General features: G+C 59.3%; 117 protein-coding genes, 1 pseudogene and 1 riboswitch (2 of these 119 cut by a window edge). Of the genes and pseudogenes, 48 read left to right on the top strand and 70 right to left on the bottom strand.

What is annotated here, in order from left to right; translation table 11 throughout:
- The 4 genes from sufD to FHW77_RS07620 form a co-directional block, all read right to left on the bottom strand.
- Positions 1-1,058: the 5' portion of a Fe-S cluster assembly protein SufD gene (sufD, locus tag FHW77_RS07635; RefSeq protein WP_004442392.1), read on the bottom strand. The gene continues 214 nt to the left of window position 1, outside the view; the window shows 1,058 of its 1,272 coding nt (coding positions 1-1,058); its start codon is at positions 1,056-1,058; its stop codon lies beyond the left edge, outside the window.
- Positions 1,059-1,081: 23 nt separating this feature from the next.
- Entirely contained in the window at positions 1,082-1,837 is a 756-nt protein-coding gene (gene sufC, locus FHW77_RS07630; RefSeq protein ID WP_003522658.1) for a Fe-S cluster assembly ATPase SufC, read from the bottom strand.
- Between the two features lie 179 nt (positions 1,838-2,016).
- Entirely contained in the window at positions 2,017-3,486 is a 1,470-nt protein-coding gene (sufB, locus tag FHW77_RS07625; RefSeq protein WP_004442395.1) for a Fe-S cluster assembly protein SufB, read from the bottom strand.
- Positions 3,487-3,684: 198 nt separating this feature from the next.
- Positions 3,685-4,854: a cysteine desulfurase family protein gene (locus tag FHW77_RS07620; protein WP_004442397.1), complete on the bottom strand. Its 1,170-nt coding sequence runs from the start codon at positions 4,852-4,854 to the stop codon at positions 3,685-3,687.
- Between the two features lie 211 nt (positions 4,855-5,065).
- Between FHW77_RS07620 and FHW77_RS07615 the strand changes: the two genes are divergently transcribed.
- Positions 5,066-5,743 (top strand): alpha/beta hydrolase, encoded by a 678-nt coding sequence (locus tag FHW77_RS07615; RefSeq protein ID WP_003522662.1) that lies wholly within the window; start codon positions 5,066-5,068, stop codon positions 5,741-5,743.
- A 239-nt stretch (positions 5,744-5,982) separates the two neighbouring features.
- Here FHW77_RS07615 and FHW77_RS07610 read toward each other — a convergent pair whose 3' ends face one another.
- On the bottom strand, positions 5,983-7,104 hold the full coding sequence (locus tag FHW77_RS07610) for an anhydro-N-acetylmuramic acid kinase (protein WP_004442400.1): 1,122 nt from the start codon (positions 7,102-7,104) through the stop codon (positions 5,983-5,985).
- Positions 7,105-7,253: 149 nt separating this feature from the next.
- Here FHW77_RS07610 and tyrS point away from each other — a divergent pair, with 149 nt between their 5' ends.
- Complete coding sequence (tyrS, locus tag FHW77_RS07605) at positions 7,254-8,507, top strand: tyrosine--tRNA ligase (protein ID WP_004442404.1); 1,254 nt, start codon at positions 7,254-7,256, stop codon at positions 8,505-8,507.
- 43 nt (positions 8,508-8,550) lie between these two features.
- On the opposite strand, the gene FHW77_RS07600 is transcribed toward tyrS, so the two are convergent.
- Positions 8,551-11,934 carry a YhdP family protein gene (locus FHW77_RS07600; RefSeq protein ID WP_004442406.1) on the bottom strand — a complete coding sequence of 1,128 codons (3,384 nt, stop codon included), beginning with the start codon at positions 11,932-11,934 and terminating at the stop codon, positions 8,551-8,553.
- A 235-nt stretch (positions 11,935-12,169) separates the two neighbouring features.
- On the opposite strand from FHW77_RS07600, the gene bcp reads away from it, so the two are divergent.
- From bcp to FHW77_RS07530, 14 genes are all read left to right on the top strand, one after another.
- Positions 12,170-12,637 (top strand): thioredoxin-dependent thiol peroxidase, encoded by a 468-nt coding sequence (bcp, locus tag FHW77_RS07595; protein ID WP_004442409.1) that lies wholly within the window; start codon positions 12,170-12,172, stop codon positions 12,635-12,637.
- A 17-nt stretch (positions 12,638-12,654) separates the two neighbouring features.
- Entirely contained in the window at positions 12,655-13,476 is an 822-nt protein-coding gene (locus tag FHW77_RS07590) for a ferritin-like domain-containing protein (protein ID WP_004442413.1), read from the top strand.
- Between the two features lie 92 nt (positions 13,477-13,568).
- The gene (locus FHW77_RS07585; RefSeq protein ID WP_004442415.1) at positions 13,569-14,867 is read left to right on the top strand and encodes a M23 family metallopeptidase; all 1,299 of its coding nucleotides are present in this window, start codon (positions 13,569-13,571) and stop codon (positions 14,865-14,867) included.
- A 219-nt stretch (positions 14,868-15,086) separates the two neighbouring features.
- A complete protein-coding gene (locus FHW77_RS07580) occupies positions 15,087-16,583 on the top strand; it encodes a DEAD/DEAH box helicase (RefSeq protein ID WP_004442417.1) in 1,497 nt (498 codons plus the stop codon).
- Positions 16,584-16,591: 8 nt separating this feature from the next.
- Positions 16,592-17,017: an NUDIX domain-containing protein gene (locus FHW77_RS07575; protein WP_004442420.1), complete on the top strand. Its 426-nt coding sequence runs from the start codon at positions 16,592-16,594 to the stop codon at positions 17,015-17,017.
- A gap of 885 nt (positions 17,018-17,902) precedes the next feature.
- Positions 17,903-18,982 (top strand): ABC transporter substrate-binding protein, encoded by a 1,080-nt coding sequence (locus FHW77_RS07570; protein ID WP_022556480.1) that lies wholly within the window; start codon positions 17,903-17,905, stop codon positions 18,980-18,982.
- A gap of 131 nt (positions 18,983-19,113) precedes the next feature.
- Entirely contained in the window at positions 19,114-19,791 is a 678-nt protein-coding gene (rpe, locus tag FHW77_RS07565; RefSeq protein WP_004442425.1) for a ribulose-phosphate 3-epimerase, read from the top strand.
- Positions 19,792-19,852: 61 nt separating this feature from the next.
- On the top strand, positions 19,853-20,359 hold the full coding sequence (locus tag FHW77_RS07560; RefSeq protein ID WP_034499155.1) for a hypothetical protein: 507 nt from the start codon (positions 19,853-19,855) through the stop codon (positions 20,357-20,359).
- 81 nt (positions 20,360-20,440) lie between these two features.
- Positions 20,441-21,748: an adenylosuccinate lyase gene (gene purB / locus FHW77_RS07555; protein WP_004442427.1), complete on the top strand. Its 1,308-nt coding sequence runs from the start codon at positions 20,441-20,443 to the stop codon at positions 21,746-21,748.
- Positions 21,749-21,828: 80 nt separating this feature from the next.
- On the top strand, positions 21,829-22,392 hold the full coding sequence (locus tag FHW77_RS07550) for an alpha/beta hydrolase (RefSeq protein WP_004442428.1): 564 nt from the start codon (positions 21,829-21,831) through the stop codon (positions 22,390-22,392).
- Positions 22,393-22,597: 205 nt separating this feature from the next.
- Positions 22,598-23,362 carry a phosphoribosylaminoimidazolesuccinocarboxamide synthase gene (gene purC, locus FHW77_RS07545; protein WP_004442430.1) on the top strand — a complete coding sequence of 255 codons (765 nt, stop codon included), beginning with the start codon at positions 22,598-22,600 and terminating at the stop codon, positions 23,360-23,362.
- A 54-nt stretch (positions 23,363-23,416) separates the two neighbouring features.
- Positions 23,417-23,659: a phosphoribosylformylglycinamidine synthase subunit PurS gene (gene purS, locus FHW77_RS07540; RefSeq protein WP_003507918.1), complete on the top strand. Its 243-nt coding sequence runs from the start codon at positions 23,417-23,419 to the stop codon at positions 23,657-23,659.
- A 19-nt stretch (positions 23,660-23,678) separates the two neighbouring features.
- Positions 23,679-24,350 (top strand): phosphoribosylformylglycinamidine synthase subunit PurQ, encoded by a 672-nt coding sequence (purQ, locus tag FHW77_RS07535; RefSeq protein WP_004442432.1) that lies wholly within the window; start codon positions 23,679-23,681, stop codon positions 24,348-24,350.
- 77 nt (positions 24,351-24,427) lie between these two features.
- On the top strand, positions 24,428-24,832 hold the full coding sequence (locus FHW77_RS07530) for a hypothetical protein (RefSeq protein ID WP_004442434.1): 405 nt from the start codon (positions 24,428-24,430) through the stop codon (positions 24,830-24,832).
- 272 nt (positions 24,833-25,104) lie between these two features.
- Here FHW77_RS07530 and FHW77_RS07525 read toward each other — a convergent pair whose 3' ends face one another.
- Positions 25,105-25,410: a DUF1127 domain-containing protein gene (locus tag FHW77_RS07525; RefSeq protein WP_004442436.1), complete on the bottom strand. Its 306-nt coding sequence runs from the start codon at positions 25,408-25,410 to the stop codon at positions 25,105-25,107.
- Positions 25,411-25,503: 93 nt separating this feature from the next.
- Here FHW77_RS07525 and FHW77_RS07520 point away from each other — a divergent pair, with 93 nt between their 5' ends.
- From FHW77_RS07520 to FHW77_RS07505, 4 genes are all read left to right on the top strand, one after another.
- Entirely contained in the window at positions 25,504-26,922 is a 1,419-nt protein-coding gene (locus FHW77_RS07520) for an aminotransferase-like domain-containing protein (protein ID WP_004442438.1), read from the top strand.
- Positions 26,923-27,029: 107 nt separating this feature from the next.
- On the top strand, positions 27,030-27,614 hold the full coding sequence (locus FHW77_RS07515; protein WP_004442440.1) for an acyloxyacyl hydrolase: 585 nt from the start codon (positions 27,030-27,032) through the stop codon (positions 27,612-27,614).
- Positions 27,615-27,728: 114 nt separating this feature from the next.
- Positions 27,729-29,963, top strand: a complete 2,235-nt coding sequence (gene purL, locus FHW77_RS07510; RefSeq protein WP_004442443.1) for a phosphoribosylformylglycinamidine synthase subunit PurL — start codon at positions 27,729-27,731, stop codon at positions 29,961-29,963.
- A gap of 16 nt (positions 29,964-29,979) precedes the next feature.
- Positions 29,980-30,213 carry a BolA family protein gene (locus tag FHW77_RS07505; RefSeq protein ID WP_003516012.1) on the top strand — a complete coding sequence of 78 codons (234 nt, stop codon included), beginning with the start codon at positions 29,980-29,982 and terminating at the stop codon, positions 30,211-30,213.
- Between the two features lie 117 nt (positions 30,214-30,330).
- Here the strand turns inward: FHW77_RS07505 and FHW77_RS07500 are convergent, their stop codons facing one another.
- Positions 30,331-31,479 carry a hypothetical protein gene (locus FHW77_RS07500; protein WP_004442450.1) on the bottom strand — a complete coding sequence of 383 codons (1,149 nt, stop codon included), beginning with the start codon at positions 31,477-31,479 and terminating at the stop codon, positions 30,331-30,333.
- Positions 31,480-31,589: 110 nt separating this feature from the next.
- Here FHW77_RS07500 and FHW77_RS07495 point away from each other — a divergent pair, with 110 nt between their 5' ends.
- From FHW77_RS07495 to FHW77_RS07485, 3 genes are all read left to right on the top strand, one after another.
- Positions 31,590-31,838: a hypothetical protein gene (locus tag FHW77_RS07495; RefSeq protein WP_004442452.1), complete on the top strand. Its 249-nt coding sequence runs from the start codon at positions 31,590-31,592 to the stop codon at positions 31,836-31,838.
- 146 nt (positions 31,839-31,984) lie between these two features.
- A complete protein-coding gene (gene grxD / locus FHW77_RS07490) occupies positions 31,985-32,320 on the top strand; it encodes a Grx4 family monothiol glutaredoxin (protein WP_004442454.1) in 336 nt (111 codons plus the stop codon).
- Between the two features lie 137 nt (positions 32,321-32,457).
- Positions 32,458-33,666 (top strand): multidrug effflux MFS transporter, encoded by a 1,209-nt coding sequence (locus FHW77_RS07485; RefSeq protein WP_006698780.1) that lies wholly within the window; start codon positions 32,458-32,460, stop codon positions 33,664-33,666.
- A 221-nt stretch (positions 33,667-33,887) separates the two neighbouring features.
- Here the strand turns inward: FHW77_RS07485 and FHW77_RS07480 are convergent, their stop codons facing one another.
- The 5 genes from FHW77_RS07480 to rpsD form a co-directional block, all read right to left on the bottom strand.
- Positions 33,888-34,712, bottom strand: coding sequence for an inositol monophosphatase family protein (locus tag FHW77_RS07480; protein WP_022556490.1), 825 nt, complete (start codon positions 34,710-34,712; stop codon positions 33,888-33,890).
- A gap of 30 nt (positions 34,713-34,742) precedes the next feature.
- Positions 34,743-35,570, bottom strand: a complete 828-nt coding sequence (locus FHW77_RS07475; protein WP_004442460.1) for an inositol monophosphatase family protein — start codon at positions 35,568-35,570, stop codon at positions 34,743-34,745.
- A 16-nt stretch (positions 35,571-35,586) separates the two neighbouring features.
- Positions 35,587-36,513 carry a tRNA 2-thiocytidine(32) synthetase TtcA gene (gene ttcA / locus FHW77_RS07470; protein ID WP_004442462.1) on the bottom strand — a complete coding sequence of 309 codons (927 nt, stop codon included), beginning with the start codon at positions 36,511-36,513 and terminating at the stop codon, positions 35,587-35,589.
- A 61-nt stretch (positions 36,514-36,574) separates the two neighbouring features.
- Positions 36,575-37,504: a glutaminase gene (locus FHW77_RS07465; protein WP_004442464.1), complete on the bottom strand. Its 930-nt coding sequence runs from the start codon at positions 37,502-37,504 to the stop codon at positions 36,575-36,577.
- A gap of 69 nt (positions 37,505-37,573) precedes the next feature.
- Positions 37,574-38,191, bottom strand: a complete 618-nt coding sequence (rpsD, locus tag FHW77_RS07460; RefSeq protein WP_004442465.1) for a 30S ribosomal protein S4 — start codon at positions 38,189-38,191, stop codon at positions 37,574-37,576.
- Between the two features lie 451 nt (positions 38,192-38,642).
- Between rpsD and FHW77_RS07455 the strand changes: the two genes are divergently transcribed.
- The gene (locus FHW77_RS07455; protein WP_004442467.1) at positions 38,643-39,626 is read left to right on the top strand and encodes a TerC family protein; all 984 of its coding nucleotides are present in this window, start codon (positions 38,643-38,645) and stop codon (positions 39,624-39,626) included.
- Between the two features lie 187 nt (positions 39,627-39,813).
- The gene (locus FHW77_RS07450; RefSeq protein ID WP_004442471.1) at positions 39,814-40,023 is read left to right on the top strand and encodes a hypothetical protein; all 210 of its coding nucleotides are present in this window, start codon (positions 39,814-39,816) and stop codon (positions 40,021-40,023) included.
- Positions 40,024-40,649: 626 nt separating this feature from the next.
- On the opposite strand, the gene FHW77_RS07445 is transcribed toward FHW77_RS07450, so the two are convergent.
- From FHW77_RS07445 to FHW77_RS07415, 7 genes are all read right to left on the bottom strand, one after another.
- On the bottom strand, positions 40,650-42,167 hold the full coding sequence (locus FHW77_RS07445; protein ID WP_004442474.1) for a helicase HerA domain-containing protein: 1,518 nt from the start codon (positions 42,165-42,167) through the stop codon (positions 40,650-40,652).
- A 128-nt stretch (positions 42,168-42,295) separates the two neighbouring features.
- Positions 42,296-43,183: an EamA family transporter gene (locus FHW77_RS07440; protein ID WP_004442477.1), complete on the bottom strand. Its 888-nt coding sequence runs from the start codon at positions 43,181-43,183 to the stop codon at positions 42,296-42,298.
- A gap of 34 nt (positions 43,184-43,217) precedes the next feature.
- Entirely contained in the window at positions 43,218-43,856 is a 639-nt protein-coding gene (locus FHW77_RS07435; RefSeq protein WP_004442479.1) for a LysE family translocator, read from the bottom strand.
- 187 nt (positions 43,857-44,043) lie between these two features.
- Positions 44,044-44,283, bottom strand: a complete 240-nt coding sequence (locus tag FHW77_RS07430; RefSeq protein ID WP_004442482.1) for a hypothetical protein — start codon at positions 44,281-44,283, stop codon at positions 44,044-44,046.
- Positions 44,284-44,671: 388 nt separating this feature from the next.
- A complete protein-coding gene (murI, locus tag FHW77_RS07425; RefSeq protein ID WP_004442486.1) occupies positions 44,672-45,493 on the bottom strand; it encodes a glutamate racemase in 822 nt (273 codons plus the stop codon).
- Positions 45,477-46,310 (bottom strand): RNA methyltransferase, encoded by an 834-nt coding sequence (locus tag FHW77_RS07420; protein WP_004442488.1) that lies wholly within the window; start codon positions 46,308-46,310, stop codon positions 45,477-45,479. The genes murI and FHW77_RS07420 overlap by 17 nt, the downstream gene beginning before the upstream one ends.
- Positions 46,311-46,592: 282 nt before the next feature.
- Positions 46,593-47,123, bottom strand: a complete 531-nt coding sequence (locus FHW77_RS07415; RefSeq protein ID WP_004442489.1) for a hypothetical protein — start codon at positions 47,121-47,123, stop codon at positions 46,593-46,595.
- Between the two features lie 214 nt (positions 47,124-47,337).
- On the opposite strand from FHW77_RS07415, the gene FHW77_RS07410 reads away from it, so the two are divergent.
- Together FHW77_RS07410 and FHW77_RS07405 are read left to right on the top strand one after the other, a co-directional pair.
- Positions 47,338-48,552, top strand: coding sequence for an NADP-dependent isocitrate dehydrogenase (locus FHW77_RS07410; protein WP_035210117.1), 1,215 nt, complete (start codon positions 47,338-47,340; stop codon positions 48,550-48,552).
- 440 nt (positions 48,553-48,992) lie between these two features.
- Positions 48,993-49,619, top strand: coding sequence for a glutathione S-transferase family protein (locus FHW77_RS07405; protein ID WP_006698768.1), 627 nt, complete (start codon positions 48,993-48,995; stop codon positions 49,617-49,619).
- A gap of 205 nt (positions 49,620-49,824) precedes the next feature.
- Here FHW77_RS07405 and alaS read toward each other — a convergent pair whose 3' ends face one another.
- Complete coding sequence (alaS, locus tag FHW77_RS07400) at positions 49,825-52,488, bottom strand: alanine--tRNA ligase (RefSeq protein WP_044458798.1); 2,664 nt, start codon at positions 52,486-52,488, stop codon at positions 49,825-49,827.
- On the opposite strand from alaS, the gene FHW77_RS07395 reads away from it, so the two are divergent.
- Positions 52,487-52,708, top strand: a complete 222-nt coding sequence (locus tag FHW77_RS07395) for a hypothetical protein (RefSeq protein ID WP_006698766.1) — start codon at positions 52,487-52,489, stop codon at positions 52,706-52,708. The two genes, alaS and FHW77_RS07395, sit on opposite strands and share 2 nt — an antisense overlap.
- Positions 52,709-52,723: 15 nt before the next feature.
- On the opposite strand, the gene recA is transcribed toward FHW77_RS07395, so the two are convergent.
- Positions 52,724-53,812 carry a recombinase RecA gene (gene recA / locus FHW77_RS07390; protein ID WP_004442498.1) on the bottom strand — a complete coding sequence of 363 codons (1,089 nt, stop codon included), beginning with the start codon at positions 53,810-53,812 and terminating at the stop codon, positions 52,724-52,726.
- 246 nt (positions 53,813-54,058) lie between these two features.
- Between recA and FHW77_RS07385 the strand changes: the two genes are divergently transcribed.
- On the top strand, positions 54,059-55,000 hold the full coding sequence (locus FHW77_RS07385) for a carbohydrate kinase family protein (protein WP_044458797.1): 942 nt from the start codon (positions 54,059-54,061) through the stop codon (positions 54,998-55,000).
- Between the two features lie 29 nt (positions 55,001-55,029).
- The gene (locus tag FHW77_RS07380) at positions 55,030-55,953 is read left to right on the top strand and encodes a pseudouridine-5'-phosphate glycosidase (protein ID WP_004442502.1); all 924 of its coding nucleotides are present in this window, start codon (positions 55,030-55,032) and stop codon (positions 55,951-55,953) included.
- 285 nt (positions 55,954-56,238) lie between these two features.
- Here FHW77_RS07380 and FHW77_RS07375 read toward each other — a convergent pair whose 3' ends face one another.
- The gene (locus tag FHW77_RS07375; protein ID WP_182590364.1) at positions 56,239-58,437 is read right to left on the bottom strand and encodes an OmpA family protein; all 2,199 of its coding nucleotides are present in this window, start codon (positions 58,435-58,437) and stop codon (positions 56,239-56,241) included.
- Between the two features lie 347 nt (positions 58,438-58,784).
- Between FHW77_RS07375 and FHW77_RS07370 the strand changes: the two genes are divergently transcribed.
- From FHW77_RS07370 to FHW77_RS07350, 5 genes are all read left to right on the top strand, one after another.
- Entirely contained in the window at positions 58,785-59,558 is a 774-nt protein-coding gene (locus tag FHW77_RS07370; RefSeq protein WP_004442506.1) for an ABC transporter substrate-binding protein, read from the top strand.
- Between the two features lie 112 nt (positions 59,559-59,670).
- On the top strand, positions 59,671-60,474 hold the full coding sequence (locus tag FHW77_RS07365; RefSeq protein ID WP_004442507.1) for an ABC transporter permease: 804 nt from the start codon (positions 59,671-59,673) through the stop codon (positions 60,472-60,474).
- Positions 60,471-61,301, top strand: coding sequence for an ABC transporter permease (locus FHW77_RS07360; protein ID WP_004442510.1), 831 nt, complete (start codon positions 60,471-60,473; stop codon positions 61,299-61,301). The genes FHW77_RS07365 and FHW77_RS07360 overlap by 4 nt, the downstream gene beginning before the upstream one ends.
- Positions 61,302-61,470: 169 nt before the next feature.
- Complete coding sequence (locus FHW77_RS07355) at positions 61,471-61,737, top strand: usg protein (RefSeq protein WP_004442513.1); 267 nt, start codon at positions 61,471-61,473, stop codon at positions 61,735-61,737.
- An 84-nt stretch (positions 61,738-61,821) separates the two neighbouring features.
- A complete protein-coding gene (locus tag FHW77_RS07350; protein ID WP_004442516.1) occupies positions 61,822-62,646 on the top strand; it encodes a class I SAM-dependent methyltransferase in 825 nt (274 codons plus the stop codon).
- 242 nt (positions 62,647-62,888) lie between these two features.
- Here the strand turns inward: FHW77_RS07350 and FHW77_RS07345 are convergent, their stop codons facing one another.
- From FHW77_RS07345 to FHW77_RS07330, 4 genes are all read right to left on the bottom strand, one after another.
- Entirely contained in the window at positions 62,889-63,854 is a 966-nt protein-coding gene (locus FHW77_RS07345) for an aliphatic sulfonate ABC transporter substrate-binding protein (RefSeq protein ID WP_004442522.1), read from the bottom strand.
- 285 nt (positions 63,855-64,139) lie between these two features.
- Entirely contained in the window at positions 64,140-64,628 is a 489-nt protein-coding gene (locus FHW77_RS07340; RefSeq protein ID WP_003507846.1) for an Lrp/AsnC family transcriptional regulator, read from the bottom strand.
- Between the two features lie 67 nt (positions 64,629-64,695).
- Positions 64,696-65,352, bottom strand: coding sequence for a uracil-DNA glycosylase family protein (locus tag FHW77_RS07335; RefSeq protein ID WP_161794436.1), 657 nt, complete (start codon positions 65,350-65,352; stop codon positions 64,696-64,698).
- Complete coding sequence (locus FHW77_RS07330) at positions 65,345-65,938, bottom strand: thermonuclease family protein (RefSeq protein ID WP_004442533.1); 594 nt, start codon at positions 65,936-65,938, stop codon at positions 65,345-65,347. The genes FHW77_RS07335 and FHW77_RS07330 overlap by 8 nt, the downstream gene beginning before the upstream one ends.
- A 108-nt stretch (positions 65,939-66,046) precedes the next feature.
- On the opposite strand from FHW77_RS07330, the gene pdhS2 reads away from it, so the two are divergent.
- Complete coding sequence (pdhS2, locus tag FHW77_RS07325; protein ID WP_004442536.1) at positions 66,047-67,582, top strand: two-component system sensor histidine kinase PdhS2; 1,536 nt, start codon at positions 66,047-66,049, stop codon at positions 67,580-67,582.
- Positions 67,583-67,642: 60 nt separating this feature from the next.
- On the opposite strand, the gene FHW77_RS07320 is transcribed toward pdhS2, so the two are convergent.
- Together FHW77_RS07320 and cobT are read right to left on the bottom strand one after the other, a co-directional pair.
- Positions 67,643-68,047 carry a diacylglycerol kinase gene (locus tag FHW77_RS07320; RefSeq protein WP_004442540.1) on the bottom strand — a complete coding sequence of 135 codons (405 nt, stop codon included), beginning with the start codon at positions 68,045-68,047 and terminating at the stop codon, positions 67,643-67,645.
- 8 nt (positions 68,048-68,055) lie between these two features.
- The gene (gene cobT, locus FHW77_RS07315) at positions 68,056-69,090 is read right to left on the bottom strand and encodes a nicotinate-nucleotide--dimethylbenzimidazole phosphoribosyltransferase (RefSeq protein ID WP_004442543.1); all 1,035 of its coding nucleotides are present in this window, start codon (positions 69,088-69,090) and stop codon (positions 68,056-68,058) included.
- A 153-nt stretch (positions 69,091-69,243) separates the two neighbouring features.
- Here cobT and FHW77_RS07310 point away from each other — a divergent pair, with 153 nt between their 5' ends.
- The 4 genes from FHW77_RS07310 to ribB all read left to right on the top strand — a co-directional run bounded on the left by FHW77_RS07310 (position 69,244) and on the right by ribB (position 72,015).
- Complete coding sequence (locus FHW77_RS07310; RefSeq protein WP_004442544.1) at positions 69,244-70,029, top strand: adenosylcobinamide-GDP ribazoletransferase; 786 nt, start codon at positions 69,244-69,246, stop codon at positions 70,027-70,029.
- A gap of 19 nt (positions 70,030-70,048) precedes the next feature.
- A complete protein-coding gene (locus FHW77_RS07305) occupies positions 70,049-70,240 on the top strand; it encodes a DUF1289 domain-containing protein (protein WP_004442545.1) in 192 nt (63 codons plus the stop codon).
- Positions 70,237-70,944 (top strand): TIGR02281 family clan AA aspartic protease, encoded by a 708-nt coding sequence (locus FHW77_RS07300; protein ID WP_004442546.1) that lies wholly within the window; start codon positions 70,237-70,239, stop codon positions 70,942-70,944. Before FHW77_RS07305 ends, FHW77_RS07300 begins: the two co-directional genes overlap by 4 nt.
- 159 nt (positions 70,945-71,103) lie before the next feature.
- A riboswitch (FMN riboswitch) is annotated at positions 71,104-71,253 on the top strand.
- Between the two features lie 120 nt (positions 71,254-71,373).
- Complete coding sequence (ribB, locus tag FHW77_RS07295; RefSeq protein ID WP_004442547.1) at positions 71,374-72,015, top strand: 3,4-dihydroxy-2-butanone-4-phosphate synthase; 642 nt, start codon at positions 71,374-71,376, stop codon at positions 72,013-72,015.
- A 78-nt stretch (positions 72,016-72,093) separates the two neighbouring features.
- Here the strand turns inward: ribB and FHW77_RS07290 are convergent, their stop codons facing one another.
- From FHW77_RS07290 to FHW77_RS07270, 5 genes are all read right to left on the bottom strand, one after another.
- Complete coding sequence (locus FHW77_RS07290) at positions 72,094-72,855, bottom strand: ABC transporter permease (protein WP_004442548.1); 762 nt, start codon at positions 72,853-72,855, stop codon at positions 72,094-72,096.
- Positions 72,852-73,778, bottom strand: a complete 927-nt coding sequence (locus tag FHW77_RS07285) for an ABC transporter ATP-binding protein (RefSeq protein ID WP_004442549.1) — start codon at positions 73,776-73,778, stop codon at positions 72,852-72,854. Before FHW77_RS07285 ends, FHW77_RS07290 begins: the two co-directional genes overlap by 4 nt.
- Positions 73,779-73,883: 105 nt before the next feature.
- Positions 73,884-74,705, bottom strand: a complete 822-nt coding sequence (locus tag FHW77_RS07280; RefSeq protein ID WP_004442551.1) for a sulfite exporter TauE/SafE family protein — start codon at positions 74,703-74,705, stop codon at positions 73,884-73,886.
- 498 nt (positions 74,706-75,203) lie between these two features.
- Positions 75,204-76,472, bottom strand: coding sequence for an extensin-like domain-containing protein (locus FHW77_RS07275; RefSeq protein WP_004442553.1), 1,269 nt, complete (start codon positions 76,470-76,472; stop codon positions 75,204-75,206).
- Between the two features lie 174 nt (positions 76,473-76,646).
- Positions 76,647-78,461, bottom strand: a complete 1,815-nt coding sequence (locus tag FHW77_RS07270) for a methyl-accepting chemotaxis protein (RefSeq protein WP_004442555.1) — start codon at positions 78,459-78,461, stop codon at positions 76,647-76,649.
- 252 nt (positions 78,462-78,713) lie between these two features.
- Between FHW77_RS07270 and FHW77_RS07265 the strand changes: the two genes are divergently transcribed.
- Entirely contained in the window at positions 78,714-79,028 is a 315-nt protein-coding gene (locus FHW77_RS07265; RefSeq protein ID WP_004442557.1) for a DUF1883 domain-containing protein, read from the top strand.
- A gap of 80 nt (positions 79,029-79,108) precedes the next feature.
- On the opposite strand, the gene FHW77_RS07260 is transcribed toward FHW77_RS07265, so the two are convergent.
- A complete protein-coding gene (locus FHW77_RS07260) occupies positions 79,109-80,425 on the bottom strand; it encodes a replication-associated recombination protein A (protein WP_035211375.1) in 1,317 nt (438 codons plus the stop codon).
- Positions 80,422-81,828: a DegQ family serine endoprotease gene (locus FHW77_RS07255; protein WP_022556525.1), complete on the bottom strand. Its 1,407-nt coding sequence runs from the start codon at positions 81,826-81,828 to the stop codon at positions 80,422-80,424. The genes FHW77_RS07260 and FHW77_RS07255 overlap by 4 nt, the downstream gene beginning before the upstream one ends.
- A gap of 169 nt (positions 81,829-81,997) precedes the next feature.
- Between FHW77_RS07255 and FHW77_RS07250 the strand changes: the two genes are divergently transcribed.
- Complete coding sequence (locus FHW77_RS07250; protein ID WP_044458796.1) at positions 81,998-82,348, top strand: lysozyme inhibitor LprI family protein; 351 nt, start codon at positions 81,998-82,000, stop codon at positions 82,346-82,348.
- 5 nt (positions 82,349-82,353) lie between these two features.
- Here FHW77_RS07250 and FHW77_RS07245 read toward each other — a convergent pair whose 3' ends face one another.
- Together FHW77_RS07245 and ilvD are read right to left on the bottom strand one after the other, a co-directional pair.
- Entirely contained in the window at positions 82,354-83,355 is a 1,002-nt protein-coding gene (locus FHW77_RS07245; RefSeq protein ID WP_034499158.1) for a serine hydrolase domain-containing protein, read from the bottom strand.
- Between the two features lie 451 nt (positions 83,356-83,806).
- Positions 83,807-85,642 carry a dihydroxy-acid dehydratase gene (ilvD, locus tag FHW77_RS07240; RefSeq protein ID WP_004442566.1) on the bottom strand — a complete coding sequence of 612 codons (1,836 nt, stop codon included), beginning with the start codon at positions 85,640-85,642 and terminating at the stop codon, positions 83,807-83,809.
- Positions 85,643-85,954: 312 nt separating this feature from the next.
- On the opposite strand from ilvD, the gene msrP reads away from it, so the two are divergent.
- The 3 genes from msrP to FHW77_RS07225 are packed head-to-tail and all read left to right on the top strand — an operon-like array spanning position 85,955 to position 87,881.
- Positions 85,955-86,896, top strand: a complete 942-nt coding sequence (gene msrP, locus FHW77_RS07235) for a protein-methionine-sulfoxide reductase catalytic subunit MsrP (protein ID WP_004442569.1) — start codon at positions 85,955-85,957, stop codon at positions 86,894-86,896.
- A gap of 2 nt (positions 86,897-86,898) precedes the next feature.
- Complete coding sequence (gene msrQ, locus FHW77_RS07230; RefSeq protein ID WP_004442570.1) at positions 86,899-87,564, top strand: protein-methionine-sulfoxide reductase heme-binding subunit MsrQ; 666 nt, start codon at positions 86,899-86,901, stop codon at positions 87,562-87,564.
- Positions 87,561-87,881, top strand: coding sequence for a hypothetical protein (locus FHW77_RS07225; protein ID WP_004442573.1), 321 nt, complete (start codon positions 87,561-87,563; stop codon positions 87,879-87,881). The genes msrQ and FHW77_RS07225 overlap by 4 nt, the downstream gene beginning before the upstream one ends.
- A gap of 82 nt (positions 87,882-87,963) precedes the next feature.
- Here the strand turns inward: FHW77_RS07225 and rplQ are convergent, their stop codons facing one another.
- The 31 genes from rplQ to rpsL all read right to left on the bottom strand — a co-directional run bounded on the left by rplQ (position 87,964) and on the right by rpsL (position 107,598).
- Complete coding sequence (rplQ, locus tag FHW77_RS07220) at positions 87,964-88,386, bottom strand: 50S ribosomal protein L17 (RefSeq protein WP_044458794.1); 423 nt, start codon at positions 88,384-88,386, stop codon at positions 87,964-87,966.
- Between the two features lie 118 nt (positions 88,387-88,504).
- Positions 88,505-89,515, bottom strand: a complete 1,011-nt coding sequence (locus FHW77_RS07215; protein WP_003495228.1) for a DNA-directed RNA polymerase subunit alpha — start codon at positions 89,513-89,515, stop codon at positions 88,505-88,507.
- Positions 89,516-89,710: 195 nt separating this feature from the next.
- Positions 89,711-90,100: a 30S ribosomal protein S11 gene (rpsK, locus tag FHW77_RS07210; protein ID WP_003495225.1), complete on the bottom strand. Its 390-nt coding sequence runs from the start codon at positions 90,098-90,100 to the stop codon at positions 89,711-89,713.
- Positions 90,101-90,238: 138 nt separating this feature from the next.
- A complete protein-coding gene (rpsM, locus tag FHW77_RS07205; RefSeq protein ID WP_003516122.1) occupies positions 90,239-90,607 on the bottom strand; it encodes a 30S ribosomal protein S13 in 369 nt (122 codons plus the stop codon).
- A 302-nt stretch (positions 90,608-90,909) separates the two neighbouring features.
- Positions 90,910-91,500, bottom strand: coding sequence for an adenylate kinase (locus tag FHW77_RS07200; protein ID WP_003507790.1), 591 nt, complete (start codon positions 91,498-91,500; stop codon positions 90,910-90,912).
- Positions 91,497-92,837, bottom strand: coding sequence for a preprotein translocase subunit SecY (gene secY / locus FHW77_RS07195; protein ID WP_004442582.1), 1,341 nt, complete (start codon positions 92,835-92,837; stop codon positions 91,497-91,499). The genes FHW77_RS07200 and secY overlap by 4 nt, the downstream gene beginning before the upstream one ends.
- Positions 92,838-93,165: 328 nt before the next feature.
- Positions 93,166-93,645, bottom strand: coding sequence for a 50S ribosomal protein L15 (rplO, locus tag FHW77_RS07190; protein WP_003521009.1), 480 nt, complete (start codon positions 93,643-93,645; stop codon positions 93,166-93,168).
- Between the two features lie 16 nt (positions 93,646-93,661).
- Positions 93,662-93,868: a 50S ribosomal protein L30 gene (gene rpmD, locus FHW77_RS07185; protein WP_003495212.1), complete on the bottom strand. Its 207-nt coding sequence runs from the start codon at positions 93,866-93,868 to the stop codon at positions 93,662-93,664.
- An 11-nt stretch (positions 93,869-93,879) separates the two neighbouring features.
- Positions 93,880-94,449, bottom strand: coding sequence for a 30S ribosomal protein S5 (gene rpsE / locus FHW77_RS07180; protein ID WP_004442585.1), 570 nt, complete (start codon positions 94,447-94,449; stop codon positions 93,880-93,882).
- Positions 94,450-94,568: 119 nt separating this feature from the next.
- On the bottom strand, positions 94,569-94,931 hold the full coding sequence (gene rplR, locus FHW77_RS07175; RefSeq protein WP_003507787.1) for a 50S ribosomal protein L18: 363 nt from the start codon (positions 94,929-94,931) through the stop codon (positions 94,569-94,571).
- A gap of 12 nt (positions 94,932-94,943) precedes the next feature.
- Positions 94,944-95,477, bottom strand: coding sequence for a 50S ribosomal protein L6 (gene rplF, locus FHW77_RS07170; RefSeq protein WP_003495204.1), 534 nt, complete (start codon positions 95,475-95,477; stop codon positions 94,944-94,946).
- Positions 95,478-95,520: 43 nt separating this feature from the next.
- Positions 95,521-95,919: a 30S ribosomal protein S8 gene (gene rpsH / locus FHW77_RS07165; protein ID WP_004442588.1), complete on the bottom strand. Its 399-nt coding sequence runs from the start codon at positions 95,917-95,919 to the stop codon at positions 95,521-95,523.
- A 12-nt stretch (positions 95,920-95,931) separates the two neighbouring features.
- On the bottom strand, positions 95,932-96,237 hold the full coding sequence (rpsN, locus tag FHW77_RS07160; RefSeq protein WP_004442591.1) for a 30S ribosomal protein S14: 306 nt from the start codon (positions 96,235-96,237) through the stop codon (positions 95,932-95,934).
- Between the two features lie 33 nt (positions 96,238-96,270).
- A complete protein-coding gene (gene rplE, locus FHW77_RS07155) occupies positions 96,271-96,825 on the bottom strand; it encodes a 50S ribosomal protein L5 (protein WP_003495201.1) in 555 nt (184 codons plus the stop codon).
- The gene (rplX, locus tag FHW77_RS07150) at positions 96,818-97,126 is read right to left on the bottom strand and encodes a 50S ribosomal protein L24 (protein ID WP_003521006.1); all 309 of its coding nucleotides are present in this window, start codon (positions 97,124-97,126) and stop codon (positions 96,818-96,820) included. Before rplX ends, rplE begins: the two co-directional genes overlap by 8 nt.
- 12 nt (positions 97,127-97,138) lie before the next feature.
- Positions 97,139-97,507 carry a 50S ribosomal protein L14 gene (rplN, locus tag FHW77_RS07145; RefSeq protein ID WP_003495199.1) on the bottom strand — a complete coding sequence of 123 codons (369 nt, stop codon included), beginning with the start codon at positions 97,505-97,507 and terminating at the stop codon, positions 97,139-97,141.
- Positions 97,508-97,741: 234 nt separating this feature from the next.
- Positions 97,742-97,978: a 30S ribosomal protein S17 gene (gene rpsQ, locus FHW77_RS07140; protein ID WP_003495195.1), complete on the bottom strand. Its 237-nt coding sequence runs from the start codon at positions 97,976-97,978 to the stop codon at positions 97,742-97,744.
- A gap of 11 nt (positions 97,979-97,989) precedes the next feature.
- Complete coding sequence (rpmC, locus tag FHW77_RS07135; RefSeq protein ID WP_003495193.1) at positions 97,990-98,190, bottom strand: 50S ribosomal protein L29; 201 nt, start codon at positions 98,188-98,190, stop codon at positions 97,990-97,992.
- 12 nt (positions 98,191-98,202) lie between these two features.
- Positions 98,203-98,616 (bottom strand): 50S ribosomal protein L16, encoded by a 414-nt coding sequence (gene rplP / locus FHW77_RS07130; RefSeq protein ID WP_003495190.1) that lies wholly within the window; start codon positions 98,614-98,616, stop codon positions 98,203-98,205.
- A 38-nt stretch (positions 98,617-98,654) separates the two neighbouring features.
- Entirely contained in the window at positions 98,655-99,386 is a 732-nt protein-coding gene (rpsC, locus tag FHW77_RS07125; RefSeq protein ID WP_004442600.1) for a 30S ribosomal protein S3, read from the bottom strand.
- Entirely contained in the window at positions 99,386-99,775 is a 390-nt protein-coding gene (rplV, locus tag FHW77_RS07120; protein ID WP_003521005.1) for a 50S ribosomal protein L22, read from the bottom strand. Before rplV ends, rpsC begins: the two co-directional genes overlap by 1 nt.
- A gap of 2 nt (positions 99,776-99,777) precedes the next feature.
- On the bottom strand, positions 99,778-100,056 hold the full coding sequence (gene rpsS, locus FHW77_RS07115) for a 30S ribosomal protein S19 (RefSeq protein ID WP_003507772.1): 279 nt from the start codon (positions 100,054-100,056) through the stop codon (positions 99,778-99,780).
- Positions 100,057-100,071: 15 nt separating this feature from the next.
- Positions 100,072-100,908: a 50S ribosomal protein L2 gene (rplB, locus tag FHW77_RS07110; protein ID WP_003521004.1), complete on the bottom strand. Its 837-nt coding sequence runs from the start codon at positions 100,906-100,908 to the stop codon at positions 100,072-100,074.
- A gap of 43 nt (positions 100,909-100,951) precedes the next feature.
- A complete protein-coding gene (locus tag FHW77_RS07105) occupies positions 100,952-101,245 on the bottom strand; it encodes a 50S ribosomal protein L23 (RefSeq protein WP_003521003.1) in 294 nt (97 codons plus the stop codon).
- A complete protein-coding gene (gene rplD, locus FHW77_RS07100; protein WP_003495173.1) occupies positions 101,242-101,862 on the bottom strand; it encodes a 50S ribosomal protein L4 in 621 nt (206 codons plus the stop codon). The genes FHW77_RS07105 and rplD overlap by 4 nt, the downstream gene beginning before the upstream one ends.
- Before the next feature lie 12 nt (positions 101,863-101,874).
- Positions 101,875-102,516 carry a 50S ribosomal protein L3 gene (gene rplC / locus FHW77_RS07095; RefSeq protein WP_004442604.1) on the bottom strand — a complete coding sequence of 214 codons (642 nt, stop codon included), beginning with the start codon at positions 102,514-102,516 and terminating at the stop codon, positions 101,875-101,877.
- 168 nt (positions 102,517-102,684) lie between these two features.
- A complete protein-coding gene (gene rpsJ / locus FHW77_RS07090) occupies positions 102,685-102,993 on the bottom strand; it encodes a 30S ribosomal protein S10 (RefSeq protein WP_003507767.1) in 309 nt (102 codons plus the stop codon).
- A 311-nt stretch (positions 102,994-103,304) separates the two neighbouring features.
- Positions 103,305-104,480, bottom strand: coding sequence for an elongation factor Tu (gene tuf, locus FHW77_RS07085; protein WP_004442617.1), 1,176 nt, complete (start codon positions 104,478-104,480; stop codon positions 103,305-103,307).
- Positions 104,481-104,545: 65 nt separating this feature from the next.
- Complete coding sequence (fusA, locus tag FHW77_RS07080; RefSeq protein ID WP_004442619.1) at positions 104,546-106,645, bottom strand: elongation factor G; 2,100 nt, start codon at positions 106,643-106,645, stop codon at positions 104,546-104,548.
- A 34-nt stretch (positions 106,646-106,679) separates the two neighbouring features.
- Entirely contained in the window at positions 106,680-107,150 is a 471-nt protein-coding gene (rpsG, locus tag FHW77_RS07075) for a 30S ribosomal protein S7 (RefSeq protein ID WP_004442621.1), read from the bottom strand.
- A 76-nt stretch (positions 107,151-107,226) separates the two neighbouring features.
- Complete coding sequence (gene rpsL / locus FHW77_RS07070) at positions 107,227-107,598, bottom strand: 30S ribosomal protein S12 (protein ID WP_003507760.1); 372 nt, start codon at positions 107,596-107,598, stop codon at positions 107,227-107,229.
- 527 nt (positions 107,599-108,125) lie between these two features.
- Here rpsL and FHW77_RS07065 point away from each other — a divergent pair.
- From FHW77_RS07065 to FHW77_RS07055, 3 genes and pseudogenes are all read left to right on the top strand, one after another.
- Positions 108,126-108,419: a hypothetical protein gene (locus FHW77_RS07065; protein WP_003523731.1), complete on the top strand. Its 294-nt coding sequence runs from the start codon at positions 108,126-108,128 to the stop codon at positions 108,417-108,419.
- A 12-nt stretch (positions 108,420-108,431) separates the two neighbouring features.
- A pseudogene (locus FHW77_RS07060) lies at positions 108,432-108,783 on the top strand (VOC family protein).
- Positions 108,784-108,879: 96 nt separating this feature from the next.
- Positions 108,880-109,965: a helix-turn-helix transcriptional regulator gene (locus FHW77_RS07055; protein ID WP_034495656.1), complete on the top strand. Its 1,086-nt coding sequence runs from the start codon at positions 108,880-108,882 to the stop codon at positions 109,963-109,965.
- Between the two features lie 138 nt (positions 109,966-110,103).
- On the opposite strand, the gene rpoC is transcribed toward FHW77_RS07055, so the two are convergent.
- Positions 110,104-110,227 carry the 3' portion of a DNA-directed RNA polymerase subunit beta' gene (gene rpoC, locus FHW77_RS07050; protein WP_004442633.1) on the bottom strand. 4,085 nt of this gene lie beyond the right edge of the window, so only the last 124 of its 4,209 coding nucleotides appear in the window; its start codon lies beyond the right edge, outside the window; the stop codon is at positions 110,104-110,106.

The raw sequence follows: 110,227 nt of genomic DNA, 5'->3' as shown, positions 1-110,227 counted from the left end.
AAGATTTCCAGTTCCGGCTTTGCCGAGAACTCGCCATCGTCAGACATGAGCAGCGTGTTGCACGCCATCTTCGCGTCGGTCTTCTGGGCATCCGGTGCGACCCGGATCATGCCCTGGAAAATGCCCTTCGCGCGGTCGAACACCACGTTGCGGAAAACTTCCGTCGAGGTCGTGTTCGGCACGTTGTGGCCAAGAACCATCGTCACGTCCGTATGGGTTTCGCCACCGAGAAGGTTGACGCCGCGAACGATGAGATCAGTGCCCTCACCTTCCACATCGATGCGCAGTTCCTGACGCACCAGCTTGCCGCCGGCATTGATCAGGAAGAGACGCAACTTGGCTTCCGCGCCAAGCTTGATGCGCAGCTGGCCAAGGTGAATATCGGCGCCACCCTGCTGTTGCAAAAGGATCCAGGTTGCTTCCGCGCCATCCTCAACGACGATATCGCTGACCGAGGAGACCAGCGCCGCATCGGGCGTCACCGAAAGGTGACGCTCAATGACGGTCGCTTTCGAACCCTTGCCGAAGCGCACCGGGAAGCGGCTGTGAACCTGGCCTGCGCCATGGATAGCCTGCAGTTCGATCGGCTTGTCGAGCTCAGCATCGGCGGGAATTTCGACCACGAGGCCGTCACGCACAAAGCTGCCATTGATGCGGCCAATCGTGTCATCCTTGCTGGCTTCCGCAAGGCCAGCCGCGGCAGAGCCATCGAGCAGGCTGTCGGCAAAGCGCGATACGCTGACACCATCGACCTTGCCGATATCGGCCGTGCCATGCAGCATGTAAGCCACAGGCGAACCGGCAATAATCGACGCAGCCTTCTCGATGACAGGCGCGGGCCGGTCTTCCGGAACCGTGCGCAGCAGGCTCTTCAGATCGGTATAGTGCCAGGCCTCGATGCGGCGTGTCGGAAGACCACCTGTCTTCAGATCGTCGAACAGCACGTCACGCGCGGCAACCACGGCGCCGTCGCCGGGCAGCTCGCTGAACTTGGCGGTATAGGCATCGACCAGCGCGGTTTCCGCTGGCGTCAGCCGGTTGGTAGCTTGAATGTTCATGGACATCACCTCCTGGCCTTCGATCAGGCCGCTTCACCGATGATGTCGGCGTAACCGTTGTTTTCCAGTTCCAGCGCGAGAGCCTTGTCACCCGAGCGGATGATCTTGCCCTTGTAGAGAACGTGAACGCTGTCAGGCACGATGTAGTCGAGCAGGCGCTGATAGTGGGTGATGACGACGGTCGCGCGATCCGGCGACTTCAGCGCATTGACGCCGTCAGCCACGATCTTCAGCGCGTCGATGTCGAGGCCGCTATCGGTTTCGTCGAGAACGCAGAGCTTCGGCTCCAGAAGCGCCATCTGCAGGATTTCGGCACGCTTCTTCTCACCGCCGGAGAACCCGACGTTGAGCGGACGCTTCAGCATCTCCATGTCGATCTTCAGATCGCCGGCTGCTTCCTTGACGCGGCGGATAAAGTCCGGCGTCGTCAGTTCGGACTCGCCGCGCGCCTTGCGCTGCTCGTTCATCGCGACCTTCAGGAACTGCATGGTGGCAACACCCGGAATTTCGACCGGATACTGGAAGGCAAGGAAAATGCCCTTCGCAGCCCGCTCGGCAGCGTCCAGCTCCAGAATGCTTTCGCCGTTATAGAGAATGTCACCGGAGGTGACTTCGTAGTCCTCACGGCCCGACAGGATGTAGGACAGCGTCGACTTGCCGGAACCGTTCGGCCCCATGATGGCAGCAACCTCACCGGCGGCAACCTTCAGGTTAAGACCCTTGATGATCTCGGTTTCGGTATCGGCGATCTTTGCGTGCAGGTCGATGATTTCAAGCATGGTATTGTTCCTGTTCATGGTGCGGTTTCAAGGACCGCCTCGTGCGCCCCATCAGGGCTTGTCTCAAATCTCTCATCCGTCATCCTCGGGCTTGACCCGAGGATCCAGGAAGTGGGTTGTCTCTGCTCAGGCCAAGGGCCGTAGATCCTCGGGACAAGCCCGAGGATGACGAGGAAAACTTATCCCACAGACCCTTCGAGCGAAATGCCGATCAGCTTCTGCGCTTCCACGGCAAATTCCATCGGCAGTTCCTGAATGACTTCCTTCACGAAGCCGTTGACGATCAGCGCGATCGCCGCTTCCTCGGGAATGCCGCGCTGCAGGCAATAGAACAGCTGGTCTTCGGAAATCTTCGACGTCGTCGCCTCATGCTCGAAGTGCGCGGAGGAGTTCTTCGCCTCGATGTAAGGCACGGTATGCGCGCCGCACTTGTCGCCGATCAGCAGCGAGTCGCACTGCGTGAAGTTACGCGTGTTGGTCGCCTTGCGGTGGGCCGAGACCTGGCCGCGATAGACGTTTTCTGAGAAACCGGCGGCGATACCCTTGGCGATGATGCGGCTCGACGTGTTCTTGCCGAGATGGATCATCTTGGTGCCACTGTCGATCTGCTGGTGACCATTGGAGACCGCGATCGAATAGAACTCGCCACGGCTGTCATCACCGCGCAGGATGCAGGACGGGTATTTCCAGGTGATGGCCGAACCGGTCTCCACCTGCGTCCACGAGATCTTCGAGCGGTTGCCACGGCAATCGCCGCGCTTGGTCACGAAATTGTAGATGCCGCCCTTGCCTTCCTTGTCGCCCGGATACCAGTTCTGGACGGTGGAATATTTGATTTCGGCATCATCGAGCGCCACGAGTTCAACAACGGCGGCGTGAAGCTGGTTCTCGTCGCGCTGGGGAGCGGTGCAGCCTTCCAGATAGGAGACGTAAGCCCCCTCTTCGGCGATGATCAGCGTGCGCTCGAACTGGCCGGTGTTCTTTTCGTTGATGCGGAAATAGGTGGAAAGCTCCATCGGGCAACGAACGCCCTTCGGCACGAACACGAAGGAACCGTCAGTAAAGACGGCCGAGTTCAGCGTCGCATAAAAATTGTCCGTCGTCGGAACGACCGAGCCGAGATATTTCTTCACCAGCTCCGGATGCTCGCGCACGGCTTCCGAAATCGACATGAAGATCACGCCGGCCTTGGCCAATTCTGCCTTGAAGGTGGTGACGACCGAAACACTGTCGAACACGGCATCAACAGCGACCTGACGCTTTTCGACGCCAGCGAGGATTTCCTGTTCTTTCAGCGGAATGCCGAGCTTTTCATAGACCTTCAGCAGCTCCGGGTCGACTTCATCGAGCGACTTCGGGCCGGGGGTGCTTTTCGGCGCGGCATAATAATAGAGATCGTTGAAGTCGATCTTGGGGTAGCTGACGCGCGCCCAGGTCGGCTCTTCCATCGTCAGCCAGCGCTTGTAAGCCTCAAGACGCCATTCCAGCATCCATTCCGGCTCCTGCTTCTTGCCCGAGATGAAACGGATCACCTCTTCCGAAAGACCCTTCGGGGCCTTGTCGACTTCGATATTGGTTTCGAAGCCGTATTTATACTGGTCCACATCGATCTGGCGGACCTGATCGATCGTTTCCTGAACCGCTGCCATGTCGTTCTCCAATCTCGCCGGAGCCAAGGTCCGGTGGCTTGTCAACGTATCAAGGCGGAAAGCCGCCTTATTCATCTTCGGGCAAATCGCTCCGAGCCGTCAGCCGGGGCAGAGCTTATACCCATGTAGGTGCGGGATGGCGCTTTTCACACATCCCGGCAAGCGGAAAATTGCTAATCCGCAATTCTTTGCCGCATTTTACGCGGCCTGACCGGAAAGCTTGCGCCGTCCGGCAATTTTCGCAAACGCCGCGAGCGTCCGTTCAATGTCCGCCTCGTCAGTCGCGTGGCCAATCGAAATCCGGAGCGCGCCGAGCTTGGGATCGCGCCCCATCGCGCTCAGCACATGGCTTTCGCCCACCTTGCCCGATGAGCAGGCCGACCCTGCCGACAGTGCGATACCTTCTATATCGAAGGCGATCTGCCCGGTCTCGGCCTTCAGGCCCGGAAGCGTGAAAAACGTTGTGTTGGCGACGCGCATGACATCGTCACCGTGGATGATCACATCAGGCGCGTTCACGCGCATACCGTTTTCCAGCCGCGCCCGCAGCGCGGAAAGACGCGCCGCCTCAACCTCGACATTCCGGGAGGCAAAAGCCGCAGCGGCACCGAAACCGATGACCGACAGGGTATTTTCCGTACCCGAACGATGGCCCTTTTCCTGGCCGCCACCATGGATCAGCGGCTTCGGCATCATCACCTCGCCGCGCGAGATAAGAGCGCCGCCACCCTTCGGGCCACCGAGCTTGTGAGACGAAATCACAAGGAAATCCGCATCGAGCGCGTTGATATCGAGCGGCACGCGGCCGGCAGCCTGAACAGCGTCGACAACCATCAGACCGCCCGCCGCATGAACCAGCCGCGCCGCTTCCGCCACAGGCTGAAGGATGCCGGTCTCGTTATTAACCAGCATGCAAGCGACCAGCGGCAGCCCGGACGACCTGTCATGCGAAGACAGCAACGCTTCAAGAGCGGCAAGATCAAGGACACCCGCTGACGTAACGGGAACTTCCGTTACGTCACTCTTTTCGAAACGGCCACCTTCGCGGAATGCCGGATGCTCGATGGCGGAAACATAGAGCCGGCTTACCCGAACCGGGCTGCGTCCCATCCTGAATTCCGGCACAAGCACCAGATTGGCCGCTTCCGTCGCACCGCTGGTGAAAGTCACATGCGCCGGCTCAGCGCCGCCAAGCGCCGCAACCTCCCGGCGAGCCGTCTCGACGGCCGCGCGGGCGGCACGCCCTTCCCGGTGGACGGAAGACGGATTGCCGGCAAGATCAAGCGCAGACACAAGCACCTCCCGCACGGCCGGCAGAAGCGGCGCCGTGGCGTTCCAGTCCATATATGTGCGCGTCAAAACCGTCATCGCCGAAAGGCTTCATCCAATCTTCAATGCGCGAAAACGCATTTTTCTTGAAATTACAGTTGCGCTTGCCTTATGACACCACCCGAGTGCTTTAGCACACGCAAAGTTTCGAATTATTCTAAACTGCGTTCTAGAAAAGATGACAGAGTTCGTCAAGTCTTCTCATCGGAAGAATGCGGTTGGAGAATGAAAAAACACGACCGGAGTACCAATGCCCGAAGTCATCTTTAACGGCCCTGCGGGTCGCCTCGAAGGCCGTTATCAACCCTCCAAGGAAAAGAGCGCGCCGATCGCGATCATCCTTCATCCGCACCCGCAGTTCGGCGGCACGATGAACAACCAGATCGTTTATCAGCTCTTCTATCTTTTCCAGAAGCGCGGTTTCACGACGCTCCGGTTCAACTTCCGTTCGATTGGCCGCAGCCAGGGCGAGTTCGATCACGGTGCGGGCGAGCTGTCCGATGCCGCCTCGGCGCTCGACTGGGTGCAGAGCCTGCATCCGGATTCCAAGAGCTGTTGGGTGGCGGGTTACTCCTTCGGCGCCTGGATCGGCATGCAGCTTCTGATGCGCCGCCCGGAAATCGAAGGTTTCATGTCGATTGCCCCGCAGCCGAACACCTACGACTTCTCCTTCCTTGCGCCCTGCCCGTCTTCTGGCCTCATCATCAACGGCGATTCCGACAAGGTCGCGCCCGAAAAGGATGTCAACGGCCTGGTCGAAAAGCTGAAGACGCAGAAGGGCATTCTCATCACCCACCGCACCGTCCCCGGCGCCAACCACTTCTTCAACGGCAAGGTGGATGAGCTGATGGGCGAATGCGAGGACTATCTCGACCGTCGCCTGAACGGCGAGCTTGTGCCGGAACCGGCTGCCAAGCGTATTCGGTGATTTGGGGCGTATTTAAAGCAGGCCTTGATCGACCTATTATGATCCCGGCGGGCTTGGCTTACCCCCCTCTGCCCTGCCGGGCATCTCCCCCTCAAGGGGGGAGATCGAATCGTAGCACAACCTTTCGGCCATCTTGAACGTCCCAGCTGAGGCGAAGAGTAAGCCTCCTGCTGATCTCCCCCCTTGAGGGGGAGATGCCCGGCAGGGCAGAGGGGGGTAAGCCCCACCCGCCAACGTCATCAGCATCGCACCAAAACCCCACCCGTCACCGGCTCCTTCACCCCCGTCGTACCGGGATAGGTCAGCGGCAGCCCCTTCAGCGACCGAACGGCCAGATAGGCCCAGGCCTCCGCCTCCATCGCCCCACCATCGAACCCCGCCTCTTCCGCCGCAATCACCCGCGCTCCGACCTTTGCGGCTAGGTCTGCAAACTCCGCCATGATCACCGGATTGAGCCGACCGCCACCACAGACCACATAGGTCTTCGCCGCCTCCGGCAGATAGCTTGCCGACTTCAGAATGGCGGCCCCCGTCAGATGCGCCAAAGTCCGTGCACCATCGGCCAGCGAGACCTCACCCTTTTCCGGGGGCGCAAAATCGCTGCGATCCAGCGAACGGCGAATATTACTGGAAAAGAACGGGCTTTCCATATAACTCGCCACCAGCGAGGCAATGACGCTGCCACCCGCCGCCGTCCTGCCGCCTTTGTCGAAAGCCTTGCCGGTATGCGCCTCGATCCACTGGTCGATCAGCATATTGCCGGGGCCGCTATCGAAAGCGGCAAGCTGGCCAGCTTCACCGATGAAGGTGAGGTTGGAGATACCGCCGATATTGACGAAGACCGCAGGCGTCTCAAACCCGCCAGGTAGGTTGGCGGACAGCGCCATATGATAGGCCGGAATGAGCGGCGCGCCCTGCCCGCCATGCACCATGTCATTGGCGCGCATATCGTAGACCACGTCGATACCGGTTTCTTCAGCCAGCAAAGGTCCGTCACCGATCTGCACCGTCAGCGCCTCATCCGGCCGGTGCAGCACTGTCTGGCCATGAAAGCCGATGACATCGATTTCGCCAGGCAGAAGCCGGTGACGATGGAGAAAGGATTTCACCGCCGCCGCATGGGCAAGCGTCAGCTTCCGTTCAGCCTCACCAAGATCGCCCGGACGCTCACGCCGTTCGCGAATGGATTTGGCTGTCGTCAGCGCCTTCTGCCAGATGGCCCGCAGGCCGGGATCATAGGGAAAATAGCCGCTTGGCCCATGCCGCACCACGCTCTCGCCATCGGTACGCAGAAGCGCGATATCGATGCCGTCCATCGACGTGCCGCTCATCAGTCCGATTGCCGTTTTCACCTCACCCACCTGTCGCTCCCCTGCAATCTCGAATCATGCTGACCTTGAATCCCGACATTCATGGCCGAAACGGGTGCACATTTCAAAAAACAATGATAAAGCCGCGACGGTCACCGGTTTTCGATGGCCGTAAAGATCAAACCAGAAAGTAAAAGGTTATGTCCAGGTTCAAGTCCGATTTCCTCCGCACGCTCGATGAGCGCGGCTTCATTCACCAGATCTCCGATGAGGCAGGTCTCGACGAATTGTTCGCCAAGGAAACCGTGACCGCCTATATCGGCTATGACCCGACGGCCTCGAGTTTGCATGTCGGCCACCTCACCCAGATCATGATGCTGCACTGGCTGCAGCAGACCGGCCACCAGCCGATCTCGCTGATGGGTGGCGGCACCGGCATGGTAGGCGACCCCTCCTTCAAGGAAGAGGCCCGCAAGCTGATGACGATCGACATGATCGAGGACAACATCACCTCGCTCAAGCACGTCTTCGCCAACTACCTCGATTACGACCGCCCCGGCAACCCGGCGCTGATGATCAACAATGCCGACTGGCTGCGCGGATTGAACTATCTCGAATTCCTGCGTGACGTCGGCCGCCACTTCTCGGTCAACCGCATGCTGTCCTTCGACAGCGTGAAGACACGACTCGACCGCGAGCAGTCGCTGTCCTTCCTCGAATTCAACTACATGATCCTGCAGGCCTACGATTTCGTGGAACTGAACCAGCGCACGGGCTGCCGCCTGCAGATGGGCGGCTCTGACCAGTGGGGCAACATCATCAACGGCATCGACCTCGGTCACCGCATGGGGACACCGCAGCTTTACGCGCTGACCTCGCCGCTTCTGACCACCTCCTCGGGTGCGAAGATGGGCAAGTCGGCCTCGGGCGCCGTGTGGCTGAACAAGGACCTGCTGCCGGTCTATGATTTCTGGCAATACTGGCGCAACACCGAAGATGCCGACGTCGTTCGCTTCGCCAAGCTCTTCACGACCCTGCCGATGGAAGAGATCGCGCGTCTGGCTACGCTCGGTGGATCGGAAATCAACGAGGCGAAGAAAATCCTGGCGACCGAGGTAACCGCGATCCTGCACGGCCGTGCCGCTGCTGAAGAAGCCGCGGAAACGGCGCGCAAGACCTTCGAAGAGGGCGCGCTGGCCGAAAACCTGCCTTCCATCGAGGTTCCGGCCTCCGAACTTGAAGCTGGCGTCGGCGTCCTCTCGCTCATCGTCCGCGCAGGTCTCGCCGGTTCGAATGGCGAGGCCCGCCGCCATGTTCAGGGCGGTGCGGTGAAGATCAATGATCAGGGCGTTTCCGACGAGCGCCAGATGATAGGCACCGGCGAAGTGACGAGTGATGGCATCATCAAGCTGTCGGTAGGCAAGAAGAAGCACGTGCTGGTTCGCCCGGCGTAAACCAGCGCCAAACCCGCATCAAGGGCCGCGAAAGCGGCCCTTTTTATTGGAACTCGAAAATCTGCCTGAAAACACCGGGCGCAATCAGCGACAGCGGGTTGATCGTCAGCTTCGGCTGGTCCGTCTGGCCGGAAAGCTTGAAGGTAATGCCGAGCAGGCCGCGGTCGCGCCCGTTGCCGAGGAAGATGCCGATAAAGGGCAACTCGCCGAACAGCCGGTTCAGCCCGTAGGCGGGCATGAAGGTGCCGGTCATGTCCATGCGGCCATTCTGATCCTTCAGCAGCCCCTGAAACGTTGCGCCGATCTGTTCACCGCGCACAACCCCGTTTTCCACCGCGATCGAACCGTTGACATACACAACCCGAGCAAAGCCGCGCTGGAACTTCTCCGAACTGACATCGATGTTGCGGCGGACCGCATTGTTGAGGCTCCTGCCATCCTCGCCCGTGGGCGTTGCGACGATGTCCTGCAACTTGGCCTCGTTGACCACGGAGAAATTGCGCAGATCCAGCGAGCCGCTCCAGTCGCTGCCATTGGCGGTCGTCAGTGCGAGGTTGAGAAGACCGCCACGAATGCGGCTGTAGATATTGGCAAACCGCGCGAGCGAACCCGCATCGCTGCTGGTCAATGTCACAGTCCCCGTCGCGCCGCGATTGGTGGTCTGCGCGACCACCGCCTGTCCGTTGCCGGTCACGCCGCGAAAATCGATCGAGCGCACCTTGCCGTCACGCACGCTGACATCGGAATTGACATTGGCAAGGATCTCATCGTTGAACCCGTAGACCTTGTCAAACTGCGCCTTGATGGAAAGAGATGGCTGCGAACGAGACGTACCATCGCCACCGCCGGCGGGACTGCGCAGCTTCGACAGGAAAGGCCTTAGATCCGCGGATTTTCCGGAAGCATTGATAATATAGCCGTTTTTCGAAGCAGCCAACGAAACGGCATAATTATCGGAGGGCGACAGCTGCACGCGGCTGAGATCGGCCGAGATCAGACCGCTCTTGTTGAAGGCAATGTCGCCGGCGGCACCGAAACCATCGCCATCAAGGGAAAAATCCGTGATTGCGGTGCGACCGTCCGCCACTTCCATGGTAAAGGCGGCTTTTGCCGGAATGCCGATGCCCTTGCTCCAGCCAAGCCCTGGAAGAATGATCGACGCCTTGGTCAGATCGAGCCGTACGTCCTGGCGTTTGGGATCGGCACCGTCGATCTCCAAAACGGTTGTGCCACCGAGAACCGAGGACAGCTCCGGCGCGAGTTTGGCAACCTGTGTCTCGGTCAACGTGGCCTTCAGGGACAGGGTGGGAGCCACACCGCTGTTCTTGCGCACGGGCTCCGTCATCTCGATATCCATCGGCACGTCATCGACGCGGCCTTTGCCCTGAAGCAGGAGCTGACGGTCGTTCAACGTCATGAAGCCGTCGAGCGCCGTCACCTTGTGGCCGGCGAAGGGTTTCGTCAGCGACAGGTTTTTCAGATCGAGATCGGCCGTCCACACCGGCGGAGGCGGGTTCTGGCTGGAAAGCAGGCCGATGGTCAGTTTCGCATTGGCTTGCACATCGCCGGCGAAATCCTCCGGCTTGAACTGCGTGTCCTTGAGCGCATTGATCGGCTTCAGTGTCGCAAGCTCCGCTACGGCATCTGCGGAGCCCGATACGCTGAGTTCGAGATTTCCAAGCAGAGGCTTGTCATAAACCGAGGAAATCACGAACCGGCTGTTCTCAAGCGCCAGCGAACGGTTGGACGGGAAATAGGACGTCGCCCGCTTGATTTCGACGGCCATCTTGCCGCCTACGAGATCGAAATGCGCATCGACATCACGCAGGGGCGGAATGTCGCCGGTGGTGTTAAGGCGCGTATCGTCAATGTCGAAACGAATCTGCATTTCGCTCTCGCCGAGCACCAGCGGGCAACCGGGACCGCACATCCGGCCCTGCGGGATGAAGATTGCGATGGAGCCATTGGTGACCGTGCCGCCATAAAGATTGGAAACCACCCAGTCGCGCGGCTTGTGCGCCATCCAGAAAGGCCAGAGCTGCTTGACCGCCGTGGCCTCCATCTTCGGTATCTGTCCGCCGAAGCTGATTTCGGGCGACCCTTCGCCGAACCGCATTTTCAGCGATCCCGCCATGTCTCCGAGTGGGCTCGTGACATAAAGCGATGAAACGTCGAGTTGCTTCGTCGCAGCCGTGAAGTGACCGTCCGCCTTCAGGCTGAAAGGAACCGGGGCCTCGCCCGAGGCTTCGGACGAAGCAACCGCATCGTCGATGCGGAGGGACAGACCAAAACCCTCCTCCGTATCGCTGATTACGCCGGCGACCGGAATGATCGTACGTCCAAGTTCCACCCGCGAGTTGTCGATGACAAGCGTGCTTTTTGCGAAATCGTAACGTGCATTCACCGTGCCGGCCGTGAAGGGCTGGGCCTCGCCGCCGATCCGAAGCGTGCCGTTACCGAGGCCGAGCGAGATGTCGAGACGCGGCTCCTGCCCCTCCTTGGCCCGGCGGGCAACGATGTTGATGCCCGTCTTGACATTCAGCCCCTCATGGAGGTTTCCGTCCGGATCGTATTTTTCCAGAAACGGGCCAATGTCGAAGCCATCGATACGGGCCTGGAAACCGTCGATCACGCCGCCGGCACCTGAGGTCTTGAGTGACACGCTGGCGATTTCGCCGTTGAACAGCGTTTCCCCGTCAAGCGAATAGCCGCCCTGCTGGTCTGGCGTCAGCGACAGTTCCCGCACCTCGATGGTGCGCGGCTTGCCCAGTTCGCCCGGCGGCAGATGAACGGAAACGCTGGAAATATCGATTTCCTCGGTTCCGCTGCTCAGGAAAGCCTGTGCCAGCTTGTCGAGCTGCCCGAAGGCTTCCTGCAATTGCAGCGGCACGGCGTCGAGCTTGACGCTGGCAAGATCGAACCCGCTGCCCTTGGGTAAAAGCGCCGTATCCAGCTCCATCCCGTCGGCTTCTAGGCTCTCCACCGACACGCGACCCGCCAGAAGCGCGAGGGGATCGAGCGCCATGCCGATCGCCCGCGCCCTGCTCAGATGCTGGCCGGATTCCTTCTCGACGATATCCACATCCTCCGCCACCAGCGCAAGGCGCAGTCCGGTGGAGAACCTGATCGCCGATGATCCGATTCGCGCGCTGTAATGCGGTCCGAGCGCCCGTTCCAGCGCCTGCTGCGCCTGGCTGGACAGCGCATTGTCAATCGAACCGGTCTCGACGGAAAGAATGATGCCGCCGATAGAGAGGAAGGCGAGCACGAAAAGAGCCGCGAAAACCTTGAGGAAAGCACGCGCCATGGAACGCGGCGGCGGGCAATGCACGATGATGGGATCCTCGGCCTGAGCCGAAGGCAGATCGTGCAGCGCAACGATATCGCGCCTGCCGAACTTGACCTTTTCACCCCTGACTTCAGCCATACGCCCGTATTTGCCCCTGAATAGCTTTTGTTTCGCCGCAACACCGGAGCGGGATGGCGAAAAGTGTAAGCGGTCCTCGTCTGGAATCCCGCTCAAATTCCTTGACCCGGATCACGATTGGGATTTGAGGTCGAAACGATCTGAAATCCCAATCGTGATCTGGACGACGCGCGGTTTCGCTATATATCGAATGTGGCAACTTTCACTCAACATCCCGGCGAAAGAAAGGTAGATTATGACAGACTTGACAATTGGCGGCCCGGCTCCCGATTTCACTTTGCCCCGCAACGGTGAAGGGACGGTGACATTGTCCAAACTCCAAGGCAAGGCCGTCGTTCTTTATTTCTACCCCAAGGACGACACGTCCGGCTGCACCGCCGAAGCGATCGATTTCAGCGCGCTGGGCGGCGAATTCGAAGCGGCCAACACGGTTGTCATCGGCATCTCGCCCGACAGCGTCAAAAGCCACGACAAGTTTGCGGCAAAACATTCGCTTTCCGTCATGCTCGCGTCTGACGAAGAGAGGAAGGTTCTGGAAGCCTATGGCGTCTGGAAGGAAAAAAGCATGTATGGGAAAAAATACATGGGTGTCGAGCGCACCACATTCCTCGTTGGACCGGACGGCAAGATCGCGGAGATCTGGAACAAGGTGAAGGTCGCCGGCCATGCCCAGGCCGTTCTCGACGCAGCGAAGAAACTCTGAGGGACCAACCCGTTGTGATGCCCCCGTTCAAAATCACGTCGCTGCGCGGTGGTGCGACGGATGCTGTCGCAAGCGCCGATCTCGACAGGAAGACCGCGCTCGCACAGGAGACGGCGACACGGTGGTTGGAGCGCCGCCTGTCGCTGCGCTCTCCGCTGGACCCGCCCCTGCCAGAGCGCCCGGGCAGGCCGGAAAAGCCGGAACTCGTTCCGCCGACCGCAGTGGAACGCCGCTCGCTTCACAGCGTCAAGGGCCGTATCGCGCTGCTGCACGCCATTGCCCATATCGAACTCAACGCCGTCGATCTCGCGCTCGACATTGTCGCCCGTTATGCCAGCGAGCCGGTGCCGCACTCCTTTTTCGATGGCTGGATGCAGGTCGCCTTCGAGGAGGCAAAACATTTCCGGCTGGTGCGCGACCGGCTGAGAAGCCTCGGTGCCGACTATGGCGATCTGCCCGCCCATGACGGGCTGTGGCAAGCGGCGCATTCCACCCGCAACGATCTCACCGCACGGCTTGCCGTCGTGCCGCTCATCCTCGAAGCGCGCGGACTGGACGTCACCCCTTCCCTGCAGGCGAAGATGCGCGAAACCGGCGATCTGGAAAGCGCTGCCGTTCTGGACGTCATCTATAATGACGAAAAGGGCCACGTCGCCATCGGTGCAAAATGGTTCCGGTTCCTCTGTGCCCGTGAGAAAAAGGATCCGGCCGCAACCTTCAGGCAACTGGTGCGCGCCAATTTCCGCGGCCCTTTGAAACCGCCCTTTAATGACCTTGCCCGCGCCGAGGCCGGCCTGACGCCATCCTTTTACCGCTCGCTCACATCCGTCAGCCAGTAGCCGACGCTGCCGAAACGCCACTCCGGCAAAACTTCGTTAACCTTAACGAATTATGATTTCCTTCAAGAAATCGGCCAGTCCGGAGAGAGATTGTGACTGATACGGCGGAAAACCGGGTATTTGGCAAAAAGCGTGAGCCGCACGTGCTCATTCTCGCGCGCGGCGACAAGGTGCGGCACATGACCATCCGGCCGTGGATGGCGGCGCTTGCCGGCTGCACGATCGGCCTTTTTTCGCTCGGTTATCTCGGCGCCACCGGCTACCTTATCCTGCGGGACGACCTGATCGGCGCGACAATGGCGCGCCAGACCCGCATTCAGAACGATTACGAAGACCGCATCGCAGCCCTGAGAGCCCAGGTGGACCGCGTCACCTCCAGGCAGTTGCTGGATCAGCAGGTCGTTGAAAAGAAAGTGGAAAAGCTTCTGCAACAGCAGGCGGCGCTGACCTCGCGGCACGGCCGCATGAGCGAACTGCTGGAACGCGCGGAAAACTCCGGCGTCGCGACGTCGCCGACAGCACCCTCGTCCCTTTCAAACGCCATGGCGCCGGAAAAACGCGCCGATCTGTCGGGCGGTCTCTCGGCGATCGAAAAGCTGATGACACCGCGCCCACCACAGCCGGAACAACCCACCGCGAACGACAGACGGGCTGCTTACCAGCCGGAAGGCGGCGAGACGCCCTCGGACCGCGCCGATCGCGTATTTTCAAAGGTAACTCTGTCGCTGAAGGACATCGAGCGCCAGCAGATATCGCGGATAGCGCAACTGACGAGCGACGCCGAAGACAAGGCGAGTGCGATGCAGGACATTATCCGCCAGGCCGGGCTCAAGATCGATGAGAGCGGCACCGCCGACATGGGCGGACCCTATGCGGAGCCAGAGCGCGGCGAAACCGATCCCTTCAGCCTGTCGCTGACCAATCTCGACACCGCTCTCAACCGGCTGGACGTCGTCAGGGAAACGGCGACGACCCTGCCCTTCGGCAACCCGGCACCCGGCAGGGCTATCACCAGTCGATTCGGAAATCGGATGGATCCGTTTCTCGGCCGCCCGGCGCTACATACCGGCATCGATTTTCGTGCCGAGACCGGCGCAGACGTCAAATCCACCGGCGCTGGAAAGGTGACGGTGGCGGAAAATTCCGGCGGTTACGGCAATATGGTCGAGATCGATCACGGCCAGGGCGTGTCCACCCGATTCGGCCATCTCTCCGCCATTCTGGTCAAGGCCGGCGACCGGGTCGAAGCCGGCGACGTAATCGGCCGCGCCGGCAGCACCGGCCGTTCCACCGGTCCGCACGTGCATTATGAAGTGCGCCGCAACGATACGCCCGTGGATCCGATGCGGTTTCTGATCGCCGGGGCAGAGCTTAAAACCTATTTGAAATAGCGTCCCGGTTTTAACGCTTTTTTTGCTCTTTTAACGATAAATGCCGAAAAACCGCGCCTGAGGCTTAAAAGCCCAGCCGCGAGCGGCACGTTTAACGCGCTTTTCCCGTTGTTTCCTTGACTTTCCGGCAATTTGGGCATATCCCCGCGCCAAGTCTTTGCAAGTGCCGTCGCGGCACGCAGGTGTTCTTACCGAACCAGAACGGAAAAAGTTCTTCCTTTGACAACATTCTCTGATCTTGGCCTGAGCCAAAAAGTTCTTTCCGCTATTGCAGATGCCGGCTACACGACGCCGACACCCATTCAGGCTGGCGCCATTCCGCCGGCGCTGGAAAAGCGTGATATCTGCGGTATCGCACAGACCGGCACGGGCAAAACCGCGTCATTCGTTCTGCCGATGCTGACCCTGCTTGAGAAGGGCCGCGCACGCGCCAGAATGCCGCGCACGCTGATCCTCGAGCCGACGCGCGAGCTTGCGGCACAGGTGGCGGAGAACTTCGAGAAATACGGCAAGAATCACAAGCTGAACGTCGCCCTCCTGATCGGCGGTGTTTCCTTCGAAGACCAGGACCGCAAGCTGGAACGTGGCGCCGATGTGCTGATCTGCACCCCTGGCCGCCTTCTTGACCATTGCGAACGCGGCAAGCTGCTGATGACCGGCGTGGAAATCCTTGTCATCGACGAAGCCGACCGCATGCTCGACATGGGCTTCATTCCCGACATCGAGCGCATCGCCAAGATGATCCCCTTCACCCGCCAGACGCTGTTCTTCTCGGCCACCATGCCGCCGGAAATACAGAAGCTGGCTGATCGCTTCCTGCAGAACCCCGTCCGTGTCGAGGTCGCCAAGCCCTCCTCTACTGCAAAGACCGTTGCCCAGCGCATCGTCGCCGCCCATAACAAGGACTACGAAAAGCGCGCCGTCCTGCGCGATCTCGTCCGCGCCGAAGAGGCTGAACTCAAGAACGCCATCATCTTCTGCAACCGCAAGAAGGATGTGGCCGATCTTTTCCGTTCGCTCGACCGCCACGGCTTTTCCGTCGGCGCGCTGCATGGCGACATGGACCAGCGTTCGCGCACGACGATGCTGCAGAACTTCAAGGACGGCAATCTGAAGCTGCTCGTCGCCTCGGACGTCGCCGCACGCGGGCTTGATATCCCCGATGTCAGCCACGTCTTCAACTTCGATATTCCCATTCATTCGGAAGACTATGTTCACCGCATCGGCCGCACCGGCCGTGCCGGCCGCTCGGGCAAGGCTTTCACCATCGTCACCAAAAGCGACACCAAATATCTCGACGCCATCGAAAAGCTGATCGGCGAAAAGATCGAGTGGCTGAACGGTGATCTCTCCACCCTCCCCGCGCCGATGGAAAGCTTCGAAAGCAATTCCGGCCGTCGGGGCAAGGAACGGGGCGGCAGAGGCCGCGACCGTAACCGCCGGGACGCCGCACCGGTCGAAAACATCAATCAGGGCGCACAATCCGCTGCGGACGCAGATATCGCGGCTCATGGAGACGACAAGGTGAAAGCAGAACGCAAGCAGGAAAAGGCCCCGCGCAATTCCGACCGCAACAGTCGCAATCCGCTGCACGCCAATGACGACAACCGCGACCGTCGCCGCCACTATCGCGACCATGACGATGGCCCGACACCGGTTGGCTTCGGCGATGACATTCCCGCCTTCATGCTGATCGTGGCCAACGCCAAGGCCTGACCACAGCAATGGACACGATGACGTCGACCATCAAGCCGGGCCTCGATTTTCCGGGCGTCGGCGTGGGCCTTGTCATTTTGCGTGAAGGCCGCCTCCTTTTATGCCGGCGCATGAAAGCGCCGGAAGCCGGGTATTGGAGCATCCCTGGCGGCAAAGTCGATCACCTCGAAACGTCGCTAGCCGCGGCGCGGCGCGAAGCCGAGGAAGAGACCGGGCTGACGATCGGCCACGTCGAATTTCTCTGCCATAGCGAATTTATCGACGCAGTGGACCGCCATCACTGGGTCTCCCTGATCTTCGTCACCCGCGACACAACGGGTCAGCCTTCGCTTACGGAGCCGGATAAGCTCTCCGCCATCGACTGGTTCGATCTCGACAAACTTCCTGAGCCGATCTCAGCCTTTGCAAAGGACGCTCTGGCCGCTCTGAAATAATGCTGAGGCAGCCCCGGGCGTCGAATAATGACGTCGGATGCGGAATTTTCAAAATCGAAAACGGCGGATCTGATTGGGTCAAAGCCAGAATTTTGGACAACGGCACGCTTAATCCACGCCATTTCTTTCCTGGAACGCTTATCGCGAGAGAATGGCTTTGCGTTAAGTTCTCCGAACTCAATTTTAAATTGCCTAAATTAGAGCTATGTAAAAAACCGCCCCAGTTTCCTGAAGCGGTTTATACGTAATAAAAAAAATAGAATATAGAAGCGAATATAGTCTGGCAGTGCTTATAATCGGAACACTTTCCGAGGCTTTTTACAGCCAATTTCAGTCGTCCCCTGAAACAATTCCATCTAAGCTAATCATTTACTTTCCGTCAAGCAATTCTTCTCGCAAATGCGAAAAAAACATGGCGAAAAAGAGGTGGGGAATTAGAAGGTTTCTATATTAAACTTAGATATCAATAAATTACAGATATGAAAATAAAATGTGCAGATTTATGACGTGCACTGCAAAAGGCATAATCAGCAACAAGGCCTTCGCTGGAGTGTGCTTATACGCGCCACTTGTAATAGTTTTATGAAGTAAAACGGCACGTGGCGGATTTATGAAATACTTCTTCAGTAAAGCGGGACAGAAAGAAGATAGCGGGGCGAAAAAGAGCAGCGCTGCGGCATGGCCGCGAGGCACCATTATCGGCCGACGGCAACAACCACAAGATGCCGCGTCCATCTCGGCATTCGGATCGCCCGACATCGAAGCCAAGCTGCCGCAGTCCAGGCCCCGGCGTGCGATTATGATGGACGACCGGCGATTTTTCCTTTGGAAAACCGATTGGTGCCGATAAACATCAGATCGGGACAACAGGATTTCGACCACGTCATGCTTTCACTTCGCCTGCTAACGATCATCGCCGGTTTTGCCTTTGCGGGTTCCGCAAGCGCGGCATCGATCGGGATCGTTGCCCCGCAGAGCGGTCCCTACGAGCTTCTCGGGCAACAGGTCCGGCAGGGCGCCAAGGCGGCAGCTGCAAAACTCGGCCTGGATGTCGTGGAGATTCACGAGAGCTGCGAAGACGGCAGTGGCGGCGCGATTGCCGATGGCCTCGTGGCGGCGAAAGTCAGCGCCGCGATCGGCTTCCTGTGCACGGAAACGCTTCAGGACGTTCTGCCGCCGCTCAAGGCCGCGGCCATTCCGGCCATCACGCTTTCCAGCCGCGCACCCATCCTGATGGAGGACGCGCTGAAATATGGCTGGCCGCTTTTTCGCCTCGCCCCATCGGATCGGGCCGAATCGGCAAGGGCTGCGGAAGTCATTCTTCGCGACTGGAAAGGCCACCCGATCGGGCTCGTGGATGACGGCACGATCTACAGCCGCGAATTGGTCGACCGTATCCGCTCTACGCTGGAGGAAAACGGGCTGAAGCCCACCTTTGCCGATACGATGCGACCCAATCAGGAACAGCAGGTGGCGCTTGTGCGCCGGCTGGCGCGCACCGGCATTACCCATGTCTTCATCGGCGCGGAACGAAACGATATCGCCGTCGTGGCACGGGACGCCGCTTCAGAGAATTTTCCGCTCACCATTCTGGGCGGCGATACGCTGAACGCCGCCAACACCCCCCTCGCACTGGCTGCGAACGTGATGGCCATCACGCGCCCGGCCTATGACACACTGCCTTCGGCGCAGGGGGCGGCCGGCGAACTGCGCGCCGCAGGCATCGAACCCGAAGGTTACGTCCTTCCAGCCTATGCCGCCACCGAACTGACGGCGGCGCTGGCGGAAGCGGCCCAGGCGCAGTCGAAACCGGCGCCGGAGATACTGGCGTCCGGCACGGCCTTCAAAACCGTGATTGGCGATCTCGCATTCAACCCGTCGCATGAGCTTTCGGACAATCCCTACCGCCTGCAGCGCTGGAACGGCCAGCGCTTCGAACCGGCGGACAAAGCCGAAAGGCAGTAGCTGCAGCCAGCACCGGGACAAATTCGCGGACGGCAGCGGAAAACCATCAGCAACCTCACCGCTGACCGTTTCAAACCCCGATGCATGATGTTAAAGGCAAACTTACGCAACGCGTCGAGAGGAGTTTGCCCATGTCCCTGCCCATCCGGATAGCACCGTCGATCCTGGCTTCCAATTTCGCCAAGCTCGGACAGGAAGTCGCCGATGTCACCGAGGCCGGCGCGGACTGGATTCATCTCGATGTCATGGACGGGCATTTCGTGCCGAACATTTCCTTCGGGCCTGATGTCATCAAGGCGCTTCGGCCGCACAGCAATGCCTTCTTCGATTGCCATTTGATGATCGCCCCCGTCGATCCCTATCTCGAAGCCTTTGCCAAGGCCGGCTGTGACAGCATCACGGTGCATGCGGAGGCCGGCCCCCACCTGCACCGCTCTCTCCAGACCATTCGCGGACTGGGCCTGAAGGCTGGCGTCACGCTCAACCCGGCAACGCCGCTTTCCGTTATCGAAAACGTGCTCGATGATGTCGACCTCGTGCTGATCATGAGCGTCAATCCCGGCTTCGGCGGCCAGAAATTCATTCCCGCCATGCTCGACAAGATCCGCGCAGCCAAGGCGATGATCGGTCAGCGGCCGATCGAACTGGAAGTGGATGGCGGCGTGACGGCGCAGACCGCAGGCGATATCATCGCCGCCGGCGCCAATGCACTGGTAGCGGGCTCCGCAGTCTTCAAAGGCGATGGCGTGGAGGATTATCGCAAGACGATCGCCCTCCTGCGCACGGCCGCGGAAGCCGGACGGGCGTAATCCGTCACCGCCGAATGCGGAAAGCCGGATGCGGCACAACGAGGCGTCGGGGGGGAATGTCATGGAAAGCGGCAGGCGGAATTTCCGCGACAGGGCTCTTCCAGCATTGTTCATTCTGCTTGGCGCGCTTGGCTGGAGCGTTTGTTCAGCGGCGTCAGCCGCTATCGGCCTCTATGCTCGTAACAGGCTGGAAACCGATCACGTCGCCGATATCATCACGCTTTTCTTCACGGGCGGATTTTTCGGCTGGCTGCTGGCGCTGGCAGCATTGCGCGTTCTCCCTGCCTTAAAATCCCAACAATTGCGTCTTGCGACAGCATGTCTCGCAATCGCTTTCTTCACGCTCTCCGTGGCGGCAGCATTGTTCGCGTTCGAGTACCGCATCTTTTATGCGCAATGGCATGCGCCAACGTTTTCCCGCATCTGGTTTTTTCAGCAGCTTTTCACGTCGCTCGGTGCAGTCTACCAGTTCGTCGTTCTGGGACTTGGTCTTTATTTTCCCTTCGCCGCACTTCCGCTCGTGCCCGCAGGGGCAATGCTCTGCCGGCGTGCACCGCAAGCGGCGTAGGCATGCAGCTTGATAGATTGAGATTAGCGGAACACTTTGCTAAACGGGCAGCAAATTTCCTCTACTAAGAAAGTCATTGCCATGATCCCTCGTTACTCCCGGCCGGAAATGGTCGCCATCTGGTCGCCGGAAACAAAATTCCGCATCTGGTTCGAGATCGAGGCGCATGCCTGTGACGCGCTGGCCGAGCTCGGCGTCATCCCGAAGTCAGCAGCCCAGACCATCTGGGAAAAGGGCGGCAGCGCCACCTTCGACGTCGCCCGCATTGATGAGATCGAGGCCGTCACCAAGCATGATGTCATCGCCTTCCTCACCCATCTCGCAGAATTCGTCGGTCCCGACAGCCGCTTCGTGCATCAGGGCATGACCTCGTCGGACGTGCTCGATACCACGCTCAACATCCAGCTCGTGCGCGCCGCCGATCTGCTGCTCGCCGACATGGACCGGGTGCTTGCGGCTCTCAAGACCCGGGCCTTCGAACATAAGAACACGGTGCGCATCGGCCGTAGCCACGGCATCCATGCCGAACCGACGACGATGGGCCTCACCTTCGCCCGCTTCTACGCCGAGATGCACCGCAACCGTGAGCGCCTCGTGAACGCCCGCGCCGAAATCGCCACTGGCGCAATCTCCGGCGCTGTCGGCACCTTCGCCAATATCGACCCCCGCGTCGAGGAACATGTCTGCGAAAAGCTCGGGCTCATCCCCGAGCCGGTTTCCACGCAGGTCATCCCGCGTGACCGTCACGCCATGTTCTTCGCCACCCTTGGCGTCATCGCCTCGTCGATTGAAAACGTCGCCATCGAAATCCGCCACATGCAGCGCACCGAAGTTCTGGAAGCGGAAGAGTTCTTCTCTCCCGGCCAGAAGGGCTCGTCGGCCATGCCGCACAAGCGTAACCCGGTTCTCACAGAAAACCTCACCGGCCTCGCCCGTCTGGTGCGCATGTCGGTCGTCCCGGCCATGGAAAACGTTGCCCTCTGGCACGAGCGCGACATCAGCCACTCCTCCGTGGAGCGCGCCATCGGCCCCGACACGACAGTCACTCTGGACTTCGCATTGAACCGTCTGGCAGGCGTCATCGAAAAGCTGGTGATCTACCCGGACAACATGCTGAAGAACATGAACAAGTTCCGTGGTCTCGTGCATTCGCAGCGCGTTCTCCTGGCGCTGACGCAGGCTGGCGTATCGCGCGAAGACGCCTATCGTCTGGTCCAGCGCAATGCCATGAAGGTCTGGGAACAGGGTGCGGACTTCCTTGAGGAACTGCTGGGCGACGAGGAAGTGCGCGCTGCGCTCCCCGAAGAGGTCATCCGCGAAAAATTCGACCTCGGTTACCACACCAAGCATGTCGATACGATCTTCGCCCGCGTCTTCGGCAACGCCTGAGACTTGAGCTGAACCCGAGAGCTTGACGTTAATGCCGCCGCGACCTTGATCGCGGTGGCATCACAACACAGATATGGCGCATGAAAGTTTCAGAAGCAGATATCCTGATCGTCCCCGGTTATACCAATTCCGGCCCGGACCACTGGCAGAGCCGCTGGGAGCGCAAGCTCTCCACCGCCCGCCGTGTCGAGCAGGCGGAATGGTCGAAACCGGTGAAGGAAGATTGGGTCGCCAGGCTGGTAGAGGAGGTCAACGCCTCCACCAGGCCCGTCGTCCTCGTTGCCCATTCGCTTGGCGTTCCAACGGTGATCCACGCATTGCCTGAAATCGGCAAGAAGGTATCCGGCGCGCTTCTCGTTGCGCCGCCTGATGTCGCCAATCCCGAAATCAGGCCGAAGCATCTCATGACCTTCGGGCCTTACCCGCGCGATCCGCTGCCCTTTCCGGCGATCACCATCGCCAGCCGCAACGATCCCTTCGGCTCTTATGAACACGCCGACGACATCGCTGCTGCCTGGGGTTCGCTTTTGATCGATGCCGGCATGTCCGGCCACATCAATGCCGAGTCCGGGCACGGCCCGTGGCCGGAGGGCGGCATGGTCTTCGCGCAATTCCTGAGCCGCCTTAAAGGCGTCGAGCCATGACGAGAGCCGCCAACTGAAATCCGCATCGCCCCCCGCCCCTGCCGCGGCCCGGTTTTGCGGATGAAACAGTTCGGCGGCCCTGTCACAAGAATTGAAGGGAAATATGCCAGCCGCATTGTAGAATGCACTCTTTTCCTTTATGGGACCGCTTCAAAGACCAAACGCAACGCCACCAGAATCGGCGTCAACCAAGAGACCTGCAATTATGAACCGTCGCCGCCGTATTTACGAAGGCAAGGCCAAGATCCTTTACGAGGGTCCGGAGCCAGGCACGCTTATCCAGTTCTTCAAGGATGATGCGACCGCCTTCAACAAGAAGAAGCATGAAGTCATCGACGGCAAGGGCGTGCTGAACAACCGTATCTGCGAATACGTCTTCACGCATCTGAACAAGATCGGCATTCCCACCCACTTCATCCGCCGCCTCAACATGCGCGAGCAGCTGATCAAGGAAGTGGAGATGATCCCGCTCGAGGTCGTCGTGCGCAATGTCGCCGCCGGCTCGCTTTCCAAGCGCCTCGGCATCGAGGAAGGCGTGGTGCTGCCACGCTCGATCATCGAGTTTTATTACAAGTCGGATGAGCTCGAAGACCCGATGGTCTCCGAAGAGCACATCACGGCTTTCGGCTGGGCCAACCCTGCCGAGCTTGACGACATCATGGCGCTCGCCATCCGCGTCAACGACTTCCTCTCCGGCCTGTTCCTCGGCGTCGGCATTCAGCTCGTCGATTTCAAGATCGAATGTGGCCGCCTCTTCGAAGGCGATATGATGCGCATCATCCTCGCCGACGAGATTTCGCCCGACAGCTGCCGTCTCTGGGACATCGAGACCCAGAAGAAGATGGACAAGGACCTCTTCCGACGCGATCTGGGCGGTCTTCTGGAAGCTTATTCCGAAGTGGCGCGCCGTCTCGGCATCATCAATGAAAACGAACCGATCCGCGGCACCGGTCCTGTTCTGGTAAAGTAATATCGGCTCGTGAAATAATATTGGCCTCGTAGGGTAAAATCAGGAGAAGATCAGGTGATCAAGGCACGGGTGACTGTTACGCTGAAGAACGGCGTTCTCGATCCGCAGGGCAAGGCAATCGAAGGCGCGCTTGGCAGCCTCGGGTTTGGTGGCGTCGGCCATGTCCGTCAGGGCAAGGTTTTCGATCTGGAACTGGAAGGCGCCGACAAGGCGAAGGCCGAAACCGATCTGAAGGCAATGTGCGAAAAGCTCTTGGCCAACACGGTCATCGAAAACTACGCCATCGCCATTCTCTAAGCTCCAGGAGCCGCCGTCCATGAAATCCGCTGTCGTCCAACTTCCCGGCCTCAACCGCGACCGCGACATGATCGCGGCTCTGACGAAAATTTCCGGTCAGGCGCCTGTCACCATCTGGCAGACGGAGACGGATATTCCCGATGTCGATCTGATCGTTATTCCCGGCGGCTTCTCTTATGGCGACTATCTGCGCTGCGGCGCGATTGCCGCCCGCATGCCTGTCATGCAGGCCATCCGCGAGAAGGCGGAAAAGGGCGTGAAGGTTCTCGGCGTCTGCAACGGCTTCCAGATTCTGGTCGAAGCCGGCATGCTGCCGGGCGCCCTGATGCGCAACGCCTCGCTGAAATTCGTCTGCCGCGAAGTGAAGCTCGAAGTCGCCAATAACGACACCGATTTCACCCGTGCTTACGACAAGGGCCAGATCCTGCGTTGCCCCGTCGCCCATCACGATGGCAACTACTTCCTCGATGCGGATGAGTTGAAATCGGTCGAGGGCAACGGCCAGGTCGTGTTCCGTTATGCCGAAGGCACCAACCCGAACGGCTCGCTGAACGACATTGCTGGCGTCATCAATGCCAAGGGCAACGTTCTCGGCATGATGCCGCATCCGGAAAACCTGATCGAAGCCGCCCATGGCGGCAATGACGGCCGCGGCCTCTTCGCTTCGGCGCTTGGCGTCATCGCAGCCTGACAGACGGGCGGGCTTTGAGCCCGCTTTTTTGATGCCGGCTGACGGCGTCGTTTTGGCCCTCTCTTCTGGATGACCTGATGTCTTTTGCCCGTCGATCGAATACCCTCAAGGCGACCGGATTGTTTCTAGCTGCGGCGACCCTGGCTGCTTGTCAGCCGAAACCACAGCCGACAGCCTCGGTCTCCCGCGCCGCTCTCCCCACAATGGAACGGATAGCGCTTGGCGCGAATGCCTGCTGGTTCAAATCGGGGGATGCGGCTTTCAAGGCCTATCGTCTGGCCCCTGAACTCAATTCCTTCTCAGGCCGTCCGCGCATCCTGCTCGTGCCGCGCAACAGTCCGGAATCGCGGCCCATGCTGGTCGTTCAGGCTGAAGGCAACCCGGCAAAGCTCGACGCTTTTGGCCCGGTGATGAACGAGGCCATTTCCAGCCGCATCGCAACCGACGTCAAGCGCTGGGCGAATGGCGGCAAGGGCTGCTGATCTCATCGTAGTATTCTAGCCCTGCATATCGGGCGAGGCGTATCCGCGTCGCTCATTCCTGTGCTTGTCACAGGAATGAGGAAAGGGGAACGCTCGGCAAAAGGCAGACGCCGGCACAAAAAGCTCTTACCACGTACCATTTATCAATTTGCCGAAGCTGCTCTAAGGTACGTAAATAAAAAAACCCGCCAACGCCGGTTGGGAATGGCGTGGCGGGCTGCCGCACGGCTTGATGGCGCCGGGGAAAGAAGGCGCCGCTCTCCGGCAAAAAATTAAAGCGGCCGTGTTGGCCATGAAAAAAGCTGGGATTTCGCCGCTTCCTTCAGGGCTTCATCGCGCGTTACGCCGATATCTTCCAGAAGATCATCAGACAGTTCCCGCAAAGCGAGCCGTCCCTGCCGCTTCCGGTGCCAGTTGAACATGCCCGCAATCAGGCGACCAATTGGCGTGCTGGCGATCTTGGCCGGAAAAGGCGCCGGTGCGACCATGTCGCCGGCATCGCGGAACACGCGTTCCCGTTCGTAACCATCAGGATAGAGCGTATCCGCTGTCGAAAGGTATTGATCCATCTTGCGCATATTGCACCTATTGTCTCCGTGCGTTTGTCTTCATGGAATGCAGACAATAAATACAATTGACTTGCGAAGAGATACAATGCATAAATTGTCACCATGACAAATTGGCTTCCTGATCTCACTGTGGGCGACGGCCCGATATATCTGCGCCTCGCCGACAGTATCGAGGGTGCAATTTCCGATGGCACCCTGCAGGCGGGCTCGAAATTGCCGCCGCAGCGCAACCTCGCTTATGACCTCGGCGTGACAATAGGTACAATCAGCCGGGCCTACGCGCTTATCCACGAGCGCGGCCTGGTCAGCGGCGAGGTCGGCCGCGGCACCTATGTCAATGAGCGCAAGACCCCGGCCCCCTCAGCGCCCATGGAGACGGTGGCGGCAGCCTTCGGCAGCACACGCCACGCTGTCGATAGCAGCGCCGAATTCCGGCTCAACACCACGGCGGCACCCGATGTCGGCCAGAGTGTGCTGATCGCCAGGCATATCGAGGCTGTCGCCCGCGAACATGCCTACGACGTCACCAATTACGCCCGTTCCTTTCCTGACAACTGGTGCATGGCGGGCGCTCGCTGGCTTTCCCAGAACGGCTGGTCGCCAAAACCGGAAAACATCGTCTCGACGCTTGGCGCCCATGCGGCGGTGATGAGTGTGGTGACGGCCATGACCGCCCCGGGAGACCGTATCGTCTTCGAACCCGTGACCTATTCCCATATCAGCCGCAGCGCCACACTTGCCGGACGGCGGGTGACGCTGGTTGAAGCGGATGAAAAGGGCATTGTCCCTGACGATTTCGAGCGCGTCTGCGCCCAGCAGCATCCCAAGATGATCTTCCTGATGTCCGCCGGCCAGAACCCGACCTGCGCCACGCTGCCGGAAGAGCGTCGCCGTGCGATAGCCGATATTGCCCGCCGGTATGGTGTCTGGGTCGTAGAGGATAATCTTTATGGCGCGATGACGCGTGAGGCGATCCCGCTGATTGCTGAATTTGCGCCCGACATTACCTTCGTCGTCGGCGGCCTGTCGAAATCCGTTGCCGCTGGCGTTCGTGGCGGCTGGGTCGCCTGCCCGGCGCAATATTCGTCGCGCATCCGCATTTCCCACTCGATGCTGACAGGCGGTCTGCCCTTCATGCTGGCCGAAGTGAATGCCCGCCTCGTCAACAGCGGTGACGCCGACGACATTCGCAAGGACTGTATAGCCGAGATCAACCAGCGGGAGGCGATTGCCCGGCGGGCCTTCGCCGGACTGGATTTCAATTCGCTGCCCGACATCGCCTTCCTGTGGCTGAGACTGCCCGAACCCTGGCTTTCCGGCACGTTCCGAAACGCGGCGATGAAAGAAGGCGTGCTGATAGATGACGAGGATGAGTTCAAGGCCGGCCGCACCGACAAGGTTTTCCATCGGGTGCGTGTCAGCCTTTCTGGTCCATCGAACCAGCAAGAGTTGACCCATGCCCTCGGCATCCTGCGCCACCTGCTCGACAACGGCTCGGCCGGTTACGAAAGCGTTGCCTAAGGGGCGGAGAGTCTTTCCTGCAACACCCGGCCTAATTCAGTAACTTATCATTTACCAAACCGACAAACTTGCCATCCTTTCCGCAATTCGAGGTGGGGAATGATTCGATGGCAGCATTCAATTCCACAGGTGTGAGGGCGTGTTTTGCGCTGGCGATCCTTCTTGCGGCATTGATCGGCATCATGCCCGCCACTGCTGCGGAAGGCACCGTCTTCGACGAATTGCGCTTCGGCGCAACCACCTCGATCTCCAATCACGACAATGGCGGTGAGGATGGCGTCTTTCCGGCCTTCACCGCCTATTTTGATCCCTTCGCCAGTGCATCTGCGGTGACGCTCGGCCAAAAACTCTCCCGCCCACGGCTACATATCGGTGGCGAGATCGGCACTGAGGGCTCGGCGAATACCATTTACGGCGGCGTCAACTGGACCTTCGATCTCAACCCGAAGATCTTTCTCGATTTCGGTTTTGGCGGCCTCTGGCACGATGGCAAGCTGAGAAACAGTGCCGGCGAAACCGGTGCGGAATTCGGCTGCCGGGTGCTTTTCCACGAATATGCGGCGGTCGGCTATCGTTTCGATAATAACTGGAATATTTCGACCCAGATCGAGCATGCATCACATGCCAATCTGTGCGATGGGCCCAATGACGGACTGACCCGCGTCGGCCTCATGGTCGGCTACAGGTTCTGAAGAAGCCAAGAAAGCAGCGTTTTGCGGGTAAAACCGCGCATTTTCCTGTCGCACCTTTGAGCCTCTTGCGCTAAAGAACCGGAAACTTCCCTCGGCTCGAACCGCGTGAGACCTATGTCGATTCCAAACTCCATCAAGATCACCCCGGAACTCGTTGCATCCCACGGGCTGAAGCCCGACGAATACCAGCGTATCCTCGACCTGATCGGACGGGAGCCGAGCTTTACCGAGCTCGGCATCTTCTCGGCCATGTGGAACGAGCACTGCTCCTACAAGTCGTCCAAGAAGTGGCTGAAGACCCTGCCCACCAAGGGACCACGCGTCATCCAGGGCCCCGGTGAAAATGCCGGCGTTGTGGATATCGACGATGGCGATTGCGTCGTCTTCAAGATGGAGAGCCATAACCACCCCTCCTATATCGAGCCCTATCAGGGTGCGGCGACCGGCGTCGGGGGTATCCTGCGTGACGTCTTCACCATGGGCGCGCGCCCGATTGCAGCCATGAACGCCCTGCGCTTCGGTGCGCCCGACCACCCGAAGACCCGCCATCTCGTGGCCGGCGTCGTTGCCGGTGTTGGCGGCTACGGCAACTCCTTCGGCGTGCCGACGGTTGGCGGCGAAGTGGAATTCGATCCGCGCTATAATGGCAACATCCTCGTTAACGCCTTTGCCGCCGGTCTTGCCAAGTCCGACGCGATCTTCCTTTCGGAAGCCAAGGGTGTGGGCCTGCCGGTGGTTTATCTCGGCGCAAAGACCGGCCGCGATGGCGTTGGCGGCGCGACCATGGCCTCTGCCGAATTCGATGAGTCCATCGAAGAAAAGCGCCCGACCGTTCAGGTCGGTGACCCCTTCACGGAAAAGTGCCTGCTGGAAGCCTGCCTCGAGCTGATGAAAACCGGCGCGGTCATCGCCATTCAGGACATGGGCGCCGCCGGCCTCACCTGCTCGGCCGTGGAAATGGGCGCCAAGGGCGACCTCGGCATCGAGCTTGACCTCAATGCCGTGCCGGTGCGCGAAGAGCGCATGACTGCCTATGAAATGATGCTGTCCGAAAGCCAGGAGCGCATGCTCATGGTTCTCGAGCCCTCCAAGGAAGAAGTCGCCAAGGCGATTTTCGTGAAATGGGGTCTGGACTTCGCCATCGTCGGCAAGACCACCGACGACCTGCGTTTCCGCGTCATTCACAACGGCGAGGAAGTCGCCAACCTGCCGATCAAGGAACTGGGCGATCAGGCTCCGGAATATGACCGCCCGTGGACGCCCGCGAAGGTGCCCGCCCCGCTTGCAGAAAACGACGTCCCCGCTGCCGATATCGCCGATGCGCTGGTATCGCTCGTCGGTTCGGCCAACAATTCTTCGCGCCGCTGGGTCTACGAGCAGTATGACACGCTGATCCAGGGCAATTCCCTGCAGCTGCCGGGCGGCGACGCCGGTGTGGTTCGCGTCGAAGGCCATGACAAGAAGGCGCTAGCCTTCTCCTCCGACGTCACCCCGCGTTACGTCGAGGCCGACCCCTTCGAAGGCGGCAAGCAGGCCGTGGCCGAATGCTGGCGCAACATTACCGCAACCGGCGCCCTGCCGCTCGCGGCCACCGACAACCTGAATTTCGGCAACCCGGAAAAGCCCGAAATCATGAGCCAGCTGGTTCATGCCATCAAGGGTATCGGCGAAGCCTGCCGCGTGCTGGAATTCCCGATCGTTTCCGGCAACGTCTCGCTCTACAACGAGACCAATGGCCAGGCGATCCTGCCAACCCCCACCATTGGCGGCGTCGGCTTGCTGAAGGATTGGGGCCGCATGGCGCGCATCCGTTTTGCCGCCGCTGACGAAGCGGTGCTGCTTGTCGGCGCACCTGCCGGCCTCGGCACCCACATCGCGCAGTCGGTGTACATGCGTGATATCCATGGCCGTATCGACGGCCCTGCCCCGCATGTCGATCTCGCCGCCGAAAAGAAGAACGGCGATTTCGTGCGTGGCATCATCACGGATGGCCTCGCCACCGCCGTTCACGATTGCTCCTCGGGAGGTCTGGCGCTCGCGGTTGCCGAAATGGCGATTTCCTCCGGAATCGGCGCGACCATCGATGCGGTCGAAGGCCACAACCCGGTCCTCACCTTCTATGGCGAAGATCAGGGTCGTTACGTGCTCACCGTGAAGAAAACCGATCTCGACAAGGTACTGGGTGCTGCGAAGGCAGCCGGCGTTTCCTGCGCCAACATCGGCGTTACCGGTGGTTCCACCGTAAAGCTGGGCACGGCGCGCGCCGTCGAGATTAAAGAATTGCACTCGGCCTATGAATCGTGGTTCCCTCAGTTCATGGACGGCGAAACTCTAGTCGCCGCAGAATGAATTAAGGAGAAACACCATGCCCATGAAACCCGGCGACATTGAAGACATGATTAAGGCGGGAATTCCCGGGGCAAAGGTCACGATCCGCGATCTGGCCGGTGATGGCGATCATTACGCGGCGGAAGTCGTGGCAGATGCATTCAAGGGCAAGACCCGCGTGCAGCAGCACCAGATGGTCTATGACGCGCTGAAGGGCAATATGGGCGGCGTCCTGCATGCCCTTGCCCTGCAGACCTCGGCGCCCGAATGATGACTGAGATCACCGGTCTCTGTCCCATCGGCTGAAAGACCTGACGGCTGAAGAATAAAGAAAGGCCCGCGTGATAGTCCCACGCGGGCCTTTTCATATTCGACGTTATCGAAACCTCTAAAGAGCAGGCGGCGTTTGTGACTCGAGGTCGGCAAATGAGGCGGCTGGCAGAGGCCCGGCCGTCAGCAGGGTAAAGTCGTAACCGGACCTGCGATCAGGCCCGAGAACATATTGCCGGTGCATTCTGAGGAAATTCCGCTTGTTCTTCTTGTAACGCTCCGGTGAAAGCGAATGCTTGAAGCGGATCGGCACGATTTTCGGTTGCGGCGCATCGCCATGACCGGTCAGCGCCACCGTGTTGCAACGATATAGATGGATCGGATCTGTGAGACACTGGATATCGAACCATGTCACCTCAGGGTGACGTGCGATGACGCCAATGCTCTGACGAAGCCGCACGGCGCTCGACAGAAACGCGCATTGCAGGGCCGCCCCACCCAGCGTTGCGAAAGACAACTTCCGTCCATCCAGTGCCTCCGGCTTCAGCTCCAGCACGCGGCCGATGACCGCGAGGGCCAAGCTGGCGCCCATGCTGTGCGAGACCACCAGAGCCTCATCCGAAGACTGCTCCAGCGCCGTCAGGACAAGCGCTGCCTTCTCTTCGATCCAGCCTCGGGCAATCGGCTCGTCGCGGCCGACTGCGAGTGCGAACCGCCAGTCCGCATAAAGATGCAGGGTGTGAAAGCGCTCGGCAAACGGCAGGAAAGCCTTGTTGAAAAACAGGGCGGCAGCCGGAAGGCTGACCACCAGCAGCCACAGCGGTAAGGCGAAAAGCCAGGACGACAGGCCAATCACCGCCGCAAGCACGCCACCGGCAAGCATCAGCAGGAACGGAAAAATAAAGAACAGCCCAAAACGCCATGCATGGCGGAAGTAGCGCGCCGCGCCCCCCTCACCGATAATGCCCGCTCCCGCCTTGAAGCCCTGCCAGATCTGCCGCCAGACCGGCGCATTCCGCAATTGTGAGATGACGGCATTATGATCATAGACGATGATGTCCGAACGCGTCCGCCAATCGCCTGACGAGGATTCCACGGTGAATGTTTCGCCGCCCGGCCTGTTCTCCAGCGGCCCCACTGCATAATCGACGGCCCATGTTTTTCCTGCCAGCGCGGCGGCACGCTGATAACGCAGATGATGGGCAGCGGCATCCAGCGGATCGAAACCCGGGAAATAAAGGACAAGTCGTGACGTGACGGTCGGCATGCATAAACCTTCGGGCTGGAGGCACCCGAAAGGATCGCTTGATACAGTGGGCGATGCACGTATAGTAAAAATCGCGACGGAAATATGATTTATTTAAAGGCGGAGAAAATTTGTCTGGCATCGTCGATCAACTGATAAACGGCGTCGTCAAGGGCGCTTTGTCGGAAGTCCTCACCAAGACCGGCATCCGCAAGACGCGCCGCGCACGCCGAACGAAAAGCACCGGTTCTCTTGCCGGCGGTATTGTCGGCTCCGTTCTGGAAGCCGCAATCAAGGCCGCAGTCAAACCGAAGCCGGCCAAAAAACAGGTCAGCAAAAGACGCACCGCCGCCGCGCGCAGCCGGCAGAGATATCGCTAGGCGTCGGAAGACCGTTTTTTGGCGCGTTATGCGTTGCAGGAGGCACGCATTTTTTCCTTCCGACGGGTGGAAATCGCGCCACGACATGTTATTTAGAGGCTAACAGAAAGCAGCGGCCTTGAACCGCATGTGAAAGGAATAGGCCTATGAGCGGCATTCACGACATGATCGACAGCGAAGTGAAGAGCAACGACATCGTTCTTTTCATGAAGGGCACCCCGCAATTCCCGCAATGCGGTTTTTCCGGCCAGGTGGTACAGATCCTCGATTATCTCGGCGTCGACTACAAGGGCATCAATGTGCTTGCCGATGCCGACATCCGTCAGGGCATCAAGGACTATTCCAACTGGCCGACGATCCCGCAGCTCTACGTCAAGGGTGAGTTCGTTGGCGGCTGCGACATCGTGAGAGAGATGTTCCAGTCCGGCGAATTGCAGAGCCACTTCCAAGAACAGGGTATCAGCGTCCGCGGCGCGGCCTGATTTCGGCCGGTTCATCCGGCCCACCCTGATTGTCAGAAATTTATGCCAGGCGTTGCTTCATGCAACGCCTTTGCCGTTCTTTTTGGGGCAATCCTGTGACAAATCTTTCACAATCCACCGCTTCGCGCGCAGGCTCGATGGGGCGTACGGAATTCATTGCGCTGGCCGCAATGCTGATGGCGTTGAACGCGCTCGCCATCGATATCATGCTGCCCGGGCTTCAGGAAATCGGCGCCTCGCTGGGCGTCGAGAATGAAAACCATCGCCAATATGTCATTTCGGCCTACCTTCTCGGTTTCGGCGTCGCCCAGCTTCTCTATGGGCCGATCTCGGACCGTTTCGGTCGCCGCAAGCCGATGCTCTTTGGTCTCGCGATTTACATCGTTTCAGCGCTTGCGGTCGTTTTTGTGCCGTCCTTCTCCGGCCTGCTGCTCCTGCGTTTCATTCAGGGCATCGGTTCTGCGGCGACACGCGTCATCACCATCTCGATCGTCCGCGACATCTATGGCGGCCGCCAGATGGCTGAAGTCATGTCGCTGATCATGATGGTTTTCATGGTTGTTCCGGTCATCGCGCCCGGCACTGGCCAGATCGTGCTCTTCTTCGGAAACTGGCACCTTATCTTTGCCTTCATGGCCGGCATCGCTGCCGTGGTAACGGCCTGGATGTATTTCCGCCTGCCTGAGACCCTGCATCCGGACGATGTCCGCCCTTTCACCGCCCGTTCGGTACTCGGCGGTTTCAAGATCGTGCTCACCAACCGCATTGCGCTTTGCTACACGCTCTCCAGCACCTTCATCTTCGGTGCGCTGTTCGGCTTCATCAATTCCGCTGAACAGGTCTACAAGGGCATTTACGGCCTTGGTCCATGGTTCGCGGCGGCATTTGCCGGCGTCGCCCTGTTCATGGCCTTTTCGTCCTTCATCAATGCGAGGCTTGTCGGAAGGTTCGGCATGCGCAAGCTGTCGCACGGGTCGCTGCTCGGCTTCATCGCCATCACCTTCATCTGGCTTGTGGTGCAGGTGCTGGGACCGGATCCGATGCCTTTCGCCATCTTCATCGTGTTCTTCGCACTTGCCATGTTCCAGTTCGGCTGGATCGGCTCGAACTTCAACTCGCTGGCGATGGAACCGCTTGGCCACGTCGCCGGCACAGCCTCCTCGGTGATTGGCTTCATGGGAACCATTGGCGGTTCGCTAATCGGCGCCGCCATCGGCCAGGCTTTCGACGGTACCGCACTGCCAATGGTGGCGGGCTTCTTCGTCGTCTCCATCATCGGCCTGATCTTTGTACTGATCGGCGAAAAGGGTGTGTTATTTCATGCCCACAACAAGCCGATCCGCTAAGGGACATGGAAAAATAAAAGGGCGCGGAATTCTGTTCCGCGCCCTTTTTTGTTTGCTGGTGGGTCTCGCCGACGGCCGTTACCCCGGAGCTGATCCGGGGTTCAGCCAGCCCAAGTCCTTGGGCTGAAAAAGGTCCTTCCGCCGCGCAGACGCGCCGCAGCTGGATGCCGGATCAAGTCCGGCATGACGGTGAAGGTTGTGCACCCCACAAATCCGGAGCCTCAGACCGTGAAAATCTTCTCGCGCAGCAATTCCCACGTCTCCTGATTAGGCGCCAGCAGCAGCCCGCCATCCACATGGCGTGGCAGATAAGGCGAGCCATCAAGGCGGGCGGCATAGGCGCCCGATTCCTGCGAGATCAATGTGCCGGCCAGGTGGTCCCAGGGCATCAGCTTGTTGTACATGAGGAAATGCATGTGACCGCCGCAGAACAGGCGATACTCATGTGCGGCGCAGCGATAGCTGGTGAAGAGCCGCACATCGGCCAGGTTCACCAGAATCTTGCGGCGCGTCTCCACGTCGAAATAACCGGTATTGGCGATACCCACCATCTGCGACAGTTCCGGCGCCGGCACGACCGACATCTGCGTCTGCGCGCCATCGGCGCTGCACAGCCATGCGCCGGAGCCCTTTTCGGCAATGGCCCAGTCATTGCCCATGGGATCGAAGATCAGGCCGGCGACAGTCTCGCCCTTAGAGATGATGCTCATCATCACGCCGAAAAGCGGCAGGCCGGACGCAAAATTATAGGTGCCATCGATCGGATCGACCACGACAGCCAGATCGGCATCGGCAAGCTTGCCAAGCAGCGAAGCGTCGGCCGCCACCGCCTCCTCGCCGATGAACAGAGCATTCGGCATGATCTCCTGCACGCGGGCGCGGATCAACCGCTCTGCGGCCTCGTCAGCCTCGGTAACCAGGTCGATCGCTTCGGTCTTGATCCTGACGTCGCCATCGCCCAGATTGCGGAACCTCGGCAGGATTTCAACCGCAGCAGCCTCCTGAAGCGCATTGGCAAGAGAGGCGATGTCGAGTTCGAGAGCCATGGGCGAGATCCTTCCATTTGAGCATAAATCTTATAAGGCGACGATTTCCCGCCGCAGCATCTTCCAGCTTTCCTTGTCGGGAGCAGAAAGTATGCCACCGGTCGTCTGGCCGGGCCGATAGGGCGTGTTGTCGAAACGCGCCGTGTAACCACCCGCTTCCTGATGGATGAGCACGCCTGCAAGGTGATCCCATGGCATCAGCTTTTCATGGCCGATGAAATGAAGATTGCCGGCGGAAGCGAGCCAATATTCATGTGCGGAGCAGTTGAGCGACAATGCCATCTTTATCTTCGCCATATTGGCGGCGATCACCGGCCGGCGATCCGGATGGCTGTGGCCCCACGAAAAGAGGCCGACCATGTCGGACAGTGGCGCGGGATCGGCAACCTTCAGCTTTGCCTGCGATCCGTTTTTGCGGTGGAGATAGGCGCCCTCACCTTTCAGACCAATGATGGTGTCCCCCATGACGGGATCGTGGATAAGTCCAGCCACGGTCTCACCCTTGACGGTGACCGCAAGCAGCGTACCGAAGGCGGGAAAGCCGGAAGCGTAATTGAAGGTGCCGTCGATGGGATCGATCACGAAGGCAAGCGGCGCGTCGGCAAGGGCGGGAATGACGGAATGATCCGCGTCATAGGCCTCTTCGCCAACAATATGCGCCTTTGGAAACCGCTCGAGCAGCGCTGCGGTTATCAGCTTTTCGGCCAGAACATCCGCCTCGGTGACGAGATCGACGGCGGATGTCTTTTCGGAGATGGCGCCAGCGCTCAGGTTCCTGAAGCGGGGCATGATTTCATCCGTACCGGCTGCGGCAACGGTGGCAACGAGGAAATCGATATCTTTATCGGAAAGGGTCATCGCGCGGGGCACTTCTTCATAAGGGAGGGTGGGCCTCCCTAGGCTCTTCAGATGACGCCCCCGTGACAGAAAGCGCCGAAAAATCAAAAAGTCTGGGGTCGAGGAGATGGGAAGGGTTCACATGTGCCAGCGCCCGCAGCATCACATCCTTCCGACCGGGCATACGCCGCTCGATATCCGCCAGCATTTCCTTCATGGCGTTGCGCTGAAGCCCGTCCTGCGAGCCGCAAAGGTCGCAGGGGATGATCGGAAACTCCATTGCGGCCGCAAATTTCGCCATGTCTTCTTCGGCGCAATAGGCAAGCGGGCGCATGACCATCAGGTCACCCTCGTCATTCAAAAGCTTTGCCGGCATGCCGGCCAGACGTCCGCCATGGAAGAAGTTCATGAAGAAGGTCTCGAGAATATCCTCGCGGTGATGGCCGAGCAGCAGCGCGTCGCAGCCCTCCTCCCGCGCGATGCGGTAAAGATTGCCGCGCCTGAGCCGCGAACAGAGCGAACAGTAAGTGCCGCCGGAGGGCACCTTCTCCTTCACCACCGAATAGGTGTCGCGATATTCGATGCGATGGGCAACCCCGATCTTAGCCAGATACTCCGGCAGCACGTGCTTGGGGAAATTAGGCTGGCCCTGATCGAGATTGCAGGCAATCAGTTCCACCGGCAAAAGGCCGCGCCATTTGAGATCGAGCAGCAGCGCCAAAAGGCCGTAGCTGTCCTTGCCGCCTGACAGGCCGACCAGCCAGCGCTTCTGGCCATTCAGCATGCCGAAATCTTCGAAGGCCTGACGCACATTGCGGAGCAGCCGCTTGCGCAGCTTGTTGAACGAGACCGAACGCGGCGCATTGTCGAACAGCGGATGCGAGTTGCCGTTCTCTTCCGAAGGCTCGTGATCTGCCTCCACCTTATCAGCGATATCATCGATCCTGGTGAGAATATTCATCATCCGCTCGCTCCGGCTCGACTGCCGTTCTTAATGGAGGCAATGCCCCCATCCGCCGGCAATATCAAGCCCCGAATACGGACCAGCCGGTTTTCGTCGCCAGCATTTCCAGCGCATGTGACCCGAGCGCCGAGTTGCCGACCTTGTTGAGGCCCGGCGACCAGACCGCGATCGATGCCTTGCCGGGTGCCACCGCCATGATGCCGCCGCCGACGCCGCTCTTGCCCGGCAGGCCGACATGATAGGCGAAATCGCCCGACCCGTCATAATGACCGCAGGTCAGCATCAGCGCATTGATGCGCCTTGCGCGGCGGTCCGACACGACGGTATGCCCCGTCAGCGGGTTGCGGCCGCGATTGGCCAGAAACAGGGCGGCGCGGGATAGCTGCGCGCAGGTCATGGAAAGCGCGCACTGATGGAAATAGACCCCGAGCGTATATTCCACGGGGTGATGCAGATTGCCGAAGGAGCGCATGAAATTGGCGAGCGCGAAATTGCGGAAACCCGTCGCCTGCTCGGATTTCGCCACCGTATCGTCGATGCTGATCGTGTCATCATCAGCGAGATACCGCACGAACCGCAGGAGCTCGCCGATCGCCTCGCGCGGCTGATGGCCGGACAAAACGATATCGGTCACCACGATCGCCCCGGCATTCACGAAGGGGTTGCGGGGAATTCCGTGCTCGTGCTCCAGCTGGACTATGGAGTTGAAGGACGATCCCGACGGTTCGCGACCCACTCGGTTCCATACCGTCTCACCGGCCTTGCCGAGCGCCAGCGTCAGCATGAAGACCTTGGAAATGCTCTGGATCGAAAACGGCGTCAGCGCATTGCCAGCCGTATAAGTCGTTCCATCGACCGTGGTGATGGCGATGCCGAACTGGTTGGGATCGACCTTGGCGAGTTCGGGAATGTAATCCGCAACCTTCCCCTCGCCCAGCCTCGGCAGCATGCTGTCATGGATGGAATCGACGATACCCTGAATGTCCTGCATGCAAAGCCTTCCCCAGCAAACAAAAAAGCCGCCCCGAAGGGCGGCTTCCTGAATACTGAAACGCGTCGATTAACGCGAGTAGAATTCGACGACCAGATGCGGTTCCATGACGACCGGGTAAGGAACGTCGGAGAGCGACGGAACGCGAGCGTAGGTCGCAACCATCTTGTTGTGGTCAACTTCGATGTAGTCAGGAACGTCGCGTTCAGCGAGCTGAACGGCTTCCAGAACGGTTACGAGCTGCTTGGACTTCTGGCGAACTTCGATAACGTCGCCCGGCTTGCAGCGGTAAGAACCGATGTTGACGCGAACGCCGTTAACCGTGACGTGGCCATGGTTGATGAACTGGCGCGACGCGAAAACGGTCGGAACGAACTTGGCGCGGTAGACGATGGCGTCCAGACGCGACTCGAGCAGGCCGATCAGGTTTTCAGAGGTATCGCCCTTGCGACGGTTTGCTTCGTCGAAAGTAGCGCGGAACTGCTTTTCGCGCAGTTCGCCGTAGTAGCCCTTGAGCTTCTGCTTGGCGCGCAGCTGCGTGCCGAAGTCGCTCATCTTGCCCTTGCGGCGCTGGCCGTGCTGGCCCGGGCCGTATTCGCGGCGGTTAACCGGGGACTTCGGACGGCCCCAGATGTTTTCGCCCATGCGGCGGTCGATTTTGTACTTAGCCGATTCGCGCTTGCTCATCGTATTTCCTTCTCAAAGGTTTATACCGGCTTGTTGCCAAACCGGGTTAAGGAAACACGCCCTCCTCTGAGGCCCGTTGCAGGGCCTCTGACAGGCTTCTCACATGCGAATGGAGAAACCACGGGACATGTCGGTGATATTGACCGCCGAACGTCAGTTCTTAAACTGCAGGGCAGTCAACAAAACACACCGGACATCACTGCCCGGCGTTGGGGCGGCTTCTACAGAGCTTTCACGGTTTTGTCAAACAAGGCCTTTCGCTTTTTTCTAAAGTCTGCCCTTGAAAAGCAAAAGTGCCCACCCATCTCTTCGTCGTGATCAGAACTCGGGCCCCTCTGGCGTGTTACCGGACAACACGTGATGTCGAGTTTGTTAAGGTTGGGGCCCACGTATATTCTTGACACGCGTTCCCCATCCGTAAAGCCAACCTCGTCCGGCTAAAGGTTGACTGATGGACTTTCTTCTATCGGATTTTCTCGGCACACCCACCTGGATGTGGGGTGTCTTTATTTCTCTTGTCCTTGGCCTGCTCGCGCTCGATCTCGGCGTACTTCATAAGAATTCCAAGGAAATCGGCGTTCGTGAAAGCCTGCTGATGTCAGGCTTCTATATTGCCATCGGCCTCGCCTTTGGCGGCTGGATCTGGTATCAGTCCGGCCAGCAGTCCGCCATGGAATATGTCACGGGCTTCGTGGTCGAAAAAAGCCTGGCGATGGACAATATCTTCATCATCGCCATGATCTTCTCCTATTTTGCCATTCCGCGCCAATACCAGCACCGCGTGCTGCTCTGGGGTATCCTCGGCGTTATCGTCCTGCGCGGCATCATGATCGCCGGCGGCGCGGCCATCGTCGAAAACTTCCACTGGGTGCTTTACCTCTTTGCGGCCTTCCTCGTCTTTACCGGCCTCAAGATGCTGTTTTCCTCCGACCATGACGAGAACGACATCGGCAACAACCGCATCCTGAAATTCCTGCGCAGTCACCTGCCAGTGACAAACAGGCTGCATGGCGAAAAGTTCTTCGTCAAGGAAACCGATGAGACAACCGGAAAACTGAAGACCTTCGTGACGCCGCTCTTCCTGGCGCTCATCATGGTCGAAATCGCCGACCTCATCTTTGCCGTCGATTCGATCCCAGCGATCTTCGCGATCACCACCGATCCGTTTATCGTCTATACCTCGAACATCTTCGCGATCCTCGGCCTGCGCGCCCTCTATTTTGCGCTTGCCGCCCTGATCCATCGCTTCGCCTACCTGAAATATGCATTGGCTGCGGTTCTGGTCTTCGTCGGTTCGAAAATCTTCGTCGCCGACATGCTAGGCATCGCCAAGATCCCGCCGGCTGTTTCGCTCGGCGTCACCGTCGCCATTCTCGTCACCGGCGTCGTCGGTTCGCTGATCGCGACGCGCAAGGAAGCGAAGGCCATCGAGTAATTACACGCGCGAAGGAGGCAGAAAAGCTGCCTCCTTCGTAACATTTTAAGAACTGGCCGGTTTGGTTACTTTATCGAGATGAAATATTACCGCGACGCTCACGTATTTTTTTGCAATTCTTAGAAGAAACGCGATAAAATATCTCGAAGCATTTTAAATAGCCTATATTGTTTGGAAAGAGGATAAGATGGAAAAGGATGTAGCAAAATCAATAATAGAATTGTCTATATCTATTGACACGATTCTGGGGCAAATGTTCGAATGCATAGAAAAAATATCCGACGAAAAAATTAAATTCGCACTCTATAAATCAGCAAATGATTTAATGGGATATATTGCTAGAGACATTATATTCCCCCTGATTGAAATACATCCTGAATTGAATACAGAATCGTAGATTTAGTGATATTTATTCGGAGATTTAATCGACGATTAATCGATTTACCAAGACATATTAGGCCGACATAGACGTCTTTATTTCGAAATTTATAAGTGCAACATATGACATTTGAATCGATCGACCAGGCAATTTCTGAGCAGAAGCTTTGACGAGCGAAGGAAATACTTCAAGGAAGGCTCAGCCATCCCGAAGTCGATCTGGCGCTCTTTCAAAAATATGGTGAAGTGCTGCTTGAGATGAACGATCTCATCGAAGCGGGGCGTATGTTGTTCTGCTCGGGCGCAAGGGACGAGCGCTTCCGGGAAGCGATCGATATCTTCCTCTCAAGAAATGACAGGCGCGAACCGCAACGCTTTCTGGCGCGGTTGCCCTCTTCCATGAGACGGCAACGGCATCTTGCGGAATTTGTCGCTTCGCCGGAATTCGAACGCAGCGGGTGGACTGCGGCGCAACTCTCCCACATCGTTCCAATACAAACTGATGTCGACGCTCGTCCCTGTCAACGGTCGCATCGCATGACCTCGATACTGGCGATCGTCTCTTTGGTTTGCCTCCTGGCCCTCAGCCTTGTGGGTCTCTACACGACAATCGGCTCCGCAGTGCGGCTTTTTGCAGATTGGTGATTACTCCGCCGCCAGCCTTGCATCATCCTCAGCCGCATCCGCATCGCCGGGCGCGGTTTTTGCGTCGAGATCGGGAAATGCCACGATACGCTTGCCGGAGAAATCGGCATGCACCACCACAAGCTCCTTCTCCTCGAAATAACTAAGGAGACGCCGCGCGCGGCGGGCGGAATGGGTGCCGTAGGCGCGGGCAATTCGGGCATCGGACGGGCAAGGTTCCTCGCCGAGCGCTGCCTTGACGAGCAGCAGAAAAACGCCCTGCAGGTCATCGGAAACCGACATCGACAATTCCAGCGCCTTCTCCCAGCCTTCGCTTGCCGCCATTGCGGCATCAACGCCTGAACGGGCAATCGCCACCTGCCGGCGGAACTCCGCCAGCGTCATCGGCGTGCCGGGAATGCGGCGCATGCGGGCGCGCACCAGGAAATCCTGATAAAGCACGGCGTCGGTACGATAGGCGGATTGAGGGTCATCGAGAATTTCGACGAGAACCGCTGAAATCTTTTCGTCGCGCTCTTCCGGCGTTATTTCCGGCTGGCCCGCACGTGGCGACTGCTCCGGCGCTGGACCGACGGTCGCGGGAGTAGACCGGGACAATTCAGCCAGAATATCCGTTGTTGGACGCGGAGCCGGCGGTGTGCGACGAACTGCGGGACGCGTGAATTCTTCCGGGTCCGGCGTAAAGATCAGGTCTTCGACGTCCTGCGGCGCATCCGGCAGCGGCATCAGCTTCGGTGAAGAAGAGCGCGCCGAGGTTTCCACCGCCCCGATGACGATGGGCAGCGGGCGGCGCGACAGTGCCGGGCCAAGCGCCACGAAATTGCCGCGCTGAAGGTCGCGGAACATTTCCGCCTGCCGCCGGTCCATGCCGAGCAGATCGGCCGCGCGCGCCATGTCGATATCGAGGAAAGTGCGGCCCATCAGGAAGTTGGACGCTTCCGCGGCCACGTTCTTGGCAAGCTTGGCCAGTCGCTGCGTGGCGATGACGCCGGCAAGACCACGCTTACGGCCACGGCACATCAGATTGGTCATCGCGCCAAGCGAAGCCTTGCGTGCATCTTCCGTGACTTCACCGGCAACCGACGGCGCAAACATCTGCGCTTCATCCACCACCACAAGCACCGGATACCAGAATTCGCGATCGGCATCGAACAGGCCGTTGAGGAAAGCAGCGGCCGCCCGCATCTGCTGTTCGATATCGAGACCTTCCAGCGTCAGCACGCAGGAAACACGATGCTGGCGAATGCGGTTGGCGATGCCCGCGAGCTCGGCTTCCGTGCGCTCGCCATCCACGACCACATGGCCGAATTTATCGGACAGCGTAACAAAATCACCCTCGGGATCGATGATGACCTGCTGCACCCATGGCGCCGATTGCTCGAGCAGCCGGCGCAGCAGATGCGACTTGCCGGAACCGGAATTGCCCTGCACCAGCAAACGCGTCGCAAGCAATTCTTCAATATCGAGCTTGGCCTGCTGCCCGCCCGATAGAGTTCCCATGTCGATGCCGACCTGCAATGTTCCGTTCCTCGTACTGCCTCAGATCCGGCCGATTCCCCTCGCGGCGGCCGAAGATGCTCTTTACCAAAAAATCGTCGATTGCGTCTCGCCTATGCCGGTAATGCACAGGCATTTGCGTTTCCGGCCTAAGCAGGACGGCGCCAGGCGCGGGCAAAGGCAATACGCCGCCCGAAGACATTGAGCGCCAGCCCGAGAATCACGAGCGCTGCGCCGGCCACTTCGAAGACTGTGATATGTTCCGCAAAAGCGAGATAGGCGCTAATGAAACCAACAACGGGCACCAGCAGAGAAAACGGCGCCACCGTTCCAGCCGGATACCGCAGAAGCAGATAACTCCAGATACCAGCGCCGACAATTGTCGCACCATAGGCCATATAGATCACCACGAACGCCATGGTCGGCGTCGCATTGACCACCCCATCGACTATCGCCCGAGGACCCTCCACCACGAGCGAAAGCAGGATCAACGGCAGAACAGGCACAAGGCTCGTCCAGGCAACGAAGGAGACCGCATTGACCTGGCCGATGCGGCGATTGACGATGTTACCGCAGGCCCAGGCAATGGCGGAACCGACGCCCATCAGAAGCGGCACCAGCGCCGCCGCCGTCATGCGCTCGACGCCGATGACCGCAAGCCCGCCAAAAGCGATGATTGCACCGAGGATTTGCGACGGCAACGGCCGTTCCCCGAGGAACACCACGGCAAGCGCCAGCGTGAAAAAGGCCTGCGACTGCATGACGAGCGAAGCAAGCCCCGCTGGCAGCCCAAGCTTGATGGCCGGATAAAGCAGGCCGAACTGCACAAAACCCATGGCCATGCCGTAAACGATCATATGCCGCCAGGGCACATTGGGCCTGGGCAGGAAAAACACCAGTGGCACTGCCGCAAAGAGATAACGAACCCCCGTCAAAAACAGCGGCGGCATATCGTTGACGCCGATCTTGATGACAACGAAGTTGAAGCCCCACAAAAACACGGTAACCAGGGCCAGAAGTATATGCGGCAATGCCATTTTATTATGTCCGAATGTCAGTCGATGGAGGGCGTCATACGCTGGCCGCCCTCTTCCAGCCAAAGGCAACGAGACCAGCGCCGATCAGGAGGCCACCGCCCGTGCGGTTGACAATCCGCTGAACCTTCGGCTTGCGGATCGTATTACGGGCGGCACTTGCCAGAAGTCCATAAAGCGCCGCGTTGACAGTGGCAAGCACAAGGAACGTCGCCTCGAAAATCAGCACCTGCGGCCAGAACGGCAATGTCGGCACCAGAAACTGCGGCAAAAAGGCCACGAAGAACACGATGCTCTTCGGGTTAAGCGCGGTAACGATATAGGCATGCAGGAAGATTTTGAGCGGTCTTTCCCGGCCCGTCACGCCGGTTCCATCAGTACCTTCGCCACCAACCGGCGAACGCCACAGCTTGATGCCGAGATAGATGAGATAAGCCGCACCGATCCATTTCAGCCCGGTAAAAAGCGCTGCGGATGTGGCGAGCAACGCCCCAAGCCCCAACATCGAGGCCGTCATGGCGGTGAAATCGCCGAGCGCCACGCCTGTCACCGTTGCCGTGCTCGCCTTGCGGCCATGGCCCAGCGCATAAGAAATGACCAGCAGGATCGTCGGTCCTGGAATGGCAAGCATAATGGCGGACGCGGCCACGAAGGCCAGCCAGTTTTCCAATGGCATGATGAATCTCCTCTATCCCGAGTCTTGAGCAAGCCACGGAAAATGTTTTGCTTCAAGCCGGATTGTACGAGCTGTGCAGCTCTCTCCTAATGCCCCCGGGAAACTTCCCGGTACGAGTTTCTCCGTAATCCGCGGTCAAACCGGGACCGGCCTCTCCCGCATGTGCGTGCGGAAGAGGCCACCATTGTCAAAACCGCGGCGCCCAGTAGGGCGTTTCCCAGTCTCGCCGCCGCTTCACGCGCGAAGGGTCGAGGCCGATATCGACCAGAAGGCGCTCCGGCAGATCGGCAGGGTCAGTTGGTGGCGCGTGGGGCACGACAGCGGCAATGAGAACCGCTTTGAGAGTTTTCCAGACGCCGAATGTGACGAACAGACGGTCCACCGCATCCGGCAGCGCATATGCTACCAGTGGTTGATTTTTTTGCATGGGAAATCCATCCCGGCGCGGCAAAGCGGCCAGGTCCTTTATCGATGAAAAACGACAGGACGAAACGACGGGCACAGCAATGATGCCGCACAAACGCGCAGGTCACATGTCGAACGAAATGAAAACGCCAAACGGCAGGGAAATCAGGCCTAAGCCTTATCGGAGGGAGATGCCTCGCATCCCATAACCGCCGATATTCATGCCGGAAAGGCCAGACATGCCGTTAAGGCGCATATTCATGTCATTGGTCATTCCACGCCTCCATTTATAGCGGTTACAGACGAGAAACACCTTACACAGGAAATCCGGCGCGACAAGAGGTCGCAATCTCGAATTGTAAAGAGTCGCAAAAAAGATGCAAAAATGCAACAGACTCATGGAAGGGAAATCAGGACACGGAGACGCTGAGGCCAAAACCCTGCATCAGCCGCCGCGTGGCAAAGTCCGGCTTGCCTGATGTGAAGACGGCGAAGTCGAAACCATCGGGGTGTTCGGCATCCTGGGGCATCGGCACCAGATGACGGGCACGTCTTGCAATTGCCTCGGCGGGATCGAGCCAATCTACCGGCCAGGGGGCCAGACGGCGAAACACGTTGGCCATGAAAGGATAGTGGGTGCAGGCGAGAACGACGATATCTGTGCGTTTTCCATCGCTTTCGATAAAACAGGGTTCGATTTCGGCAAGCACCGCCTCCTCCGACACCGGCTCCCCCCTGATCCAGCTTTCGGCCATGCGCGCAAGGTTTTCCGAGCCGACAAGGCGGACATGGCATTGCGTCGCGAAGGACTGGATGAGATCGCGCGTATAGGCACGCTTGACGGTGCCGGGCGTCGCCAGAACGGAGACGAGGCCGGAACGGGTGCGCTCCGCCGCCGGTTTGATGGCGGGTACTGTTCCGACAAAGGTCATCTGCGGAAACCGGGCACGCAGATCAGCGCCGGCAAGCGTGAAGGCGGTATTGCAGGCGATGACGCAGACTTCCGGGCTGAAATCCTGCAGCAGTTTTTCAAAAAGCGAGAGAATGCGCGCCCTGAGCGCCTCCTCCTCCCAGCCGCCATAGGGAAAACCGGCGTCGTCGGCCACATAGATGAAGCCGCGCTCGGGCATCAGCACGCGCGCTTCGCGCAGCACAGTCAGCCCGCCAATGCCGGAATCGAACACCAGCACCGGCTTCAGCACGTCGGTGGCCGCCTCACTCGTCTTCAGCATTCTCCCCTGCTCCCTCGGCCGATGGCCCCGTTGCCCGACCGGCCTGCTTCGGCCACTGCCGGGGAAAACGGTCGAGCGAATTGATCACGCCGCGGAAAACACTGATTTCCTGCTCGGAAAAACCGCGTCTCGACAGCACGGCACGCAGATTGTCGACCATTTTCGGCTTTTTTTCAGCGGGATGGAAATAACCGCGCGCATCCAGCGCTTCCTCGAGATGTTCAAACAGGCCAAAAACCTGCTCCTTGGTCGAAGGCCGCTGCTCGACGGACTGGAAAAGCGTCTCGCCCAGATCGTCCATGCCTGACTTCATCCACTCATAGGACATCAGGAGCACGGCCTGCGCAATATTGAGCGATGCAAAGGCGGGGTTGACCGGAAATGTCACGATCTCATCGGCCAACGCCACTTCCTCATTGGTCAGGCCCCAGCGTTCACGACCAAACAGGATGCCTGTCTTTTCGCCCGCCTTGAATTTTGCCCTGAGCGTATCGGCCGCAGTGACCGGCGATCGTACCGGCTTGAACCCATAACGCTCGCGCGCGGTCGTGGCATAAACGAAATTAAGATCCTTGATCGCCTCTTCCAGGGTATCGAACACCGTCGTCGCGTCGATGACGTGATCGGCCTTGGAAGCGGCGGAGCGCGCCTTTTCGCTTGGCCAGCCATCACGCGGGTTGACGAGGCGCAGCTCGGCAAGCCCGAAATTGGCCATCGCCCGCGCCACCATACCGATATTTTCGCCAAGCTGCGGTTCGACCAGAATGATCGCCGGGCCTTCCGCCAGAAGTTCAAGCTCGCTGTTTGTGCCTGCCATCGTTGTTTGTCCGTTTTTTTTAAAAGCGCGGCATAGACTTTGACGCCGATACCGTAAAGCGCGCTTCACTGGCACAGATTGCCGCTAAAATCAAAGTCGGAGAGAGCGCACACCCGCTCGGCTTTGCTGGAGATGAGAGCAACACCGCTACCCCGTCATCCTCGGGCTTGAACCGAGGATCCACAACACGTTGAAATCAATGGATCCTCTGGCCAAGCTCGAGGATGACGGGCAGTGTGGCGAAAACCTCGCATCACTCTCCACCGGCTCAAACGGGACCCATTACTCCCCCTTGATGATGTTCGCCATCTCCTCACGCAGCGAGTCCCGGCCTTCGTCGCCCACCCGGTGAATGTCGCTGATGACAGGCCGGCCCTCCTCCTCGATCACATCGAAATGCACCTCGTCCACGGTCGCCTTCATCTCCGCCTCATCCATGCAGGCCCAGAGCTTGAATTTGGCCGTCACGTCAGTCACGCCATCCTTCACCGCGCCCGCCGTCACGGACACATCCTGCAGCGGGCAGCCATCCTGCGAGTTGGTCACAACGTCATAACCGAATGGATCGCCCTTCTCGCCGCTTTCGGCCTCGTAAGCCGGCTTCTTGGAGGCTTCGCGGTATTGCGCGACGAACTCCTTGCTGAAGAGGCTCGTCAGCATGTCCTCGTCGAATATGTATTTCCAGTTTTCCGCATCGCCGGACCAGTTCTTGACGGTGATGTCCATCACCTTCTGGACGGGATCGGTGGGACCGGCGGCGAGGGCGGCGTGGGAAAAGAGGGCGGCGGCAGACAGAAGCAGAATTTTCCGCATGATATGATCCCGGTAGAGGCCCAGAGACGGGCGAAGCGATTCGCCTGACTGTATTCCGGCATTATGGTTTGGCAATGCGCAAAGCGTTATTGCGCTGCGCCAAAAAAGCGCCCCCCATGGCTTTGCCTCAGGCGCGTGCGATGCTATAGCCCCACCGGATATTTTTCCGACTATGGGCGTCAACAGGCGCCACAGCTTCGAAGGTGAGGAATTCATGGCAAAGATCAAGGTAGCCAATCCAGTCGTCGATCTCGACGGCGACGAAATGACCCGTATCATCTGGCAGCTCATCAAGGACAAGCTGATCCTGCCATACCTCGATCTCGACATCGAATATTACGACCTCTCAGTTGAAAACCGCGACGCCACCAACGATCAGGTCACGGTTGACGCGGCCCACGCCATCAAGAAGCACGGCGTTGGCATCAAGTGCGCCACCATCACCCCGGATGAGCAGCGCGTCGAGGAATTCGGCCTGAAGCAGATGTGGAAGAGCCCGAACGGCACCATCCGCAACATTCTGGGCGGCGTCATCTTCCGCGAGCCGATCATCTGCAAGAACGTTCCGCGCCTCGTTCCGGGCTGGACGAAGCCGATCGTTGTCGGCCGCCACGCTTTCGGTGACCAGTACAAGGCAACCGATTTCAAATTCCCCGGCAAGGGCAAGCTGACGATCAAGTTCGTCGGTGAAGACGGCCAGGTTATCGAAAAGGACGTTTTCGACGCTCCGAGCGCCGGCGTGGCTCTTGCCATGTACAACCTTGACGAATCCATCCGCGAATTCGCCCGCGCCTCCATGAACTATGGCCTAATGCGCAAGTGGCCGGTTTACCTCTCCACGAAGAACACCATCCTCAAGGCATATGACGGCCGCTTCAAGGATATCTTCGAAGAAGTCTACCAGACCGAATTCAAGAAGCAGTTCGACGAAATCGGCATCACCTATGAGCACCGCCTCATCGACGACATGGTCGCTTCCGCGCTGAAGTGGTCCGGCGGCTACATCTGGGCCTGCAAGAACTATGACGGCGACGTTCAGTCGGATACGGTTGCTCAGGGCTTCGGCTCGCTCGGCCTGATGACCTCGGTTCTTCTGTCCCCCGATGGCCGTACGGTCGAAGCCGAAGCGGCACACGGCACGGTCACGCGCCACTACCGTCAGCACCAGAAGGGTCAGGAAACCTCGACCAACTCGATCGCCTCGATCTTCGCCTGGACCCGTGGCCTCGCCCACCGCGCCAAGCTGGACGACAATGCGGAACTCGCAAAGTTCGCGGCAACGCTCGAGACCGTGTGCGTCGACACCGTCGAAAGCGGCTACATGACAAAGGACCTCGCGCTCCTCATCGGCCCGGACCAGCCCTGGCTCTCCACCACCGCCTTCCTCGACAAGATCGACGAAAACCTCAAGAAGGCGATGGCTGCCTAAGCCTGCTTTCCCAAGACGTCAAAACCCGGCCTCAGTGCCGGGTTTTTTATTTGCACGGTATAGACGAGGCATTCGTTCAATAGAAACGAAATGGACAACCAGATAGCGAACAAATATCGTTACGTGCCGGCTGGTTGAGCCAAGAGAAAAAACTCTGACACAACGCAGATTTCTTTTTGTTCACGGCATCTTGATTAGCGGTTGCACTAGGCGCAGAATTTGATTCTGCGTGTCCAGGGCCAGCAGGACAATAAGACTAAGATTAAACAGCATCTACTTGCACACAACTTGCCCGACACAGTCAAACGTTCATCGTAGCATCCACGCGATCTTGGAAAGACGCTAGGGATGTTGCGGACTTTAAAAATATGAAACGCAGGCCGAAAGCCCTTTGGGTTCGCCTGATGTTTCGACGATTTTGCTTGGGGAGGCAAAAGAGCATGAGTGAACTGATCTTTTACACCAACCCCATGTCGCGCGGGCGTATCGCGCGGTGGATGCTCGAGGAAGTGGGCGTTCCCTATCGAACCGAGATACTTCGTTTCGAAACCTCGATGAAATCGCCTGCCTATCGGCTGATCAATCCGATGGCCAAGGTGCCCGCCATCAAACATGGCGATACCATCGTCACCGAGGCCGCCGCGATCTGCGCCTATCTGGCTGACGCCTTTCCCGGTGCGAACCTAGCGCCCACACCCAAGTCACGCGGGCTTTATTACCGCTGGATGTTCTTTGCCGCAGGCCCGCTGGAAATGGCGGCGAGCATGAAGGCAATGGGTTTCGAAGTACCGAAGGAAAAACTGCGCATGGCCGGCTGCGGCAGCTATGCGGATGTGATGAACACGCTTGAACGGGCCGTCAGCGAAAACCGCTTCATCGCCGGCGATCTCTTTACCGCCGCCGATGTCTATGTCGGCGCCCATGTTGGCTGGGGCCTGCAATTCGGCACGATTGAAAAACGCCCGGCCTTCATCGACTACTTGTCGCATCTGACCGAGCGCCCGGCATTTAAGCGGGCCGCGCAGCTCGATGAGGAAGCGGTGAAGGATATGAAAGCGACGGACTAGAGCATTTCCGGTGATCACGGGATCACCGGAAATGCTCTAGTGTTTGTTTTTACCGCATTGTCCGACGCCGAGGCGAACACGCTTCGGCTGGAAATACTCCAGCAGGCTTGGCGCTGCCCAGCGCAGAATAGTCCCTGAACCATCCACAAACGGAAATTCACAAGAAAAAGGCGGGCCAAAATCCCGCCTTCTCATTTTCTGTCGATCAGGCCGCCAGAGCCGCTGCCACCGCTTCGATGGCCTCCTGCGCCTTGGCGCCATCAGGACCACCTGCCTGCGCCATGTCCGGTCGGCCGCCGCCGCCCTTGCCGCCAAGTGCGGCGGAAGCAGTGCGGACGATATCGACGGCGCTGAAACGGGACGTCAGATCTTCCGTCACGGCGGCGACAGCGCTTGCCTTGCCATCCTCGGAAACGGCGATCAGCAATACAACACCGGAGCCAAGGTTGGCCTTGGCCTCATCGGCAAGCCCCTTGAGATCCTTGGCATCGATACCAGCAAGGGATTTTGCCAGGAAGTTGACGCCCGCAACCTGCTTGACGTCGCTTGCCCCGGCATCGGCCGAACCGCCGCCCATGGCGAGTTTGCGGCGGGCATCGGCGAGCTCACGCTCCAGCTTCTTGCGCTCGTCCAGCAGGCCTTCAACGCGCGACAGAACATCGCCCGGCTGAACCTTCAGCGACGAGGCGAGCGCCTTTACCCGCTCGTCCTGTTCGGCGAGATAGGCAAGCGCGCCCTGGCCGGTTACGGCCTCGAGACGGCGCACACCGGCACCGACGGCGCTTTCACCGAGGATGCGGATGAGACCGATCTGGCCGGTCGCAGCCACATGCGTGCCGCCGCAAAGCTCGACGGAATAAGGACGGTTGGCTTTCGAGCCATGTAAGCCGGTGCCCATGGAGACGACACGAACCTCGTCACCGTATTTCTCGCCGAACAGCGCCATCGCGCCCTCGGCAATGGCGTCATCGACGCTCATCAGGCGGGTGACGACAGGCGAGTTCTGCAACACGATTTCGTTGGCCATGTCTTCAACGACCTTCAGCTCCTCGGCAGACATCGGCTTCGGATGTGAAACGTCAAAGCGCAGGCGCTCGGGCGCGACCAGCGAACCCTTCTGCGCGACATGGGTGCCCAGCACTTCGCGCAGCGCCTCATGCAGCAAATGGGTGGCGGAGTGATTGGCGCGCAGACGCGAGCGGCGGTCATGATCGACCGTCAACTGAACGGCATCGCCCACTTTGATGCCGCCCTTGGAGACGGTGCCCATATGAACGAAGAGGCCTTCGCCGCGCTTCTGGGTGTCGGAAACGGCAAAAGCGCCGTTATCGCCGGAGATTACGCCGATATCGCCCATCTGGCCGCCGGACTCGCCATAAAACGGCGTCTGGTTGACGACGACCTGCACGGTCTCACCATCCACAGCGCTTTCGACGGCCTTACCATCCTTGACGATGGCCTGCACGACGCCCTCGGCGGTTTCCGTGTCATAACCGAGGAACTCGGTGGCGCCGAGTTTTTCCTTGAGTTCGAACCAGATCGTTTCGGTGGCCTTGTCGCCGGAACCGGCCCAATGCGAGCGGGCTTCCGCCTTCTGGCGCTCCATGGCATCCGTGAAGCCGGAAATATCGACGCCGATTTCGCGGGCGCGCAGTGCGTCCTGCGTCAGGTCGAGCGGGAAACCATAGGTGTCGTAAAGCTTGAAAGCGGTCTCGCCATCCAGCATGTCGCCCTTGTGCAGGGTCGAGGTGGCATCCGACAGCAGCGACAGGCCGCGTTCCAGCGTCTTGCGGAAACGGGTTTCCTCAAGCTTCAGGGTTTCGGAGATCAGCGCTTCGGCGCGGACCAGTTCCGGATAGGCGCGACCCATCTGCTGCACCAGCGACGGCAGCAGCTTGTAGATCAGCGGCTCGCGCGCGCCGAGCAGTTCGGCATGGCGCATGGCGCGACGCATGATGCGGCGCAGAACATAACCGCGGCCTTCATTGGACGGCAGCACGCCATCGGCGATCAGGAACGCAGACGACCGCAGGTGGTCGGCGATGACGCGGTGGCTGGCGCGCTTTTCGCCTTCAGCCGGAACACCCGTCGCTTCGACGGAAGCGGCGATCAGTGCGCGGAACAGGTCCGTATCGTAATTGTCATGCTTGCCCTGCAGCAGAGCGGAGATACGCTCCAGACCCATGCCGGTATCGATCGACGGGCGCGGCAGGTCGATGCGCTCTTCCTTCGTCACCTGCTCATATTGCATGAAGACGAGATTCCAGATTTCGATGAAGCGATCGCCATCCTCTTCCGGCGAGCCGGGCGGGCCGCCCCAGATATGATCGCCATGGTCGTAGAAGATTTCGGAACAGGGGCCGCAGGGTCCGGTATCGCCCATCGCCCAGAAATTGTCGCTGGTCGGGATGCGGATGATGCGGTCGTCGGAGAAACCGGCGATCTTCTTCCAGAGGTTAAAGGCCTCGTCGTCGGTGTGATAAACCGTGACCAGCAGGCGATTGCGGTCGATGCCGAATTCCCTGGTGATCAGGTTCCAGGCGTGCGTGATCGCCTCTTCCTTGAAATAATCACCAAAGGAGAAGTTGCCGAGCATTTCGAAGAAGGTGTGGTGACGGGCGGTATAACCGACATTGTCGAGGTCGTTATGCTTGCCGCCAGCGCGCACGCATTTCTGCGCGGATGCCGCAGTAGAATAAGGACGGCTTTCCAGACCGGTGAAGACGTTCTTGAACTGCACCATGCCGGCATTGGTGAACATCAGCGTCGGATCGTTGCGCGGCACCAGCGGGCTGGAGGGCACAATCTCGTGTCCGTTCTTCTTGAAGTAGTCGAGGAAGGTCGACCGAATTTCATTTACACCGCTCATGCCCACACACCGCTCACAGCTGGAGTCCATCACCGCCATCGGAAATGATGGCTATATTGCAAAATCAATGGCTTTTATCGTCCGCATCCTGCCCTGTCCAGCCATGGAGACCGGCGAAGGCGTACCGACAAAGAAAAAGGGCCATACGACAGAAATCGCACGGCCCATTTTGTTCAATTCGATTCACATCGAGACAGGCGATCCGGCAACGGATGCCTGAAGCTCGACGGCAGGATCAGCCTTCGTCACCGTCGCCGTCATCGCCGGAATCAGGACCGCCATTCTGCAGGAAACGATCCGCAATCAGGCCGGCGTTCTGGCGCAGCGCCAGCTCGATCTCGTTTGCCGTATCGGGGTTATCGCGCAGGAAGGTCTTGGCGTTTTCACGCCCCTGCCCCAGACGCTGGCTGTTATAGGAGAACCAGGCACCCGACTTTTCAACGATACCGGCTTTTACGCCGAGGTCGACAAGCTCACCGGTCTTGGAAACGCCTTCGCCATACATGATGTCGAATTCCACCTGCTTGAAAGGCGGCGCCATCTTGTTCTTGACGACCTTGACGCGGGTCTGGTTGCCGACAACCTCTTCGCGTTCCTTGACAGCGCCGATACGGCGGATGTCGAGGCGAACGGAAGCGTAGAACTTCAGCGCATTACCGCCGGTCGTCGTTTCCGGCGAACCGAACATGACGCCGATCTTCATGCGGATCTGGTTGATGAAGATGACCATGCACTTCGACTTGGAGATCGAAGCGGTCAGCTTGCGCAGCGCCTGGCTCATCAGACGCGCCTGAAGACCCGGCAGGCTGTCGCCCATCTCACCTTCAATTTCCGCCCGCGGCGTCAGCGCCGCAACGGAGTCGACCACGAGAACGTCGACCGCTCCGGAGCGCACCAGCGTATCGGTGATCTCAAGCGCCTGCTCGCCCGTATCCGGCTGCGAGATCAGCAGGCTCTGCAGATCCACGCCAAGCTTGCGCGCATAGACCGGATCAAGCGCATGTTCGGCGTCAACGAAGGCGCAGATGCCGCCCTTCTTCTGGGCTTCCGCAATGGTCTGCAGCGCCAGCGTCGTTTTACCCGAGCTTTCCGGACCGTAAATTTCAATGATGCGCCCCTTCGGCAGTCCGCCGATGCCGAGCGCGATATCCAGGCTGAGCGAACCCGTCGAAACGGTCTCCACCTCAACCACATTTTCATTGGAACCGAGCTTCATGATCGATCCCTTGCCGAACGACCGTTCGATCTGGGAGAGCGCCGCTTCCAGTGCCTTGCTTTTATCCACCGATTTATCCTCTACGAGACGCAAAGAATTTTGTGCCATCCGAACCACCTTTAGGTTATTGAAGCCGCACAGGCAATGTAGCAGTATGGGAACGGTATGTACTCTATTTGTTCTCATTTAACAAGGCTGAGCCAGCATATTGAAAACAAATAGTGATAAGTCGTTTGTTCTGCTTTCGTTTTTCTGTGCGCGGCCCCTTGCCGCAAACCGGAGGCGAGGTCAGGAAGACGTCAGTTTAGGCCGAATCGTCCGGCCTTACCATCCGCCAGAGAGGGAAACGCAAGCGTGAAGAAAATACTCGTTCTGGGCGGCGCGCATATCGACAGGCGCGGCATGATCGAGACTGAAACGGCGCCGGGCGCCAGCAACCCCGGCTCCTGGATGGAAGAGGCGGGCGGCGGCGGTTTCAATGCTGCACGCAATCTCTCCCGGCTCGGCTTTCAAGTCAGGATCATCGCCCCGCGGGGCGGCGACGTGACGGGAGAAGCCGTTGCGGAGGCTGCACGACAGGCTGGCGTGGAGGACACGCCGTTCACCTTCCTCGACCGGCGCACACCGAGCTATACCGCCATTCTGGAGCGTGACGGCAACCTCGTCATCGCGCTTGCCGACATGGACCTCTACAAGCTCTTCACGCCGCGCCGGCTCAAGGTCCGCGCCGTCCGGGAGGCCATCACCGCAAGCGATATCCTGCTCTGCGACGCCAACCTGCCCGAGGAAACGCTGGCTGCACTTGGCCTCGTTGCCCGCGCCTGCGAAAAGCCGCTGGCGGCCATAGCCATTTCGCCGGCCAAGGCCGTGAAGCTGAAAGCGGCGCTGGCCGACATCGACATCCTCTTCATGAACGAGGCGGAAGCGCGCGCGCTCACCGGCGAGACGGCCGCTGACGTTCGTGACTGGCCGGATATCCTGCGCAAGGCCGGGCTTTCCGGCGGCGTCGTCACCCGCGGCGCCAGCGAAGTCGTGGCCTTCGACGGAAATGAAAAAGCAATCCTCCACCCGCCCCTCATCCGCGAAGTGAAGGATGTAACCGGTGCGGGCGATGCCATGGCGTCTGGCTACCTCGCCGCCATTGCCGAAGGAAAGACGATTGCCGAAGCCCTGAGACGGGGCGCTGCGGCAGCGGCAATCACCGTGCAATCGCCCTTTGCCACCGCGCACGACCTATCAAAACACAGTGTCGAAGCCATGTTGGGGCTTGTTCCCCAGGCTGAAATGCTGGCATGAACCCGCTTTTAAAAACTGGAACAGATGAAATGACCCGCCCCATCTCCCCTCTCCTGCCCATCGTCTATTCTCAGGAAGTCGCCGCCGCCAAGCAGCGCGGTGCGCCGATCGTCGCGCTTGAATCGACCATCATCACCCATGGCATGCCCTACCCCGGCAATATCGAGATGGCGGAAAGCGTCGAGCAGATCATCCGTGATCAGGGCGCGGTTCCGGCCACCATCGCCGTCATTCACGGCACATTGCATATCGGCCTCGAGAAGGATCAGCTCGAGGCGCTGGCCCAGACCACCGATGCCATGAAGGTCTCGCGCGCCGATATCGCCTTTGCGATCGCCGAGCGCCGCACCGGCGCCACCACGGTTGCGGCGACCATGATCGCCGCTGCCCGCGCCGGCATCCGCGTTTTCGCGACCGGCGGCATTGGCGGCGTGCACAAGGGTGCGGAAGAAACCTTCGACATCTCCGCGGATTTGACGGAGCTTGCAAAGACCGGAGTGATCGTCGTCTGCGCCGGCGCCAAGGCGATCCTTGATATTCCGAAGACGCTCGAAGTCCTCGAAACCAACGGCGTACCCGTCGTCACTTTCGGTTCGGAAGAATTCCCGGCCTTCTGGTCTCGCTCCTCCGGCCTGCCAAGCCCGCTTTCGCTCAACAGCCCGGCCGCAATCGCCAACTTCCAGGTAACCCGCGAACAGCTCGGCATCGATGGCGGCATGCTGGTGGCCAATCCCGTGCCGGAAGCTGACGAGATTCCGCGCGAGGAAATGGAAATCTACATCAACCGCGCCATCTCGCACGCCGAGCGGGATGAAGTGACCGGCAAGGCTGTCACGCCGTATCTGCTGGGTGACATTTTCCGCCTGACGGATGGCCGCAGCCTCGAAACCAATATCGCGCTGGTTCGCAACAACGCGCAATTAGCGGCTGAGATTGCGGTGGCGCTGAGCTAACCGTCGGGGTTGGGATCATCCTCAAGCTTGCGGGTGACGCCAGGGTTCGAAAACCTCACCTCCGTCATGCCGGACTTGATCCGGCATCCAGCCACGGCGCGTCTGCGCCGTGAAAGAGTCTTTCGTGATCAAGGACTTAATCACGCTGGACCCCGGATCTGGTCCGGGGTGACGGATTGCGGATGATCAAGTCCTGCCAAACGCCTCGGCGCTGGGGACATCGTAAGCAATAAAAAGGCCCGGAGAGCTTTCGCTTCCGGGCCTTGTTTTTCTATTTGAACCCGTTCAGTTCTGAGCGACCGGCTTCACCAGCGGCGTCACGCGGCGGATGGTGACGCGGCGGTTCTGCTGTTCCGGGCCGAGTGTCTGGACCTTCAGGTAACGCTCGCCGTAACCCTGCGTCGCGAGGTTTTCCGGCGGGATGCCGTAGACGTCGGTCAGCACGTTGGCGACGGAGGCAGCGCGCTCGTCAGACAGTACGAGGTTGCTTTCATCCGAACCGACGGCATCGGTATGGCCTTCGATGAGGAAGGTTTCCGCCGGGTTCTTTTCCAGCGCCTTGTTGATTGCGTCGGCCACCTTGCGCAAGGAGCGAGCCTGCGCCATCGGGATTTCAGCGCTGCCGGTCGCGAAGGTGATCGTATCGAGGTCGATACGGCGCACCTTGTCACGGATGCGAGCCGAATAGCGCACTTCATCCAGCGAATAGACACGTTCCACCGGCTCGACAGGCGGCTGTTCCAGGAAGCGGTAATAATCGCGATCCGGATCGCTCGACGTGTCGATGATGTAGTCCGTCACGGGAATGCGCAGACGCATGGGCGGAAGATCGAGACCGGGGTCGCGATAAACGTAATCGCGGTCCGGATCGTCCATCAGCTCCGGTGCGTAGAACAGCACATATTCGCGGCCGCGATCGTCAATGCGCGAACGTTGGATCACGTCGCCATAACGGTTGCGGATCGTCACGACCTGCGTGCCATCCCGGCGCTCCACGGTTTCGCGGACACGGCCGCCCTGCAGGCGCTCGTAATAGGGCTCGCCGCCATCGCGGATGAAGCGCTGGTTGTCATCGCCACGCACCACGACGCGGTCACCGAACTGCAGGATGATCGGCGCATCGCCATCACGATCACGCGGACGACCCTCGCGCGGCTGCCATTCGCGTACACCGTCCGGCCGCTCATATTGCGGGCGGCGGTCGATGCGCTCGCCCTGCTGGGAAGTGATGGCTTCCAGCTTTACGGGTGGCGGCGGAGCCTTGCCTTCAGCAGCACCGGCGCGTTGCGCCTCGGCGTCGGAGGTCGGGACCTTGAAGTCGCCGGCCTGTTCGCGTTCACGACGGCGTTCCTCGCGGGTCTGGCGGTTGCCGGAGCGCTCCACTTCCTTGTCGCTGTCGAGAACGGCAGCACCCTTGTCGACCGGCAGAATGACGGTGTCGGCCGTCTTGGACGGGTCCTTGGCGATCGCCTTGGCCTTGTCCAGCTCCTCCTTCGTCATCGGCGGGGCTTCCGTCTGCGGAACGGCAACCTGGTTCGGCACCGGTTCGCCGGCAGGCGCCTGCCCGGTCGTCGCACCGCTCGGCGGCGGGGTCGGCGCGCCTGGCAGCGGGGCTGCGGGTTCCGTCCTACCCTGACCTTCTACCGGCGGCTGTTCGGAAGGCTGGCGGCCAGGTGCAGGGTTTGGCTGGGCCTCGGGTGCCGGCGGGCGCGCGGGCGTCGGCGCTTCTGTCGGAACAGGTGCTTCCTTCGCGGCGGGCTCGGGAGCGGCAGGCTTTTTCTCGGGAACGGCTTTTTCGGCCGGTTCGGCTTTCTGTTCCGGGGCCTTTTCCTCTACTGCCGGTTTTTTGGCGGGTGCCGGCTCACGGGGCTTGGCCGGCTGCTCGGCATTTTCAGGGCGAGCTGCTGGCTCCTGTTCGGCCGCAGGCTCTTTCGCACGCTCCTTACGGGGACGCTCGGGACGCTGTTCGCCGTCGCCTGCAGGCTGCTCGGCCCGTTCCGGGTTGCGCGGACGTTCCTTCGGCTGCTGTTCGGCAGGCGCAGCTTCAGGCGCGGCCTCACGCTGACGAGCCGGGCGCTGTTCACCCTCGCCCTGCGGCTCCTGCGCCCGTTCAGGCTTGCGGGGACGCTCCTGCGGCTGCTCGGCCGGCGCAGGCTCCGGGCGGGCCTCACGCTGCTGCGGTTCCGGCGGCGCTTCGCGCTTGGGCTCCGGCTCGCGCTGGGGCTCCGGTGCGCGCTCTTCACGCTTCGGTTCGGCAGGTTGCGCCTCTTCGGCGCGCTGACGCTTCTTCTTGAGTTCTTCTTCGGGGTTTTCCTGCGCCGGCTCCGCCTGCGCCAGGATTATCTGGCCGGGCGCGGTTTGAGAAACAGGCGCCTGGGCGCGGGCCGCGCCGGCAAAGCCTGCCGCTGCTGGCTCAACCGCGATCGCGAGAGACATGAGTGGAAAAACCACCCCGGTCAGCAATGTTTTTTTCTTTTTCAGCATCAGTGCTTCCTCATCTGCCGTCATTTTATGGGTCGCGAATGACGCGACGTCGTGGGCCCGGCTTGGCACGCAGGCGCTGTTCAACGCCTTACACACGCTCCGGTTCCCATGATGACCAAAGCCTTCTGTACCGGAAATGAACAGATCAAGGCCTTTTCGTGGAGGCTCTGCGGCACAAAGAAGGTCGCTAATATTGCAGTTGCATTTTTTGACCAAGCGGATGAATAATCACATCCGCGCTGAAGGCCACAGGCGGTATCCTCCGTCCTGCCGCGCCTTGGCGCCCATGGCGTCCGCACTGAAAACAACAACAGACCGCGGATGAACGACCAAAAGAGAGGATCGAAATGCCTATTTCCACCCGTCTGCTCGCAGCCGTATCGATTGCCGCCATCTCGCTCTTTTCCGGCGCGGCTCTCGCGCAGGACAAGATTGTCATCGGCACCGAAGGCGCCTACCCGCCCTTCAACAATCTCGAAGCCGACGGCACGCTGACCGGCTTCGATATCGACATCGCCAAGGCGCTGTGCGAACAAATGAAGGCCGAGTGCACCTTCGTCACCAATGACTGGGACGGCATCATCCCCGCCCTTCAGGCCAAGAAGTTCGACGCCATCATCGCGTCCATGTCGATCACCCCGGAACGTCTCCAGAAGGTCGACTTCTCCAAGAAATATTACAACACGCCGCCGGCGATCGCCGTGCCGAAGGATTCGCCGATCAAGTCCCTCGACGATCTCAAGGGCAAGTCGCTCGGCGCACAGGGCTCCACCACCCACTCCAACTACGCTGAAAAACACTTCCCGGATTCCGACGTGAAGATGTATCCGACCGCAGACGAATATAAGCTGGACATCGCCAATGGCCGTATCGACGCCGTCATCGACGATATCGTCGTGCTGTCGGAATGGCTGAAGACCGATGCCGGCAAGTGCTGCAAGATCCTGACACCGCTCAAGGTCGACGTCGACATCAACGGCAACGGCGCAGGCATTGCCGTTCGCAAGGGCGACACGGCGCTGGCCGACAAGTTCACGGCTGCCATTGCCGGCATCCGCGCCAGCGGCAAGTACCAGGAGATCAACAAAAAATACTTCGATTTCGACGTTTACGGCGAGTAAGCGGGTTCGATCTGTTGAAATCTCGTGGCGGAAGGCTTGCCCTTCCGCCATTTTTGTTTGAAAACGTCACCATAACAATCACGGCGGCTTAAGACCGCAGGGGAAAATTGGCATGAGCGGAGCATTTTCCGCCATAGGTGCGTTCTGGACCTATGTCTCGACACTTCTCGATCCCTTCTGCGGGCCGGCCGGTCTCTTCTCGCTTTTCGGAAACGGCACTCTCGTCGCCTGCGGCGATGCGGGCTGGGGCGATGAAATCGCTTTCGGCGTCAAGGTCACGATCTCGCTGGCGCTTGCCACCCTGCCAGTCGGGCTATTGATCGGCTTCCTGATCGCGCTCGCCGCGCAATCGGAAGAAAAATCGCTTCGGCTGGCCGCCGGAATCTATACCACCATCTTTCGTGGCCTACCCGAACTGCTGACGCTCTTCATCGTCTATTATGGCATCCAGATGCTGCTGCAATCCGTGGCAGGTTACATCGGCATTACCGGCCCCATCGAAATCAACGCCTTCGTTGCCGGCATGGTGGCGCTTTCGGTGGTGTTTTCATCCTATGCGTCTGAGGTGCTTCTCTCGGCCTTCAAGGCCATACCGAAGGGGCAATATGAGGCGGGTGACGCACTCGGACTTTCCCGCAGCCGCACCATGGTGCTCATCATCATTCCGCAGCTGGTGCGGATCGCCCTTCCCGGCATGACCAACCTGTGGGTCATCCTGCTGAAAGACACGTCCTACGTATCGATCATCGGCCTTGCCGATATCATCCGCCAGACCGGCATCGCCGCCCGCGTCAGCAAGGAAGCCTTCTTTTTCTACGGCATCGCCTGCCTGCTTTACCTCATTCTCGCGCTCCTCTCATCCATCGGCATCGGTTTCATAGATCGCTGGTCGCGCAAGTCGGAGGCCAGACGATGAGCCATATCAAGGAACTCATTCCGCCACGCCCAGCGCCCATCGTTGCGGACAAACCGCTGAACATCTCCCGTGTCGTCGGCATCGCTGTCATTACGCTCTGGCTGCTTCTCGCCGCCGGGCTGTTATTTGCGATGATCGAGGGTTGGGATTGGGACAAATTTGAACGGTATGGGCCCCGTTATATCGATGGCCTCATCACCACAATCACGCTGGTCGGCAGCTCGATCATTCTCGGCGCCATCCTGTCCGTGCCGATCGCCTTCGCCCGCATGTCTGAAAATCGCGTCATCGGCGCGCTCGCTTATGCCTACGTCTATGTCTTCCGCAGCACGCCGCTGCTGGCGCAGCTTTTCCTGATCTATTACGGTCTCGGCAGCTTCCGCCCGGCGCTGGAAGCCGTTGATCTCTGGTGGTTCTTCCGCGAAGCCTGGTATTGCGGCCTCCTGTCGCTGACGCTCAACACCGCCGCCTATCAGGCGGAGATCCTGCGCGGGGCGATCCAGAGCGTGCCGCGCGGCCAGCACGAAGGGGCGGCGTCGCTCGGTATTTCCAAGTTCATCACCTTCCGAAAGATCATACTGCCGCAGGCGCTAATCGTCGCTTTGCGCCCCTATGGCAACGAGATCATCCTGATGATCAAGGGTTCGGCGGTGGTCTCCATCGTCACCGTCTTCGACCTGATGGGCCAGACCCGTTACGCCTTTTCCCGCACCTTCGATTATCAGGCCTATCTCTGGGCTGCGATCTTTTACCTTGCGATCGTCGAGACGCTGCGCCATGTCTGGGCCTGGCTGGAGGCCCGCTTGACCCGTCACCTCAAGCGCTGAGCCAAACGTTGGCAGCACTCATCAATGAGTACTGCCAACGTTTTGAAAAATATAACAAATTTGTGACACATCCATTCTTTTGGCAAGGTTGGGTTAACCCTGCCGTGTTCCCATCTAAGATACAGCGGCAACGCTGTGATCGGTCATCATCGATATGGGAACCGCCACCATGAACAAGGACATGGAAATGATGCTGAGAGGCTACGGCCTCACCACCGCCCAGATATTCTACCGCCTGCCGGACCATCCGCTGGTTCTCCAGACCTATGTCTGGCAGAATTACGATCTGGCCCCCGATTTTCCCGAAATGCACGGCTTCCTCAAGTTCTGGCAGGAAAAGCTCGACGGCCCCCTGCACTCCGTCCGCTACGTGCACCGGCAGGTTATCTCGGCGCAGGAATGGCGCGCACTCAAAGGAGAGTTCATCCTCCACTAAGTCCTCACGCCACATAAACATTGCGCCCGTCCCCGATGCGGCTTACAGCAAACGTCAATTGAAGACGCTGACGGATAAGGCACGATGACCAAGAACCAGAAGATCGACGAAGAGGCGCTCGCCGAGGCCTATAACCGCGCACTCGCGCTTGAAAAGGCCGGTGATGTGGACGCGGCGGTGAAGGCCTATGAGGAGGTCCTCGCCATCGATCCGGAAGACCACGGTGGCGCAGCCGTGCGCATTGCCGCCATGGGCCGGGGCGACCAGCCGTCCAAAGCGCCCGACGCCTATGTCGAAACCCTGTTCGACCAGCATGCCGAAGCCTTCGAGGACATTCTTGTCGAGCAGCTGGGTTACGCCGTGCCGATGATGGTTCGCCAGCGGCTGCAGACGCTCAATCTCGGCCCTTTCAAACGCCTGCTCGATCTCGGCTGTGGCACCGGCCTCACCGGTGAAGCGCTGCGCGATATGGCTGACGACATCACCGGCATCGATATTTCCGAAAACATGGTCGAGATCGCTCATGAGAAGGACCTCTACGAGACGCTCTATGTCGCCGAAGTTGAGGATTTCCTTGAGGACAATGACGACGAGCCCTTCGACATCATCACCGCCACCGATGTGTTGCCCTATCTCGGCGCGCTGGAACCGCTGTTTTTCGGCGCCGCCGAAAACCTCAATGCCGGCGGCCTGCTGATCTTCTCTTCGGAGACCCTGCCCGAAGAAATCATGGCCGGGCGCCCCTACATGGTCGGCCCGCACCAGCGTTTCGCCCATGCCGAAACCTATGTCCGCGAACGACTGGCGGCGACCGGTTTCGAGGTGGTTGAAGTGACCGACATCAATGTGCGCATGCAGGACGGCAATCCGACGCCCGGTCATCTGGTGATTGCGAAGTTTAAGGGCTGATGCGGTGACCTTGAGGCAATTTTCTTCTCCCCGCCGGGGAGAAGATGGCCCGAAGGGTCGGATGAGGGGGCTGGCTCTCAGTCTATCTCTACCCTCGCCCCCTCATCCCGCTGCCGCGGACTTCTCCCCCACGGGGAGAAGAAACAAGCGGCATCCAATCGCCTCACATTTAACAACAACGGCCTGAATCAACCTCTGAGCAACATCCGCCAGCCGGTTGAAGAGACTCCACTTTCCGCCCATCAACTCGCCTTCGGGCGCCAGACGATATCCGCCACCTTGAGCTTCTTCGGCACGATCTTCAGATCGTAGAACTCGTCCGCAAGCGCCTGTTGATAGGCAATGGCCTCATCCGGAACCAGCGAGACCCGTCCTAGGTCGGCACCGGGGCGCGTCAGCGAGACCTTCGTGACATCCTCGGGGACACCGGTGATGGCCGACAGCGACTTGGCTGTCGCGTCGATGTTGGTCTGCGCTTTCGCACCCACATTCGCCAGTTCCTTCAGAATCAGCGGCACGAGATCGGGGTTACTTTCAACAAAATCGCCATTGGCGAGGAAGTAACTCCACGGATCGACGATGCCTTCGGCTGTCGAGAGTACCCTCGTCGTCGGCTCTTTCTCTGCCACGGCGAAATAGGGATCCCAGATCGACCAGGCATCGATGCTGCCGCTTCGAAAGGCGGCCGCCGCATCCGGCGGGGCAAGATCGACGGGCGTGATGTCTGCCAAGGTCAGCCCCGCCTTTCGCAACGCCTTCACAGTGACGTTATGGGCGCTGGAGCCGCGCTTGAAGGCGACCTTTTTGCCCTTTAGGTCTTGGAGCGTCTTCAGCGGCGAATCCTTCTGCACGAGGATTGCTGATCCGCCTGCCGCCGCCTTGTAGGTGCCGACATAACGCAGATTGCCGCCGGCGGCCTGCGCGAAAAGCGGCGGCACATCGCCGGTCGGGCCGATATCCAGCGCACCGGCACCCAGCGCTTCAAGAAGCGGCGGCCCGGAGGAAAATTCAGACCACTTGACCTCGATGCCGCGATCCTTCAGCAGCGCTTCGAGCGCGCCCTGACTCTTCGCGAGCGCTATCACGCCATTCTTCTGCCAGCCAATCCGCAACGTCGTGGTTGCGGCGCTCGCGCGCCGGATATGCGGCAAAAACACCGCCCCGGTCGCACCTGCAATCAGTCCCAATGTTCCGCGTCGTGTCAGCATATGGATATCCCTCGCTATTCCATCCTTCGACAGTAAAAGCGTAGATATTCGAGCGATTTTATCAAAATCTTGGTTTGCGCGCAGACGGCGCTGAGAGAATTGAATGTGCGAATTTGCCGTTACCGGCGAAATAGAATTGTCGTGCCTCTGCGGCAGCTACCGGACGGACCTTCCGACAGTATCAGCCCTGGCAGGCCCGACCGACGCCCAAAAAACCACCCACGAATTAAAACGCCCTCCCCGGCGGCCGGAAAGGGCGTTGATCAAAAACTGACCAGCGACGGATCACTCTTCGCCGGATTTGGGATTATCCAGCAGCATGTAATCGAGCGGCAGTTCCGTCGTATATTTGATCTGCTCCATCGCAAAGGCGGAGGAGACGTCGCGGATTTCGATCTTGGCGATCATCCGCTTGTAGAAAGCGTCATAGGCGGCGATATCGGGCACGACCACGCGCAGCAGATAGTCGACATCACCGCTCATACGGTAGAATTCGACAACCTCCGGGAATTCGGAAACCACTTCGGAGAAGCGCTTCAGCCATTCGATGGAATGGGAGGCGGTGCGAATGGAGACGAAAACCGTGACCTTGGTATTGACCTTGACCGGATCGAGCAGGGCCACACGCCGGCGGATGACGCCGTCTTCTTCCATCTTCTGGATACGCCGCCAACAGGGCGTCGTGGAAAGGCCGACCTTCTTCGCCAGATCGGCAACAGCCAGCGTGGAATCCTCTTGCAGAATGCGCAAAATCTTACGGTCTAGGCGATCCAATGCGTCTACCCTCCTGAATTAATTTCCTTTCAATACACTAATTTTTGCGGAAAAACAGAAAATTGTTTCACCAAAGCCGCATTTCCACATGTTGTCGCAGAACCGGCAACAGTTCCTCCGTAAACCACGGGTTCTTTTTCAGCCACCCCGTGTTGCGCCAGCTCGGATGCGGCAAAGGAAGAATGCCGGGGCCGGAATTGGCGTGAAGATAGCTGCGCCAGTTTTGCACCGTTTCGGTCATGGTTTTGCATCGTCTTTCACCCAGGTGAAAAGCCTGGGCATATTGGCCGATCGCGAGGATCAGCTCCACCTTCGGCATCGCCGCCATGACCCGCGTGCGCCAGTGCGGCGCACATTCCCGCCGTGGCGGCAGGTCGCTTCCCTTGTCATCATAACCGGGAAAACAGAACCCCATGGGAACGATGGCGAAACGATCCGGATCGTAAAATGTCTCCCGGTCGACATTCAGCCACTGGCGCAGCCTGTCGCCGGAAGCATCGTTGAATGGCAGGCCCGTTTCATGCACGCGCAGCCCTGGCGCCTGCCCGGCAATCAGAATGCGTGGTCTTGCCGACATGACGACCACCGGCCGGGGTTCATGCGGCAGGCGGTCAGCCATTCCCTTGAGCGGCATGTCGCGACAGAGACGACAGCGGGCAATCTCACCGCGCAGCCCGTCCAGCCCATCATCATGCACTGGCCCAACCCTCTCTCCTTCAGCCATGATCCCACCCCAGAAGATGGCGGACGATGGTGAGGAAACCCGCCGCCGGCGTTTCCATAGCCGCGGCACGGTGATCCCTCCGCCACTGCGAGGGCTTTTCGAATTCTCCCGCCCAGATGCCGAGCGCCTGCCTGCGCGCGGCTTCCTGCTCGCTCGAAAACTGGAAATATCCCGACGCGACGGCAAAACCGGCCGACACCATGTCCGACGAAACATCCCTGCCGCCGGCGGAACAATAGACGAGCAGTCGCCCGTATCGATCTCTGGAACTGCCGGAGCAGGAGAAATCCGCTGGCGCGGCCAGCCGTTGCAGAACACGGCGCGCCTCCTCGCCACATGGCCAGCTTTCGCCCCCGCGCAGACATGTCTGCGCAAGCTCCGGCGCATCGATGCCGAGCAGCCGGAAACGTTCCTTGCCCTTGGAGAGCGTGTCGCCGTCAATCACGAAGAAGCGGCCGCCATAGGTTTCGCTGTTGATATGATCGAGCTTGGCGGCAATCAGAACCCCTAGAAAAACCGTAGCAAGGAACAGGCCGCCGTCGCGGACTGCGGAAAAACCCCCGCGCCTGCCTCCATTTCGTCTCATGTAACAACAAACCCTTGTCAGAGATGGCAAACAAATCCTTTCACGGCAGCATCTTCTTAAGATTTTGGGCGTAGTCTGCAAGGGTTCATGTCACCCTGCGTTGTAACAATGAGTAAAAGCGTCAGCACGTCCACCGACAAGATCATCGTCGACCGCTCGAAAAAACATCGCAACAAGGCGGTTTTCGACGCGGTGAAGACGACGCGTGAACGCTTGCAGCAAGGTGCAGGCGCAAGCGACGCCTATGAACGCGAGATGCTGACCATGCACATCGCCGAGACCCTGCAGGGCGCGATGATCATGCCGCTTTTCATCGTGCTTGCCTCCATCATCGGCGTTTACATAACCCGCGATATCAGCCTCATCATCTGGTCGCTGGCTGCATTGAGTTTCCACGCCATTTCGCTGATGCTCGCCAAACGGGCTGCAAAACAGGAAATCACCGCCGAAAACCTCCTGCACTGGAAAAATCTCTTTCTCGGAATGCAGATCGTCATCGGGTGCATCTGGGCGATGTTCGCGCTGGCGGAGCCAACGCGTAATGACCCGACGCTCGTGCTTTTCTTCAAGGGCTCGACGCTGCTGATCGCGCTCTCGCTCACCGCCACGGCCAATTTCATGCTGCGGCGGGCAACCTTCATGACTTTCCTGCCGGTGCTGGCGGCTCTCTGCGTCACCTCTGTCTTCTCGCGCGATCCATTCGATGTCGGTCTTGCGCTGATGTTCGGCATGGCGATCCTGTTCTGCCACCGCATCACCAGCCGGCTTTACCAGACCAGCATCAAGCTCCTCTCCTCGCAGACGGAAAAGGACGACCTGATCGCCGAGCTCGAAGTCGCCAATTCGGTTTCCGACGAGGCGCGGCGACGCGCGGAAGAGGCCAATCTGGCCAAGTCGCGCTTTCTCGCCTCCATGTCGCACGAGCTGCGCACGCCCCTCAACGCCATTCTCGGCTTCTCCGAGGTCATGTCCTCGGAGGTGCTGGGGCCGCTCAACAATCCGCTCTACAAGGAATATTCCGGCGATATCCACCGCTCCGGCCAGCATCTGCTCGATCTCATCAACGAAATCCTCGACCTGTCGCGCATCGAGGCGGGCCGTTATGACCTGAACGAAGAAGCGATCTCGATGCTGGAAATCGCCGAAGATTGCATCGGCATGATCCAGCTTCGCGCCCGCGCCAAGAACATCAGGATCTCCCAGCAGTTTGAAAACAGCCTGCCGCAGGTCTGGGCGGACGAAAAATCGATCCGCCAGGTCGTCCTCAACCTGCTGTCCAACGCCGTCAAGTTCACCCCGCAGGGTGGAGAAATTCTCGTAAAGGCGGGCTGGACGGCCGGCGGCGGCCAATATGTGTCGATCAGGGACAATGGCCCAGGCATTCCCGAGGACGAAATTCCGGTGGTGCTGTCAGCCTTCGGCCAGGGATCAATCGCGATCAAGAGCGCCGAGCAGGGAACAGGCCTTGGCCTGCCCATCGTTCAGGCCATCCTCGCCAAGCATGACGGCCAGTTCATTCTGAAATCCAAACTGCGTGAGGGCACGGAAGGCATCGCCATCCTGCCCGCGAAACGCGTGCTCCAGAGCCTGCCAGCGGTCGAAGAAACCCATGCCATCCAGCCACGCCGACGGTCCTTCGCTTAAGGCGCCCACAGGAAGGCGTCGCCCGGCTTTCCACCTGGAAATGCCTCGAAGCTGGCAACCTCAGAAGAACAGCGTCGTCACCAGCGAATACAGCACGAAAAATCCGTTCGCCATCAACAGGCAGAAGACGGCAAAGGAGCCGAGATCCTTGGCGTGGCGGCCCACGGAGGAAATTTCCGGCGAAATGCGGTCCACCAGTTCCTCAATGGCGGTATTGAGCGCTTCCACCGAGAATAAAAGCAGCATCAACACCGTGAAAACGAGAAGATGCGCAAACGGCGCGCCCACGACCAGAAGCAGGCCAAGCCCGACGCAGAAGGCAAGAACTTCGTGACGAAAGGCAGCTTCCTGCCAAAGCCGGCCGAGCCCCTGCAGGGAATAGCGCGCGGCAGCGAACAGATGCCGCCAGCCCTTTTCTTTACGAAAGACCGGTTCTGGCGGTGGCATGTGCGGCGTCGCGTCCATCTTCAGCCTCAATGATTGGTGGGCGCGGTGATGCGTGTGTCGACACCTGCTGCCTCAAACGTCGCCATGCCGGAATGGCAGGCGGCGGCGGCCTTGACGATGCCGGCGGCAAGGGCCGCACCGGTGCCTTCGCCAAGACGCATTCCAAGCGCCAGAAGCGGCGTCTTGCCAAGCTTTTCGATGGCTGCCAGATGGCCGGGCTCACCCGAGACATGGCCGATAAGGCAATGATCGAGCGCAGAGGAATTGGCAGCCTTCAGCAGCGCCGCGGCGGCCGTTGCCACATAACCATCTATCAACACGGGAATGCGCTGCACGCGCGCAGCAAGAATGGCGCCTGCAATCGCCGCGATTTCGCGTCCGCCGAGACGACGCATGATTTCCAGCGGATCGGACAGGTGGTCCTTGTGGAACTCTACCGCCGCCTTCACCGCCGCAATCTTGCGGGCCATGACGTCACCTTCCGAACCGGTGCCCGGACCGGTCCATTCTTCCGCCGTACCGCCATAAAGCGCAAGATTGATCGCAGCCGCTATCGTGGTATTGCCGATGCCCATTTCACCGACGCAGAGAAGATCGGTGCCGCCGGCAATCGCCTCCATGCCGAAGGCCATGGTGGCGGCGCAGTCACGCTCCGAAAGCGCCGGTTCACAGGTGATATCGCCGGTCGGGTAATCCAGCGCCAGATCGAAAATCTTCAGGCCGAGATCATTGGCCACGCAGATCTGGTTGATCGCCGCGCCACCGGCGGCAAAATTTTCCACCATCTGCTGGGTCACAGACGTCGGATAGGGCGTGATGCCGTGGCGGGTCACGCCGTGATTGCCGGCGAAGATTGCCACCAGCGGACGGTTGACGGCAGGCGAACGGCCGGACCAGGCGGCAAGCCACATGGCGATTTCTTCGAGACGGCCGAGCGAACCGGCAGGTTTCGTCAGCTGCGCATTGCGCTCCTTCGCCGCAACAAGCGCGTGCGTGTCCGGGCCAGGAAGCTCGCGCAGCAGCGCGCGGAAATCATCGAAGGGCAATCCGCTCATGCTCATGATATCAGTCTCTCTCATAGCCGGTCTGGCTTTCGCATCGGCTCATGCGTCCGGAAACTTGTGTTTTCCGGCAAATCGGTCTTTGTTGCGCCTCTCATAATAGCGGATGCGCCGCGGAACAACCGGAAATGCAGCGACTGCAACGGAGAGAGCATGAAGGCCCGGGATTTTATAACAGATGTCATGCATTCCCTCGCCTTTCTAAGCCGCCTGCCCGTCCCTTCGCGATTCTTCGAAGACGACTCGGGCGTGTCGATGGGCCGGGCCGCCCGTGCTTTCCCCGCCGCGGGACTGCTGATCGCCCTGCCCGCCGCTTTCCTGGTTGTCGTGTTTGCGCGCTTCGATGCTTCTCCGCAGCTCACCGGGTGGCTCGCCATCGGCCTGACGGCGCTCATGACAGGCGCGCTGCATGAGGACGGGCTTGCCGACACGGCCGATGGCTTCGGCAGCGGCAGGGACAAGGCGCGTATGCTTGAAATCATGAAGGACAGCCGTATCGGCAGTTATGGCACCATTGCCATGGTTCTTTCCTTCGCGCTCCGCGCCACTGCACTCGCCTCGCTGATCATAACCCTGCCGGGCAAAACCGCTGCCGCCTGTCTGATTGCAGCGCTTGTCACGAGCCGCGCGCTGATGGTGTGGCACTGGCAGTCCCTGCCCGCCGCCAAGACCTCCGGCATCGCCGTCAATGCCGGCCAGCCCGGAGAAAGCGAACGCAACATCGCGCTGGCCGCCGGGCTTCTTCTCTTCATATTGTTCACGCTGCACGCGCTGCCACTGTTTGAGATCGCGCTTGTGCTGGCGGTGGCGGTCATCGCGGCCATGCTGTTCGGCAGGCTGTGCGAGAGGAAGATTGGCGGCCATACCGGGGATACCATTGGGGCTTGCCAGCAGATCACGGAGATCGTGATTCTCGTCGCACTTGCCCTTGCGGCATGAGGGCCTGATATAGATCACCATGGAAACACCCTGCGTCCAGATCTGTCGCCTCGACACGACCCACACTCTCTGCATCGGCTGCGGCCGCACGCTGGATGAAATCGGCGGCTGGACGGGTTATAGCGACGAGACGCGCCGCTCGATCATGCGCGCGCTGCCGCAAAGATTGGCAAATCTGTCCGAGTCCGCCAAGGAGACACATACCGCATGAACAGACTGACCATCGTTCTCCTTCTGCTGGCCGTCGGCCTTGGCCTGCTCGTCGTTAATCACAATGGTGGCCGAACGCTCGGCATTGATAATGATCAGTTTGCCCAGGTCCTTTATCTTCTGCCCATCGCAGGGCTGCTGTCGGCCGGCATTCTGGCGGGAAGACGCGGCAACTTCGGCACCGTCATCCGGCAGCTCGCCGTCTGGCTCGTCATCATCCTCGGCCTCGTCTCGCTCTATCTCTATCGCTACGACCTGCAATCCTTCGGCGACCGGCTGCTCGGCGGTCTGATGCCCGGCCGCGCCGTCGTGGTGACAACATCGGCAGGCGAGCAGGAAATCGTGCTGCACAAATCCATGAGCGGCCACTTCGAAGCGAATGTCGGGATTGAGGGCAGGACGATCCACATGCTGGTCGATACAGGCGCCAGCTCCGTGGTGCTCGCAAATGCGGATGCGACCGCAATCGGCATCGACACCACAAATCTCCGTTATACCGTACCGGTAATGACCGCCAATGGCCGCACGGCAGCAGCACCCGTCACGCTGTCGGAAATCAGCATTGGCCCGATCGTGCGACGCAACATCCCCGCCCTCGTCGCCCAGGATGGCCAATTGGGCCAGAGCCTGCTTGGCATGAGCTTTTTGTCAACGCTTGGTTCGCTGCAGATGCAGACCGACGAATTGCGGTTGCGGGATCGGTGAGCACTGCCCCCTCGAGATTCATTTCGGGGAGTTTTCTCACGTCTTGGTGCCGGAAAGGAAATTCCTCGTCGCGTCTGCAATCGGGATATTCTTTTCACGCGCAAGGGCTGCGGCGGGCCATTGCCCCTTGATTCCCTCGCATTTGATAATTTAAGTTGTTGCTGTTCTCAGGGCGGGGCGCAATTCCCCACCGGCGGTATCGGGACTTTCCCGGAGCCCGCGAGCGCTTCCGGTTTCCAAAGCCGGAAGGTCAGCAGATCCGGTGAGAGGCCGGAGCCGACGGTATAGTCCGGATGGAAGAGGACAAGGCATGGGACGCCTGCGCGTTAGCGGGCTTCGTATTGCATTGTTCGCCCAAGGGATATTTGGCGCTTCTCGAAGCGCGAAAATGCCGCAAAACGGCATAACCCTTGAAAGGCTTGAAATAGAATGACAGTTGCCAGAATTGAAGACGCCATTAACGCCATTTCCCGCGGCGAGATGGTGATTGTGGTTGACGACGAAGACCGCGAAAACGAAGGCGATATCATCGCCGCCTCCGACAGCATCACTCCCCAGCAGATCGCCTTCATGATGAACCATGCACGCGGGCTGATCTGCGTGGCCATGCCCGGAGAGCGCCTCGACGCGCTCGACATTCCGCTGATGGTGTCGCGCAATACCGAATCCCTCAAGACGGCCTTCACCGTGTCGGTGGATTACATTCCCGGCACCACGACGGGCATTTCCGCCGCCGACCGCGCAAAGACCGTGCGCGCGCTGGTATCGGAAGGCTCGCGCCCCGAAGATTTCGCTCGCCCGGGCCATATCTTCCCGCTGCGCGCCAACCCGCAGGGCGTTCTCGGACGCACGGGCCATACCGAAGCCGCCGTTGATCTCTGCCGTCTCGCCGGGAAGTTCCCCTCCGGCACGATATGCGAAATCGCCAATGACGACGGCACCATGGCCCGCCTGCCCCAGCTCGAAGTCTTCGCCGAGCGCCACGGCCTGCTGGTCGTGACGATCAAGGACCTCGTTTCCTATCTCGAGGGTGAGGTTGTCGAGGAAGTGGCGCAGAAGCAGGTCGCCTGACCTGCGCTCGCGTTGTGCTTTGAATACGAAAACGCCCGGCGCAAGCCGGGCGTCCAATTTTCGGGAAAGCGTTTCTGATCAGTTGCGCAGCCGATACCCTGTCTTGAACATCCAGCCGACAACGCCTAGGCATAGCGCCAGAAACAGCGTGATCATCGCCAGGCTGATGACGGGATTGACGTCAGCGATCTCGTAGAAACTCCAGCGGAAGCCGCTGATGAGATAAAGCACCGGATTGAAGTGACTGACCGTCTGCCAGAAGGGCGGCAGCATGTCGATGGAATAAAAGCTGCCGCCGAGGAAGGTCAGCGGCGGCACCACCAGCATGGGAATGAGGTTCAACTGCTCGAAATTTGTTGCCCAGATGCCGATGATGAAGCCGAACAGGCTGAAACTCACAGCCGTCAGCACAAAAAACAGGATCATCATGAACGGATGGGCGATGCTGATATCCACGAAGAACGACGCGGTTATCAGGATGATCGTACCGATCATCAGCCCCTTTGTCGCCGCCGCTCCGACATAGCCGACAAGGATTTCCGTCATCGCCACCGGTGCGGAGAGGATTTCATAGATGGTGCCGGTGAATTTCGGGAAGTAGATGCCGAAGGAGCCGTTGCCGATGCACTGCGTCAGAAGCGTCAGCATGATGAGGCCGGGCGTTATGAAAGCGCCATAGGAAACCCCACCAACCTCCTGAATCCGCGAACCGATCGCTGTGCCGAACACGATAAAATAGAGCGAGGTGGAAATGACCGGAGAGACCACGCTTTGCAGCAGGGTGCGGCGGGTGCGCGCCATTTCGAACAGGTAGATGGACTTGATGGCTTCGAAATTCATTTCTGGCCTCCCACCAGCGAAACGAAGATATCTTCGAGCGAACTCTGCCGCGTGGAAATATCCTTGAAATGGATGTTGGCGGCGAAAAGCGCGCTCAGGACATCGGCAATGCGGCCCTGCTCGCCATTATCCTCGATTTCATAGGTAATGGTGCAGCCATCTTCGGAAAGCGTGAGGCCGAAGGGCGCGAGACTTTCCGGCAAAGTCTCCACCGGCTGGGAAAGCTCAAGAAAAAGCTGCTTGCGGCCGAGTTTCTTCATCAATGCCGTCTTTTCTTCCACCAGCAGCAATTCGCCACCATTGATGACACCCACCCGGTCGGCGATTTCTTCCGCCTCCTCGATGTAATGCGTGGTGAGAATGATGGTGACACCCCTGGCGCGCAGCTCAGAGACCACATTCCACATGTCGCGGCGCAGGGTCACATCCACACCCGCCGTCGGCTCATCGAGAAACAGGACCTTCGGCTCGTGCGCCAGCGCCTTGGCAATCAGCACACGCCGCTTCATGCCGCCGGAAAGCTCCCGCAGCATGTTGTCCTTCTTGTTCCAGAGCGACAGGGATTTGAGGATGCGTTCGATCAGCTCCGGATTCTTCTTCTGTCCGTGCAGTCCGCGCGAAAAGCTGACGGTGTTCCAAACCGTCTCGAACTGGTCGGTCGTCAGTTCCTGCGGCACAAGGCCGATGAGGGCGCGGGTCTGGCGAAAATCCTTCACCACATCGTGCCCGCCAACCAGCACCGAACCTTCGCCCGGATTGACGAGGCCGCAGATGATCGAGATCAGTGTCGTCTTGCCGGCGCCATTGGGGCCGAGAAGAGCGAGTATCTCCCCCTCCCGGATATCGAGGCTGACACCTTTGAGCGCCTGGAAGCCATTTGCGTAGGATTTGGTCAGATTCCGTATCGAAACAATGGCATTCATGGCGAATTCTTTCGAAAAACCGAGTAAGATGAACGCCATATAGACCGCAGAGGTTGCAAATGCCAGACCGGCGGACTGAACACTGCGTTCGGCGGGAGCGGAAAATCAGCCGTAGACGCTATAGAAAAACTGCGCTGCGACGAAAACCAGAAACAAGCCGAAGGCCCGCTCCAGCTGCTTCTTGCTGAGCGCATGCGCCAGCCGTGCACCATAGGGCGCGACGACAAGGGTAATGGGGATCAGGAGCACCACGGCGATCCAGTTGATGAAGCCGGTGGAAAATGGCGGCAGCCCCGCATCGCCCCAGCCGGCCCAGATGTAACCCGCAAGCCCCGGCAGCGAAATCAACACGCCGACACCGGAAGAGGTGGCAACCGCCTGATGAATGCTGCGCCCGTAAAGCGTCATGAAGGTGTTGTTCATCACCCCGCCGCCCACGCCCATCAGCCCGGAAAACAGCCCGATGCCGGTGCCCACCAGAAAACGGGCCGGGTTTGGCGGCAGATCGGAACCGAGATGCCAGCTCGCCCGGTTGAAGATCATCCGGAAGGCAAGCGCGAGCGCGATGAAGGCAAAGATCAGGCGCAGCGCCACACTCGAGGCATAGGCTGCAACGATAGAGGCGAGAACGGTGCCAAGCGGCACGGCAACGACCCAGCCTTTCAGAAGCTCGATATCGACGGCGCCCTTCTGGCGATGCGTCAGGAACGAGCGGATGGACGTCGGCACGATAATGGCGAGAGACGTTCCGAGCGAAAGATGCATGCGCACCGCCTCAGGCACATCCAGAAGTCCGAAGACCTGGTAAAAAACCGGCACCAGCACCGCGCCGCCGCCGATACCGAACAGGCCGGCCAGAAGGCCTGCAACCACACCCGCAGCAGCAAGTGCCGCAGCGAAGATCATTATCTCTGAAACTGGGGGCATGAAGGCAGGCTCCCGAAGGCCGTTGTCACAAACATGTGACGCTCATAGCGTATCAGAAAAGGGCGGCAAGCCATGTTGGCCGCAGGTCAGTACGGCGCGACGTCTTTTGCCGCAAATCCGCGCCGGATGGACCGTTCTGTGGGATCGCTTCCCATTTCATGCCCTTGCAAAGACGCCGATATCCCCCCGATAAGGCTGTCTTCTTCAACCGGCCTTCGGGCCGGTCTTTTTTTGTGGGAATGTGGCGGGCGATTATCGAGCTAGCGGCAGCAAAACATCCTCAAGCTTCGTCATTCCGACCATATCCAAAGATCCGGCGCCTATGTCATCGGCGGCAGCCCGATGACAAGCCGCACTCCGTGTTCGACGTCATCCTCGGCCTTGTGCCAAGGATCTGCCGACGTATCGCCAATAGCGGCGTTGCAGATGCTCGGGACAGGCCCGAGCATGACGGAGGAGACGCTTTCAAACTCAGCCGCCAACCTCCAACGGCGCGACTTAATCGCAATGCCTGTAACCTGACTTGCGGGTACGCAGGTCGAAGTGAAAATGGTTCCAGTGGTTGGGGTCGCTGCCCGGCCCGAGAACGGTGGAGAAATATTTGCAGCTATCCGATCTGACGGCCTTCAGTAGTGCCTTTTCGCGGAAAGCGAAGAAACTCTTCTTGCGGACATCGATTTCCTTGCCGTTCTTCAGCGTGATGGTGCCGATATCGATGGCGTTGCCCCGCGCATGTTCCGACCACGGATTGCTGGAACGGGAATTCATCTTGCGGCAGGAATAACCACCCATCGGCGTTATGCGGCCGACGCCGGAGAGATAGCGGAAACGCGAGGACGGTACGAGTTCGAACTTCACCCATTTCGCAAAGGCAAGCGTAACCTGGCAATTGAGCTTCACCGCCGGACGAACTGCGACGCCGCTGGCGAGACCGCTGAGTTCGATCGGGTAATCGATGCCGCAGGTCGGCCCGTCGGCAATACGGGCGACGTCGCGAAAAGCGACACCCAGACGGCGAAGCTCGGCGCGGCACGCAACCTCCGAAGACGGCATGATGCCGGGCGGCAGGGACCGGTCGCTCTGAAGTCCGCCGCGAACGGTCGGATCATTCGGCATGAGCATGGCCACCTCTTCCACCGGCTGGCGGCGGGAGGACGATCCGGGTGGTGGTGGCGGAATGAGGCCGGACTGGCGCCGCGCCGGAGAAACCGCAACCGGATTGTCGGTGCCGATGCCGTCTACCACCGGCTGGGCCGAAGCCCCCTCGGCGATTTCGGCATCCTGTTCCTCTGCCAGTCCCCGCACCGGCTCCACGCCGAGCATGGAATCCATGTTCACGCCGCCTTCGCCCTCGGCAATCTGGCTCCTGGCCATTTGCTGCGGGGGCATCTCCTGGCTTTGCGTCGCCTGCACCGGCAGATTGCCATGACCGCCAGCCGCCATGCGTGCCTGATGCTGTGCATCGAGGGTGGAATAACCCTGCCCTGCCTGGCGCGTTTGCAGCAGCGGATCCTGCGAAGCATAAGGCTCCGGCATCGGCTGCGATATGGCCGTAGGATAATCGTTGCTCTGTCCGGCCCGCTCAACCTGATGGAAGGCACCTGCCGGCGCGCTGTAGCCCTGTTGCCGCGACGAACGAATTGCGCTCACGCGTGTGGTGCCGTCCACCTCCGCCGGTGGCACGAGGCCCTCCGCCGAACACGACACCATGACCGTGGAAATCATCAGCAACGTCACAAGACGACGCGGAAGGGAAACATACGCCATACGAGAACCTGTACCTTCAGCGGCCGCTATCCGCGGCAATACAGGTCAAATTTTAAAGAAATGAGGTAAACGAAACCTTATTGGTTGCGGGAAATAACGAATGGCTGGTTCTGATAGCCCAAAACAAAGGGCGCAGCCGGAACCGCGCCCTTCATCAGATCGAGACGCCTGAAGTCAGGCCGCCCGCGAAACCTCGCGCTCGGCATCATGTCCAAGTTCGAAGCGCGACAGAAGCGAGCGCAACTGGCGGCTTTCCTCGGCGAGCGTCTGGCTGGCGGCGGTCGTTTCTTCCACCATGGCCGCGTTTTGCTGTGTCATCTGGTCCATGTGATTAACGGAGGTGTTGATCTCCTGGAGGCCGGTGGCCTGCTCCCGCGCCGCAGTGGCGATGGAATTCACGTGACCTTCGACCCGGTTTACGAGCGCCACGATTTCTTCCAGTGCATCGCCCGTGGAGCGGACGAGCGCGACGCCGCCGCCGACCTCCTCCGCCGAGCGATTGATAAGGGTCTTGATCTCCTTGGCGGCATTGGCGGAGCGTTGCGCCAGTTCGCGCACCTCCTGCGCCACCACGGCGAAACCACGTCCGGCCTCGCCGGCCCGCGCCGCTTCCACGCCGGCATTCAGCGCCAGCAGGTTGGTCTGGAAAGCGATCTCGTCGATGACGGAAATGATCTGTCCGATCCGCTTTGACGATTCCTCGATGCGGCCCATGGCATCGACCGCGTTGCGCACGATCTCGCCTGAGCGGCCGGCGCTGCTTTTTGTGTCCTGCACCATCTGCCGCGCCTCATTGGCCCGTTCGGATGCGGTGCGCACTGTGGCGGTAATCTCGTCAAGCGCTGCGGCCGTTTCCTCCAGCGCCGCCGCCTGCTGTTCGGTCCGGCGCGAGAGATTGCCGGTCGCGCCGCTGATATCTGCAGCACTGTCATTGACGACATGACCGGTCCGGGAAATCGCTTCGATGGCGCCATGGAGCGCACCCACGGCCCGATTGAAGTCCGTGCGCAGCTTTTCGTAGTCGTCGCCGATATCTGTCAGCGCAACAGTCAGATCCCCATTGGCAAGCGCCTCGAGCGCCTCCCCCAGACGCTCCATGGCATGGGCCTGCCGCTCGGATGCGGAACGAAGGACCATCTCGTTGCCGCGACGCGCTTCCTCCAGCGCCCGCTGCTGGTCGGCCTCACGCGCCTGCAGGGCGCTGCGCTCATTGACGCTGTCACGCAGCACCAGCAACGTCTTGGCAATCGCGCCGATTTCGTTCCGGCGATCCGCGAAGCGGATTTCGGCCGTGCCGTCGCCATCGGCGATCTGCTTCATGCTCTGCCGGATGAGATCGATCGGTCGAGTGACGCTACGCACGACGGCGGCGGCCACGGCAATGACGACAAGGCCGGACAAGATGCACAGGCCGATGTTGAAATACGCGTCGCTCCAGAACACCGCTTCGAGGTCGTCGACGTAAACGCCCGTACCCACGATCCAGCCCCAGGGTGCGAAACCGGCGACATGGGAGAATTTCTCCACCGGCTCCGGGGCACCCGGTTTCGGCCAGTAATAATCGACAAAACCCTGACCGCCCGCCTTGACCGTATTCACGAACTCAACGAACAGCGCCTTGCCGTTCGGGTCCTTGTTGGCGGTAAGATCGGTTCCGTTCATTTCCGGCTTGATCGGATGCATCACCATTTTGGGGTGCATATCGTTGATCCAGAAATAACCGCTGCCGTTGCCATACCGCATGGCCGCGATTGTGACCTTGGCCTGCTGCTGTGCCGCCTCCCGCGTCAAGCTGCCGCTTTGTTCCAGGCGATAATATTGATCGAGAATAGCGACGGCCGTTTCGTTCATCGCCGCAAGCCCGGCTTTGCGCTCGCGTTCCATCTCGCCAAAGGTTTCGAACAGGCTGAATGTCAGCGCTGCGGTCAGGATTGCCAGAAACAATGCGACGAGCGCATATAGGCGCATAGATATAGTGACGTTTTTCATATTCCCCCCAACGCCGATGAGTGCACTTCGACCAGCCGATGCTAAGGGGAAAAAATTTATTATGATTAAATACGCCCATTATACGTTGGTATTATCTTCATGGGCGTCGAACACGGCCTGAAATACTCACCATCGCCATTGGCCGCCGGCGGGACAGCCAGTAATTCGATGAAAACCGTACGAATTTAAAGGCAGCGTTAACCCTGCCTCCCTATCCTCTTTTGCCACAATACCGGTACTTGGAGGCGCGCGATGGCACGGCCGAATTTTCGCTACACGCATTATGACCTGAAGGAATTGCGGGCGGGCACGATCATTGAAGTATCTCTCTCGGCCATCAATAATGTCCGGTTGATGACGGGCGCGAATTTCCAGCGCTTCACCGAATTGCTCGATTTCAAATATCTTGGCGGCGTCGCGAAAAAGTCGCCAATCCGGATCGCCATCCCCGAAACGATGCACTGGCATCTGGTGATCGATGCCGACGGGCATAACGGCCTGGCGGAATCATCGGTCAAGATGCTGCCGGCGCAGCCGCAGGCCGCGCCTCAGCGCAAGGCATCCTGACTTATTTGAAAAAACAATGCGATAGCGCAGTTTCGCGACTCTTTTTGGCAAGCGCCTGAATCATTTTGTGAAGATGAGGGCTAACGCGATTCCCGCTCGCGGCGCAGTTTCGCCCACCAGTCGAGACGTTTGCGGATTTCGCGTTCGAAACCTCTGTCCGGTGGATCGTAAAAGGTGGTCCGCCCCATTTTTTCCGGGAAGTAATCCTGCCCCGAAAAAGCGTCCGGCTCGTCATGATCGTAACGGTAGCCGTCACCATATCCCTCGCCCTTCATCAGCTTGGTCGGTGCATTCAGGATGTGTTTGGGCGGAACAAGCGAGCCATTTTCCTTCGCGGCGCGCATCGCAGCCTTGAAGGCGGTATAGACGGCATTCGATTTCGGAGCGGTGGCCAGGTAGACGCAGGCCTGCGCCAGCGCAAGTTCACCCTCCGGCGAACCAAGATAATCATAGGCATCCTTGGCAGCATTGCAGACGGCGAGCGCCTGCGGATCTGCAAGGCCGATATCTTCCACCGCCATGCGCACCAGCCGCCGGCCGATATAGAGCGGGTCCTCGCCGGCATCGAACATGCGGGCGAGATAATAAAGTGCGGCATCCGGGTCCGATCCACGCACCGACTTATGCAGCGCGGAAATGAGATTGTAGTGGCCGTCCTGGCTCTTGTCGTAGACGGGCGCACGGCGCTGCACGATGCGCGTGAGCCCTTCCGTATCGAAGGTTTCATCTTTCCGCGCCGCGCGCCAGACTTCTTCGGCAAGCGTCAACACCGCGCGACCGTCGCCATCGGCCATGCGGATCAGGCTTGCGCGTGCATCCTCCGTCAGTGGCAGGGGCTTCTGCTCCGCCTCCTCCGCGCGCTTCAGAAGCTCGCTGAGACTGTCCTCGTCATGCGACCGAAATGTCAGGACACGGGCCCGCGACAACAGAGCGGCATTCAGTTCGAACGAGGGATTTTCGGTGGTCGCACCCACCAGAATAATGGTGCCGTCCTCCATGACAGGCAGAAAACTGTCCTGTTGCGCACGGTTGAAACGGTGAATTTCGTCGACGAAAAGCAGGGTCTGGCGACCGTTCATGCGCCTTGCACGCGCCGCTTCGAAAACCTTCTTGAGATCGGCGACGCCGGAAAAGATCGCTGATATCTGTTCGAAAGCCAGCCCCGCCTCGCCGGAAAGCAGCCGGGCGACCGTCGTCTTGCCAGTGCCGGGCGGCCCCCAGAAGATCATCGAGCCCAGGGAGCCGCTATCGATCATGCGGCGCAGAACGCCCTCCTCGCCCGTCAGATGCGGCTGCCCGCTTACTTCCGCCAGCGTCTTCGGGCGCAGGCGATCGGCGAGAGGCCGCCGGTTGGCGACCTCCACAGGCACTTGCGGGGCGAAGAGATCGTCGCTCATCGGAGGAACTGCCGGATACGCTGCCCGTCACGCAGGATTTCCACCCGCCAGAAACCAGGATTGTCATCCAGCGCCTTTTCGACAGCGGCCGTGGAGCCGATATCTGCGCCGTTCAATGAAAGGATCACATCTTTCGGCAGAAAACCGACACGATAAGCCGGCGAGCCACGCTTCACATCGGTGATGACGACACCCGTGACCTGCGAGGGCATGCGCAATTCGTCAGCAAGCTTCGGCGAAAGATTGGCGACGGTCGCGCCGGCGAACGGATTGCGGCCTTCGATCAGCCGTTCGTCGCGGGGAGCGGTTTCGGGCGCGATATCAAGTGCAATCGTCAGCTTCTTTTCCTTGCCCTTGTCCATGACGGTCAGTTCAGCAGATTTGCCTATGCCGGCCGTGGTCAGGCGGTAACCGAGCGCATCGGGATGCTCCACCTCCAATCCGTTGACCGCAGTCACCACCTGGCCCGGCTCTATGCCGGCCTTTTCCGCGGGGCTGCCTTTGACAACGCTGACGACCAGCGCTCCCCGGGCGCGATGCAGGCCAAGCGCCTCCGCGACATCCGAAGTGACGGGATCGAAGGTCGCGCCAATGTAGGGCCGCTGGAAGTTCGCATCGCCCCGTTCAGCAGCAGCCACAAAAACCCGGACCAGATTGGCCGGAATAGCGAAACCGATGCCGTTCGAGCCGCCGCCCTTGGAGAAGATGGCAGTGTTGATGCCGATCAGCTCGCCAGCCATATTCATGAGCGCGCCGCCGGAGTTGCCCGGGTTGATGGAGGCGTCGGTCTGGATGAAGAAGCCGAAATCGCCCTGCGTCACTTGGTTGCGGGCAAGGCCCGAGACGATGCCGCTCGTTACCGTCTGACCGACGCCGAAGGGGTTACCGATCGCCAGCACCAGATCGCCGACTTCGATCTTGTCCGAATTGCCGAGCGGCAGCACCGGGAACTGCTCCTTGGCATCGATCTGCAGCACGGCAAGATCGACCCGGTCATCTTTCATGAGAACCTTGGAGGAAAATTCGCGCCCATCCGCAAGCGCCACCTTGATGTCGTCAGCACCGTCAATGACATGATTGTTGGTCACCACGAGACCGCCGGCGGTGACGATGACGCCTGAACCGAGCGACGACTGCTTTTCCGTGCGGTTCGGCATTTGCTGCCCGAAAAACTGTTCGAAGAAGGGATCACCGGCGAAGGGCGACAACCGCCGCTGCACGATGCGTTCGGCATAGACATTCACCACCGCGCCGGCGGTGCGCTTGACCAGCGGCGCGAAGGAAAGCTGCATTTCCGTGTGGCTGGACGGCACGGTCCTATTGTCCTGCGCCCGGGCACCCGCTGGCAGGAGAATGAGCGCGGCGAGAAAGCCGGTGGACAGATACTTCAACACGCTTCGCATGTGATTCCTCATCGTCATCAGTATGATGGAGTTATAACGTCAAAGCCTGTAAAGCAAAGAGCGGCAAGATGATGACCGTGGGTTTCAGGCACGGCGGCTTCCGCTGATGGAACCAGCAAAGGCGTATTTTGGTTTCATCCGCACCAGCAGTCCTCAACAGAGACAAGCCATGCATTTGAAAAAGCCCCTCCTCGCCTGCGGCATCCTTTTTGCTTCCTCGCTCCTCTCAACGGCCGGTGCTGCAAGTTTCGACTGCACGAAATCCGATCTCGCAGCGGATGAAAAGGCCATCTGCGACAACCGCGCCCTGAACGATCAGGACGTGAAGATGGCCACCACCTTCGATATCCTAACCCAGCTGATGGCCATGGGCGCCCGCGACACGTTGCGCGACGAGCAGAGCCAGTGGCTGAAGAAGCGCCAGGAATGTGCAGCCGACTTTGCCTGCCTTACCGGCGCCTATGAGGAGCGCATGAAACGTCTCGGAGAGGCGTTTCAGAGCATCAACCGACCGCTCTGACCCGATCACACCGCGCGGATGACGTTCTCCATGAGGCCATGCAACTGGTCGCGATAACCGGTTCGGGCCGATGGCGCGTCTTCACGGGAGGTCATCACGACGGACAGTCGTTTTGCCGGCACGATGTACAGCATCTGCCCGCCATAACCCCAGGCATAATAGACCGTCTCGCCCGCCATCTCCCTGATGAACCAGCAATAACCGTAACCGTCGCCGTTGAAGACCGAATTGGTGCGCTGTCGCCATGATTGCTCGATCCAGTCCTGCGAAATCAACCGCTCACCACCGGGTGTCACGCCGCCCCTGCGGTAAAGCTCACCGAAGGCCAGCAGCGACCGCGCGGTCATCGCCATCTGGTTGCCGCCGAGATAGATGCCCTGCGGATCGCGCTCCCAGCCGCCGATGGAAAACCCTTCCAGGGGCCGAAACCAGTCTCGGGCGAGAGAAAGCGTCGAACGGCCGGATGCCTTCGTCAATATCGCCGACAGCAGATGTGTCGACGCCGTGGAATAAAGCATGCCGCCACCCGGCTCTCCGGCGAAACCCGACCCCAAGGCCATCCGCACCCAGTTGCGGCTGGCGACCCAACGGCCGTAATTCGGCCCGGACATGCGCTCCAGACCGGATTGCATTGACAGGAGGTTACCGACGGTGATCCGCTCCAGCCGGGGATCGGGATTTTGCGGAAATTCACCGCGCAGAATGGTCGCGATCGGCTGGTCCGCACCTTGGAGAACCTTGCGGTCGATCGCCATGCCGACCAACGCGGAGATGATCGATTTTGAGGCCGATTTGATATTGGTGGAGCCGTTCAAGCCGGCGCCATGATAGGCGCGGCTAGCGATCTCCTCGCCATCGATGCTGACGATGACGGTCTTGAGGCTGGAAAGCGCATCCGCCTCCCGCAGCAACGGACCGAAACGGACGTTGTTCCCGGCGCTCTGGGCACGGGCAAGTGAGGCGAAGGGTAGCGATGCCATGAGGGCGAGTGCGGTTCGTCTTTTCATGGTGATGAACTTAGGCATCGCTGCTTTCTGGAAAAGGGTCGCTGGACGAACATCACTCCAATGTGACTGCCACGCCAGAAAAAATCTGCAGTCAGTTCGGCATTTACGATGGAAAAACAAAACGTTGAAGGGATAACAGGAATCATCCCGCGAAGTAATTGAATCTGTTTGTGAGCCGAATTCACTCCAAATTCAGACAGCAAAAAGCCGCTCAGAGAGCGGCTCAATTTAAAATGGAGGTGGATAGCTTTCTCCTCCGTCCTGCCGGACTTGATCCGGCATCAGGCACGGCGCGTCTGCGCCGTGAGAAGAGTCTCTTGCGATCGAGGACTTGATCGCGCCGGACCCCGGATCGGTCCGGGGTGACGAAGCGCGCTTGTATTGCTCTTCGAGCACTCCGGGAAGAAAGCGACGCATCAGGCGTAACCTTCCAGCCCACTCTGCGACAGGATTACTCCGGCAATATCCGCACAGCACCCTTGTCTGCGCTCGACGCAAAGGCCGCATAGGCCTTCAGCGCCGTCGTGACATTGCGCTTGCGCGGTGCTTCCGGCTTCCAGCCTTTCTCTTCCTGCTCGGCCCGGCGCGAGGCCAGTTCCGCGTCGGGAACCTTCAGGTTGATCGTGCGGTTCGGAATGTCGATCTCGATCAGGTCACCCTGACGCACGAGGCCGATGGCGCCGCCCTGTGCCGCTTCCGGCGAGGCGTGGCCGATGGAAAGGCCTGACGTGCCACCAGAGAAGCGACCGTCGGTGATCAGCGCGCAGGCTTTGCCGAGGCCCTTGGATTTCAGGTAGCTGGTCGGATAGAGCATTTCCTGCATGCCCGGGCCGCCCTTAGGACCTTCATAACGGATGACGACGACGTCGCCCGCCTTGACCTCGTTGCCGAGAATGCCCTTAACCGCCGCGTCCTGGCTTTCGTAAACGACCGCCGGGCCGTTGAATTTCAGGATGGACTCATCAACACCTGCCGTCTTCACGATACAGCCGTCGAGCGCGATGTTGCCGTAAAGCACGGCAAGACCACCATCCTTGGAGAATGGTTTCTCGACCGAGCGAATGACGCCATTGTCGCTGTCGGTATCCAGATCGTCCCAGCGCGAGGACTGGCTGAAGGCAACCTGCGTGGGCACGCCGCCGGGGGCCGCCTTGAAGAATTCACGCACCGTCTCGCTGTTGGTGCGGGTGATGTCCCAGCGGTCGATGGCGTCACCCAGCGTCGCTTCATGCACCGTGTAGGTATCGCGGTTGATCAGACCGCCGCGCTCCAACTCGCCGAGAATGCGCATGATGCCGCCAGCGCGGTGCACATCTTCCATGTGAACGTCCTGCTTGGCGGGCGCGACCTTCGAAAGGCACGGAACCTTGCGGGAAAGACGGTCGATGTCTTCCATGGTGAAATCCACCCCGCCCTCGTGCGCGGCAGCCAGAATATGCAGCACCGTATTGGTGGAGCCGCCCATGGCGATATCCAGCGACATGGCGTTTTCAAACGCCGCCTTGTTGGCGATGGTCCGCGGCAGAACGGTTTCGTCTTCCTGCTCGTAATAACGGCGGGCAAGATCGACGATGAGGTGACCGGCCTCGACGAACAGTCGCTTGCGATCCGAATGGGTGGCAAGCGTCGAGCCGTTACCGGGCAGAGACAGGCCCAGCGCCTCGGTCAGACAGTTCATCGAATTGGCGGTGAACATGCCGGAACAGGAACCGCAGGTCGGGCAGGCAGATCGCTCGATAACCTTGACGTCCTCGTCAGAAATCTTGTCATCGGCGGCAGCCACCATGGCGTCGACCAGATCGAGCGCGACGGTTTTGCCATGCAGGACAACCTTGCCCGCTTCCATCGGACCACCGGACACGAAGACGGCGGGGATGTTGAGGCGCATGGCAGCATTCAACATTCCGGGGGTGATCTTGTCGCAGTTGGAAATGCACACCATGGCATCGGCGCAATGGGCATTGACCATATATTCGACCGAGTCAGCGATGATCTCGCGCGAGGGCAGCGAATAAAGCATGCCGTCATGGCCCATGGCGATGCCGTCATCGACCGCGATGGTGTTGAATTCCTTGGCAACACCGCCGGCCGCCTCGATTTCACGGGCAACCAGCTGGCCGAGATCCTTGAGGTGGACGTGGCCGGGCACGAACTGCGTGAAGGAATTGACGACAGCGATGATCGGCTTGCCGAAATCGCTGTCCTTCATGCCGGTGGCGCGCCAAAGGCCGCGCGCGCCCGCCATGTTGCGGCCGTGGGTTGTCGTTCTTGAGCGATAGGCTGGCATGGTGTTTTCCTCAATCTCGGGGCGAAGCGCGCCTGCCCGCAACGCGGTGGAAGCTGCCTCTGCCCTATTTTGCGGTGTTTCTAACGCAAACCGCAAGCGCTGTCACTGTCACCTTAGGGCAAAACAGTACGGTTCGGTACGGTACGCCTTTCCCTTAACGCGGGCGAGCGGACGACGGCCTATCACAAATGCGCGATTTCCGTCTGCCCGGCGCTGTTTTTCCGCAGCAGACTGAAACATATCTGTGCAGCGGCCGTATTGGCTATCATAATCGATTTATCGCCGATGCACCCGGCTTTTGTGGAGGTTCCAATGCCCGCCTATCGTCCGCCCCATATTTCGGCAAGCGAAATCACGCCGAAAAACATCTACCTTTCCAGACGCGGCTTCCTCGGCACAGCGGCGGGCCTTGCGGCAATAGGGCTTGCGGGCCGTGAGGCGGTTGCCGCTCCGCTCGCGGCGAAACCCGGCGCTTACAAGCTGGATGAAAAACTCACGCCGCTTGATGCCGTCACCAGCTACAACAACTTCTACGAATTCGGCGTCGGCAAATCCGACCCCAAGGAAAATTCCGGCAAGTTCAAACCCACACCCTGGACCGTGAAAGTGGATGGCCTCGTTTCCAAGCCACAGGAATTCGGCATCGAAGAGCTGATGAAATATCAGCTTGAGGAACGCACCTACCGCATGCGCTGCGTCGAAGGCTGGTCGATGGTCATTCCATGGATCGGCTTCCCACTTACAAGCCTGCTCGGCAAGGTCGAACCGCTGGGCAGCGCGAAATATGTTTCCTTCGAGACGGTGGTGCGGCCAGAGGAAATGCCCGGACAGAGCGGCCTGTTCCAGCCCCTTTCATGGCCCTATGTCGAAGGTTTGCGCCTCGATGAAGCCCGCCATCCCCTGACCATCCTTGCCGTCGGCCTTTATGGCGAGACGTTGCCGAACCAGAACGGCGCACCGATCCGGCTTGTCGTGCCGTGGAAGTACGGCTTCAAGGGCATCAAATCCATCGTCCGCATTTCGCTTGTCGAGAAACAGCCGGAAACGACCTGGAAAAATTCCAACGCCCGCGAATACGGCTTCTATTCCAACGTCAATCCACATGTGGACCATCCCCGCTGGAGCCAGGCGACGGAGCAGCGCATCGGCGAAGGCGGCTTCTTTGGCACCCAGAACCGCCCTACCCTGATGTTCAATGGCTACGATGAAGTAGCGAGCCTCTACGCCGGCATGGACCTGAAGGCGAATTATTGACCATGGCTTTCGCCTTCACCTTACCCTCTCTGCCGAAGCGTTACCAACCGGCGGCCATCTGGTCGCTGTATGTCATCGGCCTTGCTCCCGGCGTCTGGTATTTCTACCTCGCCGCAACCGGAGGCCTCGGCTTCAACCCGGTCAAGGATTTCGAACACCTCCTTGGCATCTGGGCGCTTCGCTTCCTCTGTCTAGGCCTGCTGGTGACGCCGCTACGCGATCTCTTCAACATCAACCTCATCGCCTATCGTCGGGCGCTGGGCCTGATTGCCTTTTATTACGTATTGGCGCACTTTACCGTCTATCTGGTGCTGGACCGTGGCCTCGTCTTCAGTTCCATCGCCGGTGATATCCTGAAACGGCCCTATATCATGTTCGGCATGGCGGGGCTCGTCATGCTCCTGCCCCTGGCGCTCACTTCCAACCGCTGGTCGATCCGCAAACTCGGCAGCCGCTGGAACACGCTGCATAAACTCGTCTATCTCGTCCTCATCGTCGGCGTCCTGCATTTCGTGCTGGCGCGAAAATCGATCACGCTGGAGCCGGTGTTTTATATCAGCATGATGGTGGTATTGCTCGGCTATCGGCTGGTGCGGCCGACGATCATGGCGCGGAAGCGGGGAAGACGCGCCGTTGGCAATGCACAGCAACGCCCGTCAAAAACATGAAACCGACGGACCAAAACCCGAAAACCTCGCAACGCCCTAAAATTGCCGGCTCCAGTCAAGCGGCTGTTTCAGAGATTTTCAGCATCATGGCAATGGGGATGGCTCTCGCCCCCACTGATATTGCCCGGACGATGAACAGCGGTCATCGGAACGCACTATCAAAGCTTCTCGAACACATTGAGAATGGCGAGATCAATGAAGAAGACCTGCAAAAGCTTTGGCTGGCCCATCATGCTTCGGACCGTGTCGCCCTGATGGCGCCACTTGCCGATCTTATTCGTCAAATCAGCCAATATTCGCCCGATCGCCAGCCTTAAACACAGAAAACAACGCAAACAAAAAAGCCGGGCGATCACTCGCCCGGCTTTTTAACTCATGACGCCTGAACGGCGTCAAACCTTATGCAGCTTCGGCAGCAGCTTCTGCAGCAACGCGAGCCTTGTCGGCTGCGCCCTTGGCGTCAACGTCACGCTCGACGAATTCAACGACGGCCAGAGCGGCATTGTCGCCCTGGCGGAAGCCTGCCTTCATGATACGCAGGTAGCCGCCGTTACGGTTTGCGTAACGTGCTGCGATCGCGTCGAACAGCTTGCGAACAGCGTCCTGATCCTTGATCTGCGAAATCGCCTGACGACGAGCGTGCAGGTCGCCGCGCTTGCCGAGAGTGACGAGCTTCTCAACGATCGGGCGAATTTCCTTCGCCTTCGGAAGCGTGGTGACGATCTGCTCATGGGTGATGAGCGAAGCAGCCATGTTCGCAAACATTGCCTTGCGGTGGCTGGCGGTTCTATTGAGCTTGCGGCCTGAATTACCGTGGCGCATTGCTATTCTCCTTCTACGCAGGTTCCTTCTTTAAGGCCTGCCGTTTCCTGGCACATGCAGGTGACTTACCTGCTGTTTGACGGGGAAAGGCAGTCTTTGAGGTCTGCCTTCTTGTTTGTTAGTACTGGTCTTCGTAACGCTTTGCGAGATCTTCGATGTTCTCAGGCGGCCATGCTGGCACTTCCATGCCGAGGTGCAGACCCATGGAAGCGAGAACTTCCTTGATTTCGTTCAGCGACTTGCGACCAAAGTTCGGCGTGCGGAGCATTTCGGCTTCGGTCTTCTGGATCAGGTCGCCGATGTAAACGATGTTGTCGTTCTTCAGGCAGTTTGCCGAACGAACCGACAGCTCGAGCTCGTCGACCTTCTTGAGAAGCGCCGGGTTGAACGCGAGTTCCGTAACCGATTCTTCTTCTGCTTCCTTCTGCGGCTCGTCGAAGTTGACGAAGACGCCCAGCTGGTCCTGAAGAATGCGAGCGGCGAAGGCAACGGCGTCTTCGCCGGAAACCGAACCGTTGGTCTCGATCGTCATGATCAGCTTGTCATAGTCGAGAACCTGGCCTTCACGGGTGTTTTCAACCTTGTAGGACACTTTCTTGACAGGAGAATAGAGGCTGTCCACCGGAATGAGGCCAATCGGGGCATCTTCCGCGCGGTTGCGCTCAGCCGGTACGTAACCCTTGCCGTTGTTGACGGTGAATTCCATGCGGATTTCAGCGCCATCGTCGAGCGTGCAGATCACGTGGTCGGGGTTCAGGATCTCGATGTCACCAACCGTCTGGATGTCACCAGCGGTCACGGCACCCGGGCCCTGCTTGCGCACGACCATGCGCTTGGAATCGTCGCCATCCATCTTGATGGCGATTTCCTTGATGTTGAGCACGATATCCGTCACATCTTCCCGGACGCCGGGGATGGAGGAGAATTCGTGCAGGACACCATCGATCTGCACGGCCGTAACAGCGGCGCCGCGCAGAGAAGACAACAGAACGCGACGCAGCGCGTTGCCGAGGGTAAGACCGAAACCACGCTCCAGCGGCTCGGCAACGAGCGTTGCCTTGGTGCGGCTGGACGAGGTGAACTCGACCTTGTTCGGCTTGATAAGTTCCTGCCAGTTCTTCTGAATCATCTTTAAACCTTCCGTTCGCCGCCACCATCCAATCGTGACGGACCGAGCATGAAAACACCGAGAGGAACCAAATTCAGCGGTTCATCGGTGGGTTCTTGAGCGCAAGTCCGCCGATCGAAATCGACGCGCACACGCCAGATACACGAAAATTCCGCCAGACCTGAGGTAAGGCGGAATTTCCGAACCACGGTCGCGTCAGACGCGGCGCTTCTTGCGCGGACGGCAACCGTTGTGCGGGATCGGCGTCACGTCGCGAATGGAAGTGATCATGAAACCAGCAGCCTGCAGGGCGCGAAGTGCCGATTCACGGCCGGAACCCGGACCGCAAACTTCAACTTCAAGCGACTTCATGCCGTGTTCCTGAGCCTTCTTCGCGCAATCTTCAGCAGCGATCTGGGCAGCGAACGGGGTCGACTTACGCGAACCCTTGAAGCCCTTGGCACCAGCGGACGACCAGGCAATAGCATTGCCCTGTGCGTCGGTGATGGTGATCATCGTGTTGTTGAAGGTCGAATTGACGTGCGCGACGCCAGACGTGATATTTTTGCGTTCGCGACGACGGACGCGTGCGGCTTCCTTGGCCATTTTATACCTTTCATTGATCTCTTCACCGCCGTAACACCAGCGGCTACACCGGCAATCAGCCCGTAACCGAGCTTTTCGCCAAACTCAGAAAGGCTGGCGCGGACTGCACCAGCCTCCCCTTTCCGGAGAACCGGAAAATTACTTCTTCTTACCAGCGATAGCCTTCGCCGGACCCTTGCGGGTGCGGGCGTTGGTGTGCGTGCGCTGACCGCGGACCGGAAGGCCACGACGGTGACGCAGGCCGCGGTAGCAACCGAGGTCCATCAGACGCTTGATGTTCATCGACGTTTCGCGACGCAGGTCGCCTTCGACCTGGTAGTCGCGGTCGATGGCTTCGCGGATCTGAAGAACTTCAGCATCCGTCAGCTGATGAACGCGCTTGTCAGCCGGAAGACCGACCTTGTCCATGATTTCCTGCGCGAATTTCGGACCAATCCCGTGAATGTAGGTCAGCGCAATAACAACGCGCTTCGCAGTCGGGATGTTGACGCCAGCGATACGTGCCACGTCTTTTCTCCTTGGTTCCAGTTGCCATCCGGCAAGTGGTGATTCCATTCGAGCGGCCGACAAGACCGCCAGTTCAAATTGATGTCCGTGACAAGTCAAAACGACCGAACCCGGATCTCCCTTCCCTAAGGGAAATCCGCGCCAGTCGCTTGGGATGTCGCGAGTTGGCGCGGTGTTTAACGGAATCAGCGCAAAAAAGCAACCGGCTCCGCCAAGATTCTTTTGCGATCCAAGGGATCAGCCGCCTTTCGAAAAGGAAGATGGGCAAGAACGCAACGATCCTCGCCCACTCATTCTCTCGATCAGGCAGAGGCTTTCTCGAGAACGCGCTCGATGGCCTCGGTGACGGCATCGACATCTGCCATGCCATCCAGCGTCACCAGTTCGCCCTGTTCGCTGTAATAAGCGGACAGCGGCGCAGTCTTTTCGCGATATTCCGTCAGGCGCTTGCGGAAAGCTTCCGGATTATCGTCAGAGCGAACAGTACCGCCGGCGGCAATGGTTTCAGCCACGCGATTTTCGATTCGGCGAATCAAAGCCTCTTCGTCCACCTTGAGTTCGATGACGGCGTCGAGCACCAGGTTTTTCTTGCGCATGTTGTCGGCAAGCGCCTTCGCCTGCGGAACGGTGCGCGGATAACCGTCGAGAATGAAGCCCTTGGCACAGTCAGGAGCTTCGATACGTTCGGAAACGATCTGATTGACGATATCGTCGGATACCAGCCCGCCGGCGTCCATGACGGCCTTGGCGCGCTTGCCGATTTCGGTGCCCGCGCTGACCGCAGCGCGCAGCATGTCACCGGTTGAAAGCTGGGGGATCCCGTACTTGTCAGTAAGCCGCTTGGCCTGGGTTCCCTTGCCCGCACCCGGCGGACCCAAAAATATCAGTCTCATCGTCCCCTCTTTCCTCCACGCAACTTCGACTTCTTGATCAGACCTTCATACTGCTGGGCGATCAGGTGACCCTGAATCTGCGCAACCGTATCCAGAGTTACACTGACAACGATCAAAAGCGAAGTACCACCAAGGGCTAATGGAATGCCCGTACGTGCGATAAGTGTCTCAGGAAGGATACAGACGAAGACCAGATAAATCGCGCCGACCACAGTGATGCGGGTCAGAACGTAATCAATGTACTCCGCAGTGCGCTCGCCCGGGCGGATGCCCGGAATGAAGCCGCCATGCTTCTTGAGATTGTCAGCCGTATCCTTCGGATTGAATACGATCGCCGTGTAGAAGAAGGCGAAGAAAGCAATCAGCAGGCCATAAAGCGCCATGAACAGCGGCTGGCCATGCTGCAGCGAGGCGATGATCGAGGTCGCCCAGGTCGGCAGGTTGGTGTTACCCGCAAAGCCTGCAGCCGTTGCCGGCAGAAGCAGCAGCGACGATGCGAAGATCGCAGGAATGACGCCGGCCGTGTTAAGCTTCAGCGGCAGGTGCGAGGTATCGCCCTGGAACATGCGGTTCCCGACCTGTCGCTTCGGATATTGGATCAACAGACGGCGCTGCGCACGCTCCACGAAGACGATAAGGGCAATGACGCCGATTGCAACGACGACGACCGTCAGGATGAGCGGGGTCGAAAGCGCACCGGTGCGGCCGAGTTCCAGCGTGCCGGCCAGAGCCTTGGGCAGACCGGCGGCAATGCCCGCGAAGATGATCAGCGAAATACCGTTGCCGATACCGCGCGAGGTGATCTGTTCGCCAAGCCACATCAGGAACATCGTACCGCCAAGCAGCGTGATGACGGTGGAAATGCGGAAGAACCAGCCCGGATCAACGACAAGGCCGTTACCGCTTTCGAGGCCGACCGCAATGCCATAGGCCTGCAGCGTGCCGAGCAGCACCGTGCCGTAACGGGTGTACTGGTTGATGATCTTGCGGCCGGCTTCGCCTTCCTTCTTCAACGCTTCGAGCGAAGGCACGACCGAGGTCATGAGCTGCACGATGATCGAAGCGGAGATGTAAGGCATGATGCCGAGGGCGAAAATCGCCATGCGCTCGACAGCGCCACCCGCAAACATGTTGAAAAGACCGAGAATACCGTTGGCCTGGCCACGGAAGGCCTGCGCATAGGCTTCAGGGTTCAGGCCCGGAAGCGGAATATGGGTGCCGAGACGGTAGACGAGAAGTGCGGCAAGAGTAAACCAGAGACGCTTTTTCAGATCCTCCGCCTTAGCGAAGGTCGAAAAATTCAGGTTCGAAGCCAGTTGTTCCGCTGCTGAAGCCATAAATTTCTCCGAATGACCCTTGCCAGCCAGCGCAACCGGCCGATGCGGAAAGGTCTAAAAGATACTGGTCAAAACCGGGCTTCGGACAAACGCGGCTCTGCGCCGCCATCATGCCTCACCCTGTTTTTTATGTCCTATCCCCTCCCCTATGGAAGTTCAAGAACTGTGAGGCTCTCCCTGCAGCACTTTCTGCCGCAAGCGGGGCCAAGGAAGCACACCGCGAAGAGATTTCCCTGATGCTCTATAAATCGATTTAGATCGAAAGCAACAGTGGCCAGGGAGCGCAAACGCCCGGAGCGACAAGCCCCGGGCGCCTGAAGTCTATATATTACTCGGCGGCTTCTGCTGCAACTGCGAGAAGCTTGATCGAGCCGCCAGCCTTTTCGATCTTTTCGATTGCGGGCTTGGAAGCACCGGCAACTTCGAAAGCGACCTTAGCCTTCAGCTCGCCGTCGGCGAGAATACGAACGCCGTCCTTGGCGCGGCGGATAACGCCGGCAGCCTTGAGAGCAGCAGCATCGATCGTTGCGGAAGCGTCAAGCTTCTTGGCGTCGATGGCGGTCTGAATGCGGCCGAGCGATACGACAACATATTCGGAAGCGAAGATGTTGTTGAAACCGCGCTTCGGCAGACGACGGTAGATGGGCATCTGACCGCCTTCGAAGCCGTTGATGGCGACGCCCGAACGAGCCTTCTGACCCTTCACACCGCGACCACCGGTCTTGCCCTTGCCGGAACCGATACCGCGACCTACGCGGATACGATCCTTGGAGGCGCCTTCGTTGTCTCTGATTTCATTGAGTTTCATGATAGGTTACTCCGTCTCACTTCTCGTCAACGACGCGAACGAGATGCTGGACCGCACGGATCATGCCGCGAACCGCCGGAGTGTCTTCCAGGGTACGCTGACGATGCATCTTGTTGAGACCCAGACCCACCAGCGTCTGACGCTGGATTGCCGGGCGGCGAATAGGGCTGCCGATCTGTTCGACCGTAACAGTCTTCTTGGCTTCAGTAGTTTTCTTGGCCATGATCCAGCTCCTTATTCTTCAGAAGCGTTGCCGGAAGCGGCACGACGAGCCTGAAGGGTCGCATACTTCAGACCGCGCTGTGCTGCGATGTCCTTCGGATGAACCTGATGCTTCAGAGCGTCGAACGTCGCGCGAACCATGTTGTACGGGTTCGAAGAACCGGTCGACTTGGCAACAACGTCATGAACGCCGAGCGTTTCGAAAACGGCGCGCATCGGACCACCGGCGATGATACCGGTACCGGCCTTGGCCGAACGCAGCAGAACCTTGCCTGCGCCGTGACGGCCATTGACGTCGTGATGCAGCGTGCGGCCATCGCGCAGCGGAACGAAGATCAGATCGCGCTTCGCGCTTTCAGTTGCCTTGCGGATCGCTTCCGGAACTTCACGAGCCTTGCCGTGACCGAAACCAACGCGGCCCTTCTGGTCGCCAACGACGACGAGAGCGGCGAAACCGAAACGACGGCCACCCTTAACAACCTTTGCAACGCGGTTGATCGCGACCAGCTTGTCGACGAATTCGCTATCGCGCTCTTCGCGGTTCTGACGCTCTTCGCGGGAACCTCTTTTATCCTGTGCCATTGTCCTTGTCCTTTTTCTTTTACGGGTGGAACGGCAAACGAAAAGACCAGCGGCCCCGAAGACGAGATCCGCATGGTCCGGTGAAATTCCGCCCGGATCGATGTCCGGGCGGAAAAAAATCAGAAGTTCAGGCCGCTTTCGCGGGCTGCATCTGCCAGAGCCTTGATACGGCCGTGATAGATGAACGCGCCACGGTCGAATACAACATCCTTCACGCCAGCCTTGACGCCGCGCTCGGCAACCAGCTTGCCGACAACAGCTGCTGCTGCAACGTCGGCGCCGGTCTTGAGCGAGCCGCGCAGATCGGCTTCGAGCGTGGAGGCAGACGCAAGCGTCTTGCCAGCAACGTCATCGATGATCTGGGCGTAGATGTTCTTCGACGAGCGATGAACCGACAGGCGCGGGCGGCCGTTGGCAACCGCCTTGATCTGGCGGCGCACACGGCTCGCGCGACGTGCAAGTGCTTCTTTCCTGCTAGCCATTTCGCGTGATCCTTACTTCTTCTTGCCTTCTTTGCGTACGATACGCTCTTCAGCGTACTTTACGCCCTTGCCCTTGTAGGGCTCGGGACCGCGGTATTCGCGGATTTCCGCGGCAACCTGGCCAACCTGCTGCTTGTTGATGCCGGAAACGATGATTTCCGTGGGCTTCGGAACGGCAATGGTGATGCCGACCGGAGGCTCGTAAACAACGTCGTGGCTGAAACCGAGAGCCAGCTGCAGGTTCTTGCCCTGCATGGCGGCACGGTAACCAACGCCGTTGATTTCGAGCTTGCGCTCATAGCCGTCCTTAACACCCTTGAAGATGTTCTCGATCATCGTGCGGGACATGCCCCACTTCGAACGAGCTTCCTTGGTGCCGTTAGCCGGCGTTACGGAAACGCCGTTATCTTCGAGCTTCAGCTGAATGTCGTCGTTAGCGACGAAAAACAGTTCACCCTTCGGGCCCTTAGCAGTAACCTTCTGGCCGTCGACATTGGCCGTCACACCTGCGGGAACCGGAACGGGCTTTTTACCGATACGAGACATTATTCAATCCTGTCTGTTCGTTATGGAGATCCTTGCTCGGGTCTTAGAAGACCGAGCAAAGAACCTCGCCACCAACGTTCTGTTCGCGAGCCTGGTGATCGGCCATCACGCCCTTCGGGGTCGAAAGGATGGTGATGCCGAGGCCGTTCGCGACCTGCGGAATGGACTTTACCGAGACATAAACCCGGCGGCCCGGCTTGGAAACGCGGCCGATCTCACGGATCACGGACGCGCCTTCGTAGTACTTCAGCTCGATGGTGAATTCGGACTTGCCGTTTTCGAAATCGACCTTGGAATAACCGCGAATGTAGCCTTCAGACTGCAGCACGTCGAGAACGCGTGCGCGGAGGCTGGAAGCAGGCGTGCTTACCGAAGACTTACGGCGAGCAGCACCATTGCGGATGCGGGTGAGCATATCACCCAAAGGATCAGTCATGGTCATGTGCCCGTCTCCTTACCAGCTCGACTTGACAATGCCCGGCACCTTGCCGGAATTGCCCAGCTCACGAAGCGCGATACGCGACATCTTGAGCTTGCGATAGAACGCGCGCGGACGGCCCGTTACTTCGCAGCGGTTGCGGATACGCGTCTTCGAGCCGTCACGCGGCAGCGAAGCGAGCTTCAGGGTGGCCTTGAACCGCTCTTCGATCGGAAGGGACTGGTTCATCACGATCGCCTTGAGGGCCGCACGCTTGCTGGCCTGCTGGGCGACCGACTTGCGGCGGCGCTTGTTCTTTTCAACTGCGCTTGTTTTCGCCATATCGGAGTTCCTTTTCTACGCTCGTCGTTACGGTTAGTGACGGAACGGGAAGTTGAACTCTGTCAGCAGAGCCCGAGCTTCGTCGTCCGACGTCGCCGTCGTGCAAACGATGATGTCCATGCCCCACATCTGATCAACCTTATCGTAGTTGATCTCAGGGAACACAATGTGTTCCTTGATGCCCATGGCGAAGTTGCCACGGCCGTCAAAGCTCTTCGGGTTCAGGCCCCGGAAGTCGCGAACGCGCGGCAGCGCGATGTTGACCAGACGATCAAGGAATTCGTACATGCGGGCGCCACGAAGGGTAACCTTCGCACCGATCGGCATGCCTTCGCGAACCTTGAAACCAGCGATCGAGTTGCGAGCGCGGGTAACGACCGGCTTCTGGCCGGCAATCGCAGCCAGGTCACCGGCAGCGATCGTGGGCTTCTTGGAGTCGGCAGTCGCTTCGCCAACGCCCATGTTGATCACGATCTTTTCAAGCTTCGGGATCATCATGACGTTTGCGTAGGAGAACTTCTCCTGCATGGCGCCACGGATACGGGAAACGTATTCCGTCTTGAGACGCGGCTCGTACTTATCAGCCATCGATCACTTCTCCCGAACGCTTGGCCACGCGGACCTTCTTGCCATCCACAACCGAGAAGCCAACGCGGGTCGGCTTGCCATCCTTGTCGACGATGGCGATGTTGGAGATGTGCAAGGATGCTTCCTTGTTGATGATGCCGGCTTCCTGGGCCTGGGTCTGGCGCTGGTGACGCTTCACCATGTTTACGCCACGCACAACGGCCCGGTCTTCCTTCGGCAAAACCTGGATTACTTCGCCGGTACGGCCCTTGTCCTTACCGGTCAATACGACAACCTTGTCGCCTTTACGAATTTTCTGCATCGCATACGCTCCTTACAGTACTTCCGGAGCCAGCGAGATGATCTTCATGTGGTTCTTGGCGCGAAGTTCGCGCGGAACCGGTCCGAAGATACGGGTGCCGATGGGCTCTTTCTTGTTGTCGATAAGAACGGCTGCGTTGTTATCGAAACGGATGACGCTGCCGTCAGCGCGGCGGATGTCCTTGGCGGTGCGCACGACAACCGCCTTCATCACGTCGCCCTTCTTGACGCGGCCGCGCGGAATAGCTTCCTTGATGGAAACGACAATAATGTCGCCAACAGAAGCATATTTGCGCTTCGAGCCGCCCAGCACCTTGATGCACATGACACGACGTGCGCCGGAATTATCCGCCACGTCGAGGTTTGTTTGCATCTGAATCATGTCAGGTCGCCTTCTTGTTGTTACCGGAACGGTTGGGCAAACTCTCCCGAGCGAGCCCCCTGCTCCAGCTTATGAATATCTCTTTTTTTGCGCGGAAAAATCGTGACAGGGTGGTTTCCCGAAGGACCTTCCGTGCGCATCAAAGCAAAAGACGCCCGGGTCACGAGCGTCCTTGCGCTGCTTCATACAGGAATTCGCGCCAAGTGCAAGACACCTGGCGCGATTCTGATGAAATTAAGCCTGGGCGGAAACGACCGTCCAGCGCTTGTCCTTGGAGATCGGTGCGCATTCCTCGATGGAAACGACATCGCCGACCTTATACTGATTGTTTTCGTCGTGTGCCTTGTACTTCTTCGAACGACGAACGGTCTTCTGAAGCAGCGGGTGAGCGAATCGACGCTCAACACGAACTACGACTGTCTTCTCGTTCTTGTCGGACACAACGACGCCCTGCAGAATGCGTTTCGGCATATTATTCTTCCTTAGGCCTTGGCTTCTGCCGCCTTCTGGCGGGCAATGGTTTTAACGCGGGCGATATCCTTGCGGACTTCGTTGATGCGCGAGGACTTCTCCAGCTGACCAGTTGCCTTCTGGAAGCGCAGGTTGAACTGCTCCTTCTTCAGATCGGCGAGCTTGTCCTTGAGCTGGTCGGCGCTGAGGCCGCGAACTTCATCGGCTTTCATGTGCCTTGCTCCTTACTCTGCGATGCGCTGTACGAAGCGCGTCTTGACCGAGAGCTTGGCAGCGCCGAGACGAAGCGCCTCACGGGCGATCTCCTCGGACACACCGTCGATCTCGAACATCATACGACCGGGCTTGACCTTGCATGCCCAGTAATCGACCGAACCCTTGCCCTTACCCATACGAACTTCGGTCGGCTTGGCCGTAACCGGAACGTCGGGGAATACGCGGATCCACACGCGACCTGCGCGCTTCATGTAACGCGTGATCGCGCGGCGGGCCGCTTCGATCTCGCGTGCATTCACGCGGTTCGGTTCCTGCGACTTCAAGCCGAATTCACCGAATGCCAGGTCAAAGCCGCCCTTGGCGACGCCCTTGATGCGTCCCTTAAACTGCTTACGGTACTTAGTACGCTTTGGCTGCAACATTTTCTTACTTCTCCGAGCTTATCTTTCGCCAGCGTCAATCAAGCGTTTTCGCGACGACGATCGCCACGATCGCCACGCTCACGGCTTGCAGGGCCCTGTGCGTCGCCTTCGAGACCGCGACGCTCAGAAGCCATCGGATCGTGCTCAAGGATTTCGCCCTTGAATATCCAGACCTTGATGCCGCAGATGCCGAATGCGGTTTCAGCTTCAGCCGTGCCGTAGTCGATGTCCGCACGCAGCGTGTGCAACGGAACGCGACCTTCGCGGTACCATTCGGTACGAGCGATTTCAGCACCGCCAAGACGGCCGCCGCAGGTGATCTTGATGCCTTCGGCGCCAAGACGCATTGCGGACTGAACAGCACGCTTCATCGCACGGCGGAAAGCCACGCGGCGCTCGAGCTGCTGAGCGATCGACTGGGCAACCAGCGTCGCGTCGATTTCCGGCTTGCGCACTTCAACGATGTTGAGGTGCGTTTCGGAGTTGGTCATCTCGGAAAGCTTCTTGCGAAGCTTCTCGATGTCTGCACCCTTCTTGCCGATGATCAGACCCGGGCGAGCCGAGTGGATCGTGACGCGGCACTTCTTGTGCGGGCGCTCGATGACAACCTTTGCGATACCGGCCTGCTTGAGTTCCTTGATCAGGTAAGCCCGGATCTTCAGGTCTTCATGCAGCAGCTTGCCGTATTCTGCGGTGTCAGCGTACCAGCGGCTATCCCAGGTACGGTTGATGCCGAGGCGGAAGCCGATCGGATTGATTTTCTGACCCATTATGCGGCCTCCCCTTTTTCCTCGACTTCACGAACAACGATCGTGAGGTGAGCGAACGGCTTTTCAATGCGGGAAGCACGACCACGGCCACGAGCGTGGAAACGCTTCATGGTGATGGACTTGCCAACATAGGCCTCGGCGACGACGAGAGCGTCGACGTCGAGGTCGTGGTTGTTTTCCGCATTGGCAATTGCAGATTCCAGCGTCTTCTTGACGGTGCCTGCAATGCGCTTGCGGGAGAATTCGAGCTCGGCGAGAGCGCGATCAACCTTCTTGCCACGGATAAGAGCGGCAACCAGGTTCAGTTTCTGGGGGCTGACGCGGAGCGTACGGGCAACGGCCTGAGCCTCGTTGTCCTTCAGCCGGCGTTCGGTCTTAGCCTTCGCCATGATTACTTCCTCTTTGCCTTCTTGTCCGCGCCGTGACCGTAATAGGTACGGGTCGGAGAGAATTCACCGAACTTGTGTCCGACCATGTCTTCGTTAACGGAGACGGGCACATGCTTGCTGCCGTTGTAGACGCCGAAGGTCAGACCAACGAACTGCGGCAGGATCGTCGAGCGACGGCTCCAGATCTTGATTACTTCGTTACGTCCGCTCTCGCGCACCTTCTCAGCCTTGGTGAGAAGATAGCCGTCAACAAACGGACCTTTCCATACTGAACGAGCCATTAGTGACTACCTCTCTTACTTCTTACGCTGATGGCGCGAGCGCATGATGAACTTGTCGGTCGACTTGTTCGAACGGGTGCGCTTGCCCTTCGTGGGCTTGCCCCACGGAGTAACCGGGTGGCGACCACCCGACGTGCGACCTTCACCACCACCGTGCGGGTGGTCGACCGGGTTCATGACGACGCCGCGAACGTGCGGACGCTTGCCGCGCCAACGGGAACGACCGGCCTTGCCGTCGTTGATGTTGGCGTGGTCAGAGTTCGAAACAGCGCCGATCGATGCGAGGCAGGAGCCGTGCACCAGACGCTGTTCGCCCGAGTTGAGACGCAGGATGGCCATGCCGGCATCGCGGCCGACGAGCTGGACATACGTACCGGCGGAGCGAGCGATCTGACCGCCCTTGCCCGGCTTCATCTCGACGTTGTGGATGATCGAACCGACCGGAATGTACTGAAGCGGCATGGTGTTGCCGGGCTTCACGTCCACTGCCTTGTCGGAGGCGATCACCTTGTCACCAGCAGCGAGACGCTGTGGCGCGAGAATGTAAGCCTGTTCGCCGTCGGTATACGTAACCAGCGCGATGAACGCGGTGCGGTTGGGGTCGTATTCCAGACGTTCAACGGTGCCTTCAACGTCGAACTTGCGACGCTTGAAGTCAACCAGACGGTAGGTCCGCTTGTGACCGCCACCCTGGAAACGGACGGTGATCCGGCCCTGGTTGTTACGGCCACCCTTGGAGCTGAGGCCCTGGGTGAGAGCCTTTACCGGCTTGCCCTTGTAGAGCGAAGCGCGGTCCACGATAACCAGCTGGCGCTGGCTCGGCGTGGTCGGATTGAAACTTTTCAATGCCATTTTATTGTTCCCTTTTGGGTCTTTGCCCGCTTGGGCCTAACCTTTAGAGTCCGGTGGACACGTCGATGGATTGACCTTCGGCGAGCGTAACGACGGCTTTCTTGACGTCCTTCAGCTTACCGGCGAACCCACGGAAACGACGGGTCTTACCCTTGCGGATAAGCGTGTTCACAGCCGTGACTTTGACGCCGAAGAGAGCTTCCACGGCAGCCTTGATTTCAGGCTTGGAAGCATTCTTGGCGACGTTGAATACGACCTGGTTCTGTTCGGATACCAGCGTCGACTTTTCCGTGATCGAAGGAGATACGATCACATCGTAGTGGCGAAGATCCGTCATTTGAACCGCTCCTCCAGAGCCTCTACAGCAGCCTTGGAAAGCACCAGCTTGCCACGGCGCAGGATGTCGTAAACATTGATGCCCTGTACCGGCAGAACGTCCACGTTCGGGATGTTCTGAGCAGCGAGCTTGAAGTTGCCATCAAGTTCGGCGCCGCCGATAACGAGAGCGTTGGTCAGGCCAAGCGAAGCGAAGCTGCCCAGCAGAGCCTTGGTCTTTGCTTCGGACGCGACGAGCTGATCGACGATGATCAGTTCTTCAGCCTTCAGCTTTGCAGACAGGGCGTGACGCAGGGCGAGCGCACGAACCTTCTTGGGAAGGTCATGGGCGTGGCTGCGAACGACCGGGCCGTGGGCCTTGCCGCCGCCGCGGAACTGCGGTGCGCGAGCCGAATGGTGACGAGCGCGGCCCGTACCCTTCTGCTTGTACATCTTCGCGCCGGTGCGGGAAACTTCCGACCGGTTCTTGGACTTGTGGGTTCCCTGCTGCTTCTTTGCAAGCTGCCAGCGAACCATGCGGGCCAGAATGTCCTGGCGGGGGTCGAGGCCGAAGATCTCATCCGACAGAGAAACCTTGCCGGCGTCTTTTCCCTCGAGGGTCTTGACGTTCAATTCCATGATAAGGCTCCCTTACTTCGCAGCCGACTTGACGGCGTCGCGGACGATGATCCAGGAACCCTTCGAGCCGGGAACTGCACCCTTCACGAGGATGAGGCCACGGTCTTCATCAGTCGAAACGACTTCGAGGTTCTGGGTCGTAACGCGGGTCTGGCCCATATGACCAGCCATGCGCTTGCCCTTCCAGACGCGACCCGGATCCTGGTTGGAACCAGTCGAACCGTGTGCACGGTGCGAGATAGAGTTACCGTGCGAAGCGCGGCCACCACCGAAGTTGTGACGCTTCATAGCACCGGCGAAACCCTTACCGATCGTGGTTCCGGTGACATCGACCAGCTGGCCGGTCTGAAAATGATTTGCGGTCAGTGTTGCACCGATGTCGATCAGGTTCTCGGGGGAAACCCGGAACTCGACGAGCTTTGCCTTCGGTTCGACATTGGCAGCGGCAAAGTGACCGCGAAGCGCCTTCGTCGTGTTCTTGACCTTGGACTGGCCGGCACCGAGCTGAACTGCGGTGTAGCCATTCTTGTCTTCCGTGCGCTGGGCAACGACTTGTACGTTATCCAGTCGCAATACTGTTACAGGGATATGTTCACCTGCGTCGTTATAGACGCGTGTCATACCCACTTTCTGTGCAATCACACCTGAACGCATTGGTTCATCCTCTTGCGAGCCTTGAAGGGAAAACCCTCTCTGGCCTTTGTTAAGGAGTGCCCTTCGACATCTCACGATGTTTCCGGTCTCCGGTTTGGAAGTCGTTGGATTGCTCCACGTACCTTCCTTGTTATTTCAGCCCTTACCCTGAATGGTTCGGGCCGGGTCTTAGAGCTTAATTTCCACGTCAACGCCAGCAGCGAGGTCGAGCTTCATAAGGGCATCGACAGTCTGCGGGGTGGGGTCAACGATATCGAGAAGACGCTTGTGCGTCCGCATTTCGAACTGTTCACGGCTCTTCTTGTCAACGTGGGGAGAGCGGTTGACAGTAAACTTTTCGATGCGGGTGGGGAGCGGAACCGGGCCGCGAACGCTGGCGCCGGTGCGCTTTGCGGTCGACACGATTTCACGGGTAGAGGCATCGAGGATCCGGTGATCGAACGCCTTGAGGCGGATACGGATATTCTGGCCGTTCATTCGTCTTGTCCTTGTTCTTTGTTATTCGTTTCCGCACGCGGAAACACATGAACTTCTATTGATCGTGGCGCCGCAGATTTTCAAAAATCGAGAGGAATGCGCGTCGCACCCCAATCATTTCAGTAGTCTGTATTGCTAAAAACACCGCGTTCCGCAATCGCTTGCGAATCCAGCGGTGAATGTGAGTGCGCGTTTACGCGCTTTCACCGAATTTTTCAAGCATTAAAAATGCAACGCCGCCAGGCTTTTTACCAAAAGTCCGGCGGCGGTGCTGTTCACACCGCCGCCAGCATGAATTTCAACGGTCGAGATTACTCGACGATCGAGGCAACGATGCCGGCGCCGACGGTACGGCCGCCTTCGCGGATAGCGAAGCGCAGCTTTTCTTCCATCGCGATCGGAACGATCAGCTCGACGTCAACGGTGACGTTGTCGCCAGGCATAACCATTTCCGTGCCTTCAGGAAGCGTCACGATGCCGGTCACGTCAGTCGTACGGAAGTAGAACTGCGGACGGTAGTTCGTGAAGAACGGCGTATGACGGCCGCCTTCTTCCTTCGTCAGGATGTAGGCTTCTGCCTTGAACTTCTTGTGCGGCTTTACCGAACCCGGCTTGCACAGGATCTGACCACGCTCGACGCCGTCACGGTTAACACCGCGAACCAGTGCACCGATGTTGTCGCCAGCCTGGCCCTGGTCGAGCAGCTTGCGGAACATTTCAACGCCGGTAACAGTCGTCTTCGAGGTCGGACGGATGCCGACGATTTCGACTTCTTCACCAACCTTGACGATACCGCGCTCAACGCGACCCGTCACAACCGTACCACGGCCCGAGATCGAGAACACGTCTTCGATCGGCATCAGGAACGGCTGGTCGATCGGACGCTCAGGCGTCGGGATGTAGGCGTCAACCGCAGCCATCAGCTCGCGGATCGCGTCTTCACCGATCTTCTTGTCGGAATCTTCAAGAGCAGCAAGCGCCGAACCCTTGATGATCGGAATATCGTCGCCCGGGAAGTCGTAGGACGACAGAAGTTCGCGAACTTCAAGCTCGACGAGCTCGAGAAGCTCGGCGTCGTCAACCTGGTCGACCTTGTTGAGGAACACGACGATGGCCGGAACGCCAACCTGACGGGCAAGCAGGATGTGCTCGCGCGTCTGCGGCATCGGGCCGTCAGCGGCGGAGCAAACCAGGATCGCGCCGTCCATCTGGGCAGCACCGGTGATCATGTTCTTCACGTAGTCGGCGTGGCCGGGGCAGTCAACGTGAGCGTAGTGACGGTTGGCCGTCTCGTACTCAACGTGTGCCGTCGAGATCGTGATACCACGAGCCTTCTCTTCAGGAGCCGCGTCGATCTGGTCATACGCCTTGAACTCGCCGAAGAACTTCGTGATTGCTGCCGTCAGCGACGTCTTGCCATGGTCAACGTGACCGATCGTGCCAATGTTGACGTGCGGCTTCGTCCGCTCAAACTTGCTCTTTGCCATTAGTGGCTCTCCATTCTTGTCCCGTGACGGGAATAATCTTCAAAATTCGGTGGGGCGTACCCCGATCACTTCTGACCGGAGTACTTTGCCTGGATTTCCTGCGCCACGTTCGACGGAACCGGCGAATAGTGATCGAACGTCATCGAGTACTGAGCGCGACCCTGCGACATGGAGCGCAGGTTATCGACGTACTTGAACATGTTCGCGAGCGGAACATGCGCGTTGATGACGACGGCGATACCACGGCTTTCCTGGCCCTGGATCTGACCACGACGGGAGTTCAGGTCGCCGATAACGTCGCCGACATAGTCTTCCGGCGTTACGACTTCGACCTTCATCATCGGCTCGAGAAGCTGTGCACCAGCCTTCTTGGCTGCTTCACGGAAGCAGGCACGCGATGCGATTTCGAAGGCGAGAACCGACGAGTCAACATCGTGGAATGCACCGTCGACCAGCGTAGCCTTGACGCCGAGCATCGGGAAGCCAGCCAGCGGACCGGAAGACAGAACGCTTTCGATACCCTTCTGAACGCCCGGGATGTATTCCTTCGGAACAGCACCACCGACGATCTTCGACTCGAACTTGAAGTCTTCGCCTTCGGGGTTCGGTTCGAAGATGATCTTCACGCGAGCGAACTGACCGGTACCACCGGACTGCTTCTTGTGCGTGTAGTCTTCTTCGTGCTGACGCGTGATCGTTTCACGGTAGGCAACCTGCGGAGCACCGACGGTTGCTTCAACCTTGAACTCGCGACGCATACGGTCAACGATGATGTCGAGGTGAAGTTCGCCCATGCCGGCAATGATGGTCTGGCCGGATTCGTCGTCGGTCTTGACACGGAAGGACGGATCTTCTGCAGCCAGACGGTTGAGCGCGAGGCCCATCTTTTCCTGGTCGCCCTTGGTCTTCGGCTCGATCGCGATCTGGATGACCGGCTCGGGGAATTCCATGCGCTCGAGGATAACCGGCTTCAGCGGATCGCAGAGCGTATCGCCAGTGGTGGTTTCCTTGAGACCAGCCAGAGCAACGATGTCGCCTGCATAGGCTTCTTCGATGTCTTCACGGCTGTTGGAGTGCATCTGAAGCATACGGCCGACGCGCTCGCGCTTGTCCTTGACCGTATTCATGACAGACGTGCCCTTTTCGAGCTTGCCCGAGTAGATGCGTGCGAAAGTGAGCGAACCAACGAAGGGGTCGTTCATGATCTTGAACGCGAGCATGGAAAGCGGCTCGGAATCGTCAGCGTGACGCTCGATTTCGGCTTCCGTCTTGGCGTCGATGCCCTTGATCGCCGGGATGTCCAGCGGCGAAGGCAGATAGTCGACAACGGCGTCGAGGAGCGGCTGAACGCCCTTGTTCTTGAACGCGGTACCGCAGAACATCGGGTGGAACTTCACGTCGATGGTGCCGCGGCGAACGAGTTCACGAATCTTGTCGTTGTCCGGGTAGTTGCCTTCGAGGTAGGCTTCCATCGCTTCTTCGTCGATCTCGACAACCGTCTCGATCAGCTTTTCGCGATATTCTTCAGCCTTGGCCTTCATGTCCTCGGGGATCTCGACGACGTCCCACTGGGCGCCGAGCGACTCGTCGCGCCATACGAGAGCATTCATCTCGATCAGGTCGATAACGCCCTTGAACTCGGTCTCAGCGCCGATCGGCAGCTGCATGACAACGGCAGTGGCGCCGAGACGGGTCTTGATCATTTCTACCGAGCGGTAGAAGTCAGCACCGGTCTTGTCCATCTTGTTGCAGAAGATCATGCGCGGAACATGATACTTCTCAGCCTGACGCCAGACGGTTTCCGTCTGCGGCTCAACACCGGCGTTGGCGTCGAGCAGCGCGATGGCGCCGTCGAGAACGCGCAGCGAACGCTCGACTTCGATGGTGAAGTCAACGTGGCCGGGGGTGTCGATGATGTTGAAGCGGCGGGTCTTGCCGTCACGGCCCTTCCAGAAGGTCGTGGTCGCAGCGGACGTGATGGTGATACCACGCTCCTGCTCCTGCTCCATCCAGTCCATCGTGGCTGCGCCATCGTGAACTTCGCCGATCTTGTGCGACTTACCGGTGTAATAGAGAATACGCTCGGTGGTGGTCGTCTTGCCGGCGTCGATATGCGCCATGATACCGAAATTGCGGTAGTCTTCGATTTTATATTCGCGAGCCATAATGGACTGCCTTTCGATATGCGATCGGTTAAGATTACCAGCGGTAATGCGAGAATGCGCGGTTAGCGTCGGCCATCTTGTGCGTGTCTTCACGCTTCTTGACGGCGGAGCCGCGGTTGTTCGCAGCGTCCATGAGTTCGCCGGAGAGGCGATCGATCATGGTCGTTTCGTTGCGCTTGCGCGCAGCGGTGATCAACCAGCGGATTGCGAGGGCCTGGCGACGCTCGGGACGAACATCAACCGGAACCTGGTATGTCGCACCACCAACGCGGCGCGAACGCACTTCAACATGCGGCGCAACATTGTCGAGGGCCGAATGGAACACGGCGAGCGGCTCCTGCTTCGTCTTGCCCTGAACGACGTCGAACGCGCCGTAAACGATGCTTTCTGCTACCGACTTCTTGCCGTGAAGCATGATGGCGTTCATGAACTTGGTGACGACCAGATCACCGAACTTCGGATCCGGGTTGATCTCACGCTTTTCTGCACTATGGCGACGGGACATACTTTTTGTCTCTCAATGTTATTGACGCTATACCACGCGGAGAACCTCGCGCAGCGCCGAATTGTTGTTGCCGAAATTACTTCGGACGCTTCGCACCGTACTTCGAACGGCGCTGCTTGCGGTTCTTGACGCCCTGGGTATCGAGAACACCGCGGATGATGTGGTAACGAACGCCCGGCAAGTCCTTCACACGGCCGCCGCGGATCATGACGACAGAGTGTTCCTGAAGGTTGTGACCTTCGCCAGGAATGTAGCCGATGACTTCGAAGCCGTTGGTGAGGCGGATCTTGGCAACCTTACGCAGAGCCGAGTTCGGCTTCTTCGGGGTCGTCGTGTATACGCGGGTGCAAACACCACGCTTCTGCGGGTTTTCCTGCAGGGCAGGAACCTTGTTGCGCTTTACCTGTGCCTGGCGAGGCTTGCGGATCAGCTGGTTTACGGTAGGCATATAACCATCCCTTGCAAAAACTACTTTAGCCACCCTCACGGGTGGCGGCTATGCCGTTGCCGGCGACGATGCACGCATATATCCTCATGCGCAAAACGTGGCCCGATCCGGTTTCACGGATGGACCACCAAGAGCAGAGGACACCGGATGAGGCGTCTTGCGTGCAACATTCGTGTCTTCTACGTGCAATGGAGACCCGTTTGAGATGATGTTCGGGAAAAAGCTTACCGAACGGCCAGCACCCACAGAGGCTCCGATGGCGGGCGTACTACTGTTTTAGCCAGCTTTCGTCAAGGGTGAATCCGCATTTTGCGCCCGCCCCCGGGGCCACGAACGCCACCGCAACGCCATTTCCCCCTCCCTATACCATAAGTCGGCATCAACGGCAGCGATTTTAACCTCCGGCCTTTGGCTTTTCATAAAATCCGTCTATTGATTCCCTCAGGCTGGCCGGACATGGCCGTGCCGCGGGCGGAACCGATTCCCCCTGCCCTGATGACAGCAACGAAAGATCAAGGAACCGCGTCATGAGCACCCTCCCCGACAACGACAACGGACGCGACGAGCCGATGGTCTTCATCGTCATCGGCAAGGCTTACGAAACCGACAACTCCGAGGGTATCGACATTCACGTCATCCTCAGGGCGCCGGATGACGACACAGCCGTTCGCGAAACGCTGAACGCGCTTTCCGAGGAAGGCTTCATCGAAGCCGATCTCGACCAGATCGGCATGCTGACCGAAATTCCCGATGAAGAGCCGCACGCCTCGGCCTATCAGGGCGCGCTCGAAGGCGAAGTCGCCATCATCCGCTTCGCCTGAAGAGCCTTGGCCATGGCGGTCAGACGTGTCGTCGCCAACATCGCTACCTCCGACCCCGCGCTGGCGCAGGTCTTTTATGGCGATATCCTCGGCATGCCGGTCGCCATGGATCACGGCTGGATCGTCACCCATGCCAGCCCGCTCAAGGCGCCGGCGCAGCTAAGCTTTGCGCGCGAAGGCGGTTCCGGCACAGATGTGCCGGACTTCTCCATAGAAGTCGACAATTTCGACGAGGTCCGCAACCGGATCGTCGCAGCCGGACTGCCGATAGAATACGGCCCCACCGTCGAGTCCTGGGGGCGTACGTCGCCTGTTCGTACGCGACCCTTTTGGAAAGCTTGTCAATATATTAAGTCACTTATAGAATATGTAGTCTGAATAATAGTATTGATTCTTAAAAGATTGAATGCCGCGCAAACATAGGCTTAGAATAGTTCCGACGCAAAATTTCGGGGTCGGGTTGGATACTTTATCGTCGTCAGACATTATCGATGACATTTATGAAGCGGCGCTTTTTCCCGACCGCTGGTCGCAGGTTCTGGCAAATGCCGGTGGCCGCCTCGGTTTCTGGGGCGGCGCCATCACTTGGGGCAAGGGGGAAGACCAGGCCTGGCTGCACACGCCCAACTTTCAAGAACTGATGAAGGACTACATGGCGGGAGGCTGGAATCACCGCAATGATCGCCTTACGCGTACTGCCCGTGAAGGCCGGTTCGCCTTCGTGCAGGATTTCGACGTCTTCACCCCTGATGAATGGGCCGAACTGCCGATCGTCCGTGAGTTCCTCAGGCCCCGCGGCCTGGGCTATGGTGCGACGACACAGGTCGCGCCGCCCGGCCATCCGGAGATGACAGTGCTGTTTGAACACAGGCTGGAAGCTGGCATAATCCGGCCTGATACGATGGCTGCACTCGCCGGACTGAGGCCACATATCGCCCGTAGCCTTGCGCTCGCAACGCGGCTGCAACGGCAGAAAGCCGACGCGATGACCTTCGGCCTCAATGCCATTGGTGCTCCGGCAGCCGTGCTGCAGGCAAACGGCCTCATTCTCTCGGCCAACGATCTCTTCCTGTCATTGCAGAAATGTTTCGCCGCCCCCACACGCGACAGTATTGCCATTGCTGACGAGAGGGTGAACCGGCTCCTGTACAAAGCGCTGGCCGGGCACGATGCCGGTTCCTTCCCTCTCCCCGCCGGTGAAGATAGACCCTGCATTCTTCACGTCATACCGCTGCGCAAGACGGCGCTCGACTTATCTCCGAAAGGCAACGCCATCGTGCTCATATCGCAGCCCACCGGCACCATTGCCGACGCAAGTGCGTTATTGAAGGGGCTATACGACCTTACAAGAGGCGAGGCACGCGTGGCTTTGGAAATCATGAAAGGACTTTCGCTACCGGCAGTGGCGAAGCAATTGCAGATTTCCCATGAAACGGTGCGCAGCAACGCAAAGTCGATCTATGCCAAGACCGGCAGCGCAGGCCAGACCGATCTTGTTCGGCGCCTCTCTGTCCTGACCCGCTACAACATCCGGAAACAGGACTAACCCTGCTGCATATGCAGGAATGCCGGGCGGCGGTGGAGGCGCCCGGCCTCTTTCCATAAAAACAAAAACGCCCGGATTGCTCCGGGCGTTTTGCTTCGAACTTTGGGGGGCTCCGCAAAGCCCCTGCCCTGTCTGACCTTACTCGGCAGCCGGAGCCTGGTCCGTCATGTCCTGCAGCATCTGGTTTGCAGAACCTGCACCGGTACCCTTGCGGCGTTCCTCGAGAATGAGGTCGTCGCGCGAGGTGGCGATGCGGCGGATC

This window comes from Agrobacterium sp. RC10-4-1 (assembly GCF_014138475.1).
Lineage (GTDB): Bacteria > Pseudomonadota > Alphaproteobacteria > Rhizobiales > Rhizobiaceae > Agrobacterium > Agrobacterium pusense.
The sequence above is the reverse complement of the archived record's forward strand: the minus strand, read 5'-3'. Positions and strand labels throughout refer to the sequence as shown.

Excerpts from the sequence above, each read along its gene's own strand:
- FHW77_RS07270 (WP_004442555.1), bottom strand. The coding sequence starts at position 78,461 with ATGAAAAACGTCACTATATCTATGCGCCTATATGCGCTCGTCGCATTG.
- FHW77_RS07275 (WP_004442553.1), bottom strand. The coding sequence starts at position 76,472 with ATGGCGTATGTTTCCCTTCCGCGTCGTCTTGTGACGTTGCTGATGATT.
- FHW77_RS07310 (WP_004442544.1), top strand. The coding sequence starts at position 69,244 with ATGAAGGCCCGGGATTTTATAACAGATGTCATGCATTCCCTCGCCTTT.
- msrQ (WP_004442570.1), top strand. The coding sequence starts at position 86,899 with ATGGCTTTCGCCTTCACCTTACCCTCTCTGCCGAAGCGTTACCAACCG.
- murI (WP_004442486.1), bottom strand. The coding sequence starts at position 45,493 with ATGCTGAAGACGAGTGAGGCGGCCACCGACGTGCTGAAGCCGGTGCTG.
- fusA (WP_004442619.1), bottom strand. The coding sequence starts at position 106,645 with ATGGCTCGCGAATATAAAATCGAAGACTACCGCAATTTCGGTATCATG.
- rpsL (WP_003507760.1), bottom strand. The coding sequence starts at position 107,598 with ATGCCTACCGTAAACCAGCTGATCCGCAAGCCTCGCCAGGCACAGGTA.
- FHW77_RS07620 (WP_004442397.1), bottom strand. The coding sequence starts at position 4,854 with ATGACGGTTTTGACGCGCACATATATGGACTGGAACGCCACGGCGCCG.
- FHW77_RS07370 (WP_004442506.1), top strand. The coding sequence starts at position 58,785 with ATGCCTATTTCCACCCGTCTGCTCGCAGCCGTATCGATTGCCGCCATC.
- sufB (WP_004442395.1), bottom strand. The coding sequence starts at position 3,486 with ATGGCAGCGGTTCAGGAAACGATCGATCAGGTCCGCCAGATCGATGTG.
- FHW77_RS07280 (WP_004442551.1), bottom strand. The coding sequence starts at position 74,705 with ATGCCCCCAGTTTCAGAGATAATGATCTTCGCTGCGGCACTTGCTGCT.
- FHW77_RS07570 (WP_022556480.1), top strand. The coding sequence starts at position 17,903 with ATGCTTTCACTTCGCCTGCTAACGATCATCGCCGGTTTTGCCTTTGCG.
- FHW77_RS07305 (WP_004442545.1), top strand. The coding sequence starts at position 70,049 with ATGGAAACACCCTGCGTCCAGATCTGTCGCCTCGACACGACCCACACT.
- FHW77_RS07515 (WP_004442440.1), top strand. The coding sequence starts at position 27,030 with ATGGCAGCATTCAATTCCACAGGTGTGAGGGCGTGTTTTGCGCTGGCG.
- rplB (WP_003521004.1), bottom strand. The coding sequence starts at position 100,908 with ATGGCATTGAAAAGTTTCAATCCGACCACGCCGAGCCAGCGCCAGCTG.
- rplX (WP_003521006.1), bottom strand. The coding sequence starts at position 97,126 with ATGCAGAAAATTCGTAAAGGCGACAAGGTTGTCGTATTGACCGGTAAG.
- msrP (WP_004442569.1), top strand. The coding sequence starts at position 85,955 with ATGCCCGCCTATCGTCCGCCCCATATTTCGGCAAGCGAAATCACGCCG.
- rpsD (WP_004442465.1), bottom strand. The coding sequence starts at position 38,191 with ATGAGCAAGCGCGAATCGGCTAAGTACAAAATCGACCGCCGCATGGGC.
- FHW77_RS07615 (WP_003522662.1), top strand. The coding sequence starts at position 5,066 with ATGCCCGAAGTCATCTTTAACGGCCCTGCGGGTCGCCTCGAAGGCCGT.
- FHW77_RS07245 (WP_034499158.1), bottom strand. The coding sequence starts at position 83,355 with ATGAAAAGACGAACCGCACTCGCCCTCATGGCATCGCTACCCTTCGCC.
- FHW77_RS07105 (WP_003521003.1), bottom strand. The coding sequence starts at position 101,245 with ATGACGGATCTTCGCCACTACGATGTGATCGTATCTCCTTCGATCACG.
- FHW77_RS07530 (WP_004442434.1), top strand. The coding sequence starts at position 24,428 with ATGTCTTTTGCCCGTCGATCGAATACCCTCAAGGCGACCGGATTGTTT.
- FHW77_RS07420 (WP_004442488.1), bottom strand. The coding sequence starts at position 46,310 with ATGGCAGGCACAAACAGCGAGCTTGAACTTCTGGCGGAAGGCCCGGCG.
- FHW77_RS07550 (WP_004442428.1), top strand. The coding sequence starts at position 21,829 with ATGAAAGTTTCAGAAGCAGATATCCTGATCGTCCCCGGTTATACCAAT.
- rpsE (WP_004442585.1), bottom strand. The coding sequence starts at position 94,449 with ATGGCACAGGATAAAAGAGGTTCCCGCGAAGAGCGTCAGAACCGCGAA.
- FHW77_RS07350 (WP_004442516.1), top strand. The coding sequence starts at position 61,822 with ATGACCAAGAACCAGAAGATCGACGAAGAGGCGCTCGCCGAGGCCTAT.
- rplV (WP_003521005.1), bottom strand. The coding sequence starts at position 99,775 with ATGGCGAAGGCTAAGACCGAACGCCGGCTGAAGGACAACGAGGCTCAG.
- rplD (WP_003495173.1), bottom strand. The coding sequence starts at position 101,862 with ATGGAATTGAACGTCAAGACCCTCGAGGGAAAAGACGCCGGCAAGGTT.
- rpsN (WP_004442591.1), bottom strand. The coding sequence starts at position 96,237 with ATGGCGAAAACAAGCGCAGTTGAAAAGAACAAGCGCCGCCGCAAGTCG.
- FHW77_RS07455 (WP_004442467.1), top strand. The coding sequence starts at position 38,643 with ATGGACTTTCTTCTATCGGATTTTCTCGGCACACCCACCTGGATGTGG.
- FHW77_RS07410 (WP_035210117.1), top strand. The coding sequence starts at position 47,338 with ATGGCAAAGATCAAGGTAGCCAATCCAGTCGTCGATCTCGACGGCGAC.
- FHW77_RS07525 (WP_004442436.1), bottom strand. The coding sequence starts at position 25,410 with ATGCGCAAGATGGATCAATACCTTTCGACAGCGGATACGCTCTATCCT.
- FHW77_RS07345 (WP_004442522.1), bottom strand. The coding sequence starts at position 63,854 with ATGCTGACACGACGCGGAACATTGGGACTGATTGCAGGTGCGACCGGG.
- ilvD (WP_004442566.1), bottom strand. The coding sequence starts at position 85,642 with ATGCCAGCCTATCGCTCAAGAACGACAACCCACGGCCGCAACATGGCG.
- purQ (WP_004442432.1), top strand. The coding sequence starts at position 23,679 with ATGAAATCCGCTGTCGTCCAACTTCCCGGCCTCAACCGCGACCGCGAC.
- rplP (WP_003495190.1), bottom strand. The coding sequence starts at position 98,616 with ATGTTGCAGCCAAAGCGTACTAAGTACCGTAAGCAGTTTAAGGGACGC.
- tyrS (WP_004442404.1), top strand. The coding sequence starts at position 7,254 with ATGTCCAGGTTCAAGTCCGATTTCCTCCGCACGCTCGATGAGCGCGGC.
- FHW77_RS07225 (WP_004442573.1), top strand. The coding sequence starts at position 87,561 with ATGAAACCGACGGACCAAAACCCGAAAACCTCGCAACGCCCTAAAATT.
- FHW77_RS07475 (WP_004442460.1), bottom strand. The coding sequence starts at position 35,570 with ATGACCCTTTCCGATAAAGATATCGATTTCCTCGTTGCCACCGTTGCC.
- FHW77_RS07285 (WP_004442549.1), bottom strand. The coding sequence starts at position 73,778 with ATGAATGCCATTGTTTCGATACGGAATCTGACCAAATCCTACGCAAAT.
- purC (WP_004442430.1), top strand. The coding sequence starts at position 22,598 with ATGAACCGTCGCCGCCGTATTTACGAAGGCAAGGCCAAGATCCTTTAC.
- FHW77_RS07405 (WP_006698768.1), top strand. The coding sequence starts at position 48,993 with ATGAGTGAACTGATCTTTTACACCAACCCCATGTCGCGCGGGCGTATC.
- recA (WP_004442498.1), bottom strand. The coding sequence starts at position 53,812 with ATGGCACAAAATTCTTTGCGTCTCGTAGAGGATAAATCGGTGGATAAA.
- FHW77_RS07590 (WP_004442413.1), top strand. The coding sequence starts at position 12,655 with ATGCCCCCGTTCAAAATCACGTCGCTGCGCGGTGGTGCGACGGATGCT.
- tuf (WP_004442617.1), bottom strand. The coding sequence starts at position 104,480 with ATGGCAAAGAGCAAGTTTGAGCGGACGAAGCCGCACGTCAACATTGGC.
- FHW77_RS07480 (WP_022556490.1), bottom strand. The coding sequence starts at position 34,712 with ATGGCTCTCGAACTCGACATCGCCTCTCTTGCCAATGCGCTTCAGGAG.
- purB (WP_004442427.1), top strand. The coding sequence starts at position 20,441 with ATGATCCCTCGTTACTCCCGGCCGGAAATGGTCGCCATCTGGTCGCCG.
- rpmC (WP_003495193.1), bottom strand. The coding sequence starts at position 98,190 with ATGAAAGCCGATGAAGTTCGCGGCCTCAGCGCCGACCAGCTCAAGGAC.
- rpsH (WP_004442588.1), bottom strand. The coding sequence starts at position 95,919 with ATGACCATGACTGATCCTTTGGGTGATATGCTCACCCGCATCCGCAAT.
- FHW77_RS07575 (WP_004442420.1), top strand. The coding sequence starts at position 16,592 with ATGGACACGATGACGTCGACCATCAAGCCGGGCCTCGATTTTCCGGGC.
- FHW77_RS07250 (WP_044458796.1), top strand. The coding sequence starts at position 81,998 with ATGCATTTGAAAAAGCCCCTCCTCGCCTGCGGCATCCTTTTTGCTTCC.
- rpe (WP_004442425.1), top strand. The coding sequence starts at position 19,114 with ATGTCCCTGCCCATCCGGATAGCACCGTCGATCCTGGCTTCCAATTTC.
- FHW77_RS07355 (WP_004442513.1), top strand. The coding sequence starts at position 61,471 with ATGAACAAGGACATGGAAATGATGCTGAGAGGCTACGGCCTCACCACC.
- FHW77_RS07500 (WP_004442450.1), bottom strand. The coding sequence starts at position 31,479 with ATGCCGACCGTCACGTCACGACTTGTCCTTTATTTCCCGGGTTTCGAT.
- FHW77_RS07560 (WP_034499155.1), top strand. The coding sequence starts at position 19,853 with ATGGAAAGCGGCAGGCGGAATTTCCGCGACAGGGCTCTTCCAGCATTG.
- FHW77_RS07485 (WP_006698780.1), top strand. The coding sequence starts at position 32,458 with ATGGGGCGTACGGAATTCATTGCGCTGGCCGCAATGCTGATGGCGTTG.
- purL (WP_004442443.1), top strand. The coding sequence starts at position 27,729 with ATGTCGATTCCAAACTCCATCAAGATCACCCCGGAACTCGTTGCATCC.
- rplQ (WP_044458794.1), bottom strand. The coding sequence starts at position 88,386 with ATGCGCCACGGTAATTCAGGCCGCAAGCTCAATAGAACCGCCAGCCAC.
- ttcA (WP_004442462.1), bottom strand. The coding sequence starts at position 36,513 with ATGATGAATATTCTCACCAGGATCGATGATATCGCTGATAAGGTGGAG.
- secY (WP_004442582.1), bottom strand. The coding sequence starts at position 92,837 with ATGGCTTCAGCAGCGGAACAACTGGCTTCGAACCTGAATTTTTCGACC.
- rpsC (WP_004442600.1), bottom strand. The coding sequence starts at position 99,386 with ATGGGTCAGAAAATCAATCCGATCGGCTTCCGCCTCGGCATCAACCGT.
- rpsS (WP_003507772.1), bottom strand. The coding sequence starts at position 100,056 with ATGGCTCGTTCAGTATGGAAAGGTCCGTTTGTTGACGGCTATCTTCTC.
- FHW77_RS07600 (WP_004442406.1), bottom strand. The coding sequence starts at position 11,934 with ATGGCTGAAGTCAGGGGTGAAAAGGTCAAGTTCGGCAGGCGCGATATC.
- FHW77_RS07300 (WP_004442546.1), top strand. The coding sequence starts at position 70,237 with ATGAACAGACTGACCATCGTTCTCCTTCTGCTGGCCGTCGGCCTTGGC.
- FHW77_RS07260 (WP_035211375.1), bottom strand. The coding sequence starts at position 80,425 with ATGAGCGACGATCTCTTCGCCCCGCAAGTGCCTGTGGAGGTCGCCAAC.
- FHW77_RS07450 (WP_004442471.1), top strand. The coding sequence starts at position 39,814 with ATGGAAAAGGATGTAGCAAAATCAATAATAGAATTGTCTATATCTATT.
- FHW77_RS07330 (WP_004442533.1), bottom strand. The coding sequence starts at position 65,938 with ATGAGACGAAATGGAGGCAGGCGCGGGGGTTTTTCCGCAGTCCGCGAC.
- FHW77_RS07360 (WP_004442510.1), top strand. The coding sequence starts at position 60,471 with ATGAGCCATATCAAGGAACTCATTCCGCCACGCCCAGCGCCCATCGTT.
- rpsK (WP_003495225.1), bottom strand. The coding sequence starts at position 90,100 with ATGGCCAAGGAAGCCGCACGCGTCCGTCGTCGCGAACGCAAAAATATC.
- FHW77_RS07415 (WP_004442489.1), bottom strand. The coding sequence starts at position 47,123 with ATGCGGAAAATTCTGCTTCTGTCTGCCGCCGCCCTCTTTTCCCACGCC.
- FHW77_RS07375 (WP_182590364.1), bottom strand. The coding sequence starts at position 58,437 with ATGCTGAAAAAGAAAAAAACATTGCTGACCGGGGTGGTTTTTCCACTC.
- rplO (WP_003521009.1), bottom strand. The coding sequence starts at position 93,645 with ATGAAACTCAATGAAATCAGAGACAACGAAGGCGCCTCCAAGGATCGT.
- FHW77_RS07365 (WP_004442507.1), top strand. The coding sequence starts at position 59,671 with ATGAGCGGAGCATTTTCCGCCATAGGTGCGTTCTGGACCTATGTCTCG.
- grxD (WP_004442454.1), top strand. The coding sequence starts at position 31,985 with ATGAGCGGCATTCACGACATGATCGACAGCGAAGTGAAGAGCAACGAC.
- FHW77_RS07290 (WP_004442548.1), bottom strand. The coding sequence starts at position 72,855 with ATGAATTTCGAAGCCATCAAGTCCATCTACCTGTTCGAAATGGCGCGC.
- FHW77_RS07200 (WP_003507790.1), bottom strand. The coding sequence starts at position 91,500 with ATGAGACTGATATTTTTGGGTCCGCCGGGTGCGGGCAAGGGAACCCAG.
- pdhS2 (WP_004442536.1), top strand. The coding sequence starts at position 66,047 with ATGAGTAAAAGCGTCAGCACGTCCACCGACAAGATCATCGTCGACCGC.
- FHW77_RS07395 (WP_006698766.1), top strand. The coding sequence starts at position 52,487 with ATGCCCACACACCGCTCACAGCTGGAGTCCATCACCGCCATCGGAAAT.
- FHW77_RS07505 (WP_003516012.1), top strand. The coding sequence starts at position 29,980 with ATGCCCATGAAACCCGGCGACATTGAAGACATGATTAAGGCGGGAATT.
- FHW77_RS07440 (WP_004442477.1), bottom strand. The coding sequence starts at position 43,183 with ATGGCATTGCCGCATATACTTCTGGCCCTGGTTACCGTGTTTTTGTGG.
- rplN (WP_003495199.1), bottom strand. The coding sequence starts at position 97,507 with ATGATTCAGATGCAAACAAACCTCGACGTGGCGGATAATTCCGGCGCA.
- ribB (WP_004442547.1), top strand. The coding sequence starts at position 71,374 with ATGACAGTTGCCAGAATTGAAGACGCCATTAACGCCATTTCCCGCGGC.
- FHW77_RS07065 (WP_003523731.1), top strand. The coding sequence starts at position 108,126 with ATGAGCACCCTCCCCGACAACGACAACGGACGCGACGAGCCGATGGTC.
- FHW77_RS07215 (WP_003495228.1), bottom strand. The coding sequence starts at position 89,515 with ATGATTCAGAAGAACTGGCAGGAACTTATCAAGCCGAACAAGGTCGAG.
- bcp (WP_004442409.1), top strand. The coding sequence starts at position 12,170 with ATGACAGACTTGACAATTGGCGGCCCGGCTCCCGATTTCACTTTGCCC.
- FHW77_RS07465 (WP_004442464.1), bottom strand. The coding sequence starts at position 37,504 with ATGCAGGACATTCAGGGTATCGTCGATTCCATCCATGACAGCATGCTG.
- rpsQ (WP_003495195.1), bottom strand. The coding sequence starts at position 97,978 with ATGCCGAAACGCATTCTGCAGGGCGTCGTTGTGTCCGACAAGAACGAG.
- rplE (WP_003495201.1), bottom strand. The coding sequence starts at position 96,825 with ATGGCTGATAAGTACGAGCCGCGTCTCAAGACGGAATACGTTTCCCGT.
- FHW77_RS07320 (WP_004442540.1), bottom strand. The coding sequence starts at position 68,047 with ATGGACGCGACGCCGCACATGCCACCGCCAGAACCGGTCTTTCGTAAA.
- FHW77_RS07380 (WP_004442502.1), top strand. The coding sequence starts at position 55,030 with ATGACCCGCCCCATCTCCCCTCTCCTGCCCATCGTCTATTCTCAGGAA.
- rplR (WP_003507787.1), bottom strand. The coding sequence starts at position 94,931 with ATGGCTAGCAGGAAAGAAGCACTTGCACGTCGCGCGAGCCGTGTGCGC.
- FHW77_RS07435 (WP_004442479.1), bottom strand. The coding sequence starts at position 43,856 with ATGCCATTGGAAAACTGGCTGGCCTTCGTGGCCGCGTCCGCCATTATG.
- FHW77_RS07430 (WP_004442482.1), bottom strand. The coding sequence starts at position 44,283 with ATGCAAAAAAATCAACCACTGGTAGCATATGCGCTGCCGGATGCGGTG.
- FHW77_RS07520 (WP_004442438.1), top strand. The coding sequence starts at position 25,504 with ATGACAAATTGGCTTCCTGATCTCACTGTGGGCGACGGCCCGATATAT.
- FHW77_RS07255 (WP_022556525.1), bottom strand. The coding sequence starts at position 81,828 with ATGCGAAGCGTGTTGAAGTATCTGTCCACCGGCTTTCTCGCCGCGCTC.
- rpmD (WP_003495212.1), bottom strand. The coding sequence starts at position 93,868 with ATGGCCAAGAAAACTACTGAAGCCAAGAAGACTGTTACGGTCGAACAG.
- FHW77_RS07335 (WP_161794436.1), bottom strand. The coding sequence starts at position 65,352 with ATGGCTGAAGGAGAGAGGGTTGGGCCAGTGCATGATGATGGGCTGGAC.
- cobT (WP_004442543.1), bottom strand. The coding sequence starts at position 69,090 with ATGAGCATGAGCGGATTGCCCTTCGATGATTTCCGCGCGCTGCTGCGC.
- alaS (WP_044458798.1), bottom strand. The coding sequence starts at position 52,488 with ATGAGCGGTGTAAATGAAATTCGGTCGACCTTCCTCGACTACTTCAAG.
- rpsG (WP_004442621.1), bottom strand. The coding sequence starts at position 107,150 with ATGTCCCGTCGCCATAGTGCAGAAAAGCGTGAGATCAACCCGGATCCG.
- rplC (WP_004442604.1), bottom strand. The coding sequence starts at position 102,516 with ATGCGTTCAGGTGTGATTGCACAGAAAGTGGGTATGACACGCGTCTAT.
- rplF (WP_003495204.1), bottom strand. The coding sequence starts at position 95,477 with ATGTCTCGTATCGGTAAAAAGCCCGTTCCGGTTCCCGCAGGTGTGACG.
- sufC (WP_003522658.1), bottom strand. The coding sequence starts at position 1,837 with ATGCTTGAAATCATCGACCTGCACGCAAAGATCGCCGATACCGAAACC.
- FHW77_RS07265 (WP_004442557.1), top strand. The coding sequence starts at position 78,714 with ATGGCACGGCCGAATTTTCGCTACACGCATTATGACCTGAAGGAATTG.
- rpsJ (WP_003507767.1), bottom strand. The coding sequence starts at position 102,993 with ATGAACGGCCAGAATATCCGTATCCGCCTCAAGGCGTTCGATCACCGG.